Below are 115,343 nucleotides of genomic sequence, written 5' to 3' on the forward strand. Positions count from 1 at the left end.
TACAGCGGTGATTCCATCTTACAGATCGCGAGGGGACTCAACTGGAACGTTTTACTGAGTAACAAATCTCCCCTGAACGCCTTCATTATGGAGGAAAAGAATGAGTATGGCCGTTATGCCCTTGAACTGCCCATGCAGTCCGGAAAATTCATCCTTCCCTCCGGTGTGCTGGAAGCGGAAGAACTCTGGCTCAAATTCAATGAGCTCTACAGTCCGGTATATGGCGTGCGCGATTTCTCCCAACTGAATCGGCCCTTCAAGTGTATCGCTACCGACCTCGAAACCGGTGAGGCAGTGGTGCTGGAAAACGGCGACCTGATCAGTGCTGTGCGGGCCAGTATGGCCATCCCCTCCGTGTTCACTGCGGTTACCCATGGAGGTAAGAAACTGGTGGATGGCGGCATCATCCGGAATTTCCCGGTGAGTGATGTCAGGAAAATGGGCGCCGATATCGTTATAGGCAGCAATGTATCCACCGGGCTGCAAAAAGCGGAAAAAATCAATACCCCCATCCAGATCCTGATGCAGATCGCTTTTTTCAAGGAGGCTGAACTGAACAAGGAAGAGATTGCACTCTGCGATTATTATATCGACCAGCCGGTGGAAAAATACAATTCCGCCAGTTTCAACTACAGCGATTCACTGATAGAGATCGGACTTAAAATGGGCGACCTGTATTATCCTTATTTCAGGAAACTGGCCGACTCCCTCAATGCCATTTATGGTCAGCCGCAACCAGTAGCCTTTCCTGAAGTGAATAAAAAAATTACCCTCCGCCATATCCTGAGCGACAGTCTGAAATACATCAGCAAGCCCTTTCTCCGTAAAATGCTGGGGCTGAAGGAAGGGGCTGCCTATACCGTAAATGACCTGGAAGCCGCCATCCGCCAGGCATACGGCACCCGTTATTTTAACCGGTTGTATTACCAGCTGCACCCGGTAACAGACGGAGTAGCCGATATGCAGATCATAGCCGAAGAGAATGCACCCGTGGCAGCTAAACTTGCAGTCAACTTCAATACCCTCAGCAATATCATGCTGATTGCCAATTTATCGGTACGAGATTTCTTTGGTAAGAACAGCCGAACCTCCGCCACTTTCGGACTGTCAGAAAACACCCGCATCAGGCTGGAGCACATACAGGTGTTCAGCACCAAAAAGCTACCACTGGCATGGATATCCGAATTATACCTGGAACGTCAGGACCTGCCTACCTATGCCAATTACAAACCACTGGGGTTGTCGCGTGAAACCAGTATCTACTTTGACAGCAGGCTGCAGCTGGCGTTTAAGAGAAGGCAGTTATATGCAGCTGGCATCCACCGTGAAAGAGTCAATTTCAGACCCCAGACGGTTTCACTGCGGGATATAGATGGAAAAAATTCATATATGCAGGCTTACATGCGGTATGAATACAATTCGCATGACCGCCTTTTTCTGCCCAGGAAGGGAACCTATTTCCTGTTTGAACCTTCCTTCATATTTGCCCAGAGTCCCAATGCCACTTTCAAAGCCAACGGGGTGCCCTATTTCAATATTGATTCTCTTGGATTGAAATTCGGTTCATTCGGCCGGTTGAAATTCCTGATCCAGAAAGTATTACCGGTAAGGTCCCGCCAGTTCCTCACCCTGCAGGCGGAAGCCGGTGCCAATTTTACGCGCTCACAGTTCATCTTCCATGATTTTCTCATCGGCGGCATGACCCCTGTAATGCGCAACCAGGTCAGCTTCGCCGGATTACAGGACGCGGCTGTTAACGCCAACAGCCTGGTGAAAGGAGCCATCAACTGGCGCTATCATTTTACCGGAAGCGTATATGCCGCGGCCAGTTTCAACCTGATGTACCACTCCTTCCTGGAGGAAAGATTTGATACTTATCCCAATAATATTCTAAGTGGTTATGGACTGACCCTGGGAATCGATAGCCCTATCGGTCCGCTGGAATTCAGTTTTATGTACAGCGACCAGAGCCAGCGCCTGAAGAACTACGTGAACCTGGGATTCAAGTTCTCAAGACAAATGTTTTAAGGAGTGCGACCTAAGCCCCCTACTGAATTTCTTGCCTTTACGAAATCGCTTACCAGGTAGGCGATCAGTTTACCTGTATTATCTGACTTGCGACCATCGCTAAGTTGCGAAGCCCCTTCGCATATATGCAGGTATGCCGGCTTCAGGTCCATTGCAACAAAATTGAGGTACTGGCGGGCATTCGCCGCCGTAACGCCCGATGGGGTAACGGCGCTGCTCAGGGTGTTTTCCACTACGTCTAGATCCAGTTCAATTCCGCACCAGTTATCATCTACAAAATTACTGGCATGGGCCACTGCCTGCATGAAATGCCTTTTCTCGTGCAGGAAAATGTCTTCAAAAGTGACCAGGTCCAGGAAAGGATTGTTCACGAAATCGACCCACACATTCTGCGGGATATAATTCTCCTGCGCTCCAATAACACAGTATTTCTGTAGATAACCATCTTCCTCGGCATAACGGAAACCATTACCCGAATGACGGCCTTCAGCGGGGCGGAAATCAGTATGGGCATCTAGGTTGATGGCATTGATCTGGGCAAGGGGTAATCTGCCGCTCTTCAACAGACCTTTGGCACTGCCCTTGATCAGCGGATAGGCATTGTTGTGACCACCACCAATGGCAATTGGAATTTTACCTGCGGTTTGAATTTGCCTGGCAAGGGCTTCCACTTCCCCGTCGATCTGGCTGACGGCATGACGATAGGCATCGATCTTCTCTTCTTCACTCCTGGCGTGGTTTTCAATCAGGTACTGCAGGTCTCCGAAATCAAAATGCCCCAGCAACAATATCTCCTCCCCTGTCATGAAATCATTGCTCTGGATATTCAGGAAGGCGGTGAGAAAAGGCAGCCAGGCGGAATCTGCACCTCCCCGGCCATAGTTCGCTTTTACACCGATGTCTTCGGGAATACCAAACAGGATATACTTCGCAGTTGTCTTACTCAGTTTCTCCTCAAACTGCTCTGGGTCGTTCACCACCAGCAGGCGTTCACCCAGTTTGGTTTCAAACCGTCTTAAACGGGTCAGGTACAGAAGATCCTGCTTATTGTAAAATTTAAAATGAGGGATGGTCACAATCGATGGTTTTATCACTGAATATAATTAATTCAGACAAATTGACCCGCGATCATCACCCTTTCAATAAGGTTGTTGCCAAAAGAATATGGCAGGAAGGCCAGGGAAGGAACCGGTTGGGTAAGGACCAGGTTGGCCAGTTTACCGCGGGTGATGCTGCCGGTGATATCACCAACGTCCATCGCGAATGCCCCGTTGAGGGTGGCGGCATTAATGGCTTCTTCAGGCTGCATTTTCATCCGGATACAACTCATGGCCACCACCAGGTTCATATTGTAACTGGGTGAGGAACCGGGATTGAAATCACTTGCCAGCGCAATGGCGCAACCGGCATCTATCAGTTGCCGCGCGGGCTGGAAAGCCATGCCCAGGAAAAATGCTGCTGTAGGCAGCAAAGTGCCGATGGTATCTGACCCGGCCAGGCATTGAATGGCTGCATCATCCATGGTTTCGAGATGATCCACCGACAGGGCATTGAGCGCCACTCCGATTTCAACACCCTTCGATAGATTCAACTGGTTGGCATGTATTTTAGGTTGAAGTCCATATTGCATACCAGCCCGGCAGATGCGTTCCGTTTCTTCCGGGGAAAAGAATCCGGTTTCGCAAAACACATCAATATAATCTGCCAGATTTTCTGAAGCGATAACGGGCAGCATCTCCTCCTCGATCAGTTGCAGGTAGCCTTCGTGGTTATCGCGATAGGCCAAAGGGTAAGTATGCGCGCCGAGAAAGCTGGCTTTGACGGGTATGGGTGATGTGGCTTTCAGTCGTTTAATGACCCGCAGCATTTTAAGTTCTCCCTCAACCGTTAATCCGTAACCGCTTTTGACCTCAATGGCACCTGTACCGAGTTTTATGGCTTTGTTTAGGCGTTCTTTCGCCAATTGGTACAATTCCTCTTCCGGCATGGCATTCAGCCTGTTTGCAGAGTTCAGAATGCCGCCGCCCTTGGCCGCTATTTCAGCATAACTGAGGCCCTTTATTTTATCGATGAATTCCGATTCCCTGCTGGCGGCAAATACCAGGTGGGTGTGGCTGTCGCACCAGGCAGGCATCAGAATGCGGCCGGAGGCATCGATCACCTGACCGGCATGGATGTCAGGCGGCATTTCCGACATGGGTCCGAAATCCCTGATAGTATTGTCATCAGTCAGCAGCCAGGCGTTTTCAATCACGGGCAGGTGCGCCAGTGCAGCGCCTTTCAGCGGCCCTTTGCGGATGGTATCCGGCGAATGCGTGCCGGCAAGGATTGCGATATTTTTAAATAAAACGGACATGCCTGTTTATTGTATCCGGGCTTATAGTTCTTTCCAAACCTTGTGTGCGAATTGTTCCAATGAAGGATCACGGGCCCCCATCAGCAGCAATACACAGTTTTCGGTCAGATGTGGCCGCAAGTGCGTCAGTAATTCATTGCGGTCTTCCGCGAAATAAGCATTCTTCCCCAATGCACGGATGTCCTGTATCAAATCATTGGCGGAGATATCTTTTGTGGCTGTACCACCCGCATAGAAAATCTCACTCATCCATATTTCGTCTTCCGGTCTTAACACCCGGGATATTTCCTGTACAAAATCATGGCGGAGGAAACGCGTTGGTCCGTAACCGTGAGGCTGGAACCAGGCTATGACCTTCGGGGCTATGGGCTGGCAGGCTTCAATGCTGGCGGCGCATTTGGCCGGATTGTGCGCATAGTCGTCGATCAGCCATACGCCATGTTTGTGTCCAATTACCTGGTGGCGGCGATAAATGCCCTCGTATTGTTGCAGGGCTTCGGCAGCGGTGTTAAGATCAACACCCAGTATATTGGCGATGGTTGCAGCGGCAAGGGCATTTTCCATATTATGCCTTCCCACCAGTTTCATTTTAAATGGCACATGGTTGATGGTAAAGGAAATGGCAAGTCCTTCCTGTTTGAAATCGCGGGCAATATAACCAGCCTGACAGTTCTCGTGATGACAGAAATCAAAATTAAGATCCGAGCTTAATTGTGCTGCCAGCGGGTGACTCCGGTTCACCACAAAACGGTTGCTGTTCTGTTTAAAATTGGTGAAAACATCCATCAATACATCGATCTCCTTATGGTCCTTGTCTACATTCAGCAACAAGCCGATCTCTGGAAAATATTGAACGATGGAACCATCGCTTTCATCTGCTTCGATCACCAGCCAGTCGCCCTTACCTACTTTTGCGTTCCCGATTTTGCCTTCACGGATAATACTTACCAGTCCCGCCCCGCTGATGATACTCGGTTCCAGACCGGCAAACTGGAGGATATCAAAGAGCATGGCACTGGTGGTGGACTTGCCCGATGTGCCGCCCACCGCGATGGTCTTTTTGCTTTTCGCGATCATCGCCAGCAGTTCACTGCGTTTGATGATGGGAATATTTAAGGAACGGGATTTGATCACTTCCGTAACGGTTTCTTCCACTGCGGCCGACACCACCACCAGGTCGGTGTTTTCGTTGATGCCACTGCCATCCTGTTCGAAACAACCAATACCTTCGGCTTCCAGTTTGGTACGGGTATCATTGGGTTCGCCGGGTTTGAAATAACGATCGCTGCCACTCACTTCTTTTCCTATACCCTTCAGGTACTGTGCAAGGGCACTCATTCCCGTACCGGCCACTCCAATAAAAAATACGCGTTGAAAATCGTTTATAGTTGTCATCGTATCAATCTATTCCGTGAAGATATGCATGGAAGGGATCGGCCCCAATCAGAAATTCGAAAGTTGTTGATCCAGGTCCAGCCTGTGTTTTCTTGCAGTGTCCTTCGCCAGATCATAACCCGCATCGGCATGCCTGATAACCCCCACCCCAGGATCATTGCGCAATACGCGGGCCAGTCTTTTATCTGCCGCTTCCGTTCCATCTGCTACGATCACCATACCTGCATGGATGCTATATCCCATGCCTACGCCGCCGCCATGATGCAGACTCACCCAGGAAGCGCCACCGGCGGTGTTCACCAGTGCGTTGAGCAGGGGCCAGTCGGCCACAGCATCGGAGCCATCGGGCATGGCTTCGGTTTCGCGGTTGGGACTAGCCACCGATCCCGTATCGAGGTGATCGCGACCAATGACGATGGGTGCTTTTACTTTACCGGTGCGAACCAGTTCATTGAATGCCAGTCCCGCTTTTTCCCGCTCGCCCTGTCCCAGCCAGCAGATCCTTGCGGGCAATCCCTGGAAAGCAATTTTCTCCTTTGCCAATTTCAGCCAGCGCTGCAGGCTCTCGTTTTGGGGGAACATATTCGCGATGAGTTCATCTGTCACCGCGATGTCTGCGGGGTCACCACTGAGCGCAGCCCAGCGGAAGGGTCCCTTTCCTTCACAGAATAACGGTCTTATGTATGCGGGAACGAAACCGGGAAAATCAAAAGCATTTTCGAGCCCATGTTCTTTTGCACGGGCACGGATATTATTGCCATAATCAAATGTGATGGCACCCATGGATTGCAGTGTCAGCATATGCTGCACATGCAGGTGCATGCTTTCATAACTGCGGGCGATGTATTCCTGCGGATTGGATTCGCGCAGTATATTGGCCTGTTCTAAGGTGAGGGTGTGCGGAATATATCCGATCAGGGGATCGTGTGCCGAGGTTTGGTCGGTAAGGGTATCGGGAACGATTTTTCTTTCGATGAGCCTGGCCAGCAGGTGAACCGCATTGCAGAGCACTCCGATACTGAGCGCTTCACCCTTTTGTTTGGCTTCCAGGGCCCGGTCGATGGCGGCATCGATATCGGTCATCTTCAGGTCAAGGTAACGGGTTTCGATGCGTTTGTTTATCCGCCATCCCTCTACTTCTGCTATCAGCGCCACTCCTTCATTCATGGTGATGGCAAGGGGCTGTGCGCCCCCCATCCCGCCCAGTCCGGCTGTTACGTTCAGCGTGCCTTTTAATGTACCGCCAAAATCCTTGTTCGCCGCGGCTGCATAGGTCTCATAAGTTCCCTGAACAATGCCCTGTGAACCGATATAGATCCAGGAGCCGGCCGTCATTTGTCCGTACATCATCAGTCCTTTTTTCTCCAGCTCATCAAAATGTTCCCAGGTGGCCCATTTGGGAACCAGCTGGCTGTTGGAAATCAACACCCGCGGTGCATCTGCATGTGTTTTCAGGATGCCGACGGGTTTACCACTCTGGACCAGGAGTGATTCATCATTTTCCAGGTGTTTCAGGGCCTTTATGATCAGGTCGAGGGATTCAAAGTTTCGGGCCGCTTTCCCGCGTCCTCCATAGACAATCAGGTCATCGGGGCGTTCTGCAACCTCCGGATTCAGGTTGTTCAGCAACATGCGCAAGGCAGCCTCCTGGATCCATCCCTTGCAAGTAAGCGTTGTACCTGTTGGGGTGGCATATTTTACCGGATCGTACCTGCGAATAGTAGTGGTCATAAAATGCGTTTTAAGTGTTTTTTATTCACCCGTCGGGTGCCACCCGACGGGTGAATAGGGAAATGTTTTTAATCGATTATAAACGAATAGAAGTGTTTATTCAGGTGTATGCCGGATTGGGTGGCAAATGCGTTGACTTCATTTACAAAGGAAAAATCGCGGATCATGGTGGAGATGATCTCTATGTCGCGGGCAAAGATCCTGTCTTCGCTCGCAAACCCAACGAACCCGCGAACATGGTCATGCGCAAATTCCAGCACCGGACTGCTCTTCAGTGGCCGCCTGAATTCAATCGCCTGGCAGGCACTCATCAGTTCAATGCCCAGGATAAATTCCAGGTTATCCAGTACCTGGTTAAGTTTGCGGCCGCTGATGCTTCCCATGCTTACATGGTCTTCCTGCCCGAGGGAGGTGGGAATACTATCGGCACTGGCCGGGAAACAAAGGGTTTTGTTCTCGGTTACCAATGCAGCGGTTGTGTACTGCGGAATCATGAAACCACTGTTGAGTCCCACATTGTTCATCAGCAACATCGGCAGTCCCCATTTTCCTTCGAGCAACAGGTAACAGCGGCGGTCTGAGATATTGCCGATCTCTGCAGCTGCGAAACAGTTATAATCGAGCGGTAGGGCGAGTGGCTGGCCGTGGAAATTACCCCCGCTGATGGTATGGTGGGCATCCAGCACAATTGGATTATCGGTAACGGAATTCAGTTCTGTTTCTGTCAGTTCTTTCAGGTGTTTCCAGGCATTGCGCGAAGCGCCGTGCACCTGGGGCATACATCGCAGTGAATAGGGATCCTGCACCCGGCCGCAATCAATATGGCTGTCCATAATGGCTGAGTCCTGCAGCAACAACCTCAGCCTCTGTGCCACCAGTTGGCTGCCTTCAAAGGGACGCAGTTCGTGGAGTTGCGCATCAAAAGGCGCTTTGGTGCCGGTAAGGGCTTCGAGGCTCATGGCACCGATGATATCTGCGGCATCCAGGCAGTTCAGAAAGCGCTGCACTGCCTTCACCGCATGTGCCAGGATGAATTGTGTACCATTGATCAGGGCGAGTCCTTCTTTTGGACCGAGTTGAACAGGTTCCAGTCCATATTCTTTCAATACTTCAGCAGCGGGACGACGAACCCCTTTAACAAACAACTCTCCCAGTCCGATCAGCGGCAGGCAGAGATGCGACAGGGGAGCCAGGTCGCCGCTGGCACCTACACTGCCCTTTTCGGGTACTACCGGAATGACATCGTTTTCAATGAACCAGCAAAGCCTTTGCAAGGTAGCCAGTTGTGCGCCTGAATAGCCCTGGGCCAGGGCATGCACTTTGGTGATCAGCATGATCTTAGCGATCTCGGGTGCGATCGGATCGCCTACTCCCACGCTATGACTCTGGAGAATTTTATACTGAAGTGTGCGTGTATCTGTCTCCGATATAGAGGTATTGGCCAGGATGCCGAAACCCGTATTCACCCCGTACACAGTGCGATTTTCTGCGACAATAGCAGCTACGGCAGCGGCGCTGGCCCGGATCCTCTCGATGGATTGCAAGCCCAGTGCGGCTTTGCAACGGCCAGCGGCTATATCGATGGTCTTACCCACTGTGAGGCGGTCAATGCCATATTGAAAAGTCTTGTTCATGGAATTATTTTTTGTGATCAGAAATATTTTCCGACCCCAGGTGAGTTTCAATTCTTTCGTATAAGGATTTCCGTTGGAAGGATTTTTCTGTTTCCAGGATGGATGTCATCAGTTGCCTGGTATCCGGGGATTCGGCCAGTAGTTCGTCCATGGCATGCTGCATGGCATTCCAAACGGGCAGGACCTGTTTCAGCAGTTTCTGTCCCTTTGGACTGAATGCCACCAATTTTTTACGGGCATCCGATTTATCGGAAGCGGAGCGGATCAGTCCCTTTTCCTGGAGTTTACTGATCAATTGGCTGGCGGCGGAATGGGAGGTTTCCAGTTCCCCGGAGATCTCGCGGATGGAAAGGATTTCCTTTTGTGAAAGCATATAGAATACCGGGAACCAGGCTGCATCGAAGGTGATACCATGTTGCTGGTACACCCGGTTCACATCGGCCAGGAAGGACTCGCTCAGGCGGCGCAGGCGGCTGCCGAAGAACAGAACACCGGATTGCTGATAGAATGGCAAGTGATCGAGATTTAAACTGAAAGTACCCGTAATTTATATAAGCACTTATACAAATATAGACTTTGCAGGCTTAGAAAACCAAATTTCCTCTCATATTTTTGCCTGAAACCGCGATTGTACTATATTTGCGCCCCATGGTCAGGTCCGGTAGCTCAGCTGGATAGAGCAACTGCCTTCTAAGCAGTAGGTCATTGGTTCGAATCCAATCCGGATCACTTACAATTCGAAAGCCTTCAAAGTCGCAATTTTGAAGGCTTTTTTTATTTCCTGTTCCGCTCGTAGAACAGCATTATAATTCGGCTGTTGCGGGTAATTGATTTTGATTAGAACCGGATGTGCAATTGTGTATAATCACCTATTCCTTTGATCCTAATCGTACCAATATTTTTTGGTGAGGGGGTATCCGGCTTTCTTAAACGCTTTCAGTAACTCATTGCCAACCCATTCATTTTGCTGTTCACGCGAAAGGCCGGTGAAAAAAAGTTACCTCTCTGAACAGAAGTTTGAACGTTTTTACCGGCTTTGAAAATGGTACGGGTAGTTATTACCGCTTCCGGTTCTGCTTCGAAAATGATGTTGACATCTTTTCCAACACTTTTGATTTCAGACAGAACCACTTCCTGTTTTTCCACCTGGTAACCAGCTCCATCATATAAGCTGGTTTTGATTTCGACACTCAGTATCTTCTTCTCGCTGATTGCATATGGCTGAACAACCAGCTGGTCAGCCTCCTTTTTCAATTCCCTGTTTAGAATTTTTACAATGGTATGTTCCTGTGCAACCATGGCAGAAGAAAACACTAAACTGAGTACGACTGTAATAAATGGTTTGAGCAAAATTTCAGAACTAATTTCTTTCATATTATACTGAATTAATATTAATAATTAAAATTATATTTCAAACAGGACAAGGGTTACAAATGGTTATCTTCCCTTTTCAAACCATTTACTTTACCTAAACCTAACAATCGTGAAGCAACTTAAACTCATGGCGGTAATCTTTACCGCTTCCTGGCTATTACTAGCAGGATGTAAAAAAGAATCAATTAAAGATCCTTCTTCTGATTCGATCACTATCCTGGGAGAATCCAATGGTGCTGCCAGTGGATCCGACCAGCTTATGGCAGCACTTCAGGCCCGGCTGGATGAAGGAAATGCCAAATTCCCTGGGGCGTTGGAACAAATCAGGCAAAAAAGTGCAACACTTCAGGCAAACATGCACCCGGAATACCGTGATATGGTATCAAGTGTACTGAATGTAGCTCCCACTCCCTGTAATTCCAGTACTGCGCTGAGGGTGTGGCTGTCCAATGAAAGGGCTGACTGGACCAGCCAGATGATATCAGTGGCAAATAGTTTAGACATGTTTAACCTTCCTGGTAATTACGCCCTTTATTATGAAAACGATCCCGCAATACAGTACCACGGCATGAATGGCGAGTTTACCCAATCCATAAACAAGGCATACAAAGATTTAAGGCGATTCTGGAATATTCCATCGAGCGATATTGTCCTGGGAGCCATGCACGGAAATATGCTGACTGACCTGGACAAAATAATCAGAATTTATGAGGGTGGGTATGGACTTAGTGCAGCTTCAGCAGCATTTTATGCTAACCTGGTGGTTAGTGCTATGAATACCTATCCGCTGTTCAGAAATGGCAACCACCCGATTTTCACATTCAATGCATACGCATTCAACGGTTTTAACTCCCCCGGATTGGTGATTCCCAAAAAAATCATCATGGGCGATGGTATCATGGAAGGATATGCCGAAATAGGTTTTGAAGATGTGGCACCTCAGGCGATTCTTGCGCATGAATATGGCCACCACATCCAATACCACCTGAACCTGATTCCTCAGGTTAGAAATTCAGAAACAATCCGCAAAATTGAATTGATGGCGGATGCCTATGCTGCCTACTACCTGTCGCATGCAAGAGGCGCAGCGATGCAGTGGAAAAGGGTGGTACAATTTCTGGACGTATTCTTCAATATCGGAGATTGCTCCTTCAACAGCAATAACCACCACGGAACACCTACCCAGAGAATGGCTGCTGCAGAATGGGCATACAGTCTGGCCAATGATGCGCAGAAACAAGGACATATCCTGACAGTCGAAGAGTTTACGGCTTTGTTTGATGCAGTATTGCCTGAACTGGTAATTCAATAAACAGACAACCTTTTTCTGACCGGCTGTTTCCTTTACAGCCGGTCTTTTTTTTACCATGTTGCCCGGGAGAGGTGTCTGACATGTGGTGTCTGACATGTAGTGTCAGACATCTATGATTTCCGAACCTGGTAAGAAAAGATGTCAGACACCACATGTCAGACACCTTGTCCAAAAGTCAGCAAATTATTGTCGGGGTCCAGCAGGGAAAACTCCCTTTGTCCCCAGGGCTTTGTCTCCAGTTGTCCATTGGGGTGAATGCTCACCTTATTTTCAACCAATGAGCGGTATAATTGATCAATATCATCGGTCCTGATATACAACTGCCCATAGTTCTCCTTCGGATCAAGTGCTTTGAATTCAAAGAAATGTATTTGTATGTTATCCCTTTTCACCATCAAATAATTGCCATAATCACCCAATACCCGAAAGCCCAGGCTGTGCACATAATAATCCCTGGTTGCATCTTTGTCACGCATCGGCAATTTTGGATTTACTTCTGTCAGCATTTTATTAAACAAATGGTTAATACATACAATATATACAAAATATGTACAGGATAAACAAAGCCCGGATATCAGGCAAAGTAGAACCCTATCATGAATATTGCCTCCCCGGCAACGCACCTTGGATCGAAACCCGTTAGCCTGAACCTGCTTTCGCCCATCCACAGTTTTTATTATCCCAACCGGAGCCTTCCGGTGATCTGCATGGCAGTACCCAACTATGGGGTACTCAAACCCTTTACCAAATGGCATCTCCGGGATTTCATCATGAAAGTAAAAGACTACCGGGATATGATCCATGGCGCAGCACTTGCCGTGGTTATGCGCAATTTTATCACCCAGTTCAGATCAGTTTCCGATAACGACCAGTTGTCTTGAAACATTTCCCGCCCCCTGGCCGACTTCAAGCTGGTAAACACCTGCAGGAACGGACTGCACATCCAGTTGCAGAATCCGGTTTCCTCCTCGGTGTGACCATGATTTAACCGTACGGCCCTGCATATCGGTTAAGCGTAACTGTGAATCACCCAATGCGGCACCCGCCAGTTGTACCATCAGGAAATGACGGGCAGGGTTTGGATAGACCATGATATTCGCAGAACTACCCTGGTTGATTCTTCTGACCGGACTATATGAATAACGGTAATCGATATCCACCATTTTGAGCCGGTAATGGATAGTGGAACCGGAAGCGGCAGCGCCAATAATATTTCTGTCGGTATACCTGTAATGCTGATCACCGCTGCCATTCCGTGCAGTCAAAGTGCCGATGATCTGGTAGCTGATGCCGTCAAAACTGCGTTCGATTTCAAAATGGCTGACATTGGACTCTTCGGTTGTCTGCCAGTTTAAGACCACATCTTTGTTCTGGGGGGATGCCAGGAATGAAAGCAGTTTCAAAGGCAGGGCGAACATACTGGTATGTACCAAGAACCCACTGAATCCATTTACATCCACACTGATCTCCCAGCGATTTTGCCAGCTGTTCCAGATCACATCTGCATCATTCGGATCGAGCACCACGGGAATACCCGAATACGAATTCGGCAGGCCGGTACCATTGTTGCTGGTGCCAGGCAGTTTCTCTACCCTGATATTGGCAATGCCTGCATAATCCAACCAGTTTACCGGTAATTTCCGGGAACTGCCTGTTGCCAGGTTATAGGCATCAAACTCCTGCTGGGTAAAATACAGGGTCACCCTAGCGGTAGCGGTACCGGCATTGAGTTCAGGAGTGATCTCATAGTGCCTGGAAACAAAAGGCTGACCGGAGTAAGTCGGCACAGAAGGTTCCAGCCATACCCTGGCATTGACCTTGCCGCTCACGGGGTTGGTCCCACCGGGCAGAAGACTGGCAATGAGGGAGCAGTTACTGCCATACATAAATCCATTATCCGTTCCATTCAGCGTGGCGGAACCCGTAGCAGAAACCTGCGCCAGGTTAACAGTTTCAGGGGTGATGGCGGAATTATTATCATCGCAATCACCGTTAACCAGCATCAACTCAGCCCGTTGCTTATAACCTGCAGGACGCTCACAGGCAGAAAGGATCGTGCCGTCACTATACTGGTCGTTATCGGCATCTTTGTACCAGACAGTTGGTTCCTGCACATACCAGGGAAGATCCATCGTAGTGGTGGTGCAACTATTGGTGGCCCTGATCAAATAATAACCCGGCTGCTCCATGGCACCCAGACTGATGGCAGCACCGGTACCCGCAACGGGCGTACCCACGGGTACATAATCAAAGTAACCAGCCCAGAATAACTGGTAGGTGGCGCTCGTTTGGGAACCATTTAATACAACGGGATCGCCCGCACAGTTGCCATGCGTAATCGTATAGTTTGTTGGCGGCGCCACCAGGGTAACACTTCCCTTCATGGCTACTGTGGTACAGTTATTCGTGGCAGTGGCGGTATAGGTTCCTTCAGGGGCAGTACCCAGGATGATTGCGGCACCAGTTCCTGCAATGGTAATACGCACATTGCCCTGGGCATCCAGCAACTTATAATACACTCCCTTTTCCGAACCGCTCAGGCGTATCTGGCTATATGCGCAGATACCATCCGCCAACAGGTTGAACACTCCCGGCGGGCCAATGACCCTTTCGGTTCCTTTCATCACAAAACTGCCGCAGTTATTGGTGGCCCGCACGATATAATTCCCAATGGGCTGAACACCAAAATCCAGCATTAGTCCCGTTCCCTCCACCGGTAATCCTACTTCGCTGTTGGTGCTGGTATTGACCAACTGGTAGGTGACGCCGGGTTCGGAACCACTTAATGTTAGCGGCTTGTTATAACAGCCACCCAGCAACGAAAACTCCAGGGGCCTACAATCATCGGTGAAATACACCGAGTAATCTTCGATCTGTGCATTGGAAGGAATGTCGCACCCATTCGATGGTGGCAGGTTACAGGGCATAGCCACCAGCCGCGCGCGCAAAAATGTATTTTTTATCACAGTAGCCGGGGTGGTGAACATAAAATTGTAGCCGCTGGTTAGGCATGTCGCTGACCGGTGGACCTGTTCGTTTGCATCCAGGAAATCACCATTGTTATTATAGTCAATAAAAAACTCCAGGGCATTATTTGCCTGGCCAGACATTCCCATCCTGGAAGTGACAACATATTCGGTGGCTGCCTTTAACGGGGTATTATAGGTGCAGGTATAGTCCGTATATTTCGGGCCCAGGAACAACGAGGTTTTGGTGTTTTGGATGCCCGCCAGGGAAAAGGAATAAATGATCGCAAGCTCACTATTTCCCGTGATAAGGTTCAAACAGGTTGCCGGCGCAGCCATCACCATTATCTCTTTTGTAACCGTACTGCTGCCAAAACTGTTGCTAACGGTCATGGTCACTGTTTTTAGTCCGGGTGTGGCAAATTTTACCACCGGCGCGTTGGCTGTGGAAGTTAATGGATCGCCGTCAGGGAAAGTCCAGGTTACCTGGTCTACCGCATCGGGACTGATATTGGTAAAGCTGATGTTGCTGCTGGCACAAGCGGTGAAGGTGGATGCGGTAAAGTCGGCGCGGGGTGCAATGGCTTCGCAGGCAGCGAGGCAGGCCAGCGCATTGGACCCGTTCAGGTATGTATCCATTTGCACCAGGCTGCCGGCACTAAAACTGGTAGCCGGATTACTAGCATTGATGGAGGATGACATTACAAAACCGGTGGAAAGATCGTGCTGGGCATTGAAATTATGCCCGGTTTCGTGGGCGGCTACCACCGCCTGGGTAAGGGAAGTGGAAAATGCATCCTCCAGCAATTGATACTTACTGTTCAGTGTACAGACAGTTCCCATATAGGCCAGTCCTACCACACTGCTCGAGCCACCGGAACTAATATTCCTGGCCGTCCATACCTGGCCGAGGTCAAAGCCAAACCCAAAACCGCCGGCCGCACTCCATTTGCTGAAATAGTCGAGCAGGTTATCTGCCACCGAACCAGTGTATGTTTCGGAGTAGGGATCATCCCATGTATTCTCGGAAATATACTGCCCCTTGAGCTTAAAGTTCAAAAAACGGCTGCCGATCTGCGCATTGCTGTAGAGGCCGGCCATCATATGAAGGATACTGATATTATGCTCCTCCACCACTTCATAACTGCCGTATTTACGGTACATGGATTCATCGGAAGCAATGGCCATTTCCACCATCAAACAGTCACCCGTAGCCGATCCCAGGGTCTGCATCTGCCCACTGGAAAAACCCGACGCAACAGTGCCGCTTTTTTCCGCCGCTTCGGTTAAACCACAAACCTGGTCCGCACCCGGGATCACATCTTCCGCCTCATACAACACAAAAGTGCCGGCATCGGCCCGGGGATCAAAATACCGGAGGGGCTCAATATTGTAGTTCCTGGCCTTGGTCCGGAGGAACCCGTGAATGGTTTTACCGGAGATGGTCAGGTGTACCATGCTGCCCGAAGAATTATCGAGAGAACCGGAATAGGTCCTGATTTCAGACAGAGGCAGGGTTTTCCTGCCGGCGCCGGTTCCCGAATATACCTGGTAGTCATCCGCCAGCAGGCTGGTTTCGTGGATCGTTACCGGCCACTGCGCATAACCTGGAAGATCCAATTCTACAGGAAGGGACTGCTTCCCCCCTGTTTTCGTGTATTGGTAAAGGTCAGCCGTGGGAATACTGAACAGCGAATACTTTTTAAAGACCTTTGAAAGAGAAACAGCTTTACTGCGATCAACCGGTTTACCGCTGATCTTTTTCTGCGCGATAAGCTGGAAGGGAATGTAGCAAAAAAACAGTAATACGATTCTTAGGGTAAATTTGGACATATGGCCGGGGTTTTGTGATGGGCGCGCCTAAGGTAACCGGCATATATTAACGGGAAAAGAATTCTGCCAGACAAATCCCTGACAGGCCTAAGACAAATTCCGGACAACCAACCTATCACCGATGATTTACAGAGATTTGAATATTCAAAAAAATCAGGCTTCCAGCGAAGTGAGGTATTGCTCCAAATTGGTATCACCATCTACCTGAAGACGCTGCCGCAGGCGCTGCCGGGTCTTATGAACGCCATCCACAGAAATGCCCAGCATGGCAGCCATCTGCTTACTGGGCAGTCCCAGGCGCGTAAGCGCTGCCATTCTTTGTTCAGCCAGGGTGATATCGGGTGTGAGTTGCTTGAGTCGCATGAAAAAACCGGGATATACTTTTTCGAACATGCTTCTGAACCGGTTCCAGTCTTCTTCCGTCAGGATGGTATGGTTGGTCAATTCTGTCAGCAGTTCCTGCTGTGAATTCGTAAGCTCTTTTTGCCGAAGCTCCGTTTGCAATTGTTCCAGCAGGGTTGATTTCTCCAGTAAGTTCTGGGTAAACAGTTCCAGCTTATCTTTTGCCGCTGCCATTTCAGCCTCCAGTTTCTTCTTTTCGTAATGAACCAGTTGAGTGCGATGCTTTAAATCCTCTTTCTGGCGGATAAGGATCAGGGTGATGATAACCGCCAGCAGACTAATCCCAATGATGATAAAATTCCTTTTTTGTTCCACCTGCTTTTTTTCAGCCTTAACGGATTGGATCAGGTACTGGTTCCGTTCGTTATCAATGCGCAGCAGGGCCATCTGACTACTGCTCAGGGTAGCCACCCGCTGCAGGGAATCGTGCAGGGACATATATTTATCCTGGTAATATTCAACACTGTCGGGCCTGTTCTGCATCCTGTGCAGGTCAGCCTTGGTGGCATATACCCCCTGCAGGTAATCCGCCACCTGGATGGAATTGGATTTTCCATAGGAATACAGTAAGCGCAACGCTTCATCTAAACAAATCGCCGCGCTGTCGGTATTTTTCTGAAGGAGATGGATCCGGGCAAGCCATTGGAGGGAATTGGCTGCAATCCCATATTCCCTTCCTTTATTGATAGTATAGGCATAGTGCAGCAATGACCTGGCTTTGTCGTATTGCCGGCGATCAAAACATACCTGTCCCTCATAAGAAGCATTGATGCCTTTCCAGACCTCGTGTCCGATGGAATCCGCTAGGTTGTATGATAATCGGTAATAATATAAAGCAGAATCCTGCAGGCCCAGATGCTGATACCCCTGCCCAATGGTATTCAGGTCTTTCGTCTTGAGGATAAGGGCCTTTATTGAAGTAGCTTTAAAGTGCTCCAGCCCTATCAATGTGTACCTGATAGATTTCGGGTATTCATGGGTGTGAAACAACATCTCACCAAGGGTGGAATAATAAAAATGCAACCTGGTAAATGGAGGCAGTTTTGCATAGAGTTCAACCGCCTTCAGTGAGTAGGTTACTGCCGGCTCCATCTGTTTGTAGGAATACATTAAACTACCATAAACCCAACTGGCATAAGCAATCAGTTCTTTGTCGCCTGATTCAGAAGCAGTTTGAGTCATTTTCTCCAGAAGGGGGAATAATTTTTCCACTCCATATGGCTGATTATGGTCCTGAAGATACCAGCACCTGGTATGCAATAAGCGTAATTGAAAGAGGTTTCCCGATGAACTGCCTTCCGCTTCAATTTTTTTCAGTAGTTCCTCTGCACCACTGCTATCCAGGGTGGACAGAAAGGCAACAAGTTTTGCGACAGGTTTTGAATCCCTGACATCCCCCTTGTCTAATTTCTCTACCCATTCTTTGGCAGGTAAAGATGCCGCCTCCAGGGTTAGGTTGAAACTAAGGAGTAACAGAAATAGAAAACCGGAATGTTTTACCAGGGAATGGATTACCTTTCTCATTGACCCCGCTAAATTAGCTATTCTCAAGGAAACTTGGCAAACTGATCCAGTATACTCATCATATACTCTTGGTATACTCATCCTATACCCACGGAGCCAGCCAAACTTATCAGGAGGATGGTTGAAATTAAATTTTACGAGCCCAATAACATGCTGCAATTTCATTTCCGAGTTTTCCGATATTTAGTCTGCTATTGGTAATATTTGTAAGAATTATTACAGTTATGTTTTGGTTGGTAAAGCGGGTGATACAGCTTGAAAAACCCGGGATATCCCCGGTATGTCCCACTCGTTTATGGCCCTTATAGGGGGTTAATCCAAAGCCAATACCATAGGACGAAACGATTGTGTTATCCTTAAGTCTTGCATTGCTCCACATCAAATCGATAGTAGATCGCTTCAGAATCCTTTCAGTATAAAATGAAGCGTCCCATTTAGCCAGGTCAAGCGCAGTGGAGATCAGACCGCCATCTGAAAGTTCAACTTCAGGATTCATTTGCGGACTGTTTTGTAACCCGTATTCTCCTACAACATAACCGCTGGCCCTATTTGGGACGATAATATCATAGTTGATCATCCCTGTTTCACTCATGCCTAATGGGGTAAATATCCTTTCCTTTAAAAATTCACTGAATGTTTTTCCTGAAAGCTTTTCTATCAGCATCCCCAGAACATAATAGCCTCTTCCGCTGTATTCCCATTTAGTGCCTGGTTCAAAAGAGAGCGGAAGGCAGGCAGTTTCCTGAATTACATTTGCACGTGTATAATTATCACAGTCAAAATTAAATTTGCAGAGAGAATCTGCTTTCCCCAGATTGGTTACTATTCCCGAAGTGTGATGTAACAATTGGCGGATGGTGACAGGCTTCCAATGATGCGGCAGGTGTGGCAAGTAATCACCGATGATGTCGTCTAAGTTGAAACGGCCTTCCTCCCACAGAATCATAGCGGCTGCTGCCGTAAATGTTTTCGTTACAGATCCGATGAGGTAGCTGGTTTCGGGTTTCGCCGGCACTCTTAACTCCAGGTTTGCAAACCCATATCCATTCGTATAAATTATTTGCCCATGCTTCAATATGGCAACGGAGGCTCCCGGAATTTGAAACGTCTCCATTTTATGAACGATGAAGCTGTCAATCCCTCTTTTTAGGTAGTCGTCATCAGGATGCTGTTGGGATAACACCGTCAGACTGTTATTAAGTGTACACTGCAGGACAAATAACGCAGTCAGCAAATTTTTAGGTCCCATAATTAACTTGAATTTCGTGCACCAGGTAATGGCTGCAACGCCCCTACTCCGCCGGCGCCCGCTCCACTTTATTGGAGATGGGCGGAATGCTCATCAGGTATTGATAGATGGCCGCGGCCTCGCGATCCGTCAACTGTGTATAGGGTGCCATGGGGTAGCGCAATGCCGGCTGTCCTTCCACAATACCCGTTTTCAGGGCCTTCACAAATTTCTCCTGCGACCAACTGCCGATTCCAGTGGCTTTATCTGGCGTCAGGTTGGGAGTAGGCATCACCAGGCCCTCATGGTTCAGGGGTTTGTTACCCCCGCCAAAATAGCCTTCGCTTTTTTCGGGATGCAGGAAATCGTTGGTCTTGAAATCAGCTGAATGGCAGGAGAAACATTCGAGGTTCCTGGCCAGGTAACCGCCCAGCGCGATGGCATCTGAACTATCAGGCACATTGATAGGCGCAGCAGGCATTTTAAAGGGCTTGAATGCTACGCGGGTGAGCATTTTCGTTAGGAAGGATGGCTCCACCGGCTTGTCCGGCACGGCGGCTGCGGTCACCATTGGATCCTCCGATTTCAGGAAAGAGATGATGGCAATGATATCCGCATCCGACATGGTAGGCAGTTTGGCCATATAAGGCGGAGCATATTGGCCATCGCGTTTGTTACCGGTGCGCAGCAGGTATAGTATTTCACCGGGTGTCCAGTCGCCGATCCCATAGGTCTTATCCTGAGTGATATTGGGCGTGTTGATGACACCGAACTCTTTGGGTGCGTCTGACATAAACCGCCCCGTGAGCTGGCGGGTTTCAGGATTCAGGTGGCAACTGGCACAGAGCATGGAGACATATTTTTTACCCGTCGCCAGGGTGGCTGAATCCGTCCTGAGGTTGAGGGCGGGTTTCTCCACGGCATAGGACGGAATGCCACCGATCTGTATGAACAGGAAGGCGCCTAATAAGATGAGCAACAGGGTGGCGCCACCATATAGCAGTATCTTTTTCATACCGAATGCAGTTTGGTTGTTGATTGTTGTCTGTTAATATTATGATTTTTTTACGACTATTACAATAGGTAAAAGGTGTCAACAGAATTCAATCCACCAATCATTCTGAATGTTTCATCCTGATATCTGCCTGCCCGTCATTTTCCAATCTGAAAAGGGGTAGATAAATTTTTTTATATTTACTTCAGTTCATTGCAAATGGCACTAAGTTTTGACACATTAAGACAACTGGCACTCGCATTTCCGGAGGCGACAGAAGAATTGCACTTTGAGAAAACATCATTCAGGGTCAAAAAGAAAATCTTTGCCACCTATGACACCAAAAACAAAAGAGCCTGCATAAAACTTTCTGAAATTGATCAGGACGTTTTCTCCTCGGCTGACAGAGCAGTTATCTATCCGGTTAATAATAAATGGGGTAAACAAGGCTGGACCATCCCAATCATAAACTGACACCAACAGGGCTTTTCTCAAAACGGGTGTTCCGGGTGCCAGGACTTTAGCGACACGCCTATATACCCTCACTGCCAAAAACACCTGAATATGAAAAATACCAGGACCAGAAATTTAACTATTGCAAACCGATTGCGGGAAGTACTACTTAATGGACATTGGATTGCCAACACAAATTACAAAGAACAGATACTAAGTGTAAACTGGCAGCAGGCAACTCAAAAAGCAGGAAACTTAAATAGCATTGCAGCGCTGACCTTTCATGTAAACTATTATTTAGCCGGGATATTGAATGCTTTTGAAACCGGAAAAATTGAGATCAGGGATAAATACAGTTTTGACCTTCCACAAATACAATCAGAAGCGGACTGGAATAAATTAGTAACAGACTTTTTGAGCAATTCAGAAAAATTCGCAACCAGGGTTGAACAAATGGACGACAATATTTTTGACCAGCCATTTGTGGATGAAAAATATGGAACCTATTTACGAAATATAGAAGGTATTATTGAACACAGCTACTATCATTTAGGACAAATTTCATTGATACGGAAAATGATATTACAAAACCAAACAAGGAAAGACCTGGAATAAATGGAACCCAGCATTTGTTTCGGCAGCCGCGTTCTGCCATCGCCGCATCGAATAGCCTTTGCATTTCCGGAAGCGAGGTTATCTTTGACAGCAGCGGGGAAAACATAAAAAGTGTTGAATCGATATCGACCCTTTGTCCAGTTTTAAGGGGTTTATGACACATGAACTGCTTCCACTGGTCTCGTAGGTACTCATGACATTTCCAGCGGCATCCCGAACATACCAGATGTATGCTACGCTGCGGCATCATCTGCATGGCAGACCAACTGTGGGCTGCCTGATCTAATCCCGAATCCGGAGATAGTCAGAAGCATATTATTGATATAAATCATACTAACGGATAACTGCTGTTACCTGTTCCCGGCTGGCGATCCGTTAACTTCCCTTTACATAAAACATCCGATTATGAAAGTCCGGTTTTTTGCTGTTTTACTGCTATTGGCAGCTGGCAGCAACCACCTGCTGGCGCAGGCGAATGACTCCCTTACACAGATCTATTCCAAATTTGATTTTGTTCCCGGTGAAAAAATAATCTTCTTCGACGATTTTTCGAATGATAACATTGGTGACTTCCCGGTCCAATGGAATACCACCGGATCAGGTGAAATCGTCACCTATGGCAAATACCCGGGCAGATGGTTCAAAATCACGAACAGCCGGGGAATAGTGGCATTGGCAGAACCGCTGAAACTTCCGGATAACTATACCATCGAATTTGACATCATTCCACAGAAAGAAGGCTCCAATATCCATTACCGCTTTGTGCTCTTCAGTACTGAAAAGCCAAAGGACCTGATGTTCGGACTGGCAAGACCAGGCGGCACTGGTATCTGGTTTGACTTTGGCTATAACAGCAGTTATTTTACCTATTACAAGGACGGCACACCCAACCTGAACGGCAGGGTAACCGAACCCAAGCAGAATGCGGATACCAAATACCATATCTCCATCTGGGTACAGAAAGAAAGAATTCGTTTATACCAGGACGAGGTAAAACTTTTTGACGTGGCCAAGGGACTTTCGACTGCTGTCAAATACAATATGATCCGCTTCGATGGTGGAATGCCTTTGATCGCAAATGTTCGCATTGCCACCGGCCTTCCGGATATGCGCAATAAGTTACTGACAGAAGGAAAACTGGTGAGCTATGGAATATATTTTGATGTCAACTCCGACAAGGTGAAACCCCAGTCTGCCGGCACCCTGAAAGAAATAGCGGGCATCCTGACAGACAACCCATCCTTAAAAATAAGGATTACCGGATTCACCGATTCAGATGGTGATGATGCTTCCAACCTGGACCTTTCCAAACGCAGGGCCGCAGCAGTCAAAACTGCGCTGGTTGGGGCTTATGGCATTGAGGCCGCCAGGATCGAAACAGATGGAAAGGGTGAAAAAGAACCCATCGCACCGAATGACAACAGCGTTAACAAGGCCCTGAACAGAAGGGTTGAGTTTGTTAAATTATAGCAAACTCCAGCGGTTGGAATCCAGTGTTTCTTTCTTTCGGGTTACACGTCTTATTTGTTACCTTGGAAGTGGGTACTGATTTCAACCGCTGCTCATGATAAAACATGCCACTGTTTATTTGCTGCTTTTTTTTGCTGTTAACGGTTACACTCAAACGCTGCGTCGTGGTGAGGGATACGTGCAGGTTGAGGGTGGCCGGATATGGTATAAAGTGGTGGGGAAAGGAAAAGGCACTCCCCTTTTATTGATTCATGGCGGTCCGGGCAGCAGGAGTTGCAGCGGCATGGCAGAATATTCCCTGCTTGCTGATGAACGGCCGGTAATCTTTTACGACCAGCTTGGGTCAGGAAAATCAGACCGTCCGACAGATACCTCGCTCTGGAGAGTGTCGCGTTTCGCGAATGAAATTGACCACCTGCGTAAAGCACTTGGTTTAAAGAAACTTCATATACTGGGACATTCATGGGGAGGAGCAGTGCTGGTGGAATATATGGTCACCAAAAAGCCCAAAGGTGTTGCCAGCGCTATTTTCTCCAGTCCGCTACTGAGCACACCTGCCTGGATGAATGATGCCCGGATACTGGTGAATCAATTGCCGGCATCCATTCGCGACACCATCTTCAAGTATGAAGCATTAAAGGATTACCAGGCTCCCTCCTACCTGGTGGCAACGGATTCCTTTTATGCCCGCCATCTTTCGGTAAAACAATGGCCGCCGGCACCCTCAGCTGAATGTGATGGAGTGCCGGGTTTCAATGCAGAAGTGTATAACTATATGTGGGGACCAACCGAATTTACCGCAACGGGAACCCTGGTAAATTTTGACAGGACCGACCGTTTGCATGAAATAAAACAACCCGTATTATTTGTTACGGGAGAGTTTGATGAAGCGAGGCCGGAAACCATTTCCCATTTCCATCAATTGGTGCCCCATTCGAAACTGGAGATCATTAAAAATGCAGGTCATCGCACCGCCAGGGACCAGACCGTTTCCTATATCAGTGTACTACGGCAGTTTATGCAGTCAGTTCAAAAATAAAGCTGATCCACCGCTGACTTTTGAGAATTTAAACTTCTGATTGAAAAACCAGCCTGTTGGCCTGGTCGATCTCGTCCTGGTTGATCGTATGACCCATGCCGTTATACACTTTCTCTGTAACTGCGGCGTTTTTGTCGCGCAGGATATTGGCTGTGGCATAAACCCTTTCCACCGGTACATGCATATCGGGATTGCTGGTTCCGATGAAGACCGGTGTTCCCTTAAAATCGCCCTGGTAATTTTGGAGCCCGATCTTCTCACCAATCAATCCGCCGGTAAGGGCGACAACACCTCCGTACCGGGTCGCATTGCGGGTTACAAATTCCAGGGTGAGACAGGCCCCCTGTGAAAATCCCATGAAATAAATCCTTTCTTCGCTGATGCCCTGTGCTACCAGGTCGGCAACAATGTCTTTCAGCAAGGACAGCGCAGAACTGAGCCATGGTTCATTGGCCTCTTCCGGGGCCATAAAGGAATAGGGATACCAGGTATGATTGGTGGCCTGCGGCGCCAGCAGGGCAAAGTCCTGTACCGCCAGGTGCGTGGCCAGGGAAAGAATGTCTTCTGCGGTGCCACCCCGGCCATGGATCATGACCAGGACTTTTTGGGCTTGCTTCAAGGGTATACCGCCTGTTACAATATGCTTTGAATGTTGTTTATCTGAATTGCTCATAATTGAATGTTACAGGAATTAAAGTATGCTCCAGCGCTGTCCTCCGGGATTCAAACTGCACCGGAAGTTGCAGTGATTCACCCAGGTGATCCATCGGTTCATCAACCGAAAAACCCGGTGATGATGTAGCTATCTCAAACAGGACCCCACCCGGTTCCCTGAAATAGAGCGAGGAAAAATATTTCCTGTCGAGCACAGGCGTGATATTGCCCCTGATCGGTAATATCCGCTCGCGCATGGTCTCCAGACTGGAATGATCGGGTGTGGCAAAAGCCAGGTGATGCACGGTACCGCTGCCTGCCAGTCCCTTCAGGGAGTCAGGCATGGCCAGAAGGTCAACATAATTACCCGGACTATCAGTTACCGCCAGGCGGATGCGGTTGCTCTGTTCCCTGATGATCGAATGATCCATCTGGTGGGTCATGATGCCTGCGGTTCTTTCAAAAGCCTCCAGCCAGATCTCTACATTATAAATGCCCCGGATGGATTTATCTGCAGGTACGGGTCCCCGTGAGATACCCGGCCGCTTGTCCCCGTCGTTGAAAACCAGTTCCAGTCCCAGTCCGTCGCCATCTTCCAGGTAGATCACCAGTTCGCCTTCAAATCTTTCCTTCGGTTGCTTGAAGGGGATGTCAAATCTTTTCAAACGCTGCTGCCAGTAATCCAGTGCAGGGAGTGGCACAGAAAAAGTGGTCGTATCCAGCATGCCCTTACCATGGCGCCCGTTTACCAGGCCTTCATAGGGGAAGAAGGTCAGGATGGAACCGGGTGAACCGGTGTCATCGCCGTAGTAGAAATGGTATACATCCGGGGCATCAAAGTTGACTGTCTTTTTGACCAGACGTAAGCCAAGAATACCGGCATAAAAATCGATATTGGGCTGGCTGCTGCCGGCGATGGCTGTAACGTGGTGAATGCCGGTAATCAGTTTTTTCATAATGGTGGTAAAACCTTTTCAATCTGTGCTCTTGCAGGCTCATATTGTTTAGGCAGTTTGAGGCTGCTACCCAATGCTTCGAGCGGTTCATCCCGGGTGAAACCCGGGTTATCGGTTGCCAGTTCAAACAATACGCCACCCGGTTCACGGAAATAGAGCGAGAAGAAATAATCCCGGTCGATCCTGGGGGTGATATTGAACCCCCTTCGGGCAATCAACTCGCGGTATTCCATCAGGATATTATCGTCCTTTACGCGGAAGGCCACGTGGTGGTTGGTACCTGCAGCATTATGTCCGGGCTTGCCATCGGGCGATTCCAGCAGATCTACATTGGCTGCATTTTCAACAGTATTTGTTTTGAACCGGTAAAGATTGCCCTCCTGCCGGTCGAGGGTATAACCAAGTATATCTGTCAGGACTTTAGCCGTCGGCTCCAGTTTTCTGACTGTAAGCGTGATGCTGTGAAAGCCTTTGGTAGCCACGTCAGCGTTAACATCTTTGGTCACCCACGGAGTTCGGTTGTCCGTATGCGTTGGTACGACCAGGTCGAGGTTGAGTCCGTCAGGATCTATCAGTGAAAGATATTGTTCACCGAATTTTTCCCTGATTTCTGCCTGTGGGATATTGAATTCCCTGAAACGGGCGGCCCAGAAATCCAGGCTGCCTTTCGGTACCGAATAACCTATATCGGTGGCCATTCCCGTGCCGGTACTGCCCTTGCCGATGCCTTCCCAGGGGAAAAAAGTCAGGATGGTACCGGGACTACCTTTTTCATCTCCGAAGTAGAAGTGATAGGTGCCGGGATCATCGAAGTTGACGGTCTTTTTAACCAAACGCAGGCCAAGGATGCAGGTGTAAAAATGGTGGTTACGTCGGGCGTTATCGGCGATGGCAGTGATATGATGAAGCCCTAATATGCTGTTTTCCATAGGTATAATTTACGAATTAATTGGCGGCTAAAACTTCCTGATGACAATCACTCCTGCAATGACCAGAAGCATACCCAGCAGGCGCCAGGGATTGATGCTGTGCTGCTGTGCCACCAGAATATGAAAATGATCCATCAGGATCGCAATCACCATTTGCCCGGCTACTATCAGTCCGAAGGTCAGTGCGCCGCCGAGTTTGGGAAAGACTAGCGTGATGGCCGTTACAAAAAATGCGCCGAGTGCACCACCCGCCCATGCATAGGGTGGCAGGGTTTTTAATCCGGTCCAGGAAGCAGATTGTTTGGTCAGCAGGATATAAATCAGGATGGTCAGTATACCCACCAGGAAGGAGATCAGGGCAGCAAACACCGGGTTGGCGATGGATTTACCCAGCCTTGAATTCAATCCGGCCTGAATGGGCAGGAAGGAGCCGGATAGAAAGGCGATGAATATCCAGAACAATTTCATGAGCAGTTAATTTATAGTTGTCGGCAAACATCCGAAAAAAAGTTACCTCCTGCCTCCATTCAGGCAGATTCTTTCTGCCAGATTGCCGGGTTCCGGGTTTGGCACCCTTGAATGCATTAGCCATCAGCCTGAGGTTTCCCCAGCAGGTCCGTTAACTTTTAATTAACCATAACCGGACATTAAATTATTGTCCATGAAGGGTGCCAACACGAATACTGGTTGTTTGTTTATATGCACCGAATCGGGCTCCACCGTGAACGGTCCGGGAGTAAAAAGGGGAGTTCGACTGATATATCCCACAGATGCAGAAAGAGGCATTCAAAAAAAACATCCTGTCAAATCAGTTTCTGCTCCTTCGAAATTCTCAGCAAAGCCTGCGTAGTGCTCACATTGAATTTCTGCAGCAGGTTCTTGCGGTGGGTTTCGATGGTGTAGGGACTGACAAATAATTTTTCCGCGATCTGCGGACCGGTAAGTCCCTCGTATAACAATTGCAGTATCTCTTTTTCCCTTCGGGTGAGCATAGGAGTTTTATTCACTGCCGCAGCTACGGAGTTGTACTGCTCCAGTATCTTCTGGTTAGCTGCTTTGCTCAGGAATATCTTTCCGTTCATCACGTCGCCTATGGCGTCCAGCAGTTCCTGCCGCTCCATATTCTTCAACAGGTACCCATTCCCTCCACGAGCTAAAAACTGGCTGATGATGCCCGCTTCATTGGTGGAAGTCAGGGCGATGATCTTCACCTGCCTGTCCTGTTTTCGGATCTGCTCGCAGGTTTGCAGGCCGTCGCTATCGGGCAGACTGATATCCAGCAGGATCAGATCCGGACGCATTGCCTGAATGGTTTCCATCGCCTGCTTTGCCGTTTTGCAAACTCCACAGATCTCTAACCATTCCACATCCCTGATCATGGTGCTAACCCCGTCGCCCACCAGGGGATGGTCATCTACAATTAGAATGCTTGTCATATAGTAGCGGAATTAACGTCATTAAACAAAAAATCCATCATCACGGTAGTACCAATTCCGTTGCGACTGTCAATGGATAATTTTCCGTTCAGGTATTGTACGCGGCTGGAAATAGATGCCAGTCCAGCATGCACCCCTGTGCCGGATTTTTCCACATTAAACCCCCTGCCATTGTCTTCCACGGTGATGCTTAAATGTTGTCCATCCCTGTTGAACTGCACAATGGCTTCGCTTGCCTGTGCGTGTTTGATTATATTGTTCAGCAGTTCCTGCAGAATTCTGAAAAGCATGATCTCCCGGGCTACTTCCATTCTCTGGTCCATGCCATAGTCCTGCACCGACACCTTCACCTTTTTTCCAGCGCTGATGCTGTTGCAAAGATCACGGGTAGCCTGCACCAGCCCAAGCCGGATCAATACCTCGGGCATCATATTGTGTGCAATGCGCCGCACTTCCTCTGAAGCGGTGTGGATGAGTTCGTAGGATTTCAGGAACAAGGGATCCTGCTGCAGCGCCTGTTGCTCGTGTTGCAGGCTGCTGAAATGCATTTTAACGGTAGAGAACAATCCGCCCAATCCGTCATGAAGGTCCTTGGCAATCCTCGTTCGTTCCGCTTCCTGTCCATCCACCATACTTTGTAAAGACAGGACCTGCTGTTGTCTTTCCAGGATGCGGATCTGTTCTTCCTGCAACAACCTGTCTTTTTCAGCAATAATGCTTTTGTTCCTGCTGTTTCGGTACAGGAGGCCAAGCAGGATCAACACAGAACCGGAAGCCACCCCTCCTACCTGCATAATCCTGTTGCGCTTGACCAGCCCCAGTTCATTTACAGAATTTTGCAATTTCAGGTCGGTAATGGCTTTTTCCTTCTTCTGCGATTCATACACCACTTCCAGGTAACTTGCATACTGGCGAGTTTCCGCAACCAGGATGCTATCGTTCAGCTTGACATATTCAGACAGGTAGAAATGTGCGTTTTTGATATCCCCCTTCTGCTCATAATATTCGCTCAGGACCTGGCAGGTGCGGTAATATACATCGCGTGTATTGGTATGGCCGGACAATTCCAGCGCAGCCGACAAATGCTGGAAGGACTGATCGAAATCCTTCATTTTCAAATAAGCAATACCGAGAGACAAATGCGATTGCGCAGCCTGGTGATCTTTTCTGAGTGATTTATCCATGGCCATTTTATAATAGAGGATGGCAGAATCCAGCAGATTGCGACTCAGGAAATAATCGCCGATCACATCATAGGAATCCGAAGCCAGGCCAAAATCGCGGGTCTTCTGAATAATCGGCAACAGCCTGCGAACATATTTTCCGGCATCCTCAATCTTACGGAGGCCCATATAATTTACCACCAGGTGATTCAGGGCATACCCCATCTGAAGGGTATCTTTTAGTGGACTTAGTATCTCCAGCAGTTGTTCGCTCAGCCTGACCGCCCGCTCATAACTCTTCACTTCCCCCAGGGCAGCAATCAGGTTCTGGTAGGCTGCAATTTCGCGCAGGGTATCGCCGATCAACTGGAACTGTTCAGTGGCTTTTGAAAAATGATAGGCCGCATTGTACATATCACTCTGCAGGAAATACCAACTGCCGCGGGCATTGTGGACCTTGCCCATCAGTTCGGGCTGTTGCAGCTGTTGCGCCACCTGCTCCGCCAATTCCAGCATCTGGAGGGATTTTTTATAGTCGTTCAGGTCCTGGTAAATGAATCCAAGCAGATAACTGCAGCGACCAATTCCATTCAGGTACTTGATCTTCCTGCTGAGATCCAATCCCTCATTAACATAACGGGCAGCAGTAGCTGCATCATAATAACTGACCAGGTTGCCCAGTTCAATATAGATAAGCACTTTGGAAGTATCCTCTTTGGTGACGAGCAGTCTCTTTTCCATGCTGTCCACCAGGTGCTCAGTGTCCTGCGCATAAAGTGCCCGGGGCAGCAGGAAAAACAACAAACACCAGATGAAAGGAATCTTTTGTCGCATGCAGCGGTTATTGGTTAGGGTGATAGTTGTCTCAAATTAAGCTATCCTGCAACTAAATATCTACCTGAAATCAGGTATTTTTTACCGCAATAATCCCCGCATTCCGGGTATGGTTTTCCGTTATAGTCCGGGCCCACTTTACAGCAGAAATCACCCCACCATGCACCCCCAACCCTTACTGTTAGTCCTGCTGCTGAGTCTTTGCACTATCGGTTTCGCCCAGGTGGACGACGGCAACAAAAGAATAAGTCCCAAGGAATTCGCCATACCGGCCTCGCCAGTATTTGATGTGATGGGCGTAACGCCTTCCCAGATCAACCGCACAGCCGATATAAAGGATTTCAAGGTGGACTGGTCCTTTAAATCCTGGCGCCTGAATCCTAACCTGGCCTTGCAATCGCAGCCAATCTGGGAAATGTTCTTTAACCGCAAGGACCTGGGTAAATACCAAAATGCCAGCCGGTTCATGCGGCAACTGGCATCCCTGGATGTCTCCATGGGAACCGTACAGGATGAAAGCGGTGACCGACGAATCGGATATGCATTAAAGGCAAATCTATTCCGCCAGCGCGATCCCTTGCTGGCAAGGGAACTCTACGCGGATATAGGTGAACGCTACCAGGCGGAAAAAACGGAGTTGGACCAGACCCTGAAGCAATTGCAGCAACAACTCGATTCCACCACCAATATTCTCGAAAAGCAGGCCATCCGAAACACCATTCGCGAGACCGAAGAGAAATTGTTCAGCATTAACTCCCGGCGGAAAGATGAGATCAACGAACGCGCGAAAATATTTGTGGCGGAGAACTGGAATGCTTCTTCATTGGATATTGCCTTTGGCCGTGTTTACTCCTACCAGACTGACAGCTCAGGCTCCCTCAAATCGTTGCGACTGAACCGCAATACAGGGTATTCGGGCTGGATCAACGGCAGCCTGGGAATTAGTAAAAGACTATTGCTTACGGGTTTGTTCCGCAGCAGTTGGTACGAAGAAGAGTTGAATTTCCTCATCAGGAACAATGATACCGGCGAAGAATCCAGCCAATTGGCTGTGGCCGACAACACACTGCTGACCATGGGCATGAACCTGCGGTATGGCGGACCCTATTTCACCTTTTTTGTGGAATTCCTGTACGAGAAAAAAGGATTGAAAACGCCGGTGGAAGCACTAAGCAAGGTATTTGACACGCCTGCCGGATTTGAAGTGGTCAGCAATACCGTGAAATGGGATGTGGTGCAACCCAATACCATCAGCTTTGGCGGCGACTGGCGACTGAACCGCAGCGTGATGCTCAACTATGGCATGCGTTGCATCTTTGACCGGCACTGGACTTTCGAACGATTCATACCTGTAGTATCCGTCGCCTGCATGATGCGATAATCACCCTCCAAGTATTCATTAACCATTAACATACATTCCATGAAGAAGTTATTTGTTTCAATGTTCCTGCTGGCGGTTGCTTACACCATTCAGGCCCAGCTACCAAAGCTCACTGCTACACAGGTGAACACATTAAAAACCAGTTATTCGAATTTCAAGCTGGATTGTTCCACCCTTGTCAAGCCCGAGTACCAATACATTTTTGAATTCACCAGGAAGAAATCCGATGCCACCTGTGCCCTCTATACTGAATTGGTTACCCTCACCATGCAGGTGCACAATACCCAAACCGGCACGGTAAGCACCTACCTGGCCGCACCTGATTTACCCTCATTGATTTCCTGTACAAAGATTGATCTCAACAACCTTAAAATGCGATCCAATACAGGGCTGGACGTTATGTTCGGCGGATTTCTAAATCCCAGTACCGGAATGCTGTCAACCAGTTTATACCTTAAGACCCTGCAGCTAAACACTAATATCCCAATGCGCGAAACCTCTGCAACCATACCAAATGGCGGAAAGGTATTCACTGGCAGTATCCAGAGCGGTATTTACCAGGTAAGCGCTGTATTAACCATTCGTAATTATTGCCTGAATATCAGCGGCTAATAAATCCCTTACGCAACCAAAACTTGTACACTCTATTTCGTCAACAAAAAAATAAAATATGAAACTTACATCCTTATATGCCATAGCATTGCTTTCCCTACTGGCCACCACCCTTCAGGCACAGGTATTGTACAGCCGCCAACCATTTGGCAGTACAGTATTGGACAGCTACCAGCTGACAACAAGATCCTATTATTCCCAAACCGGGGAAGTAACTGGTCCCTTTCCCATGAAATACCCGGTGAGGGGAGTAAACACCAATACCGCCATCGCTTTTACCACTTTATCCAATACCGCGGAAAAAATCGTATTGACCATTGGCCAGAAAAACTGGCTTGATCTCACCACCTCCGTGGAAATAATAGGTACGGGCATCTCTTCCCCGAGGATACTGTCCCGCGGGGTGGATCGACGGGGAGAAACCAACCAGATGACCTATGTAGTGCTTGAACTCACCGTCCAGGCCAATGCCGCGCCTGGCGCCAGAACCATCCGGTTGAAGCGCCCCTCCCTTACTGGAACAGATTTCAACAGCATCAACCTGAACCTCCAGAACAATTACCGGATCCTATACCAGGGACCATTCACTATCAACGGCGCTTCAGTAAATGCATTACAGGCCTATAATACTGGCAGTGAAGTAAGGTTTTCAATTGAAGGACAGCGATTGCATTTGATACGGGGCGTTCGCAATACCGGAAATACTATGCAGAGCAGCATTATCCACAACTTGCGACTCGTTGAAAGAAGTTCTACAAAACTGGTCTTTGCCTGCAATTTTGTAGATGCAGGAAGACTGACTATGAAAGAGTTCATCAGTCGCTACCTGAATGTGGAATCTGGTGCGGTGGAATTCAACCTGAATTGTCCAATAATGCAATCCTGCACTTTCATAAAAACAGATGTGGAAACAAGCACCACATTAAGGCCCATCAGGCTTATTACTTACAGAATGCCATCAGATGCTGAACGAGGTATCCAATAAAAGATGTGCATCCTGTAAATATCCCACCCGGAAAAATTTGGGTGGGATATTTGCTTTTTTACTTTGTATCATAATTTTTCAGGATTGCAGCGGCGGGCGAAACATTCATTGCTACCCCACCAGCTTGCTGGTGGGTGAAAAGCTGTCTGGCTGCAGATGAATCTTTCACAACTGATTCAATTGAAGCTTCATCATAATATCGGTTTGCTCGTCATCACCCAACCGGAAAATATGTTTGTCAAATTCAACAAAACCATTTTTCTTATAAAAGTTAAGCGCTCTGTGATTTTCCTCCCAAACACCTAACCACACATAGTCAGCATTTTTTTCCCTGGCAATTTCCATAGCCTTTTCGTACAATATTTGTCCCACTTTTTTTCCGTGGTATTCCTTCAGCACATAGATCCGTTCGATTTCCAGGGCTTTGGAGTCTTTCAGTTCGGTTTGTGCCTTTCCAAAGTTCAGTTTCAGGTATCCGATGATATCGCTATCCAGTATGGCAAAATAGAATGCGGAATGCTCATCATTCAGTTCTGACGTCAATTTTTCCACAGATAAACTTTCCTCCAGGTATTTGGCCATGTTTTCAGGGGTGTTTACGGCTGAAAAGGTATCGAAGAAAGTCTGCTTACTGATTTTTTGCAACTGGGATAAGTCGGAAATGGTTACAGGTTTGATGATAATGTTATCCATGTTTTAAAATTGTCAATTCCAGGTGGATTCCGAAAGTTCAAAATTAAGCTGTATTACCCGACGTACCGCCATGAGCCAGGGAATGTTTAGTGTAGCTGTGGTGCAGAGGAAAAAAAATCCGCTTGCCAGCCTGCCAGAAATCAGATACCGTATTTCCTGAAATTTCACCTGCCATTTATACGATGAACTGAGGGGCTTTTTCCCGTATAAAATTGAATAAAACAACCCCTCAACACTTTGATAATTTTCGTAAATTTATACTTCTCAACCCTAACCAGTAGTACCCCCCAAACCTCGCTCTGGTTCCTGGCTACAGCTGTACAAAGTCCACCCGTATTTATTACCAAACATTAAACTCATTGTTATGGCAACTACCGCTTTGGGCCCCACCATGGCCGGAGGGATTCAACCTATCATTAAGGATGGGTATGAACTCATCTATTATCCCGACGTCAACAACGACGCACTGCAAAATGAAGGCAAGCCGCCGGTATTTTACTGGCTTCCCAATTATGTACACATAGCCCGCAAAGATGGCAGGAAGGAAGGAGACCTGATGTTTCTTATGCTGCGATTTGCCGGCAAACAAACCAGTGAAGGCAATATCGGATTGGAAGATGGTGAAAGCCGCGAAGTGGCCGGAGGTGTGCTGGCAGTTACCACCACAGCTGCTCCTCCCGACCATGTGCTGGAACAGGGCCAGCAGGAAATCATCAGCATGTACCAGGGCAAGGTGGACTATTTCTGGGGCATCCGCTCCAGCGTGAAGCCTATATTCCGACCAGTTGTCATCACCTCCAATCACACCTCTATTTCTAATCTCTCACCCAATGCCGATGGTTCCGTAGTGCAGCCTGTTTCAGGAACACCCGCCAGTCCGGGCACCCCTGCCAATCCCGCTGCACCCGCCGCACCCGCTTCTCCTTCTGCTCCTTCTGCGCCTGGTGCACCCACCCGCCAGGTGCGATATGAAACCGTGCCTGTTCCGCGATTCATCACACAACAGGGATTTACCACTCGTTCTTTTGACAGGCGTAATGTGCGCGATGGCAACCTGGACCCCTGGTATTTCAACATGCAGGGACAGGGAAATGGCTCCATTGATCCGATGGGACAAAATGCCTATACAGGGTTGTTGGGTGTGTATCCCGCCAGCATTTTATATCAGTCCTTCAAGATGGCCTATACACCTGTGCGCGTCTGCCAGGCTATGAAAGTGAAATTCTGGGTACCCATTATCGAGATCACGATCAAAGGCAACTGGGAGCGCATCTTTGAACATTTCTCTGCCAATGCCAAGGGCAAATACCTATGGTTCTCCGCAGATATCAAGGCTGAGTTCAATAATATGCGTATCAGCGGTGGCATCGAAGTGGATGTAAAAGTAGATCCGACCATACCCGGGGCTGAAAAGATCCAGGAATACGTTGACAAAAAAACCGATCTCATTTCCCAGAAGTTTATGGAGCAGGCAAAGGGTATCATCTTTGATCCGCCACAACCCAATGTTCAGGCAGCAGAAGCCAGTTCATCCGGAGGGTTGTTTGGACTCTGGGGAGCAGGCGTGGCCCTGAAATATCGCCGCGACAGCACCCGCCTCAATCTCAACTATCATGAGAAAAGGCAGTTGGCCTACCTGCAGGATCATGTGATCTCTTCCAACCTGGAAGGCGCTTTTGATGAAATGAAAAAAGATCCGGATGCGGAGAAAAAATATTTTGTAACCATCTATATGGATGACTGGCCAAGGAAACTGGCACGCATCATCAAACCCGTGGTGAACTGGCCACAGCCTGCACAAAACTGGGCAGGGGAACCGGTTTCCTTCCTATCTGTTCAGGTAGGATATCCCAATACTGCCGGTGAAATTGACTGGGTCGGACATGTGTTCGAAAGCAACGGATCCCCTACTGATACCTGGAAGATCGAAACCACCCAGAAAGCAGCAGCAGATGTAAGCAATGCGCCTGCCAACTGGGCACCCGACAAGACCTTTATCAAGCGTAAGGTGCATATGATGGAACCGCCGGACCCTATTGCCAATCCTTTTGTGAGGGTACAGATCGAAGACAATGAAATAGACCTGGATCCGGGAGAATATGGCACCATGGTGAACGATGTAACACTTGAACTGAGGGCAGATGAAGCTGGCCGGATAAGAGTAGGACCAATCGGGTTGAATGTTGCCCTCGAGGACAATAAACAAATGGTGGAAGTAACCTTTCAGGCCGTTGACGAGAATGGGGCGGACATCACCCGGTTCCCGCCACAGAAATTTATCTGGAAAGACCTTGACCAGGAAACGTCTAGATTCTGGTCTGTCTTTACATCCGATGCCACCGTTCGTTCCTTTTTCAAATACCAGGTGCGGGTGATCATTAAAGGCAGCCTTTTCACAAAAGGCATGGAATGGACCGGGCCATGGGTGAACACCATTGGTAACGGACCACTAACCATCAGTGTGCCCTCTACGGAAGACGAAGGCGTAGTAATCAAACGTGATATCCAGTCAAAGGCACGCGAGATCAGCAGCCAGCCGCCGACCAGTTCGGCCAGCCGTGAAATAACCCCACCCACCCAGCCAGTAAAGGGCAGTTATGCAGTGGAAGAAGGTGTAAAAATGCATCAACCGCCCACCGGGAAAACGCCGCTTTCCAGAAAAATTGCGGGTCGCGCTGTAAGCGGTAACGGTGGATGGAAACAGGTATAAACTACAAAGCGTTGTTGTCATGCCAGTTGAAACACTAAAGGAAAAAACCCTGCCCCTGTCCAACGGGGTGGGATGGCCTTATCTCGAAGAAGATCTGGGCAGGATCAGCATTTATCCCGTACTAACGGGCAGCAACAACGCTTTTACATTTTTCCTGGGTCATTACGAAGCAGATGGCGGCCAGACCACAGGGTCGGAACCGGAACGCTCTACCCTGCAAATTCGGTTATCACTTGAATTGCCGGGGACAGATAAACCGGGACCTGTCATTCGCACCCATACCCTGATACAAATCTTGCTGCAGGAAGGCAGCAGCAGCACCCTGGTGTTGGAAAAATCCTTTGCCGGAACAGATACCAGCCTGCAGGCGGTACTGGATGCCAGGTATTCAAAAGCATTGCTGCTGGCTGTTCGGCAGAAGGCATCCGGTCTAACTCTGAGGATACAGTCGGAGGTTTACCTTTCATCTAGCCAACATCAATATACGATCCGTAGTCAGATGTCAATGGAAGAACTGTTACGGGTATGCGAAAACCATCAGGTCATTTATAAATATTTTGATCCTGCCTCAAACAATTACCGGTTAATACCAGAGCAGGTAAATGGAAGCGATGCCACCCGTAATATCAGTCAAACCCTGTCAGGAAAAATTGAGAAGGGCAGGATTGTGAACGCTGCCTTTGCACAGGTGCCCGCAGCATCCTTACCGATGCTCTCCGTCAAAAAACAGGAACTGATGCCATACGATGCCAGGATCAGGTTGCACCGGCTGGAAAACTGGAGCATAGCAGTATCGGAACAGGAAAAGATAAAAGACTATCCTATCATCACGGATGCTTCTTCGCAGTTCTGGCCGAACCGCAGGAACCAGCAGGAACTGCTGGTATTACCCGAACCCCGCCCGGTGATTCCCAACCTTCAAACTCCGGCCAATCAATCGCCATTTCGCTTTACCTTCCAAAACACCGGAATGACAGATATTAACGGAAAACCGGTGCTGGAGGGATCCCTGGCATTGACGCTGGATTACTCCCTGACAGGAACATTGCAATCTGCCGCATCAGCTGCCCATCCTGGAAAAAGTATCAGGTCCATACGCTTCGACCAGGTTAATTATCTATTGGAAATACCCTATGTCAATGAAGAACAGGAATCGGTGTGGTTGCAGATTGCTGCCAGTGAAACCAGTGTTACCGGCGAACAAACCCAGTTGGTATTTCGACTGCTTAATAATGCCATCAGATTGTGTTACGCAGCCATCTCGGGCAATCAACCGACATTAAAACTCCAGGTCATGCTGGTTTTTTCGGGCTATTCGCGGGTGGAACCACAACTGTTGCAATTACACAATATTGTCGGAAGCAAGATCTCGCAGATCCAGCCAGGCAGGGGTTTCCGGCCAGTGATGGCCAGCAGGATCGATTCCGGGATGCATGCTATTGCGCAGCCAGCTGTCCTGTTGCAGCCTGTGGTGCTGGCCCAGCTCATAGAACCGACAGTGCAATACAAAGTGCAGAGCTATGTTCGTACCCTGAGCATCGCCGTTGAATTCCCCTGCACCATGTTTGGTCAATACTACCTGGAAGAAAGCGAAGGGATCGAAACAGCAATCGGTTGCAAGGAAGCCTATAAACTGGGCGAAACACCTCTTGCCTGGTACACCCGGCTGCCTGAACTGGATACCCCTTCATTCAAGGTATATCGCTCCACCAATGTGCCCAATGATTTTCTTGTGATCCCGTCGCAATATGTCATTGGAAGACAGTTGGCGGAAGATAAGGGAAAAGAAATCTACCGGCCAACCATCCTGCTCTTTTCCACCCTGGACGCGGTGGGTGGAAACAGCAAGTGGGTGCTGGATGCCACCCTGGTTCCCGATATCAGTCTGGATAAACGCTATGAACTGGAAAAAGCCTGTGCCAGTCTCACCCCCTATCCCCCCAATATACAGTACCTCACGGAATTGCCGGCGGGAAGCAGTGAAGCAGTATTGTCGATGGATCATATGACGGGAACGGTTACACGAGTTTATCCCTATGGCAAATACATCAGGATGAATATTGAAACGGATATCAGTTCCATCCTGATTCTTTTGGACATGCTGGAAAGGGATGCCATAAACGGACTACTGACCATCACGCTACCCGGTGAGGAAAAATACAGTACAAGGCTCCAACCCAGTCTGCAGCAGATCGGTGGCGAATGGACCAATGGGCATTGCAGGATTTCGTATGATGGTGCCGGTAAGCTGGAAATTCTCAATCAAACGGAAAGCCGGTTGCAGTTTTCGGGCATCACGGCCCTCGTGGCACCGGATACAGAAGAAACAATAGGACTGGTGGCAGAACTGGAAGGATTTGGCCGGCTGGAGCAGGATATTCCAGCAAGGCAGTACCAGCGCTTTATCCCCCATTATACACTGGTGGATCCTGCTCCGGTAGAACTGGAACAGATAAATAATTATATCGAGGATGTACAATGCCAGGTCATTTTTCTCAGCACGCTGGATTTTAACGGGGAAGGACTGGCAGTGGCGGAGATCAGTTACCGGCTGAAGGGAGCCACACAGGAAAGCCTGGTGCAACTTACGCAACAGCAACGCAGCCAGGAAGTATTCATCCAGATGCCCGTTACACATTTCTTAATGGAAAGGGTGATCGAATACAGGATAACCAAACTCATAAAAGTGGATCGCAGTGAAACGGTCATGGATACCGGATTTTCCGAACAGGACCTAAGTAATAAAGGAAACATCATCTACATCAATCTTTAAAAAAAAACTATTATGTCAAGAGGAATCTCCCTCCACATCGGACTTAATCGTGTGGATATCAGCCAGTATCCCGGATATACCATTCCGGATTTATCGGGTTGCATCAACGATGCCAATTCCATGCGCGACATCGCCGTGCAATGCGGATTCAGTACCACTGATCAATTGCTGGACGGACAGGCCACCGCCATGAATGTGTTGCAAAAAATCAACGAGGCTTCCAGCCAGTTGTGCAGTGGTGATATCTTCCTGCTTACCTATTCCGGACACGGCAGCCAGGTGCCGGATGAAACTGGTGAAGAAGAAGATGGCATGAATGAAACATGGGTACTGTATGACAGGCAACTTATCGACAATGAACTCTACACCTGCTGGCAGAAATTTGCAGCCGGGGTGCGCATTTTTGTGAGTTCTGACAGTTGTCACAGCGGCTCGATGGTACGCATGCTGCTGTTGAATTACATGAATGAAAATAACCCGGGAAAGCGAGCCATACGTAAGGCATTCAGTGAATCAGACATTGTTCAGTTTTCGAAGCGCCTGGAAGCACATCCATCCCGATCCCTGCTGGTTGGACCGGCCAGGAAAAGCATTCCCATTGCAGCCAGCCTGCAAAACTATGTGAAGAATAAAGCATTGTACCAGAACATCCAGTTCCTGACCAGGAATGCCAAAGCTGCCAATGAATTTCCGGCCTCCCTGATCTATATATCCGGATGCCAGGACAACCAGCTCAGTGGAGATGGCGCCACCAATGGTGTATTCACTGGCCGGTTGCTGACCGTCTGGAACAATGGTGCTTTTAACGGTCATTACAAGACCTTTTATGATAACATCATTGCCGATATGCCATCTGACCAGACGCCGAATTATATGACGCTGGGCAGCAATCTGGCATCATTTGAAGCCCAGAAACCATTCACCATTCTGGGCAGCAGTGCCGGCAGCGGAACCTCAAACAATAATGCTCCATCCGCACTACCGTCCATGCAGGCACCGGTCAGTTGGAATGCTGATTGCCTGCCCCCCTGCTTCAATGTGGACAGAGCAGGGAATCCCCAGTACTATGTAGAGTTTGCAACCGATAACAAACTCTTTGATGCGGCTAATCATGAAAATGAAAGAACGGCTGGCAATTTTTATGCAAGCTACAGTGATGAACAGAACAGTTATGCGCTGGAAAATGGCAATACCTATACGATGAAAGCTTATACCTGGGAAGCTATGAAAAATTCACCCATTATCTATTTCAGGATTGGATCTACCATTGATTACAACTGGAATGGATGGAAGGTTTCCTTCAATGACAGCGATTATGCCAGTGCGCCATCAATGCAGGTGATACCTGGGGGTGAGGTACCTGTTGCCGGAGGAAGTGTAAGCAATGGCGCCGTATCCGGGGGAACAGGTGGAGCGGGTACTGGTACCAGTGGAGAAAGCGAAACGAGCAGCAGCCGGATCATCCAGTCGGTAGGCAGTGGCGGTAGCAACCAGTCGGGCGATGTCAGGTTGGTGCAGCAATTGTTGAGCCAGGTACCAGCAGCGGAAGGCGGAACGCCGAATATCCAGATAGATGGCATTTGCGGAGCAGGCACTATTGCTGCGATCAAGAAATTCCAGACTGCCAATGAGTGTGCGGCATCCGGACTCTTCCGTCCGGATAAAGGATCTGTCATTCTGCTATATATAAAATCCGGTGTGGCCAGCTATTCCATGCGGATGATGGAGGAACTGGAATACTGATGGTGATGAATGCCTGATAACAGGGGGCGTTTCTCCTAATATTCAGATAAAGGAAGGTGTTAGGGGAAACGCTCTCAATAATTTCTATCCTACTGTTCTTTACAGACTACAATTGCTTGTTACTGCTTATCTTAAAAAATCATTTGTCCGTACAAGTTTATACTCGGGGGAACTATCAAAAAATAAATTCAGCAGATTCAGATGTCCCGCTCCATATATTACCAAAATCCGATCAGATTCTTTGGCCTCAATTCTTTGGATATTTCTAAAAATTTTTAAATTTCTACTAAACCATCGACCTGTTTCAAAATCAACCCCGGTAAAATCTCGTTCCCGGGATTCATATTTGAAGAGACCTATCAGGTAGTTTCCCAAACTATTTTTTATGTTTATTTCATCATTGGCTTGCCTCAAGTCTGCTAATATTCCTTTTGTTTTAAATATTGGAACAATTTTAAAACGCTTCGGCGCATCAGGATTGTTTTCAAAATAGGCTTCGAATTTTTTTGCTTCAATACTATCCTTTCCGTTTATAATGCTATCGATTCTATTATTAAAATTCCCCCACTCATCCACACAATACAACTTCTTCAATCCGAAATGTTTTGCTATCCTAAAGCCAATCTGCTCTTCTTCATTTCTTTTAAGCTGATAATTACCAGACAAATATTGACTAAAAGTTGAATCAGTATATTGTTGTTCAGATGGTTGCCTCTCAATAACAATAATTGTCGGTTTGAATCCCGAAATTTTCCTCACAATATCCTCTATCTCACTTTGATACCCTGGTTCAAGAACATCAATCTGGTCATTTTTGTCAATCCTCGCTACATCTAAATTCGGGAAATTAAAATGAAAGGTCCCCAAAGTCAGCACTTCTGTTTTGGGGGTCTGTGCGGCAATCACTGTAACGAATAGGGTCAACAATAAAGTAAAAGGTATTTTCATGTTTTTACCTGTAATACGTCCGGAGTCGAAGCTTTGTTACAAGGTCATATAATTAAACCCAAAGATTTAATTTGGGCAATCAATACAAATATAATTTGCCGCCTCACGGGCACCGTTCCGGTCCAAGGAGCCAAAAGCTAAAGATGTCAGACACCTATCGCCATCCCCCGCCCAGGGCCCGGTACAAATTCACGCCTGATTGCAATTGCTGGAGGCGATCGTTGACCCGGCCGAGCTCGGCCAGCAACAGACTCTGGCGGGCGGTGATGATTTCGGTGTAGTTGGCGAAGCCGTTCTTCAACAGTTCTTCCGAATATTCCACCGACTTCTCGAGGGCCTGCATCTGCTTCGAACGGATCACTATCTTTTCACCGGCAGTGGCATAGAGCGATAAAGCATCGGAGACTTCCCGGCCTGCATTCAATACTGTATTGCGAAAGCCGAACAGGGCTTCCTGCTGCTGCGATTTGGCTACTTCCAGGCGGGTCTTGTTGAGCCGGCGGTTGTAAATGGGTTGCAACAATCCCGCTCCGATACTGGCTGCAAAGGAGGAAGGATCAAACAATTTGGAGAACTGCAAAGCCTGCTGTCCGGCCGATCCATTGATCGTCAGACTGGGATAAAAATAGGTGCGTGCCACATTGGTCATTTCAAAATAGTAACGGAGGCCCAGTTCGGCCTGTTGTACATCCGGACGGTTAGCCAGTAATTGCGCAGGCACCCCGGTCTGCATCATATCCGGCATCAATTGCCCAAAGAGTTTACTCCTTTCAATGAACCCGGGTTCCCGACCCAATAAAATGCTGAGGGTGTTTTCGGTTTCACGAATGCTTTGTTTCAAGTCGGGAATGGTCACTTCCGCAGCATAACGTTGCGCTTCACTTTGTACCACGGCAGCCTGCGTTACACTGGCCGCTTCTTTCAATTCCATCATGGTCTGCACGGTGGTATCCCAGTTGACCACGGTTTGTCGTGTGATTTCCAACTGATCATCGAGGGCCATGAGCAGGTAATAGAGACTGGCGATATCTGCCACCAGCCCGGTGCGCAGCGCATTGGCGGCAGCTTCGGTTTGCAGCAGGCTGGCCAGACTGGCTTTCTTGCTGCTCTTCAGCCTGCCCCAAATATCCGCTTCCCAGCTTGTCGATAATCCCAGTGAAAACTGGTCGGCATGCGTCCGGATGCCGAAGCCCTGGGCCTCGGAGAGTTTTGAAGTAGTGACACCTGCATTGGCATTGAGCGTTGGCAAAAATGCTGCCTTGCTTTGGTTGAAATAGGCCCTTGCCTGTGTGATGCGCTGGTAGGCCATCTGCAGGTTCAGGTTCTGGTCCAGTCCGGCAGCAAGGTGACGCTGCAGGATGGTATCGGTAAAATACCGGTTCCAGGGAATGGTCGCAATGGTATTGGTATCAGTAGCGGCCTGGTCGCGGTAAGACTGCAAAGGGAGGTTCTCCGGCACCCGGTAGGGTTCCGTCACCTTACAGGCAGTCAATAGAAAAACGGCCAATGAAACAATGGATATGTATCGAACGAAAACCTGGTTCATAGAAAGTTCGTTGGTGGATGATGGTTATAAAATTTCCTCGCTGGTAAATGCCGGCCTCCGCCTGCTGGTAATCTTTTCCTGGATGTACTGGAATACAACGAACAGCACCGGAACGATGAATACACCAAATATGGTACCCACCAGCATGCCTCCAACCGCACCGGTACCGATGGAACGGTTACCCGTTGCGCCCGCACCGGTGGCGACCATCAGCGGTATCAGTCCGAAGATAAAGGCGAAGGATGTCATAAGGATGGGCCGCAGACGGGCTTCCGCGCCTTTCAGGGCCGATTCCACCAGGGCCATTCCCTGCCTCCTTCTCTCCAATGCAAATTCCACGATCAGGATGGCATTCTTGGCCAGCAATCCTACCAGCATGATTAGCGTGATCTGCAGATAGATATTATTGTTGACGCCAAAGATCTTCCCGAATATAAAAGCACCTGCCAGGCCGACCGGAAGCGACAACAATACCGCGAAGGGCAGCACATAACTTTCGTATTGGGCCGCCAGCAGCAGGAACACAAAGACCAGCACAAGCAGGAAGATGAAGCCTGTTTGTCCGCCTGCAGAAAGTTCCTCCCGCGTGATGCCGGAGTATTCATATCCATATCCCACGGGCAGCACTTCCTTCGCCACTTCTTCAATGGCGCGGATAGCATCACCGGAACTGTATCCCGGTTTGGGCGAACCCGTTACACCGATAGAGGTAAAGAGGTTGAAGCGCGAAATGGATTGCGGACCATATACCCTGCGCAGGTTGATGAAACCTGTGATGGGTGCCATGGTTCCGTTTGCGTTGCGTACATATATCTTGTTCAGGCTTTCGGGGTTGTCGCGGAAATTGGCTTCGGCCTGGTACATCACGCGGTATTGCTTTCCGAACTGGTTGAAGTTCGACGCATATACCCCACCGTAGTAGCCCTGTATGGTACTTAGGATATCATTCACCGTTAGTCCCGCTTCCTTGGTCTTTGCCACATTCACATCGATCTCGTACTGCGGAAAATTCGGGTTGAAGGATGTAGTGGCGTACTGGATCTCCGGACGCTGGTTCAGGGCTGCCAGGAAATCATTGCCCACCTTGGAGAAGATGGCGATGTCTTTGCCGCTCCTGTCCTGCAATTCAAAGGAGAAACCTCCCGACATACCGAAGCCCTGGATGGTCGGCGGTGCAAAGAAGATGATCCTGGCGTCGCGGATACCGCTTGTCATGCCGAACATCTTTCCAATAATGGATTTCACATCCTGCCCCTTCCCCTTTCTTTCCTCCCAGTTCTTCAGGCGCATGATTACCATGCCATAGTTGCTGCCTGCGCCGCTGATGAGTCCGCGTCCGTTGATCTTAAGAATGTTCTCTACTTCTGGAATGTTTTTTGCGATTTTCTCTACTTCCGCCAGTATCTCTTCGGTTCTTTCAACAGAAGCAGACGGCGGCAGCGCAATGTCTGACATCACCACTCCCATATCTTCATCGGGAACAAAGCCGGTTGGTGTGGTCTTCAGCATGAAATACAGGAGGCCTGCAAAAGCCGCGAGTCCGGCCCAGGCTACCCATTTTCTTTTAATCAAAAAGAAAACCGCCCGCTTGTATTTCTGGGTGGTGGCGTCAAAGCCGGCATTGAAGGCCGTATAAAAGCGACGCAGGAAATTCTGTTTCTTACCCTGTTCATCGGCGTGCGGTTTCAGCAACAGGGCGCACAAAGCCGGGCTCAGGGTCAGGGCATTCACCGCAGAGAGTATGATGGCGATGGCGAGGGTGAGTCCGAATTGTTTGTAGAAGACTCCCGCCGACCCGGTGATGAAACTAACGGGAACGAACACCGCCGCCATCACCAGTGTTATGGAAATGATGGCACCGGAGATCTCATCCATGGCATCCCTTGTGGCGCGGTGTGAGGAGGTATAACCATGATCGAGTTTGGCGTGTACGGCTTCCACCACCACGATGGCGTCATCCACCACAATCCCGATAGCAAGCACAAGGGCAAAGAGGGTCAGCAGGTTGATGGTGAAACCGAAAATCTGCAGAAAGAAAAAAGTTCCCAAAATGGCCACCGGCACTGCGATGGCGGGAATCAGCGTGGAGCGCAGGTCCTGCAGGAAAATGAACACCACGATGAACACCAGGATAAAAGCTTCTATCAGCGTGGTGACCACTTTGCTGATAGAAGCATCCAGGAAATCGTTCGCGTTCATCAGGTTCGTATAACCGATACCGTCAGGAAAGGATCTGGACGCTTCATCGAGTATTTTCAGGCTGCCTTCGATAACTTCCTTGGCGTTGGAACCGGCGGTCTGGCTGATGGCCACACCCACAGAAGGATGCCCGTTGGTCATGGAAGTACTGGCATAACTGAGGGCGCCCAGTTCAATGCGCGCAATATCCTTCAATCGCAACAACTGGCCGGTACCCGCGGAGCGGATAATGATCTCGCCGAATTCTTCCGTGCTTTTCAGACGGCCCTTATACTTCATCACATACTGGAAGGATTGCCCGCCCTGCTCACCGAATTGTCCGGGTGCTGCCTCAATATTCTGTTCCGCCAGGGCTGCACTGATATCACCCGGCACCAGTCCATAGGATGCCATCACATCGGGCTTTAACCAGATGCGCATGGAATATTCCATGCGTCCGAAAGCCATAGCCTCGCCCACGCCGGTCACTCTTTTGATCTGTGGAATCAGGTTGATCTCGGCATAATTCTGAAGGAAGGTCTGGTCGTAAGCTGGATTGGTGCTATACAGTGAGAAGATTACCAGGTTGCTGCTCTGGGTTTTGGCAGTGGTCACTCCCGAGCGGGTCACTTCCTGCGGCAGCAGCGGGGTGGCGCGGGCCACGCGGTTCTGCACGTTCACGGAAGCGAGGTCGGGGTCGGTTCCCACTTTAAAATTGATGGTAATCCGCGCGGTTCCGTCGTTGCCGGCAGCGGAAGTCATATAAGTCATATTCTCCACCCCGTTGATCTGTTCTTCGAGTGGTATCACCACGCTGTTCAGCACCACATCGGCATTGGCACCCTGGTAAGACGCAGAAACCACCACGGTGGGCGGAGCGATCTCGGGGTATTGCGAAATTGGCAATGAATTCAATCCCAGTAAACCCAGGATTACAATAATGATGGAGATAACGGTTGATAAAACCGGTTGGTCTATAAATCGTTTAAACATGTACGTTGCTTTATGGAGAAAACTATTACTGGCGGAAGATGCTGTCGGCCTTCACTTCTTTTGGTTTGATCTGTTCGCCTTCGCGCAGAGTAGCCACTCCTTCCACCACAATGCGATCCCCGGCTTTCAATCCCTGCTCTGCTACAAAAAACTGCCCGCCGCTGTTTTCCAGGATCTGGATCTCGGTGCTCTTTACTTTTCCGGCGCTGTCGAGCAGGAATACAAATTTCTTACCCTGGATCTCAAAGGTGGATCGCTGCGGAACCAGCAGGGCTTGCTCAATTTGGCGGGGCATTACGATAGTGCCGCTGCTACCGCTTCGCACGAGATGGGCCGTATTAGGGAAAGTGGCCCGAACACGGATGGATCCGGTTTCGGTATTGATCAGTCCGCTTGCCGTTTCCACTTTTCCCTTTTCGGAAAACTCCTGGCCGTTTGCCAGGATCAGGGTTACGGGCGGGATATGAGCCCCCTTGATATTCAGCGATAGATCGAGGGCCTGTTTTTCGTTGAGAGAGAAATAAGCAAATATCCTGTCAATATTGGAAACGGTGGTCAGGGGCTGCGCGGTATTGCTGTTCACAAGGCTTCCGATCTTGTAGGGAAGTACTCCGATGACACCGTTAACCGGACTGGTTACAGTGGTATAACCGATATTGGTTTTGGCATTGGCCAGGGAGGCGCGTGCCTGTGCCAGCGCAGCCTGGCGGGCCTGCAGGTTGAAGATGGCAGACTGCAGCACGTACTTGCTCACGATACCCTTTTCAACAAGAGGCTTTACCTTGTTGACTTCCATTTCAGCAGCGTTCACATCTGCCACGGCGATGGAGATATTGGCTTCCGCAGTGCGCACTTCCTGTTCGTATTGTGGGGCACGAATCTGGAATAGTCGCTGTCCCCTTTTAACAGTGGCGCCTTCATCCACATAAATGCGTTCAATATAGCCGTCAATTTTTGGCCTGATTTCTACATTCTGTTCGCCCTCAATGATGGCAGGGTATGCAGAATTCACCACAAAAGGTTGCGGACTTACTTCCACTACCGCATAGTCTTTAACAGTTGGTGCGGCGCCGGGTGCAGGCCCGGCAGGTTTGTTTTCTCCCCCGCAGGAGGACAACAGTAATACAGACGAAACAATGATCCAGAGCGGATTCAATGGAATTTTCATGTAGGTTCTAGTTAATATTCTGAAAGGATAACAATGGGGGCAAGCGGATGCAAAGGTACAACAGTAAATTGTTAAAGTGTCAAAAGGACACCAGCCTGCCTCCACCTATCTCACACGCCCTGATTTATTTATTCGTTTGTTGTGCCTGTACACCCGTATAGCGGTCACCCACGATTTTGATTTTTGAAACTGTTTCGTTGAAGGATCTCAATTCATCAGGGGTAAATTCAAAATCCGCCGACCAAAGATTTTCCTGCAGGTGGGCCAGTTTGGTAGTACCTGGGATGGGAACAATAAAGGGTTTTTGCGCCAGCAACCAGGCAAGGGACACCTGGCTGGGCGTTAGTCCCCTCGGATTCCCAAACGCATACAAAACATCGATCAAAGCCCAATTGGCTTTAATGGCATCCGCCTTGTAGCGGGGCAGTGTGGGGCGGTTATCGTTATCAGGATTGTATTTTGTACGTTCGTTGATCATGCCGGAAAGAAATCCCCTGCTGATCGGACTGTAAGGCACAAATCCAATTCCGAGTTCCTCACAGGTTTTCAGCACTGCCTGCTCAGGCCCCCTGGTCATGAGCGAGTACTCGCTCTGGAGCGCGGTTACAGGCTGTACCGAATGGGCTTTGCGAATGGATTCCACACCGGCTTCGCTTAAACCGAAATGTTTCACCTTGCCTTCCTTAATCAAATCTTTCACAGTGCCGGCCACTTCTTCCATGGGAACATTGGGGTCAACCCGGTGCTGGTATAGCAAATCGATGTAGTCTGTATTCAGCCGTTTCAGTGATTGCTCCACCACTTCCCGGATATGTGCCGGCTTGCTGTTTAAACCGGCCAGTTTATCGTTTTGAATATTGAAGCCAAACTTGGTGCACAGTATGATGTTTTTCCGGAAAGGAGCAATGGCTTCGCCCACCAATACCTCGTTTTTTAAAGGACCATAGGCTTCAGCCGTGTCGAAAAAATTTACCCCCAGATCGTAAGCCTTTCTGATCAGGGCCAGGGATACTTTTTTATCGGGAATAAAACTGCGGTGATAGCTCATGCCCATGCAGCCCAGTCCCAGTGCAGATACTTCGATCTGGTGTTGGCCGGATCCCAGTTTCCGGCGGTGGGAAATGGCAGAAACATTCTTTTGACTGGCACCGGATTGTCCGGCCTGAGTACTGCTGATGGCAGGTGCTGCCATGAATCCAGCACCCAATACTGCACCGGCTTTCAAAAAACCACGGCGGCCCGAATTGTTTGATTGTGTCATTTCGAAAACTTTTAATCGGTTATGAATAGAAAGAGCTTCGATGTGGGCACAAAGTTCCATCCGAAAACATTTCCGTACTAACGCAATTGAAACAATCTCTTACAAAAATCAAACATTCTATTCGTGGCCCAGACCTGATCCGGGTTTCACGCAAAGAAAACGGCAGGCTGACCAACCCGTAGGTTGAACACAGTACAGTGAGGCAATATTAATTCAGCACAAAATCGATCGGCCTGATCTGGCTCAAGAGCTGTGCAGGTTCATTGCCCAGGTCTTTTATGAATGCATCAATATGTCCGCGGGTAACGCCCGGCATACAGATCAGGTGCGAGATAGCGCCATCTGTGGCCAGTTGCCATTTGTGGCAGATCTTTTCGGAAGGCTGCGGAAATACCACAGTAAGCGCATTTTCATTACGCCAGGCCTCCACCCCTATTGCCCTGAGTTGCTCCACTGCATAGGCTGCCGTATCCAGTGCATCCATCGCGCGTTGCAGCATACCATCCCGCCCCATCTTCTTAATAGCATACCAGAGGAATACGGGTGTGATGGCATTACGCGAACCGGTGATGGTGGTGTCAAGGTTACCAATATAGGGAATCGAACGGCCAATGCGGTCTTTGTGTGATTTCTTCACCAGCACCACTCCGAAAGGTACGGGACTGCCGATGAATTTATGCCCGCTGAAAGCGATGCTGTCGGCACCCTGCGAAAAATCAAATCCGCCCCTGCCCATCAGTGCCAGGTAGGGACCAGCCAGGGCGGCATCACAATGAATATAATGCTGCTTGATGGCAAACTTTTTCAGGATGGACCTGATCTCGGTGATATTGTCCTTCGCTTCGGTCATGGTGGTTCCGATATTAGCGAGGATGATTGCCGGTTGCTGCCGGTGGAACTGCATGGTTTCGCGCAGGTCATCGTAATCCATCTCCCCGTTATCCCGAGCGCGGATCACGATGCTTTCCATCCCCAGCAAATGGATATTCTTCTGTACGCTGTAATGGGTTGATTCGCTGTAATACACCATGCCATTGGGATAGAGCTCGCGCGCGAGATAAAGGCTGTAGAGATTTCCCTCTGTACCGCCGGTGGTCACATAGCCCCACCAGTTGTCTTTCGGCGCATTGAACAGGTCGGCATAAAAACTGAGGGCTTCCCGTTCAAAATTGCGTGTGTGCATGTCCGTATGTGAATCCACGAAGGGATCACCTACATTATTCAGGCTGTATTTGAACAATTCAAATAATTCGGAATAGTCAAAATCTACCGCTCCGGGATAACCGATAAAATGGGTGGAGCGTTTTTTTGTTTTCGCTATGAAACTCGCTAACTGGTCCATAAAAAATAATTAAAACAGGAAAAATGCTGACGGGTAGTCAGGTTAACAGGCACAAAAAAAGGAATCAGAGCGAGGATTCGGCCAGGGTAATCAGCAGACAGGCATAGTGGGTGCGCTTGTCGCTAAAGTATTTGGATGGATAGTCGGGACACATATTGTTTCACTCTTTAATCAGAACCTCATAGCAAAATTAGTGCTTTCCCGAATTAAATGCAAATATCGGCCTGAAAGCCCTCCCCTACGTAATTCTACGGAGAAGGAAATATCGTTATTGCCGCTTAGCTGGCATAGCTTTTACTGAAATTACTTTGCAGGTACAAACCATCGATATGAAAAAAATGATCATTCTGTTGGGTTTACTGCCTTCGTTGGCAGCCTGGTCCCAATCCGACTTACCCGGGAGGTTCAAAAACAAGGTAAAGGCAAGGGCCGAGCAACGGGTGGACGAGGGAATGGATAAGGCAATTGACAAGACAGAGGAAGAAATCACCAAAAAACCAAAAGCGAAGAATAAGAAAAACGGAGAGGTAGAGGAAACTGAAACTGGCGACCAGGGCGGTAAAAAAGCAGGTGATACAGGAAACTCGACTGACAAAGACCTGAAAGTGTATTCACGGTTTGATTTTGTGCCGGGAGAACGGCTTTTGTTTGCGGAAGATTTTTCCCAGGATGTGGTGGGTGAATTTCCACTGAAATGGTTTACCAACAACCAGGGAGAAGTTGTTTCACTGGGTGGGCAAAACGGCCAGTGGATGCGCATGTTTCCCGGCGGCCATTATGTTTCTCCCGGCCTCAGGAAACTGTCAGAGAACTATACCATCGAGTTTGACCTGCTGCTTCACTATAAATCAGATGAAGGGTATCCTTTCCCGAATGTGTACTTCAAACTGATGGAGTTGCCTGCCGGAAAAGATGCCATGAAAGACTATTTCTTCGCCCTTGCAGGTTCAAAAGAGGTCGTATTGAATATTGGCCCGGCCATGGAAGAAAGTTCTTATGCATACCTCACCAGTTCGGTCAATGAATCGGAACAATTTGCCAGTGCCGAAAAAAAATTGCCCAGGCTCGACCGCTTTTTCAGCAAACCTATTCACGTGGCTGTTTGGGTGCAAAAGCAACGCCTAAGGCTTTGGATCAACGATGAAAAAATATTTGACATCCCGCAGGTGGTGCCGGTCCAATCGAATTTCAATCATCTTGCCTACAAGGTTGAATCCTCCATTTATGAGGAACACCAGATCGGCATGTACGTAACCAATGTAAAAATCGCGGAGGGTGCGCCTGATACGCGCAGCAAACTGCTCACTGAAGGGAAATTTTCAACTACAGGTATCCGTTTTGATGTAAACTCTGCCACCATCAAACCGGAGAGTTCGGGGGTACTGGCAGAAATCGCCAAAGTGCTGAATGAAAACCCTGCGGTAAAAGTAAAGATCATTGGACATACCGACAGCGACGGTGATGCAGCAAAAAACCTGGAACTGTCCAGGCGACGCGCACAGTCAGTTAAGACCACGCTGGCCCAGCATTTCAAAATCGATGCCTCCAGGATGGAAACCGATGGCCTCGGCGAAACGAAACCCGTGGCGGACAATAGCAGCGGAGAAGGTAAATCACAGAACCGGAGGGTGGAATTTATTAAGCAGTAATACCTATTTTTCTCTGGTCGTTGCGTGTAAGCAGAAGCTGCCCCCAAATTGGAGGCAGCTCTTTTTTTGTTATTAAGGGTTGGGGAGTTAATCCATTTCAATGCTGGCACGGTCTTCCTTATGGTTTCTTTTCAGGAAGGCAGCACGCACCGGTGAGGGAGCCGGAGTTCCTTTTATTCCCTGCCACAGGATCTCGTTGAAGGTAAGATCCGGTACGGCATCTTCCCTGGACCAGTCAAATTTTTCAGAGAATTTAGCCAGTGGCGTATTGGCAGGATTCTTGTCATTCAGGTTGACATTGGCCGGCAGGTGATCATAACCGGTATAATTGGCCTCACCTGTAAAACACCGCCACAAAGGCGTTGCAGCGGCATCGTACTGCGACATGGGAGGCAGACCCAGTATCAGTTCAATGGTTCTCAGAACCCCGGAGGTGCTGTACATGGTATGGTCAACAAAATTCCGCTTCACATGGGGCCCTATTACATAGGCAGTACTCCGGTGGGCGTCCACATGATCGGGTCCGTTCTGGGCATCATCTTCCAGTATGAACACCACTGATTCTTTCCATACAGGACTCTTGCTGAGGTGATCAATGAACATTCCCACTGCCAGGTCGTTGTCGGCCACATGCGCAAATGGAGTTGGTCTTCCTGCACGCATACCTTCCGTATGATCGTTGCCGAAACGAACGGTGGACAATTGTGGCAGGGCATTGATGGCCACCAGGGAATCAAAATCTTTTCTCCATTCGTAAAAACGGGTGGTGTCGCGTACGCCCAGGTTATAGGAAGTAAAGTTGGCGACCTTGCCTTTCAGCACATCCAGGCGGGGTGTTTTGCCCGCAACAAATTCGCCGTAGGACCTGAAACTCACATTATTCCGCGCACAATTTTCCCAGATAAAACCATCGCGGTTGTTGGCGATCTTACGTTCGCCTTCCCCGCCATAGGTGCCGCCCCTTCCCCCATAGCTGGAGGGCCAGGTCTTTTCGAGGTAATCGTTCGCATAAGCGCCCATACTCCAGTTGTGGCCGTCGGCGCTCACTTCTGCATCCACATAAAAATTATCCAGCAGAACAAAATCTTTTACAAGTTTATGCTGGTTGGGCGTGATGCTTTCCCCGAAGAGCAGGAGGCTGGAATCACCATTTCCACCCGGTACATCACTGAGTACCTGGTCATAGGTCCTGTTTTCCTTGATCAGGTAGAATACATATTTAATGGGCGATTTCTCCCCCACTTTCATAGGCACCGGGTTACCAGCCTCTCCTTCCGTAAGCAGTTCCTTTTCCTTTGTGTATGGAGAGTTTTTATACACCGACTGTGAGTAAACGCTGAGTTGTGCTTTGGAGGGTTGTTCGATCATACTAAGTGTACCATGAAACAATCCGCCGATGTACTGTACTTTGGCCGGGCGGGTACTGTCGCCCGCATGTCCCAGCACAACCTGTGCTCTCTGGGCCGGGTTGGGGCCCTGCGGATTGGCAAAAGATGACAATCCCTTTCCGTTGGTAACATAGATGGTTTTACCGACCACTTTTACATTGGTAGGATACCAACCAACCGGGATGAAGCCTTCTGACTTACTTTTTGACGGAACCGACACATCAAAGACTGCCAGGCAGTTATTGTTCGCGTTTGCCACATAAAGTGTTTTCTGGTCCTCACTTAAAGCCAGTCCATTGCTGGTGGACCCGCTGGGCGCATCCGGATACAATGCCGCGTTTAGGATTTCTATCACTTTTCTGTTGCGGGTATCAATAACCGAAACAGAGTTGTCATTTGAATTGGCAACATAGAGATACTTCCCGTTTTTGCTCAGGAGCAATTCATTGGGATGGCTGCCTACAGGTATATCCCCTACAATGGCGCTTTTGGCGATATCATAGAGCAGTATCTTTCCACCACCCCAGGAACTGATAAAAAGTATTTTCCTGTCACGGGAAAGTTTGCAGGTATAGGATTCTGTTCCCAGCGAAATTTTGTTCACTATTTCTTTGGTTGCCAGGTCAAATACGTAGAGGCTGTTGTCTTCCTTTGTTACCACGAACAACTTGTTGTGAACTGTTTCATCTATTTCAAGTCCGGCCACCCCAACCTTATTAGGCCATGGTTTGCCCAGTACCAGGGAGTCAGCCAACTGAAGTTTGTTATTGGCAACCCGGTATTTCCTAACCAGGTTATCGTGTCCGCCGGAAGCATAGAGAAACTGGTTATCCTTGCTGAAAGCCAGTCCGTACCAGGATTTCGGGATGATGATGCTGTCCAGCCTCACACCCGCTTTACGGTCGATCAGTTCAATGGTTTGTGTACTCTGCCCGTTGTTGGTTACAGCCATGTATTTTTTATCATGACTAACGACCAGGTTCAGGGGCAAATCGCCCAGCGGGATATTTTTTCCCACGGGGGTCAGCGACCATCCATTGGGAAGTTTCAACCTGCTGTTCTCCAGTTCCTCCGCGGTTTGTCCGAAAGTCTGCAGGCAAAGGAATGCAGAAACAAACAGGAGTGCCGTTATTTTATTTGTTCTCATGTTACAATTTACAGATTTACGTGAATGATATTACCAGCCCGGATTCTGTTCCAGCTCGGGGTTCAATACCATATCTGTATTGGAGATGGGACGGAAGTATTTTTTGTCGTCAAACACCCTTACTTCATCATCTCTCCAGGTCACATGGCCTTTATCGCCATCAGTCAGCCGGGAAGCCACACCATCGATCACATAATAGATCACGCCGGGAATCTTGTTGGCAGGCACTTTGCTGACAAAAGCCACATCAGGTGTTCCATTACCATCCAGGTCCATTGGCAGGTCTTTCGCGGGAACATAAATACCTTTCCACTGCATCTCCAGGAGTTTACCTTTTCTCCAGCGCAGCAGGTCAGCATAACGCAATCCTTCATATACCAGTTCAATACCCCTCTCCCTTCTTACTTCCAGCAGGAATTTGTCGCTGATCTCGGGGAAATACGCCTGCTGGAGGTAGGGATCGGCAGCTTCAGGAACGGCTGATTCCACACCGGCCCTGTCCCTGAGCAGGCCAATTGTTTCAGCCCAAACGCCGGCATCCATCTGGCCGAGTTCAGCTTTTGCTTCCGCATAGTTAAGCAGAACTTCCGCATAACGGATAAGGGTGATCGAATTATTGGCTTCGGCCACACCATCCAGGCGTTTGTCATCAAGGCTGAATTTATGTATATGGTATCCCGTAAAGGTATAACCGAAATTGGGCGGGGCGGCGCTGCCATCACTGCGCTTGTATCCCAGTGAGCGCACCGTCTGAGCCAGGCGGTGATCGCGACCTGCCATCTCCCTTACGAACTGGATGGTATCATAACCAACTTTATCGGTGAACCGGCTCCCATCGGTATTGAGGTAGGTATTTATGAATTGTTTGTTCAATCCCCAACGGGCACCATAAGTGGCGCTGTTGAATTTCCAGGTGATCTCATGCCATCTTCTCAGTGCATCATTATACACCAGTGCCCACATGATTTCATCATTAACAGGGTTCATACTGGTGAACAGTGCCCTGTAATCTTTGGCAGGATTGCCGGTATTGTAAATCCGGTATTTTTTGGCATCCATTATTTTGCGGGCAGCATCAGCGGCCTGTTGCAGCCATTGATCGGCAGAACCGCCAAGATTCATACCAGTATGGTATTTGCGGAAAGTGCCTTCAAACAGGCAGACCCTTGATTTGAAAGCCAGGGCAACCTGGCGGGTAACCATAGACGAAGTAGCATCCCTGGTATCGCGGATATTTTCAGCGGCAAAGTTCAGGTCTGCCAGCACTGAATCCATTACCAGAGTGCGGGAATCACGTTTCTTGTAAAGCTCAGGGTCATCAGTGGCCATTGCTTTGGAATACCAGGGCACGTCACCGTAGGTTTTCACTTTATCAAAATAAAAATATGCACGGAAGAAACGGGCAATACCTGCAAAGTGGTTCCTGGCTTCCTGCGGAATAGACGGATTATCATAGCGCTCCAGGAAATAGTTGATATTCCTGAGATCGGTCCAGTTCCAGCTGCCTTCATTCACTGCTGAATATGATCCTGCAATGAAAGTTGGCGAGATATTCTTGGAAGTATATTCACCCATCTCATCAGCCTGCACCACAGCCAAACCGGCGGGTAGCTGGCGCTGGTAAAAGGATGTGGTGTAAAGTTCCAGGTCCTTTTCCGTTTGGAAAAAGGAAGAAGGCACCAGTTTATCGAATGGTTCCTTGTCCAGGAAATCCTTGGAGCAGGAGCTGAGGGAAGCAGACAATACCAATCCGGAAAATATGGAGAGAAGAAGATTTTTCTTGTTCATTGTTTCAAAGTTTTAGATCAGAAGGAAAGATTCATACCAACGGTGAAGGTTTTCAGCATTGGATAAGCATAACCCTGGCCGTTTCCATTGGTGAGATCACCCACGGAGTTTTCCATTACTTCGGGGTCGAAATTCTCCGTATGCCTGAACAAACCAGAGCGGGTGAACAGGTTTTGCGCTGTTACATATACCTGGGCATTGGTCATGGAGAGTTTCCTCAGCAGGGACTTGGGAAGTGTATAATCGATTGTAAGGCTTTTCAGGCGGATATAACTGGCGTCCTGCAGGTAACGTGTCTGCGGAGCTCCGAGGGACCTCCCTGTACCAAGAGCGGTATATCCGCGATAACGGGGGAAATATGCATCCGGATTCTCTTCGGACCAAAGGTCTTCCATCATCGTAAGGGGCTGGTAACCGTATGGACGGTTATATGGTCCCCAGAACAAACCTGCCTCGGGAGCAAAATACCAGTCACGTTTTCCAATACCCTGGAAGAATGCGGAGATACCAAAACCATTCCATCTTGCAGCAGTGGTAAATCCAAACTGGTAGCGAGGTGAGCTGTTACCAATAATACGCCTGTCGCCCGGATCATCCACGGTATTCCTGCCGCTGTTGATCACATTATCTCCGTTCAGGTCGGCAAATTTGAGGTCTCCCGGTAACCATTGACGGTTGTTGGAGTTTTGGATAAAACTCTGATTGGCATGTTTTAGAATCTCTTCTTCAGACTGGAATAATCCAAGCGTTTCATATCCCCAGATCTCACCAACCTGGTGGCCAACATAATAGGTGGCCGACAGGGTTCTGGTCGGGTTGTTGAAACGGGTAATCTCAGATTTGCTGTCCCACAGTGAACCATTAAAGCTGTATTCGAACGGACGTCCGGCCAGCGTCAGGTTATCTCTCCATCCGAGGGTGATCTCCCAACCTTTGGTAGAAAGATCAGCATAGTTTCCATAGGGCACAGTTGCGCCGAAAGTAGCAGGCAAAGGCTGACCCAGCGTGAACATATCGGTTGTTTTCCGGTCGTACCAGTCATAGCTGATGTTCAGCCTGTTGCGGAACATGGCCAGGTCAACACCCAGATCAAATGTGGTGGATTTTTCCCAGGTAAGGGTGGATGGCACCACGGCTGGCAGGGCTGTATAATTCATTTGCACACCGTTTAAGATCAGGGTGGTCTTACTCACACCCATTTGCTCGAGGTAACGGTAAGGCGCCACATTTCCGTTTCCGAGTGAACCATAGGATGCGCGAAGTTTCAGGTTGTCAATGATATCGCGACTGAAGTCCATGAACTTTTCTTCAGATATACGCCATCCGGCTGAAACTGATGGGAAGAACCCGAAGCGCTGGTTGGAGGGGAATTTGGAAGATCCGTCATAGCGGCCGTTCAATTCCAGCAGGTATTTTTCATCAAAGGAATAGTTTACCCGGTAGAACAAACCCTGGTAGGCCCATTCATTACCACCACCAGTAATGTTATAGTTCAAACCATCCATCAGGTTAAAGTCAGGCATGCCTGGGATGAGGATACCATCACGTTGTGCATTCAGGTTTTTGGTGGTGGAGGTTTCCACGTTATAACCAACCAGCACTTTTACATCATGCGCGTTGAATTTCTTCTTTGCTTCAGCTGTGATGTTGGAGGTGAGATAGGATATATCCTGATTGAACTGGCGCAGGAGACTGCGACCAAAACGGTTGGTCACTCCAGGTGCAATGCTGTAATTGATAAAGTTGTTGGTACGCGATTCCTTGTTCCAGGTTTTGGTATAGGTAAAGTCAGCCTTCAGGGTCAGCAGGTCTTTGATCGGCCTGGCAATAAATGCAGCAGTATTCCGCACAAACACATTGGATTCCTGTGAGCGGTTGTTCCCCTCAATATATGAAGCCACACCAGTATACACACCTGTATGGGAGTAAGTTCCATCGGGGTTATAAATAACTGCCATCGGATATGCCTGGTGTTCGAACTGGCGCCATACGTTACCGTCTCCATCCGCAAACATCGGGTACTTATAGCTGAAATTCGACAGGTCAAAATTGTTCTGGAAGGTCAGCCAGGGAGTAATTTTGATATCACCCTTGGCCCGAAGGTTATACTTGTTGAATTTATCAGAATTATAATTGAAGATGCCATCCTGGAAATAGTAGCGACCTGAAACATAGTAGTTCACTTTATCGGTACCTCCTGAAATGCTGACAGCCTGTTCGGTAGCAGGGATCTGGTCCTTATAAATAACGTTATACCAATCAGTATTTCCAAAGTACTCATAGCGGCCCTTTTCTTCATTGAACACTACTTCCGGAAGTGAAGGATCTTCATTATGCTCTTTTAAGGCATCGAGATATTCCAGTGAAAATGGAAAGATGTTGTTTACGGAAATGGGGTGTGATTTGTAATCATACCATGCATTGAATGCTTCATCAAAATTTTTCGCCCATTCATATCCGTTAGTAACAACTTTTGGGGTAACGGTCCGCCTGTTTACGGAATAGCTGCTGCTGAAATCCACTTTGATCTTGCCTGACTTCGCAGCCTTTGTAGTGATCAGTACCACGCCAAATGCAGCCCTGGAACCATAAATGGCGGCTGAGGAAGCATCTTTCAGGATGGATACAGATTCAATATCGTTGGGGTTCAAATTGTTCGGGTCACCCTCCACACCATCGATCAGCACCAGGGCATTACCACCCGCACCAATGGAAGTAGTTCCGCGGATATTAAAAGCAGCACCACGGGTGGGGCTGCCATCAACCATCTTCAGGTTAAGGTTGGGCAAAGCACCCTGTAACATCCTTGAAATATTTGGCGAGGGCCGGCTTTCAAGTACTTCAGAACCCACGCTGGCCACAGCACCGGTTAGATTTATTTTCTTTTGTGTGCCATATCCAACCACCACCACCTCATCAAGGCCGGGATCGGCTTGTTTGAGGGTTAAACTCACATTCGTTGCTTCCCCGGACCTAACCGTTACAGCCTGCTTCAACTGGCTGTATGAAACATAACTAATGATCAGGGTGTATTCACCCGCTTCTGCTGTGAGATTAAACCTTCCTGCGTCATCAGTGGTAGTGGACTGACTGGTTCCTTCTATCGTGATGGTTGCGCCGGCAAGGGGCCTACCACTGTTGTCAAGGATGGTTCCGGAAATGACACCATTGGCCATTACGGATTTGTGGCCACCAATGTAACCCGCCTGTAAATCCCTGATTGGAATAATGCCGATTAGTAATAACAATAGAATACATAAGGGCTTATTCAAGCCACACCTGCTGTTTGCCTGCTGCATAAAAACTAATTATAAGTTATGGTAATTAGGAGAAGGAGTTTTTCTTAATTCATTTGCGAAACTATCAGCAGGTTGTTAAGGGATTGTTATGCGAACTGCAATTAATTGTTATGCAAAAATAAAATACCACCAATACTTTGATTTGGAATCAAAGCATTGGTGGCAGTTGACCATTAACGTTAGTTACTCTATATTATTTAACTACATCGTAACCGAAAATAAGCGATTCCATATTGGTATCATTCACATCATATACATAGAGGAAGGTATTTCCCGAATAAACTTCTGTTTTCCACAAATAAACCTGGGGTGCAAGGTCGGTACCGGAAGCCACCCTTTCAGTTGTTCCGTTATTGGAAGAACAGCCACGGCGGATGGTCTTGAAATTACCTTCCACCGGATAGAAAGTGAATTTGTTGCCCTCGAACTTAATGGTTCCTTTAAGGCGGGAATAAATTTCCGTTACGCAGGATCCCGTACGGGTTCCGAGATACTGGCCGAATTCCGCGAAACCATCTTTTGTTACTTCGTAGGAGCGAGCCGCTTCCCAGTCGCTGCCCAGCTCATGCCCTGCATTGTCATAGTGCGACAAGGGCGAGAAAGACCCGTAAAACCAGGTAGCCGGCGCCAGTGCATCAGGAACCGCACTGCGGGGAGAATTGCCATATTTATCTTCTGTGCCGGTGCCATTGTTCTCTTTGGAACAGGCTGCGAAAAGCAGGCTGGTAAGCATTACCAGCAGGATACTTGTTTTTTTCATTGTAAGGTTGTTTATATAATTTTATTACCAGCTGTGTTGTACTTTGAAGGTGCCCGTGATGGAACTGACTTTAAGTTGTGGCAGATCCTCTGCATTTTTTATGTAACCTGCATTGTCCACCACGAAAATGCCTTCCACATATTTCTTCCCATCCTTTACAGTTTCCTCAATTGACACAAATCCACCGCTGTCTTTTTGCTCACGGGTATCCGGATCAATTTCATACACGGATACATACATGTGCCCGAGGTCAGGTTCGGCATATTGAAAGGTTACATCACTTTCATTATCTCCCAGCATGGACCACGGAAATACGCCGGCAACAGGTTGCCCTCCACTTCTGCGCCAATGAATCCCGATCTGTGGAATATCGCTTGAAAGACGGAGTGCACTGATGGTATAATAATTAAAACCATCCTCCTCCAGTACCCTGGCAGCCATCCCGGAATAGCTATGCCAGGGACCGCCGTCAATACTGAGCGAAATACCATCTTCAATGATATGTATGGTACTGAAAAGCAGCACCTTCATGGTACCCACTTTTAATTCCAGTACAATAGTAGCTGTTGATACGGCTGGTTTTACCGATGGCGCTGTATAAGTGGCTTCATTCCCATTGGGATTAAGTGTACCCGGTCCGAGCAGGGTCCATTTTACGATATACCCATTCGCAATTTTCTCGGCCTTCCCAATCTTGGTTGGCTGGGTCAATGGCACAACGTACCAGTCATCCTCAATATTAGCATAATCAACTGCTGTCAATTTCACCTGTTCGGCCAGGCCGACAGTTTTAACCAACGGGGTTAATTCCATTTTACTGATGATAGCCCAGTCGCTGAAATGATCGGTCTTTACCGAGATGACCTTTTGAATGGTATCATTGGTGTTCATACCCGGACAAACCCATACTCCCTTGTCGTCCTGGTAAGCTATCTCCAGTGTTTTCGACAGCCCGATGGTGCGGCTGAACTTTCCATAATTAAACCGGATGGTCACCTGTTTTTTAAAATTGCCGCCATGCGGGGTTAAACGGTAACCAAACCCTTTCCCTCCCGGCGCGGTGTTCTCCAGGGGTACGATTCCTATTTCGGTTTCTTCGGTTAAGGCTCCCTGTGGGAAATCTATCTCTACCACACCATCCGGACTTTTTACCAGTCCGCCTTCCGTGCCGATCCATTCGGTATAAGGCTGGCCGAGCGGCTTTCCAACGGTGGTGGGATCAATAGTTCCGGAAGGAGAATCTGGTTGGAGCGGGTCCTTATGGCAGGACTGCAGGGCCATGGTGACGCAGAGCAGCAGGATGCCGGCCGCCTGGTGCAGGAACGGTATTCTTTTCATACTGATAAAATTTAATTCGTGGTGATGCAAAATTCATTGCAGATCACGGCTCCTTCATCAGTAGTATTACGTAATCAATAAATTACGTTGGGGTAAGGGCTTATCCGTTGGATGTAAATTCAGTTAGCAAACTGATCGGCGAGGGTATTCATTTCCCCTGCGGTCAGTGCTTTTCCCTCCTGTATAATAATCCTGTACTTGAAATGAATTGACTGGCCGGGAACCAGTTCAATATCCATCCTGTTTTGCCCATTGCTGAAAACTGCCGCCCCCAATGGATTCAGTGCAAAGAGACCATAACCTCGTGCATGCCAGTAGGTGGGATAACCCGGGTTGTGGGGATGGTCTATCATGGCAACCGTTATGGGTTGTTTCCTGATATTTCCGTTCAGCATTACCCAGCGGCCTCGGCTGCTCCAGACGGAATCCCCCTTGATACCTTCGCTGCTGGTGTACAAACCGGTGATACCTTCAGCGGGCATCTGGTCCACTTTTGTCACCCGACCACTGGCATCAATGTATTCACTGGCTTCCCCGGAGGGTTGCTCCAGTTCGCGCGCCACGCGGATGGCCAGCATGCCGTCTTTCACATCCTTGAAAATTACTTTTGTATCTGCAGCCGTTAGTGTGGTGGTTCTGTCAATCTCCAGCCTGGATCCGGTTACTGTAAAAATAAACTGTGTTTTTTCCCTGAGTTGCAGAACACCGGTCTGGTTTTTCCATTCCGTATGCACCACCAGTTCCGCCCTGTTTTCACCGGCCTGTTTTGATTCCACCCGTTTGTGGAAGATGGTTCCGTAATGTGGTCTCCTGGCGGGTTCTATGGCGGTGGAATGATTCCAGAAATCCAGTCCGTTCACCGATTCATAATTCAGCCACAGTCCCACATGGTGCGGATGATCGGTCCTCTCCCCCGCCCTCGGTTCAAGCGGATAACCGCGGGTTATGGTAATTCCTGAAACTGTATTGACAGGAAACAATACCGGCTTCATGATGGAATCATCATAGCGGTAAGCCGTCATCAGCCGGTCGTTATACAATATATCGATCCGCTTTTCAGCAGGCTTTTCTATGATCTTAAAGCCTTTTTCCTGGGCAACAGCAGAAACCGAAAACAGGACCAGTACGGTCAGGAATCGAAGCTTCATTCACCGTGGTTTAATATTTGAATACTTTTCCGTTCACCATCACCTGTTTTGTCTTTTCATCAAAAACAGCTTTGGCGCCAGTCCTCACGGCCGCATTGGTCATAATATTGGCGATAGAATGATAGTACCCTGCTTCCACCGGAGCGTTAGGCTGGCGGCGGCTGCGTACACATTCCATCCAGTTGCGCATATGCGCACTCGTTAGAACATCCCCGCCGGTATTGGCAGAAGCTACTACTTCCACTTTTTCGGGCACCAGGTCCATCTCGGGCAGCAGGTTGGGCTGCATGTTCATTTCATCGGCAAATCTTTTTCTCAGTCCGCCTGCCGGCGATATTTTATTGGTGATCAGGTTCAGTTCTCCTCCGTTGGAATAGTAGAGTTCAGCAGGTCGTTCATCACCGTTATGCATACGCGAAGAAAAGATTACCTGGAAGCCGGTAGTGGGATCGCCAGAAGGACCGTAGTCAAATACAGCAGTGGTGGTATCCCAATTGGTACGGCCGTCTTTCCACATATAAATTCCGCCGTTGGCCACCACGCTTCTCGGATGCTCCAGTCCCGAGAACCAGTGCACCGTATCTATCTGGTGGCTCATCCACTGCCCGGGCATGCCGGAAGAATAGGGCCAGAACAAACGATACTCAAGGTATTTCCTGGGGTCCCACTTTTCGAAAGGACGGTTCATCAGGAAGCGTTTCCAGTCGGTATCTTCTTCACGGATCTTTTCCACCAGCGCAGGTCTGCGCCAGCGGCCGGGCTGGTTCACATTCCAGGTTAGTTCCACACTGGTAATGGGTCCGAATTTACCCTGTTGCACGAAACTGGCAGCAGCTTTATAATTGGGGCCGCTCCTTCGCTGTGAACCAATCTGGACAATGCGATTACTTTCTTTTACCGCCTTCAGGGCCGCATTGTTATCATCCATGGTTTCCGCGAAGGGCTTTTCCGTATAGGTATCGCGGCCCGACTTTACAGCCTCAATAGTGTGCAGGGCATGCTGGAAATCGGCCGTGCTGATGATCACCGCATCAATGTCTTTTATCGCATATAGCTCGTCGTTATTATTGCAGGGTCTGATATCATGACCAAATTTCGATTTCAACAGTTCCGTGCCTTCTTCCCTGCGCAGTTTCCAGATGTCAGACACCGCAATGATGTCAAAATTCAGTTCCTTGTAGTGGTTCAGAAAGGCCGGCAGCAGGGAGTGGCGGAAGCGGTCCGAAAAACCAACGGCGCCTATCAGCACCCGGTCGTTGGATCCCATGATGCGTGCATAACTGGCAGCGCTCAATCCCATTGTACCAAGGTAAATACCGGCACCTGCCTTTATGGATTGCCTGATAAATTTCCTGCGTGAAGACATGTTTGAAGTTTTGCTTTGGATGAATATTATTTGAGTTCCTGAATTTTGATGCTGCGGAAAGAAACCTGGTCGCCATGATCCTGAAACAGGATATGCCCCCTGGGCGCCATGCCAAAGCCAGGCCATTTCTCGTATTTGCTCCTTGCCACCAGGGCATAAAAATATTGTGTACCGCGCTGGTATTCCAGAACTTTCCAGCCATTCAGCCAGTGTTCCACACGGTTATCAGGATGCACCACGATCATACCCCGGTTCCATTCGCCGATTGGTTTTCTTGCCCTTCTTTCATTAACAGCAGGGATCAGGTCATAAAGGGCAGCAAGTGTCCTGTTTCCAATGGAACCCTGTTTGGCATCGGGATGGTTTTCATCATCCAGCACCTGGTATTCCAGCCCGATGGCCGATCCTGTATTGTTTTCCTTTTCCGTTACAAAATATTTTACGCCACTGTTGGCCCCCTTTGTAAGCCTGAATTCAAACTGCAGCACAAAAGCACCATATTCTTTTTCAGTGATGATATCGCCGCCATTGGTGGATTCACCGCCGCCCGATGGCAGTACGGAGAGGTTGCCATCCCTGATCTCCCAGCCTTTGGCAGGAAAAGCGTCTTTGTAAGCACCACGCCAGCCTTTGGTGGTACTGCCATCGAAGAGTAATTCCACTCCATTCCTTTTTTCTGCCGGTGATAGTGCATTTGGGATCAGGTTGACCACGAATGTCTGATCGGGAGCTGAAGCTTTCAGTCCGGCGGTCTGGATACGAATATTGCGCCAGCGGATCTGCCTTCCTTCGTCTTCCTTTTTACCAATGGAATGCACCTGCAGCGCAATGAACCCTTTTGCAGTCATGTCATCCACCACGTGTGCCACGGGTACTTCGTTTACCCATGTGCGTATGTCGTTGCCGATACATTCAATCCGGGCCCTGTTCCAGTTTCCCTGGCGAAAACCATTCCGGGAGGCAGGATTAAGATACCCCTGGTAGAGCCAGTCGCGCCTGCCTTCATCATATACCCCTCCTGTCCAGGCGCGGGGAGAAGGGTCGATCTCATACTGGTAACCATGCACCCTGCCCTTCTGGTAGTCGGGCGAGGAAAGGCTTCTGAACTGCACCCCTGAGTTCATGGTACTGTCTACCAGGAATTCAAATTCCAGAATAAAATCGCCGTATTCCTTTTCTGTTGCCATAAAAGAATTGGGCTCACCAAACACAGTGGTCCCAACGATTTCGCCGTTTTCAATTGTGTACTTTGCTTTTCCATTCAGTTGTTTCCAGCCGGTAAAATCCCTGCCATTGAATAAATTAGTCCAGCCGGCATCCTGGGCAAATCCGGCGATTGTAAGGATGCTGCAAAACAAAAAGCTTATCAGATGTTTCATAACGAAGTTGAGCAAACAAATATAATAGGTTCGTTAAGTTATTGATTGTAGCCAAGAAAACATAAAAAAAACCCGGGAGAGGCTCCCGGGTATGTTCATATTTTTTATTTTGAAAGCATTTAATTTCCGAATATTCCTTTCAGCGCATCCAGCGGACTGCCACCCTGGTTTGAATTGCCTGAATTACCGCCACCGGTAAATATGCCCATCAAATCCTGCAGGTCAACATCACCATCGCCATCCTTATCCATGCCACCGCCTGCAAGTTTTCCGGCAATGGCTTCAATGTTCATGCCCTGGGTACGTCCGCCGCTGAGCTGGCCAAAGAGTCCGTCCAGGCTGAACCCGTTATCTGCCGGGTTTTTGGTACGGCTGATCAGCTGGTTCAATACCATGGGCAGGAGGCTGCTCACCAAACTGCCGGCCTTGCCGCTGTCGAGCCCGAATTTGTTAACGAGATTGCCGATCAGTCCGCCTGAAAGGTTTTGCACTACCGGATTGCTATTATCTACCCCACCTGAATTGAACATGCCCAATAAATCTTTCACACCACCCTGGGCAAGTATACCCTGGAGCCCGCTGACAAGTGAAGAAGTTGTTTCCTGAACAGCTTCTTCATTTCGATCATTAGGGATATCCGGGTTATTGAAAATAGCTTCACCGGCATTTTCCCTGACAAGGTTTAACAGGTTGTCAATCATGTTACATATTTTTAGACTTGGAATATACTTGATTTACCAACTAAAGGACCAAATGTTCAGAAAATTAATGCAGTTTTCATGGAAGTAAGAATGGAGGCCGGATGGAAGGCGATACTCAAACAGGAGTTTTCAAAAGCCTATTTCCAGCAGGTGGTCACCCACCTGAAGATGGAAAAAATGGGGGGTAAGATTATCTATCCCCAGGGTTCCAATATTTTCCATGCCTTCGATAAAACCCCCTTTGATAAACTAAAGGTTGTGATACTTGGGCAGGATCCTTACCACAACCCGGGACAGGCACACGGACTCAGTTTTTCTGTTCCGGATGGCGTACCGCCTCCTCCATCGCTGGTGAATATTTACAAAGAGATCGCATCCGATATCGGTATCCGCCTGCCCAAACAGGGCAATCTGGAAAAATGGGCAGAACGGGGCGTATTACTTCTGAACGCCGTGCTGACAGTAAGGGCCAATGAACCTGCCAGTCATTCAAAGATCGGCTGGATGGACTTTACTGATGCCGTCATCCGGCATATCAGCGATGAAAAAGAACATATTGTTTTCCTGCTCTGGGGGCGGTTTGCACAGGAAAAACAGGCCCTGATTGACGAAACCAAACACCTGGTTTTAAAAGCGGCGCATCCCTCTCCCTTCAGCGCAGATAAGGGATTTTTCGGCTGCAAACATTTTTCCCGCACCAACGAGTACCTGATGCAGCATGGTATAGATCCCATTGATTGGTCTTTGTGAGCTAATTTTGCAGAATGAAGTCGGCTAAAAATATTTTCGGCACCATTTGGGCAGTCTGGGCAATTATTGCTTTTGTGATTACCATGATCTTTTTCCTGATCCCGGTTTTCGTTCTTTGCCTGCCGCTGGAAGAACCGAAACGCACCCATCGGTTTATCTATCATTCGCGCATATGGATGGCCGTTTACCTCAGGCTGATCGGCTGCCCGCTGAAAGTTACCGGTAAACAGTATTTCGCACCCGGACAGAATTACATCGTCATCTGCAACCACAATGCACTGATGGATGTGCCGGTATCTTCACCCGCCATCCCGGGAGGCAACAAGACCATCGCCAAAGCGGAAATGGCGAAAATTCCGGTCTTTGGGGTCATTTACAAACTGGGAAGCGTGCTGGTAGACAGGCAGAGTGATAAAAGCCGAAAAGATAGTTTTGCCAAGATGAAGGCTGTGCTCGACAGCGGACTGCACATGTGCATCTATCCGGAAGGCACCCGCAACAAAACCTCTGAGCCGCTGAAACCCTTCCACGACGGCGCTTTCAAGCTGGCACTGGCAACCCGCAAGGCCATCATTCCGGGCGTGATCTTCCATACAAGGATCGTCAATCCCGCCCACAAATCATTTTACCTGATGCCCCATCCCCTGCGCATCGATTTCCTTCCGGCAATCGAAGTAAGGGATGATGATACTGTGGAAAGCCTGAAGCAGCGCTCCTTTGATCGTATGAAGCAACACTATGTGAATGCAAATCACTGAGTATAAAAATACCTCGTCCTGTTGATCCTTAAATCCCTCAGGATTCCCGACTTGGGATTGATGGTGATATTAAACGAGCGATACAATCCAACCGGAGTGATATTGATGCCAAGTTGCCAGCAATGGAGTTCGCGGCTAAGGAACATCGTTAGTTGCTGGATGGAGGAGCCGCGGAAATCATAATAGGTATTGGCACCCATTTTCCATTTCGGGGTAAGGTTGAAATCTCCGCTGACATTGATACTGGAAGATATCTGGGTTTCATAACCCGAATAGTCGCGCTTCAACAGCCTGCTGAAACTGAGTGAATAGGATAAATTGACCGACCACGGGATATTGAAATCGGCAAACTCAGCAGGGTTATTCCTTACGTAATTCAATTGTGCCTGTTGTTCTTCCAGCGTCATCGGTAATCCCGCACTGGCCAGGTCGTCGGTAGGTTCAGTGGGTTGCTTTTCCTTCTGCTTACTGCTGAAGGAAGTTGAAATGGCGATGTTGCCTGAAGTCAGCCGCCCTGGTGAAAATTTGCCCCCACTCCAGGCATACTGGTTGATCCGGTACCCCTTGTTATCGGTTTTATACGGATCCATACTGGCGGATGCCGTAATATTGATTTTCTCAAAAAGGGTACTCCGCACATAGAGGCTGATGGGCGATAACTGGAAAGAATCCGCCAGGAAATTATAACTGCCCGACAGGCCAAAACCATCCAGAATCCGCACTTTTTTGATCCCTCCTTCAGTGGTGTCTTTTTTAGAACGGACCTTCATTTCGAGGTTATTATCGAGCGTGAAACTGAGCCCGCCGAATTCACCTGCACCGAATGCGCCATAGAGGCTCCCGTCATATTTGCTAAAGCGCACTTCGCGGCCTGAGGTATCCACCTGGGTGGAATAATAATCCTTGCCATTCATATCAGGCTTGTAACTGGCACTGATGGATGGCCTGATCACGTGGCGGATTGCCCGTACACTGCTGTTCTTGCCAAACTTATTGAAGGTTCCGAAAATGGCCGTGTTCAGGCTCATGCTGAAGGATACATCTCTTGCTGCAAAAAAGCCCCTGTCGATGGTGGTGTCAATTTTAGAACCGTTCCACCTGCGGGTGAATTGTTGTGCATACCATCTTTCGGTATAACTCACCCCGGGGGAAACCTGAATCGGTCCCAGTGAAGGCAGGGCCAGGGTTATTGGAATATTGTGCTGGGCACCCCACTGCATGGTGTCCACCAGTTGCTTGAAGGAAAATGCACTGTCGTAAAAAGAAACCTGGTTCCTGAATTGTGTATTGAGTCCGAGGCCAAGCTTCTCATACCACTTGGCTTCACCCACAAAATCATTTGGCTGGAAGGGATAAAAGTTGTTCACCGTGAAGGACCCGTCTGGCAGTCGCACATTGATCTGGCGGGTACGGCTGTTCTGATCGTGCCCCATGCTGAGCGTGAGGTTGTATTTGTTATCCCAGTTCTTGCTGTAGGAGATGGAAGAATACAACTGGTTCTGGAAATTGATGGTCGGGTTGATGCCCACAAACTGGTTGTATTGGGTGGAACCCGCGTTCACGCTGGCCTGGAAGCTGGTACCGGGTCTGGCTTTCGCATCAGCCACATGACTCCACTGGATATTGAAACTGCGGTTGACATCAAATTCTTTTTTCGGGTCATTGCTCAGTATCCTTGTATTCTGATAAGCCAGGTTCAACCGCCCCGAGTACCGGTAGCGTTTCCGGTAAGTGGGTGTCAGCACGGCCCGCCATCCCCCGTAAGAATACACATCCGTACGCAGCATGACATCAAACTTTTCACCGATTACCTTATAATAACCAAGCCCCTCCAAACCAAGGCCGAACTGTGCATTGGCTGTAAACTGCGGAGGCAGGATGCCGGAATGGCGTCCCTGGGAAAGCGGGAAAAAACCAAATGGAATATAAATGGGAACCGGCACTCCTTCAAACTCGGGGTGGATGGGGCCACTGACGGCGAGTTTCTGGTTGACCAGTTTCATTCTTTTGGTGCGGAAGGCAAAGTGCGGAGTATCGAGGTTACAGGTGGTGAATCGCCCGTCAAGCGCGAAGAAATCTGATATATTCACTTTTTTAATGCGCTCCCCGTAAACGAACATCTCACCCTGTTGTGTAAACGTACTTTTGGTGATACCCTTCTGGGTTTTGAAATTATATATGATGGAGTCGGCATCCATATTGCTTTCTCCCTGCACAAAATGGGGTTTGCCCTGCTTCTCACCCACAGAATCGATCAGGTAGGTCGCCACCACTATCTGGGTGGGCTGGTCCAGTTCAATTTTATAGGCAGTGAGGTCCAGGTCCTTGTATTTCGTGGAAGCCTTGCTGTAAAGGGTTATTTTTTTAGTAGCCACATCAAGCACCATGGAGTCGGAGGCTGCATAATTAACGGGGGCATCAAGCGAATCTGCAGAAATTTTAACATTTAATGTATCAACCTGCTGTAGATTTCGGGATGCTGAATCAGCCTGCTTTCCAGGCAGGGTATCCTTTTTAAGGGGCAGGGTATCGGGCCTTACCTGTGTTAAGTGCTTGTAAAAATCAGTCGATTTATGATAATTCGCTGATGCGAAGAGCGTTAAAGTGCAAAGTAGCAGCGTAAAAAGCCCAATCGAAGTGTATTTTAAACTAAATTTGCCGCCGTTATTCATATTATTGAATGGGGGCAAAAATAGTGATTCGGTACCCATTAATCAAAGTATATCTTATGATGAAAAAGATCAAGACCTTATTATCACTATCACTAGCTGCGGCGTGTTTGCTAATATTTTCACAATCCCTCGTAGCACAGGGAAGTAAAAACGCTTTGCGCACAGTGATCATTGATGCAGGACATGGAGGCCGTGATCCGGGAGCAAGAGGACTGGTTTCCACCGAAGCAGAACTGGCATTGTCCATTGCCCTGAAACTGGGCAGGGAACTGGAAAAAGCTTACCCGGAGACAAGGTTTATCTATACAAGGACCGATAATAATCTCCCCAAGGGAGTGTCTGATCCCAACGTGGCCAACCGCGTCAGGGCCGAGATGGCCAATGAAGCCAAGGGAGACCTTTTCATCAGCATTCACCTGAACGCCACAGGACAGAAAGCCGGTGGCTGGTACCAGAAAAAAATTGTGGGCTACAAGAACAAAGTGGTGTACACGGGTACGGGTAAACGCAGAAGGAAAAAACTAATCAAGCAGCCCATTTATGAATCCTATTACGTGAAGAATACCCGTGTAGGCACGGAAACCTATATCTGGGCAGCCGACAGAAGCGGAGCGAAAAGTGAGAACATTATACTCGATGAAGAAGAAGGCGGTGAAGACGAACCGGTGGATGACCCCAACAACGTACTGGACCTTAACTCGCCCGAGGCTAAAATCAGGGCGCAGTTGTACACCAAGTATTTCTTCCGTAATTCGGCCCTGCTGGCACAGATGGTCGAGGAGGAATTTTCCAATGCCGGACGCAAAAGTTACGGGGTAAAACAAAGGAACCACAAGGGCATCTGGGTGCTGCAGGCCACCGGTATGCCGAGTATCCTGATAGAAACCGGTTTCATTACCAATAAAGAAGAGGAAGAATACCTCGCAAGTGATGAAGGCCAGGCAGAAGTGGTGAATAATATTCTCACTGCTTTCAAAAGGTACAAGGATGAGTTGGAAAATCCCCGACACAGTTCCAGGCCGGCTGCCGGCAAATAATTTTATACATTTGATACCAACTATTTCGCATGAAAATTTCTAATGAAACCAAGATCGGCATCCTGGCTGTAGTAGCCATTACATTAATGATACTTGGCTTCAATTTTCTGAAGGGGAAAAATCTATTCAAGAAAAACGACGATATCTATGCAGTGTTCCCCAAGGTAACCGGACTGGCCAATTCGAGCCCGGTATTCCTGAACGGTCTGCAGGTTGGTATGGTTACGGCCATCGAAGAAAAATCGCGCAATATCAATGATGGTATTGTGGTAAGGATCAACCTCAGCCGCGAAATAGATATCCCGGGTAATTCACTGGCTTATATCAATACTGATCTGTTGGGTGTTTCATCACTGGTGGTGGAACCCGGCAATTCTTCCCAATATTTAAAAACCGGCGATACACTGGGAAGTAAAATCAAAGTGGGACTCATGGATGAACTCGGCGCGGGTGTTAGTCCTGCCCTGAAATCACTCGATGGCACACTGGTTTCCCTGGATTCACTGATCCAGGTAGCAGGCGCCTATTTTGATCCTGCCACCAAAAACAATTTTCATAAAATCGTAGCCAATCTCTCCGCTGCATCTTCCTCACTCAATCATCTGATCGCGGCCCAGAACAGTTCGCTGAACAAGACCCTGGGCAATATGGAAAGTGTAACCGGCAACCTGGCAGGCAATAATGAAAAGATTACCAATACGCTGGGTAACCTGGAAAAAACTACCAGCCAGCTGGCCAACGCCAAACTGGAAGAAACCATCGCCGACCTGCAGAAGACCATACAGGGACTGAATGGCGTACTCGAGAAAGCAAATGGCAGGGATGGCTCATTGGGATTGTTACTGAACGATAAAAAACTCTATAACAATCTTGAAAATACATCCCGCAGTCTGAATATTTTGATGGATGATCTGCGGGTGCACCCCAAACGTTACATCAGCATTTCGGTATTCGGCAAAAAAGACAAGGACAAACCGTTAACTGCGCCACTGAACGATTCTACCGTTAATACTTCCAATCAATAAGCAATGAGGATCATCAGATGGCTGGTGTTAAGCCTGTTGGCGGGATGGCTTCCCATGCGGGCTGCAGCGCAGGTGGCGGTGCTGGCACCCACTGATACCACCGACCTGGTGTTTGTAAAAAAGACAGACAGGTTCCGGTATGAAAAAAAAGATTCGGCAACCGAGCTGCAGATGCTGGCGGGAAATGTATTCCTGGAGCAGGGTACCACTAAATTCTACTGCGACAGCGCCGTGCTGGACCAGAAAAACGGGATCGTGGAAGCCTTCGGCAATGTGCACATCAATGATGCCGACAGCATCCACACCTATTCTCAATACCTGATCTATTATTCCAACAAGAAAAAAGCCTACCTCAAAAAAAATGTTAAGCTGACGGACGGAAAAGGTGTGCTCACCACCAATGACCTGGAATACGATACCGACCTGAAGATCGGCATCTATACCAACGGAGGTAAAGTAGTCAGTGACAAAACCGTTCTCACCAGCAGGGAAGCCATCTATTATGGCGACATGAAAGATGTGTATTTCAAGAATGAAGTGCGGATGAAGGACCCGCAATATGACCTGGATACAGATTCGCTGCTTTTCAATACAGACACCAGGATCGCGACCTTTATCACCAGCACACATATCAGGGCGGATTCGGGCCGGCGGGATATTGTTACCTCGGAGGGTTATTATGACCTGAAGAATAAGCAGGCAAAATTCGGCAAACGACCGCTGATCAAGGACGGCAGCACATTTATCACCGGTGAGGATGTGGGGTTTGATGATGTGAGTGGTGAAAGCTACGCCCGTGGAAACGCCGTTTTCCGCGATACCGCACAGGGTATTTCCATCCTGGCTAATGACCTACGCGCCAGCAAGAAGAACAATTCGATGCTGGCCACCCAGCGCCCGCTGATGATCATCAAACAGAAGGAAGACTCCATTTATGTAACAGCTGACACCCTTTTTTCAGGCAGACTGACAGACATGGCGGGATATGAAAAAACATTCCTGAAAGTTGCTGCACCGGGCGGCCCGGAGATCCGGCGCGACCAGTTAAAGCCGGCCAAGCTGCCAGTAGCCGAACAGCCTTTGGACAAACTGCCTGAAGAAGCCATCGCAAAAGACAGTCTGCGGAAAGACAGCCTGGCCAAAGACACCATTATTGCAGCCACCGTGATCGATGCCACGGACACCACTAACCGAAACCGTTATTTCCAGGCCTTTCACCGGGTGCGGATTTTTTCGGATTCCCTGCAGGCGGTTTGCGACAGTCTGTTTTATTCGGGGGTGGATTCGGTGTTTAGGATGTTCAACAATCCCATTGCATGGGCCAGCGGAAGCCAGGTAACAGGGGATACCATGTACCTTTTCACCAAAAACAAACAACCGGAAAGGATCCAGGTATTTGACAATGCCCTGGTGATCAACCGGACCGCCGAGGATTTTTACAACCAGCTAAAAGGCAATACCATCCATGGGTATTTCATTGAAGGCAATATCGATTTTATGCGGGCCAAAGGTTCCGCGGAAAGCATTTATTACGCCCAGGACGAGGACAGCGCCTATGCGGGGGTAAACCGCTCCACGGCCGACATCATTGATATGTTCTTCAAAAACCAGGAACTCAGCCGGGTGGTATTCAGGAGTACCGTGGAAGGTACCATGTATCCGTTCCGCCAGGTAAACCATGGAGAAATGCGGTTGCGGGGATTTAAATGGTTGGATAAAAGGCGGCCAAAAACTAAATTTGAACTTTTTGAGGACCCGATAGAACCAGAATAGTTATGTCAGCATTACCCCGCATCCGGCAGATCATTAAGAACCAGTTTATCAGTCCCATTCAGGAATTCATCAAGGACAGCCGGGCAGTGGGAATCACCCTCCTGGCCTGCACCATTCTTTCCCTTTTGCTGGCCAACAGCCAGTGGAAAGACGGGTATGTGCATTTTTATGAAAAGGAAGCACACCTGGTCAGCTGGCTGCACCTTCCCCACTCCTTTCTGCACTGGATCAACGACGGACTGATGGCCGTTTTCTTTTTCCTGGTTGGAATGGAAATCAAGCGGGAACTGATCATCGGGGAACTCTCCTCCCTCAGGAAAGCGACCCTGCCCATTGCGGCAGCCATCGGAGGCATGCTGGTGCCGGCCGGGATCTACGCCCTATTCAACGCCAACACCGACTATCATTCCGGCTGGGGCATACCAATGGCCACTGACATCGCCTTTTCACTGGGAGTAGCATCACTGCTGGGTTCAAGGGTTCCGGTATCACTGAAGATATTCCTCATGGCCCTGGCCATTATTGACGACCTGGGCGCCATCCTGGTGATCGCCATATTTTATGGTGGTGATATAAGCTGGTACTGGCTGCTGGGCGGAGCCTTAATACTGACCATCCTGCACCTCCTGAACAGGATCAAAAAGCATCATTGGTTTATTACATTGCTGGGTGGTCTGTTATTATGGTATTTTATTTTCAATTCAGGCATCCATGCCACCATCGCAGGTGTGCTTATTGCCTTCCTGGTTCCCCTGGACAAACTCAGCGATTATGAACATACCCTGCATGATCCCGTAAACTTTATCATCCTGCCACTCTTTGCACTCGCCAATACGGCCATAGAAATTCCCGGGAACTTCGGAGAAGCACTCACTACCAGTCTAAGCTGGGGGGTATTGGCCGGATTGGTACTGGGAAAGCCGATTGGCATCACCCTGGCATCCTGGATTACCATTAAAAGCGGGCTGGGTGAAAGACCTTCGGGAACCAACTGGACCCAGCTGATCGGCATGGGCGCACTGGCCGGAATTGGTTTTACCATGTCGATTTTCATCACCATGCTGGCATTTAAGGACCCGGAACCGCAGAATATTGCAAAATTGGCCATCCTTATTGGCGCAGTTGTGTCAGTTTTTGCGGGATTAATCCTGCTTTCGCTTTCAGGTAAACGGGTAAAATAAGCTAGTTACGACCGTTTATTGTTTGTTAATGCCATTTTTCCACATTTTTTTGCCGTTTTAATATTATTTTTTGCCTGTTTTTGCAGTTTTTGCTTTACTTTAACATAGACAAAAACGAAACATGCTTAAACGAGAGCGCCAGGCCTTTATTCTGCACCAGGTCAACCTGCATAATAAGGTCTTATCTGCCCAGCTTTGCCAGGAAATAAATGTCTCTGAAGACACCATCAGGAGAGATTTACAGGAATTGGCCGACCAGCAAAAACTAATCAAGGTGCATGGCGGTGCATTATCACATTCTTTCAGCCAGGTAAATTTTTCTCCGGCCCAGATCTACTCCCGTGAAAACAAGCAACAGATTGCCCAGAAGGCTGCCAGCCTGATCCAGGACGGCATGTTCATTCTTACCAGCGGTGGAACAACCATTCTTGAAATGGCGAGGGCCCTGCCTCCGGGTTTGAAAGCCACTTTCATTTCAGGAAGTATTCCTGCCATCATGGAATACACCAATCATCCTAACATAGAAGTAATAGTCATCGGTGATAAGGTTTCGAAGAATTCCCGGATTACTGTAGGCGCAGAAGCCATTAACCAGATCAAAAGGATCAAGGCGGATATCTGTTTCCTTGGTATCAATGCCATTGACATCAAACATGGCGTTACTGACAATGACTGGGATGTGGTAATGGTCAAGCGGGCAATGATCGAAGCTGCCAACAAAGTGGTATGCCTGACCATTTCTGAAAAGATAAACACCTGCCAGCCCTTGCACATATGTGATATTGACAAGGTTAATACTTTAATAACGGAACGATCGCCTTCTGACCCGATGCTGAAGCAATATGCTGATACTGGTCTGGAGGTACTCTGATAATTTTTTTCTTTTTAATCGCTAAACAGCTGCTATGAGTAAAGTAACAAAGGCCTTATTTGCCTTAATTCTAAGTTGTATGGCAGTTTTCGCCTGGGCCCAGCAAAGGTCCATCACGGGAACTGTTCAGTCTTCAGGTGGCCCATTGGTTGGCGCCACTGTAAACGTTAAGGGCACAACCCGTTCCACCAGTACGGATGAGAACGGGCGCTTCACCATCTCCGCTCAGAATGGTGATGTCCTGTCGATTTCCTACATTGGATACACTTCGATGGAAATCAGGGTAGCCGATGGCACCAGCTTCAACATAAGTCTCGCCCAGGAGGAAGACGCGATGGAAGAAGTGGTGGTAGCCATGGACATTAAGAGAAAGCCCCGCGAACTGGGTTATTCCACCCAGTCTGTAAAGGGTGCCGAGATCCAGCAAACCCAGCGCGAAAACTTCGTGAACAGTCTGCAGGGTCGCGTGGCAGGTCTGACCATCAACCAGACCTCCGGAATCGCAGGTGCCTCTTCACAGATCGTTTTACGCGGATTCAACTCCCTCTCGCTGAACAACCAGCCGCTCTTTGTGGTGGATGGGGTGATCATCGACAACAACACCATTGATGAGAACAGTGGTGGTGGCAGTGGTATCGGTCTGGCATCTGACCGTCCCAACAGAAACAACGACTATGCCAACCGAATTTCAGATATCAACCCAAATGATATTGAAAACATTACCGTACTCAAAGGACCGGAAGCTACAGCGCTTTACGGAAGCCAGGCCAGTTCCGGCGCGGTGATCATAACTACGAAAAAAGCCAAGACTAATGAACTGGCTGTACAGTATGACAACTCTTTCCGGATGAGTAAGGTGACCCGTTTGCAGGATACCTATAATGAGTATTCGAATGGTACCAATGGTGCGCCTTCCGCCATTTTAAGGTATTTCGGACCAAAATATGCAGAAGATGCGCCCCGGTATGACAACATCGGCAATTTCTTCCGGACCGGATTTTCGCAAACCCACAACCTGGGTGCTGATTTCGGCTATGGCAAATCCATCTTCCGGGTTTCAGGTTCCTATTTCAACCAGAATGGTGTAGTGCCGGCCAACGATTTCAAACGTTATAACCTGCGCATTTCAAATACCACCAAGATCGGCAAGAAGATAGAACTCATTCCATCACTTGCCTATGCCCGTTCCGAGAACGACAAGGTGTTGAGAAGTGCCGGCGGTTACCTGTTGAGTTTATATGCATGGCCTGTTACCAATGATATCAACAGATACCAGGATGAAGATGGGAATAAGCTGCCGCTGCTGGCAACCATTGCCGGTACCGGTGAAATTGACAACCCTTTCTTTAACGTGTATAAGAACAACAGCCGCGACGTAACAGACCGACTCACCGCCACCATGGGTATTAACTATAATCCCTTTGACTGGCTGAGCGTTTCCGGCCGTTTCGGTTATGACACCTATAAGACAGAAGGTTATACCCGTTACCATCCCCTGTCCTATTTCCTCTCCGCTGCAACGCGTGGAAACCAGGATAACTTCTATCGCCGTTATGAAGGATACAACCATACCATCACTGCAACTGCGAGGAAAAAAGTCGGTGACTTTACCCTGCGGGCCATGGCAGGTACCATGTGGCAGGATTATCAAACCCGTATGTTTGCCGTTGCCGGCAGCCGCCTGGTTGATTCCATTGTGAATGGTATCATGTATAAAGGTGGTACCATTATAACCGATGCCAATTATAATGAACTGATTGGTTTGCCATCTGATTCCAACGCAACGAATCCGACAACCCGGACCCGCCTGCTGCAGAATAATTTTGGCAAATACAACCAGCAGATCCTTCGTCAGCTGGCTTATTTTGGTGAAGTGTCGGTAGGGTATAAAAACCTCGCCTTCCTGAACTATACCCATCGCTTTGAAACAGCTTCCACGCTGCCTAAAAAGAACAGGAACTATAATTATCCCGGTGTCAGCCTTAGTTTGATCATGTCTGATATCTTCCCCGTTCTGAAGCAGGGGCCAGTCATGAATTACTTTAAATTAAGGGGATCCGTAGCCAGCACGGCAAGACTGAACACGCCTTATTCCACCCAGTCGGTTTTCGTAAACAACTTTGCAAGCGGCGGCGGTTACTCGTATGGATTTACCAATGCCAACCCCGACCTGAAGCCGGAAACACAAAGCACATTTGAAATCGGATCAGAATTCAAACTGTGGAATAACCGCATCACACTGGAAGGTACTTATTACAATACCCTGAACAAGGGACAGATCGTTGAAAACTTCCGCCTCAGTTATGGAACCGGTTTCGTACTGAACACACAAAATGCCGCCAGCACACGCAACCAGGGTATTGAAATCATGCTCGATGCGAATGTGGTGAAAAGCAGCAAATTCGGATGGAACCTGATGCTGAACTTCAACAAGATGTACAATAAGGTGGTGAAAATGCCTGCCATGGTGAAAGAATTTTATATTTCCGATACCTGGTTGTATGGTAACGCAAGAGGCGGACTGGTGATGAATGGTCCGACCACGTCCATCACTTCCTACGGGTACAAGAGGAACAATGCCGGACAGATTCTGATTAACCCGCTGACTGGTTTGCCTGTTAACGACCCGACCTTCCTGGTTAGGGGCGATCGTAACCCGGATTTCACTTTAGGTATTAACAACCGCTTTACATACGGTAACCTGGAATTGAAAATCCTGTTCGACCTGAAAGTCGGTGGCGATATCTTTAATGCCACCAAAATGTACCTCACTTCAATTGGTAAAAGCATGGTTACTGCCGACAGGTATACCCCCCGCATAATTGAAGGCGTTTTGAATGACGGCTTGCAGGACACAGAAAATCCAACACCAAACACCATTTCCGTTATTCCTGCATACAACGATGCCTATTATACATCCACATCCATGCCGGAAGAAGCTTTCATGGAGAAGGATGTTAACTGGCTGAGACTTCGCGACGTAACTCTAAGCTATGTCTTCCCCAGGCGCATCTACAGTAAATTGAAATCCGTGAAAACCATCAGTGCATTTGTAACCGGTAATGACTTGTTATTGTTTACCAATTATTCCGACGGTGATCCTTCCGTAAGTGGTAACACTGCAGGAAGCCGCGGCGTGGGCGGATTTGGTTTTGACTATGGAACACTTCCTCCGCCGATCAGCGTAAACATTGGATTCAGGGTTGGTTTTTAATGACTAAAAAAGTTGAACTTATGAAGCGTTTAATAAACACATACACATTCTTGCTGGCAGCCACTGCCTCATTGCTGCTGGGTGGATGTTCGAAAAAAATTGACGAAGCATTCCTAAACCCCAATGCATCTGTAAGGGTACCGATTGAACAGATATTACCAGGTGTTATCGGCAACTTTGTAGGCAGTTCTTCTGCTGCAGGGTCGTCTTATGGTACTGCATATGATGGTCTTTATGTGGGCCGCTACGTGCAGTTCTGGGCAACCAATACTTCCGGCAGCCAATATGACCAGATGGGTGGTGTAACAGGTGCCAGTGACCTGCTGGGTTCTGTTTGGGCCATGCATTATTATGGAATGGGACAAAACCTGAACAAGATAATTGAATGGGGAACTGAAGAAGAAAAATGGGATTATGTTGGGGTTGGACTGGCCATCAGGGCCTGGAGCATGCTGACCCTTACCAATATGTATGGTGAGGCCCCCGTCAGAGATGCCTTCAATACCAGCAAGCTTACATTTAATTATGATGAACAACCCCTTATTTATGATACGGTACGCAGCATTGCCAGGCAGGCTGTTACCTACCTGGAGCGAACCGATGGAAATGTTGGCAAAGGCAATTTAGCTATCGCCGATGCTTTTTTCAACGGCGGCGATGTTAACAAATGGAAGAAGTTTGCCTATGCAGTTATTGCCCGCTCATTTAACCACCTGACTAACAAGTCAAGCTATAATGCAGACAGCGTGGTGAAGTATTGCGACCTGGCCATGAATACCAATGCGGAAAACGCAGTGGCAAAATTTGCCAATACAGGCATTGCAGGTACTTCCAATTTCTTTGGTCCGATCAGGTCAAATGTGGGAACACTCCGGCAGACTGCATTTGCTGCCAACCTTGTAACCGGGAAGAACAGTATGTTCACCGGAGCATACGATCCAAGGGCGCATTACCTCCTGAGGGAAGATTCTACCGGGGAAATTACCGGAATCGTTCCCAACAAGGGCAGCAGCGGATTGCCTGCGAAAAACCTGCCCTTTGGATTTTGGGGTAGCGGATTCGCAGTAACCGCAGCTCCTTCCAGCGATGCTTCTGCCCGCTATTTATTCAAGAATGGCAGCCCCTTCCCCATCATTACCGCAAGCGAAATCAAGTTCATAAAGGCTGAAGCCCTCCTGCGCAAAGGAAGTAAAACAGAAGCTCTACAAGCCTATCGCCAGGGTATAGAACTGAGCATTGATATGCTGCGCGATAACTACCCGCAGGCCATTCCCGCCGGCAAGGAAATTACCGAAACCAGCAAGAACGAGTTCCTGGCCAATCCGGTTGTTGTTCCGGCTGCTGAAGACCTGACCCTGTCGCACATTATGCTGCAGAAATACATTGCCCTATATGGTTATGGATTTATGGAAACCTGGGTTGATATGCGTCGCTATCATTATATCGACAATGATCCGGTAACCGGCACACAGGTATATGCTGACCTGACTGTTCCTTCCGGAATTGACCTGTTTGTTAACAACAACGGAAAACTGGTTTACCGTGCACGTCCGCGTTATAACTCGGAATACATCTACAATGTGGATGAACTGCAGCGCATAGGTGCACTTGAACTTGATTACCATACAAAGGAGCAGTGGTTCACCATACCACAATAATCCCCCATTTAAATGCATATAATATGACAAAAAAATATATCACCGGTTTTTCAGCAGTGGCAGTTTTGGCTGCCCTGCTGATCACAGGCTGTAAGCGGGAAACATTTAAACCCCTGGCGGCCGAAAATTTCGAACTTGCCAACAAAGCCTTTATCAGGTTTTATAATGCAGCCCTGAGTACCACAAAAAATTACCTCTACCAGGGGGATGTTCCCTTAACCGGAGCAGCCGTGGCCTATGGCGGTGTGTTCCCTTCCAGTGCAGGCTTTTATGGTACGGTGAATTCCGGCCAACAGAACCTGCTGATCAAAGACACGACCACCGGCGCCACCCAAAACCAGGTAACGGTTTCTGCCAATTTCGATGCAGGAAAGAGGTATACCATATTCACCTACGACACCCTTACTTCCGTTAAGTACCTGGCAGTAGAAGATGTGATCGAAGTGCCGGCTGATACATCAGCCCGCCTTCGCTTTGTAAACCTGCCATTCAGCAGGACTGATGTTCCCAATATTGACATCTATTCCAAGAAAGCCAACCAGAACATCTTCACCAATGTCAGTCCGCTGAGCGCCACCAGCTTTATTCCCTATGCCTCCGTACAGTCTGATACACTGTATGTAAGGGCTACCGGTACTACTGACAATGTTGCCACCCTGAATAACTTTATCGCTTCCAGGAGAAGGTCCTATACCCTCATCTTCCGTGGTAATTACAACGCGACTTCAGGAGCAACTGCAAGAACACTGACATCACTGCTGACATACTAAGATTTCCGAAACAGGATCGCAAAACCGAGATTTTGATGATCCAGCCCAAAAGCGAGGGCGCTGCCAATTCGGCAGCGCCCTCGCTTTTCCCCACCCGTCGGGTGAATTCTACTTCCTGCACTTTTCCATCAGCTCATGGAAGATATCATGGGCATCAGTGATCATTTTTTTCAGGTCTGCTTCGGGTTTACCGGTTTTTACAGCCTCGCCGATTTTTTCAATCTGCCTTACAAGTTTATCCAGTATGGGCGCAGTAATTTGCTGGTTATAACCCTGGGGCACTTTAGACTGCTGCCATGCTTTCGCAAGGCTTAGCAGTTCCCCTGAATTTTCCTTCAATGGTTTCAAATTATTCTCTTCTGCGGGATGGAAGGTCTTACTCATCACACCATGGAAATCGTGCATCTCCTTCCAGTTTGCTTTCGTTTGTGCATGGGCAGTAACCGCTGCAAATACCAGCAGGGTTGCCATCATAAAATTTCTGAACAGTTTCATAATTTTTGATTTAATTAAAATGAATAAGATGCCATCAGCACCAGGCTTCTTCCGGGTGCATTCAATGGCAGGGTTGGCCGGATATAGCGACTCAGATGCTCGCGATAGGCCACATCTGTTATATTGTTCACAGCCACCGTGAGCTGCAAATTTTTAACCACCACAGCCCTGGCTCCCAGGTCAAGTGTCGTAAATGATGCGGTCTTTTTCTCACCAAAATCATCTGCAATGCGATCCTGCTTCAGTGAATGGCGCAGTTGTCCGTACGGCATGATCTTATCCCGGAACAACTTTCCTTCCAGCCTGTAACGGAGATCCATAGGTGCTATTTCAGGAAGGGGCTTACCGGTAGTTTTATTCTCACCCCAGGTATAGGCTGCGGTCAGCTGGTGTTGCAATACCGGCAGCCACTGCTGTTGCCAGCTGAATTCAAAACCGGCCAGCCTGGCTTCATCAATATTGATGTACTGCCTAACGCCCGGCGCACCAAAGCGGGGTTTGATATCAGGATTGATGGAAGAACTGATATAGTCTTTCACCAGCGAAGCAAAAGCATTCAACTGCACGGAAGTGTTGCCAGACTTATAGCCGATCATCAGGTCGGCCTGGTTATTGGCTTCCGGTTTCAGGTCAGGGTTGCCCAGCATTTCATAAGGATCCATGCCGATCTGGAGCGAATTGATATACCGCTCTGTAAGGTTGGCTGAACGAACGCCCCTTCCCAGCCAGAAACCGGCCTGCCAATGGTTGTTCCACTGCCGGCTGATGCCAGCGCTAAAACTCCCGTTTATGTCGGTCTGGTCTGTCGAAGAATATTGGGCTGTAAATTTGGAGGATGGATTGCCTGCGCTTCCCTGCACGAGATCCAGCCTTCCTGAGACACTGAGGCGATACAGGTTCAATTGGTGGTACCATTCGCCAAACAATCCGCCCCGCCTGATTTCACCATTCTGCCAAACAGTATCCACAAAGGTTTTACCCGCCATGGGTCCGGTGATCATTTTCCTGATCCGGTCGCCGGTAGCCGTTTCAAGTTTCATATCCGCCCCAAAATAGAGTTGTGATCTTGTGGTAAGAACAGCAAACTCAGTGCGCCCTCCCCAGGTTTTTGTATTGGCATCCACTGAACTGAGCATGCTGGCGGCCGATGGCCTCAGTTCATTACCCATCCTGTGATCAACAAAAGAGCCATACACCTGGGTGGTCCAGGTATTATACCAGCGATGCTTACCCGAAATTTTGTATTGTCCGTTCAGCATCCAGGTATCATCACTCAGCAGGTCCATCATCAACACCGGAAAATCAGTTTTCCTGGCGAAATTCCGGGTAACGGAGAGGCTCAATTGCTGATCTGCCTTTACCAGCACATCGGCATTGATACCAACTGCCCCCCTGCTGAAACGGGCGGGAATAATACTGTCATTGCCATCGGAATAGTTATGTCCTTTTGAATAGGAACCTACCCCACTCAGCTGGAATTTTTTGCCCCTTACTCCCAACTGGCCTTCCGCACGGTAAATATCTCCATTGCTTTCATATCCGGTATTGAAGCGGCCAAACAACTCTGGTTTTTCCCTGAATTCGGGGGCAGCGGTCTTAAAATTAATGATCGCTCCCATAGCCGGCCCATAACGGAAGCTATGTGGTCCTTTCAGTATCTCCACCTGGTCAGCCTGGCTTACCAGCACCTGGCTGGAAGGTGGATCCATACGGTTGGGACAGGCAGCGGTGGAGGTCATCACACCGTTGGTGAGCAGTGCCAGCTGGTCGAGCTTGAACCCCCTGAACACAGGGTCAAATCCAAAAGCCCCGCTTTTTTTAATGGCTGCGAAACCGGGAATCTGTTGCAGAACCTGGCCCGCATCGTGCTGCACCCAGTCGCCATGTTCCAGTTTCACTGATTCCTTGTTTTCCTTTCCCTTGAGCGCGTAAACGGTAACAGGGTTCAGGTATAATGCAGAGGCGGGTTCCAGCAGGATCCAGCCCCTGCCCATCGCTTCCCTCAGTTCGGCAGGTGTCAATGCCAATTCCTCAAAAGAGATATGCGTCAGAAATAAATAATTGTCGCCTTCGGGTGCCAGCCGGATGAAACCGTCCTTATCCGATTGTCCCTTCTGTTTGCCCAACTGGTAATTGGCAAATGCGATGGGCCTGAGGGTATTTTTTTCTTTTAACTGTATGGTTTGTTGCGCAAAACTTACAATAGCCAGATGCGCAAGTAGTATCAATAAGGATAGCTTTCCTGATATAATTTTCATGCCCAGTAAATGTTTAATGAATTACCTGAATACAGTATTGCACCGGAACCGGCCGGTCGCCGCCCGGAGTTACCGTCATGGTCAGGTCAGAATAAATGAATAAACAAGCCGATCAGGAGACACGCGGCGGATGAAAAATATCAAAGGATTGGTCCACGATCTTACCGGTGGAAAGAATGATGACTTTATTTATAATAGCCGGAGTTTCAGCGGGAATTACTTCTACGCTGAAGAAAGATTTTGTGGAAGACGGCAGTTCTGTTTTGTTTTCCGTTTTGCTTTCCGGGTTTTTCTGTTCCCTGGATTCCTGTTTCTGCAATTTCTTCATCAGGATACACTGCCCATTACAGTTCAGCTGTGGCCTTGATTTGTTTTCGCAGTTGGCAAGGTAAGCTGCCCTGTCGGCATAATAATCGGTCACAATCAATGCCCGGCTGAAAGCCTGGATCATGAATGCCGACAGCAACAGTACCACAATAATTTGCCTGTATGTATTACGGGGTTCCAAACGGAAGCAAAAGTATTGAACCCTGAATATTCAGAAGGTGATCTTGATCATTAAATTTCCAAACCAGTCATATTTATTTAAAGAATATATATGCGATGATAATAGCTGCAATTACACCGATAAAATCGGCCAGCATTCCGGCCCAGATAGAATAGCGGACTTTTTTTATACCAACGCTGCCAAAGTAAAGTGCGATGATATAAAAGGTGGTGTCTGCAGATCCCTGGAAAATACTGGCCGCCAGTCCGGGGAAGGAATCAGGTCCCAGTTCCGGATTCTTGAAGATGTCCAGCATCATTCCCCTGGCACCACTCCCACTGAAAGGCTTCATGATGGCTACGGGTAAGGCTGGTACAAAATCTGTATCAAATCCGAGTGTGCGGATAACCCAGGCAAAGGCGTTGATAACATATTCGAGGGCACCTGAATCGCGAAATACCCGAATGGCCACCAGCATGCCCACCAGGTAGGGAATAATCTTCAGCACCACATCAAATCCACCCTTCGCTCCTTCAATAAAAGCATCGAATACATGCACTTTTTTCCAGACGCCGCCCATGATGAAACTAACCACTATCACAAATAGAACAAGGTTTCCGGCCACTTTGGAGAATATCTCTTTTTGTTCAGGGGAGAGTCCGTTGATATAAAACAGCAAGACCCCCACTCCGGCCAATGCCGAGGCAATCCAGCCGATCAGTACAAGGTCCCATTTGATCTTTTGCCAGATACTCACCACCACTACGCTGGCCAGGGTGGTCATCAGTGTACCGATCACACATGGAATAAAGATCGAAGCCGGCGAGGTACTGCCGGCTGATATTCGGTAAGCAATGATGGATAGCGGTATCAATGTCAGTCCGGATGTATGCAGCACCAGGAACATGATCTGTGCGTTGGTTGCTTTTTCCTTGTCGGGGTTGATCTCCTGAAGGCTCTCCATGGCCTTGAGGCCAAAAGGTGTGGCGGCATTGTCGAGCCCCAGCATATTGGCCGAGAAATTCATGACCATCTGCCCCATGGCGGGATGTCCGTCGGGAACACCCGGAAAGATCCTTTTCATCAGCGGGTTCAGGAAACGCGCCAGGAAACGCACCGCACCAGCCTTTTCGGCAATATTCATCAGGCCGAGGAAAAAGACCATGGTTCCGGCCAATGGCAGGGCTACATCCATTACAGAAGACTTGGCAGAGTCAAAAATGCCGTCAGACAATTTCTTGAAGATCTCCACATCGCCAAAAACAATCAGCTTGATCAGGGCTATCACAAAAGCAATCAGGAAAAATGCGATCCAGACATAGTTGAGCGCCATAGTCAGAATTTAATGGAAACTGTGAAAATATGGAAATGTCAACACATCACCACATCACCCTATCCATTGCTGCAGCAAACCAACAAACCATCATCTTTCCCTATCTTTGCGGCCCGAAACGAAGGTTATACATCACAAATAATAAACATCCATGGGATTACAAGCAGGAATCGTAGGATTACCCAATGTTGGAAAGTCAACGCTGTTCAATGCCGTCAGCATCAGTGCCAAGGCGCAGGCCAGCAATTACCGCTTTTGTACCATCGAGCCCAATGTGGGACTGGTAGACGTTCCCGATGAGCGGATGGACAAACTGGCGGAACTGGTAAAACCAAACCGTACGGTTCCGACGCAGATCGAAATTGTAGATATAGCCGGACTGGTGAAAGGTGCCAGCAAGGGCGAGGGCCTGGGGAATAAATTCCTGGCCAATATCCGCGAGGTGGATGCCATTGTGCATGTGATCCGCTGCTTCGAGGATGAAAACATCCTGCGTGATGAAGGTCCCATCAACCCCGTTGGTGATAAGGATATCATCGATACAGAACTGCAGTTGAAGGACCTGGAAAGCGTGGAAAGGAAATTGCAGCGCACAGAGAAAATGGTACGTACCGGTGATCCGAAAGTAAAAGCAGAACTGGAAGTGTTGAAAACCTGTTATGCCCACCTGGAACAGGGAAAAAATATCCGTGAACTCAACCTGAGCAAGGAAGACCAGGCAGCCATTGCTGACCTTTTCCTTCTGACGGAAAAGCCTGTACTGTATGTAGCCAATGTGGATGAGCCATCCATGCATACAGGAAACAAATTCTCAGAGGCACTGAAAGCTGCCGTGGCTAAAGAAGGCGCCCAGGTGATCGTAATGAACAATAGTATTGAACAGCAGATCGCAGAACTGGAAGATCCGGATGACAAGGCATTGTTCATGGAAGAATATAAAATGACAGAACCAGCCCTGAACAAACTAATCAGGGCAACCTACCAGTTACTGAATCTTCAGACCTACTTCACTGCCGGTGTACAGGAAGTGCGTGCCTGGACCATCCACGAAGGCTGGAAAGCACCACAGGCTGCCAGTGTGATTCATACCGATTTTGAAAAAGGATTCATCAAGGCCGAAGTGATTTCCTACAACGATTTTATCCAATACGGGTCCGAAGCTGCCTGCCGTGATGCCGGCAGGCTCCGCATCGAAGGAAAGGAATACATTGTGAAGGATGGGGATGTGATGCATTTCAGGTTTAATGTCTGAGAAAGATCTCTCCCGTCCGGGTGGCGCCCTGAATACAACGAAAGCGCCTCCCGACGGGTGAAATCCCGACCACCCCATCAAATAACCACCAATAAAAAAGCTACCGTTTCATCCGGTAGCTTTTTTATTAATCTGTTGATCAGCCGGTTACGGCATGAACGGCAATAGTATCTGGTCGATCTTGTGGATCACCCCGTTCACACCATGGATATCCCTGGTAACAATATTGGACGCAGAGGGATTCACCCGGCCCTTGACGGTTGGAGCCAACGGATTGGTGGCATCAAACGTTAAAGGAGGCATACCGGTACTCGCTGGCCCCAACAGGGTTTCAGCTGTTCCACTGTACATATTGGGAGTGAACACGCGGAAAGTAGGCGTGCCATTGATCGCCAGGATATGGTATGCCAAAATACCACGTACTGTTTGAACCGGCAATGCATTGATGGTTTCAATAGCAGGGGGAAGTCCAAGCATAGTCAGTCCTGCCTTGAATGCATCATCAGTAGGTGCAAACAAAGTAATATTCGGGAATGCATAGTTCAGCAGGGAATCAATCCTGCTCAGTCCGGTTGATCCTTCATCTGCCCTTGCGATGGCTGCCCGGAGAAAAGAAAGATCATTGGCACCTGCGATCAGGGTTTTGAGGGTTGCCTGTGGAGGCATCACCAATGCATAAGTCGTATGAATATAACCGTTAGCGGCCTGCTTGTCAAATCCTGTCAGGGGAATATTATTGACATAAGCACCGGCAGTTCTCCGTGAAGGGAATATGGGCATCTTGAACAGCGGCTGGGTAGCCAGTGGCTGTAACATAGATGGCATCTGGATATTCGGATAAGGCAGGGTTGGGATGGCCGCAGAAGGAATGGCCTGGGGCACCACATGGTAACTTAATATAGCCGCCAGTTGTGCAGCTGGCATGCCCCCCACCACTGCTTCGCTGATACCAGAGCGGGTCATGGCCGCATTATCCGGAGCAAACAGGGTGAGCTTATTATTCACATTTCCCCATACCCCCAAAACGCCTGCCTTGGTGGCAGCAGCTTTCAGTATGGAATAATTGGCATCCGTGTTAATAATATCCGCAATGCTCTGTCCCGATGGTGTTGAAGGCTTTATATCCTCCACTTCGGGAACCTTGTTACAGGCGGTGAAAACGGCCGTTGCGGCCAGCAACAGCAGGCCTGAACGGGTGATATTTTTGATACTTGATAACATAATTCATTTTTTGTTGGTCAACAATACATTTCATTGATCGATTAGTACATGTTGTAACCAAATGAGATATAATACAATCCACCAACTATGGAGTTACCAACTGCGTTGAAATAGTACTGGTTCAGCAGGTTGTTGGCACCCAGCTTGACAATCGATTTTGATTTAGGCAGTTTGTAGCTGACCTGTGCATCCAGGGTGTGAATGGCAGGCACATCACCGGTGGCAAAATCACCCTCCGACAGGAAGGAATCCTGCCATTTGTAGGTTGCAACAAATCCATAGCGTTTGTCCTTACCCAATGAACCATTGGCCAGAGTTAAGTTGGCGCGGTATTTTGGCGCGTTGAAAAATGCTACATAATCTTCGGGAACATCCTGCAGGTTGTCAGAAGAACCATTTACAGAAAATACATATCCCTTGTAGAAACGGTAATCAATACTCATGCCATATCCATAGGTCTTCACCTTGTCAGCCAGGTTCACCGGGATAGAGAAAATGCGGCGGGTGGCCGGATTGACAACATCGGCAGGGTTGCCTGTAGTGGATTGCATGATCAGTGTACGGGCCAGGAAATCCTGGTACTGGCCAAAATAGCCATAGGCGTCCACCATAACTTTCCCTTCTGCCAGCAGTCCCTTGTACCCCATTTCAAAGGAAGTGACCGCCTCAGGCTTTACAGCATTAATCGTGTACACCTGACCGGTAGTAGTGGAGAAAACCGGGTTCTTGTCAAACCCGAAGTGTGTGATAAAATCCTTGTTGCCACCAATCAGTCGCACATTCGAACCAACCGCCAGGTTTATCCATTGTTGCTGTGTGGAGGGGAAACGATAAGCCGACTGGTAGGAGAACCGAAGGTTGTTGTTCTTCGCTACCTGCAATACAGCCGTAGCCCTTGGTGTCAGACGTCCCTTGAAGTTTTCGTTCTTATCATAACGGCCACTAAAGGTCAGTTTCAGCACATCACCGAACAGCCTGCGGCTCGCCTGGATATAGGCACCAAATTCCCTGATCTTGATGTTACCGCTAGAATCCGCGAACAATGTTCCTTCTGAATTCAGCACATAGGTCTTGTAATTACCGCCCACCAGGATGTCGGCAACTTTGCCGGTAGCATGGGTAAGGTTATACTGTCCTTCCGTATTGTACAGATCGGTCTTATCAACAAACAGGCCACCACCTTTTACAATGGGAATACTTCTGATGCGGTCAAATATTTGGTTGAACTGGGTGCTGCCTGCAACGGGTCGTCCCTGGTCAGCCACAGCCCTCGCAGCATTATGCGCATCGAGGTTGGCCATCCCGCTTAACAGGTTGGCAACATAAGTCTGACCATATTGTGAATACCAGGAGGTTGAAGGCTTCCAGGCTTCGTTAAATAAACGGGTAGTTACGGTTGCGTTGTATGACTGCCCGGCATTTTCCTGTGTGGTATAGGAACGAATGAACCAGTTTTTATGATTCAGTTCCAGTTTGTACTGTGCTATTTTCAGGTCGCGCAGGGAATACCTTTCAGAACCTGTATAAACGGTATTACCAGTACCAAAATAACCGGCAAATACTGCTTCCAGGTTTTCAGTTATCTTATAATGAAGCGCACCGCTGAGTTTGAAGTTTACGGTATTGGGATCAACAATTTCCCTTTCTGTATAACCTGTGCGGGAAACAGGAATCGCCTTGTTGGTATCGAGTGAATATATATAAGGAGCCAGGAAGGGGGCCTGCTTTGAAATGGGAATCAGCACATTCTTCATCAGGTCTGTAGTGGTTTCATCTCCATAAACGTTCACACCATCGTAATTGGGATCGGTCTGGCGGGTACCGGGAATGACCCTGCCGTTTGTACCAAGGCGCGCATAGTTGCGGTAGTCCGCGCCCACCCAGTCTTTCGCCTGGATGAATTCACCTGTGATCTTGTAGGCGAATTTATCGGATACTTTCTGTGCCCAGCGTATTGCCCAGTTGTGGTAAGCACCCGCATCATCACGGTAACGCTTATCCGTATGCATGATACCTTCCTTTACCTGGAAAGAGAGGCCGGTATAACGGAAAGGACTCTTACTGTTGATCAGCAGGGTTCCGTTCATACCACCCGGACCATAAAGGGCGGAAGATGCACCCGGCAGCAATTCCATATTGTCAACGTCCAGTTCGTTCAGCCCCACAATGGTACCAACCGAAAAATTCAATCCCGGTGCCTGGTTATCCATACCATCTATCACCTGGTTAAAGCGGGTATTACCACTTCCGTTGAATCCACGGGTACTGGGAGTCTTGAATGTGAGGGAGGATGTTGTCAGGTCGACCCCTTTCAGGTTACCAACAATATCATAATAAGAGGCGGCAGGCGCCACCCTGATGGATGCACTGTTCACCCTTTCAATTGAAACCGGGGATTCAAGTATCCTTTCCGGCACACGGCTGGCAGATACCACCACCTCCGTACCCAGTTGGGTGGAAGGAACAAAACTGACATTAATAACATCTGATGCGTTATTCACCACTACTTCCTGGCTCTCAAAACCAATGGAAGAAAAGATTAAAGTAAATGGTGGTTTTTGGGAAGTTGTCAGGGTAAAATTTCCCTTGTCATCAGTAAAGGTACCGGAGCCGGTTCCTTTGATGGTTACTGACACGGCTGGCACTGCTTCCTGGCTTGTGCTGGTCTTAACGTTTCCGGTAATGGTAACGGTTTGGGCAAACGCAGCAATCGAAAGGAATACAGCCAACAGCATGCAAGCAATTTTGCTGTAGCTTTTTCTCATACCTCGTGGGTTTTAGTTGTGTATTTCTGTGGCAAAATAAGGATTTATTGAATCCGTCAATTTTTTTTCCAAATGGCTCTATACCTTCGTATTATGGCACAATTTCAATTCCCCGGACAAACGGCATTTTATAAAGGAAAAGTAAGGGATGTGTATACCATCCACGATAATCTCCTGGTTATGGTAGCGTCAGATCGCATCTCCGCATTTGATGTGATTCTTCCCAAACCCATTCCTTATAAAGGACAAGTATTGAACCAGATTGCTGCATACATGCTGCAGGCCACCAGCGATATTTGCCCCAACTGGTTGCTGGAATCCCCGGCACCCAATGTGTCCATCGGAAAGAAATGTACACCTTTTAAAATTGAAATGGTTGTGCGTGGCAACCTTACCGGACACGCCTGGCGCACCTATAGCTCCGGCAAGCGGACCCTCTGCGGTGTTACCATGCCCGAGGGAATGAAAGAGAACGACTTCTTCCCCACCCCCATTATCACACCTTCCACCAAAGCGGCCGAAGGACATGATGAGGATATCAGCAGGGAAGATATCATCGCAACCGGACTGGCCAGCGCAGAAGACTGGGCTGTCCTGGAGAAGTACACCCTGGCGCTGTTCGCAAGAGGAAAAGAGATTGCAGCCAAACAGGGGCTGATCCTCGTTGACACCAAATACGAATTCGGAAAGATCGGAGATACCATTTACCTGATGGATGAAATCCATACCCCCGACTCCTCCCGTTATTTTTATGCCGATGGCTTTGAGGAAAGGCAGGCAAAGGGCGAGAAACAAAAGCAACTCAGCAAGGAGTTCGTACGCGAATGGCTGATCGCCAATAATTTCATGGGCAAGGAAGGACAGACCGTACCTGAGATGACACCCGAATGGATCAACACCATCAGTAAACGTTATATTGAGCTGTACGAGCAGGTGATAGGAAAAAAATTCGAACCACAGTCATGGTCAGACGAAGATACCAAAACGGCCATTGAAGCGGCTTTAAAAAAACATGCGTAAATTGTAGTACATGTCACCCGATACCATTTTCCGGTTGAGCAGCACACTGGCCCTGATCGGCTGGGTCCTGTTACTGGTGTTTCACAAAACCACCTGGATCGGCAAAATATTAACGGGTACCATCATCACCATATTTGCCCTGCTGTATACCTGGCTGATTGCCTCTAACCTGGGCACATTCCAGGCAGACAGTTTTAATTCACTTGACAATATAGCGAGCCTTTTCAGGAGCCGTGAAGCCTTACTGGCCGGATGGATCCATTACCTGGCATTTGACCTGTTTACAGGCATCTATATGGTGACTGACGCCCGCCGCCATGGTATTGGGCTCTGGCCGCTGCTGCCATGCCTTTTCTTCACCTTTATGCTGGGCCCCTTTGGCCTGCTGCTTTATTTACTGCTACGCTGGTTCCAGACCCGTCAATATTTTACCGACACTGAATAAGCCATGATCAACCCTGTACACGCCGACCTGCCAGCCTGGAAAAAAATCCTCATCCAGTTGAAAAGCAGGAACCGGCTTTTGTATGCATTTTCTTTGATCAGCCTGGCCGGCGCACTTATTTCCGGGATACTGATCTTCGTTAGTCCCATGGAAATCGGTGATCTTCCTGTTTGGTTCAAGCCACTGCGGTTTTTTCTGTCCTCAGCCATCATGAGCGCCACCCTCGCATGGATAATGGTCTACCTGCAAAACCAGCAAACGGTGCGGATTTACAGCAGGGCGCTGGTAATTACCCTGGGAATAGAACTGGTGATTATTTCCCTGCAGGCTGCCCGCGGAAGGGCCTCGCATTTTAACCACAATACAGAAGGCGATGATATTCTCTATGGAATAATGGGCCTGAGCATAGTTATATTCACCCTCTGGACGGCCTGGATCTGCTGGAGTTTTTTTCGCCAGAAAAGCTATCCCCTCTGGATGAGCGAAGGTTATCTCTGGGGAATAAGGATGGGACTCTTGTTTTTTGTGGTTTTTGCACTGCAGGGCGGACACATGTCCTGGTTCGACCAGCATTCGGTTGGCGGGATGGATGGCAGCCCGGGACTGCCACTGACCAACTGGAGTGAATGGTACGGCGACCTTCGGGTGCCTCATTTCTTCGGTATGCATTCCCTCCAGTTACTTCCCCTCATCGGTTATTATTTCTTCCCGAAAAAATCAACCCTGCTGGTCATGGCCATTACCTGGCTGGTATTTGTGCTACTCTTATACTGGCAGGCACTGGAAGGATTCCCGCTTATTCCGTAGATTGCCGTTATGAGCAGGAAAAGTATTCAATTCTTCATTTATACATTACTGTTATTAAATTCCCTGGGCGCATATACACAGCAGGTTCGTGAGCTGGAAGGCAGACCCGGCATCAGTTTCCGTGGACTCAGCGTGGTGAACGAGCGGCTCCTTTGGGTCAGCGGCAATAAGGGAACGGTAGGTCGTTCCACCAATGGTGGCGCCAGTTTTACCTGGATGACAGTAAAAGGCCATGAGCAGCGTGATTTTCGCGACATAGAAGCATTCGATGCCGTTACAGCGGTGATCATGGCGGTGGATTCGCCGGGTATCATTTTACGCACATTCGATGGCGGCGCCAGCTGGCAGGAGGTTTACCGCGACAACCGTACCGGAATATTTTTAGACGCGATGAGTTTCCGGAATGATCAGGAGGGCGTAGTGATCGGTGATCCGATCGGGGGACAGTTTGTTTTGCTGCAGACCCATGATGGTGGCAGGAACTGGCAGTCGCCGGCAGGGGCCGAAAAGCATATCCCGGTTACCGGCGAAGCTTTTTTTGCCGCCAGCGGCACCAATATCCAGGCACTGAAAAAGAGTAAATACCTCTACGCCAGTGGCGGCACCCGTTCCAGGCTGTTTACACCCGGCGCTGTTATTGACCTGCCACTGGTACAGGGTGGCTCCACAACGGGCGCCAATTCCCTCGCAGTCAGGTATCCCCGCAGGCAAAACGGGGGCCGCTACTGGGTTGTCGCAGGAGGTGATTTCTCCCATGACACCGTTCGTACCGGCAATATTGCCATCACCCGGAATGCCGGCCGGGACTGGATTTCCGCAACCATCCCGCCCTTTGGGTACCGGTCTTCTGTAGTTTTTATCCGGGGCCGCAAACTGATCAGTTGTGGTACTTCCGGGGTAGACATTTCAAGGGATGGCGGTCTTAAGTGGACCAATATCAGTTCAACCGGCTACCATGTATGCCAGCGCGCCAAAAATGGCCATGCTATTTATCTTGCCGGCGGCAATGGCCGGATCGGAAAGCTGGAATGGTAAGGAAGGCCTGAATGAAAGGTTACGCAACCGACCAAAGCAGCTAAATTTGCCGCTGATGACCAATACAACCGGAAAATGGAAACAGTTGTGGCAATGGATCAGGAAGATACTGTTGCCGAAAAAGAGTTGTTGCCGTTAAACGGCCATGGCAAAAAATACTTGCTGTGAATTTTGGCGGTCAACGCATCGCTCCGTAATATTGCAGCCCGCAACCCGCTCGTTGAGGAGTGGCATTTACCCCGGTATATGAATAGTTGCAAGTCAGCCCAGATGGCGGAATTGGTAGACGCGCTAGACTCAAAATCTGGTTCTCGCAAGGGAGTGCAGGTTCGATTCCTGTTCTGGGCACCAAAGTGGACAAATCGAAAATTGACTCGGTTTGTCCATTTTCATTTTGGCTGAAACTCTTGTCCAGACTGTATATTAGCCGAACTGCTTCATTCATTCTTGCGGTTCGATATTGAAATCCGTCAAAAATGAGTTTTTCGGGGAATATCGAACCAATGATTTCTCTTTTAGCTTTATTATCGGCTTTTTCATACAGCTTATCCAATGATGTTAAAGTGGTTAAAGCCTTATTCAGTAAGGGTTCTATGCTTTTTCCTTCTTGAGATAGCTCTATCAATTTAGATTCAAGCCCCGTGATTTTCTTTTCGTAGTCAGCTTTTATTGTGCGATACTCCGATGGCTCTATTTCGTTACTTAAAAGAAGTTTACGGGCATTTGCAAGCTCTGTATTGGCTTTTTCCAATGCTTCCTTTACTTGCTTTAAATCTTCCCTTTGTGACTTTGTTTGGGCTTTAAATTCTTCCTGTAATACCACTTTGTAAACTTCAGTCATACCGGCTTTAGGGACTAATTTTTTAAGTTCACTTGAAAATAGCTGATTAGCATTTTCTGCTTTGAATCTGGCACCACAGGATGATATGCAATGATAATAATAGTACCGCCCATTCCTTCCTTTTGATGCGCTGCCAGTAAGTAACTTGCCGCATTTAGGACAGATGAGATAGCCTCTTAATTGCAGTTCATCCATGCCGCCCACTTTTGCCCGGTAGGTTTTTTTCTTGCCATTCAAATAATCCTGTATATCGTAAAAAAGTGCCTCGGAAATAATGGGCTGATGCAACCCTTGTACATGCCTTGACTCTTCTTCCTTGTAACCAGATAAATATATGCGGCCACAATAAACAGGGTTTCTCAACAAATTCCAGAAATTAGAACGACAGGTTTTTATCCCTTTTCCAAATGCTTGTTTCATTATTTGCTCAATATTCAACTGACCTTCGGCAAGAGTTTCAAAAACCCATTTCATAATACTTGCTTCTGGTTCTACAGGAGCTATGTATTTTTTTCCATCTTCTGTTATTTTATTTGCATAGCCCACTGGTGCAACTCCCATCCATCTGCCTTCTTTCTTTGCTTTTCTCATTCCAAGTAAAACATTCAATGCCCTGCGGTCATTTTCAACTTCAGGTGCAGCCAGGTAAAATGCAAGCATCAACTTGTTTTCCGGAACTGCTAAATCTAATGGTTGCTCTATCGCTTGTGGTTCTACTCCCAGTTTGCGAAGGATATTTATCATTTGATAAGCATCGCCTGCATTGCGGCTAAACCTATCCCATTTAGAAAATAAAACAAAATCAACCGCATTTTTCTTCTTCTTTAAATCAAACAACAAACCATTCCACTTAGGACGGTTGAATGTCTTTGCAGAATGGTCTTCAAAAATTACCTGCCGAACTTTTATCTGATTGTTTTCGCAATACTTTCTTAACCGTTCCTCCTGGTCCCGCTGTGAGTAGCCTTTATCAGCCTGCTCATCTGTACTCACCCGGATGTATAAATCTGCTGTCATGTGCCTCTGTTTTGCGTTAATGATAACTTAGCAAATTTAAACATAAAGTCCAGTATCAGTACCGCTTGCTCCAACGAGATATGCACATTATGCCTCTTTAAAATTTCAATTACCTGTTCCGGATTCACACTTGCCATATCACACCTCCTCTTATTGAAATTGGTTTATTATTATGTTTTCATTTCTATATTTTTCAAGTGAATTACACTTGCCTCAAACTGATTGGAACAAGGTTGATAAATAATATAACCATATTCCTGTAGCTGATTTATACATTTGTTGTAGGTCTGCCTTGCACTTATTTTGGCAGCTTTCATAATTAAAGCCCTCTCGATTTTCACTGGATTGCTTCCACCATTTACATTCCATTGCTGCAGCAACGCCATGTAAATGCTGATATGCGAAGCACCGATACGGGTATCGGCGGCTATAGCAGCATAAAAGCCTGTTAGTGGCGGGAAGATGTCCATACTGTTTAATCCTGATTAACCCTGTTCCGTTTTCCTCTGCCTGCAATTCGCTTTTTCTTCAGTAGTCCGCTACTTGAAGTACCATTAGATTCTTCCGGAATTGATTCACCACTATCAGCTTGCTTTCTTTTAAGCTGCAATTGTTTTTCCATGTATTTATTTTGCAGAAAGCGATAGGCTTCATCCGTTGTAATACCACCACCCTCTTCAGAAATATAAAACCGTTGGTTAACATCTGCTTTGTTTTTAACAAGTGTGATTGAGCCAACTATTTCCTGATGCAACGTACCTGCCCAGAACTTTTGTTTCAATATAGATGCAATAACTTTTCCCGTTTCTGATTGTTCAATTGCGGAAAGGCTATCCATGATGTTAGAAATTTGCAATTCTGTTTCCCAGGTTGATTTATCATCAGGGTTCCATTGCTTCTTCTCATCAATGCTGAATGCTTTTTTCCAGTCAATAGCTGCCATTTGTTTTTCTAAGTCTGCAGGGTTTACACCATCAACAGGCAAGGCTAAACTGCCATTTGCTTTTTGCAGCGTTACATCATAGTATTGCAGCCGGTAGTTGTCAGTTTTTTGTAACTGCTCAAAATACAAACTGAAAAGCATTACATCTTTTTCTTTAATGACTCTTTGAGGCAGATAAAAATTAGCAGGTTTAAAACAGATTCGTTTTAACAGCAAGCTACCGGCATCGTGAAAGCCAAGTAACTCTAACAGCTTACTCAACTCTGCTATATTCTGGATATTCATTGCTCTACATTTGATAATTACAAAATGGTTTAGGGATGTACTATGACACCCCTAAACCTTTCCCTTTACTTTCCCTTTTTTTAGGCAGCAGGCTCTGTCCGTTCTTTTTCTCCAGTTTTTCCTTTTCAGCTTTAGGCTCCTGTTTCAACTCTTTTTTTTTATCATTTTCCTGGCCTGCCTTTACTTCTTTGCTGCCTTTGTCAATGCCGGATTTGTACTGCTCCAGCGATTCTTTGGCTACCATCTTCATGTTTGAATCGTACATGGTTACCTTTTTGTATTGAGGGTCAGCTTCCATAAACATCTTATGACTGCTGCCATCTTTTTCAATAGTTACCGATTGTACATTTCCTTTTTCCAATGATTGCATCAGTGCCTTTGCTTTATCCGGGTCGTTCAGTTCTGCTACTGCAAATTTTTCTACTGCTGCTTTCAAATCATAACCATACTTTTCATGAAATTGCTTCACTTCAAAATTGTTGTTCTTGTCCTTGTTTTCAAAGTCAAGCTGTATCCAGGCTTTGTAAGGCTGGCCTTCTTTGGTAGTAAGGTCTTTGTGAACGGCCCGGCCATCCAGCAGGTTATAAGCTTCCTTTGCAGTTACACCTTTACCTTTATTCAGATAGAAGGTTTGTTCATTCTTCTCACCATTGCTTTTTTCCAATGAAGCATTGTAATTGTTGAAAAAATACATGTCCGTAGAATCTGACTTGCGGAAATTAAGGGTAGCCTCAAATGGCTTCTTATTAATTTCGGCAGCGAAACGCAGTTGAAACTCTGCTTTCCCTTCACCAAGATTTCTTTCCAGTTCCCGGTACATGTTTTCACCAAAGCCCATGTATTTGATATTGTCCTTCAAATACTGAAGATTTTCGTTGTTCATAACATCTGTTTTTAATTGTTTATTAAATAATAATTGCTGTGATTCTAAGTGGTCAATCAATGCATCTGTAAAATCGTTGCCGTCCTTGTTATACAGACCATTTTCATCAGGGTCAATATTTAGCTGGCGTTGAAGTTGGTCGCCGTATGGAATTTGATTCAAAATATCTTTTACTGAATTGAAATGAAGTACAGCGAACCTGTCACGGTCACTTATATTGTTTACTGCAAATTCAACAGCTTCGTCCCTTGTTTTGAAAAAATGTACATCTCTCTCATCTATAAAATAAAGGCTATTGTTATAGGCCATGTACTTTTCACCTTTTGATAATGCAATGTTCACCAGGTCGAGTACTTTATCTGCTATGGGATGTTCTGTTATCATTTAAAATCGGGCAATACCTTTGACTTCATTATAGCCTTATTATTTACTCTTAACAGAAAATGTCTGCCGCCGTTCTTCTCGGTTATCTGAACGGCCAAATATTTTTTGTCAGGTATAGTAAATTTTTCCAACACCACAACAAAAACTGTATAGTTGTTCCCTTTAACCTTACTGTGATTACCTGTGATGTAAACAGGCTTCTGTTCCACCTCTTGCACTGCAGTTCTTTTACTTCGTTTTTTGTCTTTAATAAAAAATCGAAGCAGGTCCACATCGTAATCAACCGTGCCATCATTTTTGATGTATAGCTGATAGTAAATGATATTGTCTTTAATGTAAATTCCCCTAATGCCTGCCTGCATATTGTACTTCTTATCCTTTATTTTTTTTACTATGCGTTCATTATCCAGTATCATATTGGCATAAGAACTTATGGTAGCCGTTCTGTTTACGGGTAAGTAATGCACCCATACGGCAGGCTTAATATCATAATTAACTGTAAAAGCATATACGCTGCCATCATCCGTTACCACACTAAGATTTGTTTCTGTAAAATCTTTTAGTGCTGCTTTTACCAATAATATTTCAGGTGCTTCTTTTACCTGCTGCGCCAGTACAGAACTTGTGCCCCTGTCAACATGCTTAATGGCGAATGGAAATACAAGGCTTGTTGTTTTGTCAGTTGTAATATTCAACTTTGTTTGTGCAAGACTAAACATTACTATAAGGCACCCACAAATCATACTCACTATTCTTTTCATTGCTTTACTATTTTATGTTTAGTAATCGGTTTCAGTATTTTTATCTTTCAGCAGAACTTTATATCCTTCTTTAATCATCACTTTAACCTGTTTCACTTTACGGGTTAGTAATTGCTTTGCTGTATTAATGCCTGCCGCTGCGGCCTGAGCTTTTAACGATGGGTCAAGTGTGGTAAGCTCCATTAACTGCAAACTGTTATCGGCAGAATTTTTCGCTACATCCCGGCTTATCGAGCCAGGAATATAAATGCCAGGTAAACCATCCAAATCGTAGAGTTCCATTTTTACAGGGAATAGTTGTTTTTTATAACGGATGGAGTTTATTTCTCCTTCCAGCCGCTCATTGTTTAATGATGCAATTCCGTTAACAGGAGTTCCTTTCGGGATGAGTACACCATTTATAAAAACATCTGTAGCAAGCCGTAACTGAATAACAGCACCGTTTACTAAAGACTGATTACTGTGTACCACAGCCTCAATAGCAAATCCTTCCGTAGCTTCTTCACTCTCTTTTGTTACTCCGTAGAATTGATTGCTGCTGTTTGGCTTTTTCTTCATCGTATCTATCAGCGATACGTTGGCCAGTTTGGGTGAAGTAGTTACAGCAAATACCACCTGCTTTTGCTGTAATGATTTTTCTTTGAGTTTATCCTTTACCCGTTGCGGATGCTGTATGTCTAATATCCTCTCTAAAGTTCCATTGAGTTGTTGCATCTCAGGGTCACCGGTATTAGTTTTATCCATAGTCAGCATCATATTTTCAAGCCTATCAACTTCATTTGAAAACTCATCACCCTGATTGGGCAATGAAACTTCATTATTACCTGTTGTTTCTGTTTCTGGCTGCTTGTTGATTTCCTTTTGCAGCAATGCTAATTTTTGCAATAGTTTTTGTTCAGGATTATTTTCTGCTATTTCATAAGGTGATGAATTTAGCCGTTGCTTGTATTTAGAAGCTGAGTTTTGAGTGAGCAGTTCCAATTCGTTTACCGGTATATAACCAGTATCTTCTTTTTGCTGATAATACGGGTCTGTCCGCATCCATTCTTCCAGTTTGGCTGAATCTTTATCAGCCTTGTCATAAAAACTCAATTTATCAGTTAGGTTTTCATCTTTCATTTTAGCATCAGGAAGGTTTAGATTCAATCCTTTCTGTTCGTTTGCAATAACAGGCTCATAACCATTCCCGCCACCTAATGCCCAAAATGCCATTGTGAGAAATGGTATCACCAGTAATGGTAACACCACCATCATTTTTCTTTTCCGTAGGAAGGTCTGCGACTTTTGTACACTGTTCATACACTTCATTTTTGTTTTTGTGATAAATAAATTTGTTCCAGCACCTGCACACTATCCATCAAACCCGGCCGGGCCTGCAGAATGCTGTCGTATTCAGTCGTTCTATTCAGTTTTAAACTATCCATGTGTTTTCTAAAGTCCTGTATTTGTAAATAAGTTTGTTCATCTATAGTTGCCTCCGGCATTACGGTTTCATCTCCAGTTTTATTAAAGTGCTTTGGAATATCCATTTGCTGTATCTCAAAAGCTTTCTGATTTCTTTCAGGACTAAAAACACTGTTGGCGATTAGATAAATACTATAGCCACCTGCGGAAACGCAGAAAAAAATCAGTATTAGTTTTAATCGTTTATAATCTGTTTTCATAAATAGTTTATTCATTCTTTCAGCAAATAATCGCTGTGCTTTAATACCAACGCCAGCAATTTTCCCGGCAACCTTATCTGATATTGTAGTTTTCTCTTCTGACAGCAATTCCTTTTTCTTTTTTTTGAATAACCACATACTACCGGTTTTGAATGTTGATGTCAGTATTTTCCAGTGTCTTCCATTTTTCAATTAAAAAGCCATGCGAATTATTATCACTTCTGGAAACGTTTCTTAAATATCCTTCCGTAATAAGGTTTCTGATAGCGATAGTAGTTGGCCTGATTATTTTTTGAGTTCCCTTATACCGGAAGTAGAAAGGATAAACATCGGTATTGATGATAATGCTATCCATAGAAATTTCCTGGCTGATATTACCACTGATAAGATTGGAATAGTAACCATTCTCTTTCAGGTTGTCGTACTGCTGTTTTGCTGAGTTATCTGCCAAATACAAAGCCTTTGTAATGTTGGCTTGTATCACTTTATCATCCGGGTCAAGAGAAAAGAAAAAATGGTGAAACATTTTTACATGGTCTGTAGCTTCCACGGGGATATTATCTTTTCGGTCGGCAGCGTAGGCTTCCAATGCTTTACCGTTTGCCAAAATAAATACCTTGTTTTGCGATTGGGATGAAAGCTGGTAGCTTTTGTAAGCGATAGAAAGGGATATGATAACACAGGAAGCTAAAAACGCTACACTGAATAGCCGGATGTACCTAAAAGCGGTGTCTATATTTTTTGTTTTTTGAAACATTGCTCACATTTTTCTAAACTCACAATTGTATATTCTGCAATTATTTTACCAAGAAGGGAAATTGTAGGGTAAGTGAGGTAGGGCTAACTGGTGAGTAAACACTTATCTAAATGAATATTCTTAACTTCATAAATTAAACCACCACCAAGATTTTAATGAAAATTGAACCAATCACCATACGACAGATTACGAAGAATCAGTTCGACATTTTTATGCTGTTTACACGACACCCTGCTGTGCAAACTTTTGCAAAAGAGTTGGAATACTATTCAAATGGCGATAACTCTATTTTAGGTGTAGTTCTTTTGGATTTATATGACCAGGATTTTAGTTATGTGATTTTGGTGAGAGATGAAAACAGGCAATTCAGAGAGTTTGACACCAAAGTAAGTTTTCCCACCAAAGCTGAAGCTGTAGAAATGTTGAGCAATTCCATAAAGTGGCATACAGCACAGAATCTTAAATCTGTTGTGCATAACCTACCCGAAAGAGGACTTGATTTGTTTAACATTGTAGTGAATCAAGAAAAAATTCATCCCTATTTTACAAGACTTAATGAGGATACTCAATTTATCCCTTCAAAGAAAGCTATCATAGAAATTGCCAATCACCTTTCTGATATTGACGGAAATTTTATCGAACAATTTCAGTCGCTAAATGGATTTGATGCCAGGCTTTGGGAAATTTATTTGTTTGCCTCGCTAACTGAGCAAGAGTTTTTAATCAATAGAACTCATAAAAGGCCTGATTTTATTATTCAAAAATATGATGCTGAAATTGGAGTTGAAGCTGTTACATTGGGAAGGGATAAAAACAATCCGCCAACATATTTGCCTAATGAAGAAAAATTAACTAGGCCAGCAGATATTTTGACAAAAATTAAAAATGAAATACCTCTTAGATATGGAAGTACCCTTTTTTCAAAATTGAGTAAAAAGTATTGGGAATTACCACATTTAAAGGACAAACCTTTCTTATTGGCTGTGGCTGACTTTCATGATGATTTTTCAATGACTTGGTCATACATTTCTTTGGTCGAATATTTATATGGACAGCGAGAAGAGTTAATTGTTTCGGAAGATGGCTCCGCTTTTGCCAAGACTGAAAAGATACCGCACTATACTAAACCTACAGGTGCAAAAATAAATTCAGGATTCTTTTTTGAGCCAGATTGTGAAAACATAAGCGGCGTACTATTTAGCACTACAGGAACAATTGCTAAGTTTACAAGGATGGGAATCCAGGCAGGCTTTTCATCCATCAAACAAAAAGTATTAAGAGTTGGCGACCGGTATGACCACAATTCTGATTCATTTACTCCAATATCATTTTCATATATGGTTGATGAAAATTGTACTGAAACTTGGAGTGAGGGGTTAAATTTATTTCATAATCCCAATGCTAAATATCCCATTGATATGAATTTATTTCCAAACATTGCTCATCATAAACTTAAGGGAGAACAGCTGATTAGCTGGGCTCCTGATTTTCATCCATTCTCTTCGATTAATATTAATACGATTGTAAAATAAGTATTCAGTATATAAATTATTGTTATTGATTATCAATATATTAAGTTGTTTCTTGCATGAATTTTAAATTAAAATACAGTTATTTTTAGAAATTATTGTACTTTTGTTCAGTAAATCGGAAGTATATGAGCAGGCTACAACAATTAAGAAGGCAATTAACGCCGGGTGAGGTTTACCGCCGTACTGAACTGACCAATTGGTCTAAGTCGGTTGACCGGCACCTGGATGAATTGGTGCAGGAAGGGACTTTACAAAAACTGTCTCAGGGGCTGTACTATTACCCAAAAGAAAGTGCTTTTGGCAAAACCCCACCTGATGAAAACATGCTGGTTGAAAGTTTTTTAAAAGACCATCGCTTTTTACTTACTACACCAAATGTATATAACAGCCTGGGTGTGGGTACCACTCAATTGTATAATGTAAGAACAGTGTATAATCATAAACGGCACGGAGAGTTTAAGCTGGGTAATAAAACATTTCAGTTTAAGATAAAACCTCACTTTCCTAAAAAAGTAACACCCGAATTTTTATTGGTTGATTTAGTAAATAATCTTGAATCACTTGCGGAAGACAGCAGCGAAGTGTTGAAGAAAGTGGCTGACAAAGTGGAAGCGATGGATAAGAAAAAGCTGAAACATTCAGTAGTGGAATATGGCAGCGTAAAGGCAAAGAAATTATTTGCTCCCTTACTACAACCTCATACACTTTAATATGGCTGGCGGTTACCTGCATAATCACAAAGACTTTTCAGACCTGCTGAATATACTGGCAGATAAAAACAACATCCTCCCCGGACTTATTGAGAAAGATTACTGGATTATGCATGTGCTGTATGGACTAAGGAAACAAGGATTGGATTTTGAATTGAAAGGCGGAACATCTTTATCAAAAGGATATAAAATTATAGACCGGTTTTCAGAGGATATTGATATCCATATAAAACCGCCAGCGGATTTAGGAGTGGAAGAAAATCCTGCCAAAACAAAACCTGGCCATATTGAATCGAGAAAGAAATATTATGACTGGCTTGCGGAAAATATAAAGATTGATGGTATTGTTTCTGTAAAAAGAGATACTGCGTTTGATGATGAAGCATATTATCGTAGTGGCGGCATCAGGCTTTTGTATGAAAGCAAAACCGAAAGTATTGAAGGTGTGAAAGAAGGAATATTGCTGGAAGCAGGTTTTGATACTGTAACCCCTAACAGCAAACTTACAATAAGCTCCTGGGCTTATGATGAAGCTGCTGGTAATAGCAGCATAAAAATTAATGATAACCGTGCGGTAAACATTACCTGCTATCACCCCGGTTATACTTTTGTAGAAAAGTTGCAAACCATTGCTACTAAATTCCGGCAGGAACAGGAAGACGAAAAAGAACGGCCTAATTACATGCGGCAGTACTATGATGTAGCCTGCCTGTTAAAAAATGAACTGGTGCAACAGTTTATAGACACTGATGAATATAAAGCCCATAAAAAGAAAAGATTCCCTGCAAAAGATTTCGCTATACCAGTTGTAGAAAACCAGGCATTTCTTTTATCAGATGCTGCACTACGAGATGCATTTAAGAAGCGATATGAAAAAACAAACAAGCTTTACTACAAAGGTCAGATACCATTTGATGAAGTAATGAATATCATTCAAACAAATATTGGAAAATTGTAGTTAAGTTTTCCCACTCAACTTATCCTTCATGTAATTCCCGCCACCGCTATTACCTTCTTTAAAATATCCTTGTGATGCGCCAGCATCAGCAAAGCTGTTGCTCATTTTATTGGCAGCACCGCCAAGGGCATCTCTTGCCATAGAAGTGCCACCGGCTACAACAGTACGGCTGGATGTACTCATCATATTGGTGACTTTATAAAGTAATGTATTGCCGCCACCGGCATGTATAATATAATTTGCAACTGAAGGAACAGTGAAATAGCCAATGATACCAATAATCATAAATATGAGATACGCTGTATCAGTTGTGCTAAAGAAAGTATCACCATTGGTAGCAATCTGCTGCAAATCTTCCTTCAGCATATTTTCCTGAATTTTTCCCATGATGCCACCAAATATATTGGCGACAGGCAACCACAGAAAGATATTTAGGTAACGGGCTATCCAAACTGTAAGTGTATGCTGAAAGCCATCGAACACTGCAATGCCAAACACCAATGGGCCGAGTATTGCCAGCACAATTAAATAAAACGTTCGGATGGTATTTATACAAAGCGCAGCGGCTTCAAACAGAACTTTCAGTACTTCACTCATCCACTGCTTAATAGAATTGCGAAAGTTGTAGGAGAACTTGGAGAAAGCAAACTTAATATCATTGCCAATACTTTTTACCCATCCCTCTCTTTTATCGCCATAATGATATTTATACCATTTCTCCCTGTCGCCGCTTCCACTGGCACCTACATACATTTGCCAATAAGCTGTTTTCTTAATGGCTTCTTCTTTCATCTCCAGCAGTTTTGCCACTGCCTTATCTGAGTCTGTTACCATTGCTGCAGTGGCGGTAACTGTGGGTTTCATTACACCGTTAATCATGGCAATAACAGAAGGAAATATTAGCACCGCAAAGCCCAACACAAACGGACGGAACAGCGGATAAAAATCAACCGGCTCTGCTCTGGCAATATGCCCCCACACCCTTGAAGCAATATGCCAGGTGGCGGCAAAACCTGCAATGCCACGGCCTACACCAATGAGCCTGCTGCATAGCGGCATCATATCATCATACAATTTTTCCAGCACTTCATGCAAACTGCGGATACGGTTAGCCATGCCTTGTGCTTCGGCAAAATGAGGAATCAGCAATACTACGATTGCTATGCACACAACTCTTACACACATTTTCATACACACTTATTTTTAAAAGGAAACCCTATTTCGTTAGCCCATATAATCTGCGGCTCATTTCAATTTCTGCCTTTTCCGCTTTACGTTGCAGTGAAAGCAAATTGGTGTTATTGGTAAATTCTTTGAGGAAAGTATATTGCTCTTCCACCGACAAATAAATTTTATCAATTGCCTGCAACCGTTCGTCATCACTCATTCGCAACTTGCCGGAAGTAATAATCATAGACAATTCATCAAGAGCTTTTAAACTCTCCTTAAACAGGTTGCCGTACACTTTACCGAGATAATCAATTTCTTCAATGGTAAACTGCTTTTCTTCTTTAAACCGGTTATACGCCAGTTTATATTCTTTGGCTATCCGAAGTTGATAGCTGATGATGTCTGCAATACGTTTATATTTTTTAACTGCCGGGCTTACTTCCATTAAACCATCTAAGAACGTTTTATGGATATTGAAATTTCCTTCGGATATGTTTTTAACGGCAGTATATCCTTTATTAAGGAGTTTGTATCCATCATACATATTCTGTAAAATCTTTTTAAATTGTGCCAGCTTTTCAATATTCAGCAGCAGTTGTTGCACTTCTTCACTTTGAGCTTTTAGTTGAAAACTTATACTGCACATAATCAAAATCACAATTAGCTTTTTCATTTTATTCCATTTATAAGTTTAGAACGGTTTATTTCCATCTGTTCTCCCAATCGTTGTACCGCCAGCAAGCCTATATCTTCGCTAAAGGAGCAGGCAAAAGAATATTTATCCTGCACATCGGCATATAACCTGTCAATTCGTTTCAACCTTTCATCATCCTTCATTTCTAATTTGCCTGATGTAGTAACCAGTATTAATTCTTCTACCGTTTTCATACACTCATTCAGCAGGTTATCAAAAACCTGTTTGCAATGGTCTAACTCTCCTTCGGTAAACTGTTTTGTTTCCTTGATTTGCTGAATTGTGATTTTAGTTTGCTTGATGATGTTTACCTGGTAAGCAATTATGTCCGCCACTTTTGCATATTTGCGGATAGCAGGATTTACATTTTTGAGCCGGTTAAAGAAATCCCGGTGCAGGTTCAGGTCTCCGTTCCTTATGTTTCGAATAGTACTAACTCCACTGGTTACAATGCTGTAACCTTTTTTGGCATAACCGAGATAAACCTTTAAGGCAGCAATTTGCTGCAGCAAGTATTTCTTTTGGGTAGAGTTTTGATTGAGCCATTCATCTGCTGTTTGTGCATTAGATGATAAAAAAGCAACCAGCCCTATTGTTGCTAATAGCAATATTCTTTTCATATCTCACATTTTCGTTCTTCACAAAATTGTTTAACTAACGGCTGATACCGTATAGTCTTTTCACATATTCAATTTCACCCAACTCACTTGCCCTTTGAATACTCAGCATTTTATTCTGATTATTGAAATCTTTCAAATCACTATACTGTTGCTCCAGGTTATCTGAAACCGTATTGATAATTTCCAATCGCTTGGCATCACTCATTTGAGTGGCAAAAGCATTTACTACTAAAAATAACTGGTCAATGCTTTTCAGGCTTTCATCCATCATGCCTGTATAGATGTTGTACATGTAATCAAGTTCCTCAGCAGTAAAGTTTTTATCCTGTTTAAATAAAGTCCAGGCTCCCTTGTACTCATTCACCATTTGCACCTGCCTTTCTATAATATCTTTCACCCGGTTATAGTAAGCAAGAACAGCTTTTACTTTCCACAATTCCTGAAAATAATCATCGTATAGCTTTCGCTGCTTTTCTACCCAGTCCTTAATTTCGTTCAGCTTCAACTGGCTCATTTTATTTTCCAGTGTTTTTTGTGCATTCTGCAGCCAGATGGTTTTGTTTTGTAGCCGCTGCATTTGCAGGTCTAAGGCTTTAATTACTTTTTTAACTGCTGCTTTAATAATGTCCACAATAGGAATTTGAGCCTTAGTTTCCTGTATTGGCAAGAATATACAGCACATACTCAACCCTACAACTGCCAATATTTTTTTCATAACATGCTATTTTATTTTTTTAAATTGAGTAGTGCCATCAAACACTATTTTTTGTTTAATGTCGAATGAATAATGGTCTAAGGTTTCTGCCTCTTCCAGCAATTTCGTTTCGGAGTTGTAAATGCCAGAAGTTTCTTTCACTTTATACTCTGGAGCATTCGCTTCGCCTTCTACCTGCCTGATATAGTGCCAGCGGTTCTGAATTTTAAATTCCTTGGCTGTAGGATTTTGAATAGTGATAACCAAAGTGTCAAATTCTTTTCCAAATTCATTATGCCCGGTTCTTACATAGGTGCCGGGTATAAATTCCATAGTTTCGTCTTTGCTACTCGTACTGCAGCCCGAGATAATTAATGTTGCTGAAAGGATAATGAATACTGTTTTCATGTTATCAGTTTTTGGAGTGAATAATCTCGTCTGCTAAAGCCTTAATTCCTTTTTCAATATCTCCACCAAACTTTGCAGCATAAGCCTGTACTTTCACTTTTTCCTTTTCCTCTGTTGTATAAGCCAGGTATTCTTCCGGCGACACTTCTGTACGATAGACTTTGCTCAACACACCACCCAAAGAAATAAAGACCTCTTTATATTTTTTTGTTGGGTCATTGGCTTTGTTGATTGACAAAACCAATGCCTTTTCTTTTTCAGTCAATCCCAGCAATTCCTGTATCTGGTCAAACTTGTTTTGATACTTGCTTTGGTCTAATAATATCATACAATCACTGTTATTTATAATTGCCTGCTTTACCACCGGCGATGAAATAATATCTTCCACTTCCTGCGTTACCACAATGGCTTCACCAAAGAACTTTCTCACCGTTTTAAACAAATACTTGATGTATTCAGCCATTCCTTCTTTTGCTATTGCTTTCCATGCTTCTTCAATCAGTATCATTTTCCGTATACCTTTCAGCTTTCTCATTTTAGAAATAAACACTTCCATAATGATGATGGTTACAACCGGAAAAAGAATTGGATGGTCTTTGATGTTATCCAATTCAAATACTATAAACCGCTGCTGCAACAAGTCCAAGTTTTCCTTTGCGTTAAGCAGATAATCAAACTCCCCACCTTTGTAGTATGGCCGCAGCACATACAGAAAGTTTGACACATCAAAATCTTTATCCTTTACATTATCGCCTTTCAGCACTGCTACAAAATCATCTTTCAAAAATTCATAAAAGCTATCAAAGCAGGGAAAGATGCTTTTATCGTTCTCTACTTTCTCAAAATATAATTGCAGGGCATTTGAAAGGGCTACATATTCGCTGCGATTAAAGGTTTCATTGTCTTTTTTCCAAAGAGCTAATAACAATGTTTTAATGCTTTCCTTTTTTTCAGTGTCCAGTATATCGCCTTCACCAATATAAAACGGGTTGAACTTAATGGGCTTAGTTTCAGAATAAGTGAAATAATACCCATTCACCATATCACACAAACCTTTGTAGCTATGACCCACATCAACCAGCACAATATGTGTGCCTTTTTCGTAGTAGCTCCTTACCATGTGGTTGGTAAAAAAGGATTTTCCACTACCTGAAGGCCCCAAAATAAACTTGTTTCTATTGGTGGAGATGCCTTTATCCATAGGCTCATCCGAAATATCCACATGAAGAGGTTTTCCTGAAAGACGGTCGCCCAAACGGATGCCGATGGGACTAACAGAGGAACGGTAGTTGGTTTCCAGATTGAAAAAACAACAAGCCTGTGGACTGAATGTGTCAAATGTATCATTCATTGGGAAGTCGGCTGCATTACCCGGAATGCCTGCCCAGAATATTTGCGCTGAACCTTCGGTTTCTAATTTTGGAGTGGCATCCATTTGAGTAAGTGCCGAGGAACACAGATTTCTGATGTGCTTCAATTCTTCTTTGCTATCTGTCCATGCCAGCAAATTAAAATGTGCCCTCACAGGCAGCCGCTGTTCACTGATGGCTTCATTTAAAAAATTATCTGTTGCTTCTTTTGAAATTGCATTCTCCCGGCTGTAAGCAGAAAGTGATTGCAACCGCAATCTTTTACTTTCCAACTTCTGTATCGTCTTTTGCACATCTTCAATAAATACATACTGGTTGTAGATATGATTGCAGCTAAGCAACTGCCCGATTGGTGAAGCAAAGCCTACACTAAATTTTGTTTTATCTGTAGAGTACTTATCATAGTTAATCCGGGAACCGCATAATGCCGGTACAAATTCTGCATCCGCCATTGTATAAAGCAGGCAATGGTTTTCACCAATCTTCCAGTCGGGTTTAAATTCAATATCCTTTAGTAAAACTGAATCGTTACCGAGGTTCAGATAACGAAGAATAAAATCAGCCAGGTGTTCATTCTCAATTTGCTTCATGCTGACAAAGCCACTATCGGAAAGAATTTTTTGAAACTGCCCTACATGATTCATAAAATCATGAAAGTGTTTTGGCTTTAGTGTTTCTTCTGGTACAATTGTTCTGCGGAGCAAACTGCTGAAAATAGATGATGCTGCTTTTCTATTGGCAGGTTTTTTTGTAAGCATGATATAACAGCGATGGTCTAAGTATGGCCGTTCGTTGAAGAAGCGGTCGCTGCTACGGGTAAGAAAACTATTGTCTTCCTGAATAAAAGAAGGTTTATACTTTGCTTCGGTAAACCAATCCTGTTTGTGCAGCACACTATTAACAGGCAATACTTTTATAGCTTTTATCCAGGTATGATGGAATGCTTCGTATTCATCATTGCTCATAGTAAACAGTTCCGGCAGTTGCACCTCAAACACTACTGTAACATCCCCCATTTTAGAAAGGATGGCATTGTGTTCAATGGCATATACCGGTAAAATATCATTCAGGTTTTTCATTCAGCAACTGCTTTTTCAATTTCACTTTCGAATAACTTTTTATCACATCAGGCACCGAACGCCGGGCTATTTTTTTCATCATGCCATATTCGCCATAAGTGCGGCTCAGTTTATAAATACGCATAAATAAAGCGGTAGTCAACACCGAAATAAAAGGCAAACAAAAAAAGATACCCAGGCCGCTGATGTACAGTATTGCAAATAGTATCAGCAATACTACTAAGCCGCCGCCCAGGTACCAGATGTATTGGGCTTTCAGGCCCTTGAACTCAATACTGCGGTTGATGCCTTTGTTAATTTGATAGACGGAATTAGACATGATTATTTAAAAAACAAATGCAGCAAATAGTTTTCCAAGATGTGATTAATACGGGTAAGTAAGGTAGGGCTACTGCACATCAAATCCTCATTCCCTTTACTTTGGTATCTTCTGTTTTTTTCTTTGGCAATAGGCTTTTGCCATTTTTTGGTGTGTCAGGTTCCATTTTTACAACCGGTGTTTCAGGAGTTGCATCAGTTGTATCATGCTGTCTAATCTGGTTGGCCTGTATCTTAATTGTAATCTCCCTTTCCAATCTAATCACATCTTTCTTCAACTGCCCCAATTCATCTTCCTTATCAAAAGCCTTTGCCACTATTTTTTCCAACATCGGAATATTTTGCTTCAGTTCATGTAAATCCTTTTGATACTTTTCTTTGAGAAATTGCACCCTGTCAATAGCATTCAGGAAATACCGGGCGGCAAGTTTGGGGTTATCAATATTAATATGGCCCTGATTCCAGGAATATTTGATGCCACTTTCTTTGCTTTCGGCATAAAACACATTATTGTATTTATATTCAAACATGCCTTTATCCTCATAAGTTTCTTTTTGTCGGCGGATGTACAAGTCGAAGCCATAGAGGTCACCGATTCTTTTGTTGTCGTCATCCCCAATGCCAGGCTTCCAGTTTATATAAAGATGGATTAAATGGCTGCCGATAGCTTCGGCATCCGTACTGTTCAAATCTTGAAGGTGAACAGGGTTAATCTTTATTCCCTCTTTATCATACTGCAACTGCCTTTTGTATTGTTTCTCATCAATACTCAGCTTCTCCAATGTTTGCAATGTTTTACCTTTTTCTTCCTGCAGGTTTTCTAATTTAAACCTTGACCGGAATATTTCTTTATGGTGAGCATTGCGTAAACTCTCCAACACTGCAATCTTTTTTTCCATCTTTGATTTTTCCAGCAATGTTGTATCGCCGGATAAGATGGCAATGTATTCAGAAAAATTCATGCCGCTTTTTTCATCAATGCTTCCTTCATCAATCGTTCTTACATTCAGTTCACAATTCTTCATCTGGCTGATAAAGGTTTGCTTATTCTTCAAAAGATTGAATTTGTAGTTATCCAATGATTGCTCAACAGCATAAATAAAATTCTTCACTTTGTTTTTGTAAAATTCTTTAGCAACAATATTTCCCTGCCTTGCGCCACGGCCATCCCTTTGTTCCAGTTCAGATGGTTTCCAGGGAATATCTAAATGATGCATCGCAACTACTTTTGCCTGAACATTTAATCCGGTCCCTGCTTTTTCTGTGCTGCCCAGCAAAATGCGGATGTCTCCATTATTCATTTTGCGGAATAACTCCGGCTTTTGCTTATCTGTCCAGTCATGAATGAAAGTGATATGCTGAGAAGCTACTTTAAAATCATTGATGAGTTTTTGTTTAAGGGTGTCGTAAATATTGAACTCATTTGGTTTAGGAGTACCAATATCACAAAATAAAATTTGTGTGCCTTTGTGTTCTTTGCTTTGCTCATATATCTCTGCTACTTTTCTTGCACAAACATTTACTTTATTGTTTGGATGGTCGCTGTACTTGCTTGAATCAATTAACCGCATATCTGCCGCCATCTTTTTGGCATAGTTGGTTGCAATTAACATTCGGCCTTTGTCTTCTGCATCTGTCAGTCTTGGCCTTCCGATTAATTCTCCGTCACCTGTTTTGGCAAACTGCATCAATAGCTTTGTAAATTCCTGTTGCTCCGGTGTGGGTGGAATGTTGACTAACTGTTCGTCAATTTCCGGCTTATCCAGATTAATATGCTTGGCTGTTTTATAATCAGTAATCTCATTATAGAACAATGCCAGTTCCGGTACTTTAATAAAATGCCGGAATCGTTCCTTCGCAATAATTTCATTGGTTATAGAAAATTCAAAGTCGGTTGTCTTTTTTGCAAACACTGCCGCCCAGCCATCAAAATTTTCAACATGCTGCCGTTCCATTTCTTTTGGCCGCAGGTATTTAAACAACAGGTACATTTCGGTAAGGCTGTTGCTGATGGGTGTACCTGATAAAAAAGTAACACAGAGGTCGCTGTTAAATCTTGTTTGCAATTCCCGTACAGCAAACAACATATTCAATGCTTTCTGGCTGCCTTCTTTATTTCCCAGCCCCGCCACTCTATCATGCCTTGTGGTGTAGGTAAGATTTTTATACTTGTGGGCTTCATCTACAAACAAATGGTCAATACCCAATTCCCGAAAGTTGATACCGGCATCTTTCTTCTCTTCAATATTCTTTCTTATTTCCTGCAACTTCACACCCAAATTAGTTTTACGTATCTCCAAACCTTTCAGCATACGCCGGGATATTTCGCCACCCATATCTTTTATGGTGTGTAAATCCCTTTCTACATTATCCAGTTCGGCTTCTATAATCTGCTTCTGTATTTCCGGCGACTGCGGGAATTTACCAAACTGGTCATGAGTAAGGATAATGCAATCCCAGTTGTTGTTTTTAATTTCATTGAACAACCGCATCCGTTTTGACGGCGTAAAATCATTTTCGTCTGGTGCCAGTATCCTTGCATTGGGATAGGCTTTACGATAGGTGTCTGCAATCTGCCGCACATTGGCTTTGAGGGCAAGAATCATTGGCTTATTTACTATCTTCAGCCGCTTCATTTCATGAGAAGCAACAACCATCGTCAACGTCTTACCCAAGCCCACTTCATGGTCAATCAATGCACCTCTATTCTGCACTATTCTCCAAACAGAATTTTTCTGAGAACTGTATAAGTCCTCAATAGCCAATCTTTTTCTATCCAAGCCGGGAAACTGCAAATGGCTGCCAT

The 115,343-nt window shown here is 46.8% G+C and carries 88 protein-coding genes, 2 tRNA genes and 1 pseudogene (2 of these 91 only partly in view); 34 read left to right on the forward strand and 57 right to left on the reverse strand.

What is annotated here, in order from left to right; genetic code table 11:
- Positions 1–2,028 carry the 3' portion of a patatin-like phospholipase family protein gene (locus BC349_RS01000; protein ID WP_187254888.1) on the forward strand. Its footprint begins 237 nt before the window's first position, so 2,028 of the gene's 2,265 nt are visible here — the last part of the coding sequence; its start codon lies beyond the left edge, outside the window; the stop codon is at positions 2,026–2,028.
- Here BC349_RS01000 and BC349_RS01005 read toward each other — a convergent pair.
- The 6 genes from BC349_RS01005 to BC349_RS01030 all read right to left on the reverse strand — a co-directional run bounded on the left by BC349_RS01005 (position 2,025) and on the right by BC349_RS01030 (position 9,658).
- Positions 2,025–3,122 carry a formimidoylglutamase gene (locus tag BC349_RS01005; protein WP_343063567.1) on the reverse strand — a complete coding sequence of 366 codons (1,098 nt, stop codon included), beginning with the start codon at positions 3,120–3,122 and terminating at the stop codon, positions 2,025–2,027. The two genes, BC349_RS01000 and BC349_RS01005, sit on opposite strands and share 4 nt — an antisense overlap.
- Before the next feature lie 14 nt (positions 3,123–3,136).
- Positions 3,137–4,384 carry an imidazolonepropionase gene (gene hutI, locus BC349_RS01010; protein WP_187254889.1) on the reverse strand — a complete coding sequence of 416 codons (1,248 nt, stop codon included), beginning with the start codon at positions 4,382–4,384 and terminating at the stop codon, positions 3,137–3,139.
- 21 nt (positions 4,385–4,405) lie between these two features.
- Entirely contained in the window at positions 4,406–5,779 is a 1,374-nt protein-coding gene (locus tag BC349_RS01015) for a UDP-N-acetylmuramate--L-alanine ligase (protein WP_187254890.1), read from the reverse strand.
- Between the two features lie 48 nt (positions 5,780–5,827).
- Positions 5,828–7,510: a urocanate hydratase gene (gene hutU / locus BC349_RS01020; RefSeq protein ID WP_187254891.1), complete on the reverse strand. Its 1,683-nt coding sequence runs from the start codon at positions 7,508–7,510 to the stop codon at positions 5,828–5,830.
- Positions 7,511–7,578: 68 nt separating this feature from the next.
- The gene (gene hutH / locus BC349_RS01025) at positions 7,579–9,144 is read right to left on the reverse strand and encodes a histidine ammonia-lyase (protein WP_187254892.1); all 1,566 of its coding nucleotides are present in this window, start codon (positions 9,142–9,144) and stop codon (positions 7,579–7,581) included.
- Positions 9,145–9,148: 4 nt separating this feature from the next.
- Positions 9,149–9,658, reverse strand: coding sequence for a MarR family winged helix-turn-helix transcriptional regulator (locus BC349_RS01030; protein WP_187254893.1), 510 nt, complete (start codon positions 9,656–9,658; stop codon positions 9,149–9,151).
- A 141-nt stretch (positions 9,659–9,799) separates the two neighbouring features.
- On the opposite strand from BC349_RS01030, the gene BC349_RS01035 reads away from it, so the two are divergent.
- Positions 9,800–9,873 (forward strand) — tRNA-Arg (locus BC349_RS01035).
- A 207-nt stretch (positions 9,874–10,080) separates the two neighbouring features.
- Here the strand turns inward: BC349_RS01035 and BC349_RS01040 are convergent.
- The gene (locus BC349_RS01040; protein WP_187254894.1) at positions 10,081–10,518 is read right to left on the reverse strand and encodes a hypothetical protein; all 438 of its coding nucleotides are present in this window, start codon (positions 10,516–10,518) and stop codon (positions 10,081–10,083) included.
- A gap of 109 nt (positions 10,519–10,627) precedes the next feature.
- Here BC349_RS01040 and BC349_RS01045 point away from each other — a divergent pair, with 109 nt between their 5' ends.
- Positions 10,628–11,830 (forward strand): M48 family metalloprotease, encoded by a 1,203-nt coding sequence (locus BC349_RS01045; RefSeq protein ID WP_187254895.1) that lies wholly within the window; start codon positions 10,628–10,630, stop codon positions 11,828–11,830.
- Between the two features lie 155 nt (positions 11,831–11,985).
- On the opposite strand, the gene BC349_RS01050 is transcribed toward BC349_RS01045, so the two are convergent.
- Entirely contained in the window at positions 11,986–12,336 is a 351-nt protein-coding gene (locus BC349_RS01050; RefSeq protein ID WP_187254896.1) for a bleomycin resistance protein, read from the reverse strand.
- A gap of 90 nt (positions 12,337–12,426) precedes the next feature.
- Here BC349_RS01050 and BC349_RS01055 point away from each other — a divergent pair, with 90 nt between their 5' ends.
- Positions 12,427–12,711, forward strand: a complete 285-nt coding sequence (locus BC349_RS01055) for a hypothetical protein (RefSeq protein WP_187254897.1) — start codon at positions 12,427–12,429, stop codon at positions 12,709–12,711.
- On the opposite strand, the gene BC349_RS01060 is transcribed toward BC349_RS01055, so the two are convergent.
- The 4 genes from BC349_RS01060 to BC349_RS01075 all read right to left on the reverse strand — a co-directional run bounded on the left by BC349_RS01060 (position 12,682) and on the right by BC349_RS01075 (position 20,798).
- On the reverse strand, positions 12,682–16,629 hold the full coding sequence (locus BC349_RS01060) for a M12 family metallo-peptidase (RefSeq protein ID WP_187254898.1): 3,948 nt from the start codon (positions 16,627–16,629) through the stop codon (positions 12,682–12,684). The genes BC349_RS01055 and BC349_RS01060 overlap by 30 nt on opposite strands.
- A gap of 153 nt (positions 16,630–16,782) precedes the next feature.
- Positions 16,783–18,555: a kinetochore Spc7 family protein gene (locus BC349_RS01065; protein ID WP_187254899.1), complete on the reverse strand. Its 1,773-nt coding sequence runs from the start codon at positions 18,553–18,555 to the stop codon at positions 16,783–16,785.
- Between the two features lie 127 nt (positions 18,556–18,682).
- Positions 18,683–19,804 (reverse strand): serine hydrolase domain-containing protein, encoded by a 1,122-nt coding sequence (locus BC349_RS01070; RefSeq protein WP_187254900.1) that lies wholly within the window; start codon positions 19,802–19,804, stop codon positions 18,683–18,685.
- A gap of 43 nt (positions 19,805–19,847) precedes the next feature.
- Positions 19,848–20,798 carry a c-type cytochrome gene (locus tag BC349_RS01075; RefSeq protein ID WP_187254901.1) on the reverse strand — a complete coding sequence of 317 codons (951 nt, stop codon included), beginning with the start codon at positions 20,796–20,798 and terminating at the stop codon, positions 19,848–19,850.
- 198 nt (positions 20,799–20,996) lie between these two features.
- Between BC349_RS01075 and BC349_RS20205 the strand changes: the two genes are divergently transcribed.
- From BC349_RS20205 to BC349_RS01095, 4 genes are all read left to right on the forward strand, one after another.
- Entirely contained in the window at positions 20,997–21,251 is a 255-nt protein-coding gene (locus BC349_RS20205; protein ID WP_187254902.1) for an MmcQ/YjbR family DNA-binding protein, read from the forward strand.
- A gap of 90 nt (positions 21,252–21,341) precedes the next feature.
- Entirely contained in the window at positions 21,342–21,845 is a 504-nt protein-coding gene (locus tag BC349_RS01085) for a DinB family protein (protein WP_187254903.1), read from the forward strand.
- 405 nt (positions 21,846–22,250) lie between these two features.
- Positions 22,251–23,315, forward strand: a complete 1,065-nt coding sequence (locus BC349_RS01090) for an OmpA family protein (protein WP_187254904.1) — start codon at positions 22,251–22,253, stop codon at positions 23,313–23,315.
- Positions 23,316–23,409: 94 nt separating this feature from the next.
- The gene (locus BC349_RS01095) at positions 23,410–24,354 is read left to right on the forward strand and encodes a proline iminopeptidase-family hydrolase (protein ID WP_187254905.1); all 945 of its coding nucleotides are present in this window, start codon (positions 23,410–23,412) and stop codon (positions 24,352–24,354) included.
- Between the two features lie 28 nt (positions 24,355–24,382).
- Here the strand turns inward: BC349_RS01095 and BC349_RS01100 are convergent, their stop codons facing one another.
- From BC349_RS01100 to BC349_RS01125, 6 genes are all read right to left on the reverse strand, one after another.
- Entirely contained in the window at positions 24,383–25,027 is a 645-nt protein-coding gene (locus BC349_RS01100) for an alpha/beta hydrolase (RefSeq protein WP_187254906.1), read from the reverse strand.
- The gene (locus BC349_RS01105) at positions 25,011–25,964 is read right to left on the reverse strand and encodes a VOC family protein (RefSeq protein WP_187254907.1); all 954 of its coding nucleotides are present in this window, start codon (positions 25,962–25,964) and stop codon (positions 25,011–25,013) included. The genes BC349_RS01100 and BC349_RS01105 overlap by 17 nt, the downstream gene beginning before the upstream one ends.
- Entirely contained in the window at positions 25,961–26,893 is a 933-nt protein-coding gene (locus tag BC349_RS01110) for a ring-cleaving dioxygenase (RefSeq protein ID WP_187254908.1), read from the reverse strand. Before BC349_RS01110 ends, BC349_RS01105 begins: the two co-directional genes overlap by 4 nt.
- Before the next feature lie 27 nt (positions 26,894–26,920).
- Complete coding sequence (locus BC349_RS01115) at positions 26,921–27,361, reverse strand: DMT family transporter (protein WP_187254909.1); 441 nt, start codon at positions 27,359–27,361, stop codon at positions 26,921–26,923.
- 335 nt (positions 27,362–27,696) lie between these two features.
- Positions 27,697–28,329 carry a response regulator gene (locus tag BC349_RS01120; protein WP_187254910.1) on the reverse strand — a complete coding sequence of 211 codons (633 nt, stop codon included), beginning with the start codon at positions 28,327–28,329 and terminating at the stop codon, positions 27,697–27,699.
- Positions 28,326–30,326 (reverse strand): tetratricopeptide repeat-containing sensor histidine kinase, encoded by a 2,001-nt coding sequence (locus BC349_RS01125; RefSeq protein ID WP_187254911.1) that lies wholly within the window; start codon positions 30,324–30,326, stop codon positions 28,326–28,328. Before BC349_RS01125 ends, BC349_RS01120 begins: the two co-directional genes overlap by 4 nt.
- Before the next feature lie 160 nt (positions 30,327–30,486).
- Between BC349_RS01125 and BC349_RS01130 the strand changes: the two genes are divergently transcribed.
- The 3 genes from BC349_RS01130 to BC349_RS01140 are packed head-to-tail and all read left to right on the forward strand — an operon-like array spanning position 30,487 to position 33,304.
- Positions 30,487–31,707 (forward strand): hypothetical protein, encoded by a 1,221-nt coding sequence (locus BC349_RS01130; RefSeq protein WP_187254912.1) that lies wholly within the window; start codon positions 30,487–30,489, stop codon positions 31,705–31,707.
- 39 nt (positions 31,708–31,746) lie between these two features.
- Positions 31,747–32,319 (forward strand): hypothetical protein, encoded by a 573-nt coding sequence (locus BC349_RS01135; RefSeq protein ID WP_187254913.1) that lies wholly within the window; start codon positions 31,747–31,749, stop codon positions 32,317–32,319.
- Between the two features lie 58 nt (positions 32,320–32,377).
- Positions 32,378–33,304, forward strand: a complete 927-nt coding sequence (locus BC349_RS01140) for a hypothetical protein (RefSeq protein ID WP_187254914.1) — start codon at positions 32,378–32,380, stop codon at positions 33,302–33,304.
- Positions 33,305–33,469: 165 nt separating this feature from the next.
- Here BC349_RS01140 and BC349_RS01145 read toward each other — a convergent pair whose 3' ends face one another.
- Positions 33,470–33,997, reverse strand: coding sequence for a GNAT family N-acetyltransferase (locus tag BC349_RS01145; protein ID WP_187254915.1), 528 nt, complete (start codon positions 33,995–33,997; stop codon positions 33,470–33,472).
- A 364-nt stretch (positions 33,998–34,361) separates the two neighbouring features.
- Between BC349_RS01145 and BC349_RS01150 the strand changes: the two genes are divergently transcribed.
- The 3 genes from BC349_RS01150 to BC349_RS01160 are packed head-to-tail and all read left to right on the forward strand — an operon-like array spanning position 34,362 to position 41,223.
- Positions 34,362–36,707, forward strand: coding sequence for a hypothetical protein (locus BC349_RS01150; protein ID WP_187254916.1), 2,346 nt, complete (start codon positions 34,362–34,364; stop codon positions 36,705–36,707).
- Between the two features lie 19 nt (positions 36,708–36,726).
- A complete protein-coding gene (locus tag BC349_RS01155; protein WP_187254917.1) occupies positions 36,727–39,480 on the forward strand; it encodes a hypothetical protein in 2,754 nt (917 codons plus the stop codon).
- Between the two features lie 12 nt (positions 39,481–39,492).
- Entirely contained in the window at positions 39,493–41,223 is a 1,731-nt protein-coding gene (locus BC349_RS01160; RefSeq protein ID WP_187254918.1) for a caspase family protein, read from the forward strand.
- A 126-nt stretch (positions 41,224–41,349) separates the two neighbouring features.
- Here the strand turns inward: BC349_RS01160 and BC349_RS01165 are convergent, their stop codons facing one another.
- The 6 genes from BC349_RS01165 to BC349_RS01190 all read right to left on the reverse strand — a co-directional run bounded on the left by BC349_RS01165 (position 41,350) and on the right by BC349_RS01190 (position 50,659).
- Positions 41,350–42,171 carry a DUF5694 domain-containing protein gene (locus tag BC349_RS01165; RefSeq protein WP_187254919.1) on the reverse strand — a complete coding sequence of 274 codons (822 nt, stop codon included), beginning with the start codon at positions 42,169–42,171 and terminating at the stop codon, positions 41,350–41,352.
- A gap of 154 nt (positions 42,172–42,325) precedes the next feature.
- A complete protein-coding gene (locus BC349_RS01170; protein ID WP_187254920.1) occupies positions 42,326–43,717 on the reverse strand; it encodes an efflux transporter outer membrane subunit in 1,392 nt (463 codons plus the stop codon).
- A gap of 24 nt (positions 43,718–43,741) precedes the next feature.
- Entirely contained in the window at positions 43,742–46,888 is a 3,147-nt protein-coding gene (locus BC349_RS01175) for an efflux RND transporter permease subunit (protein WP_187254921.1), read from the reverse strand.
- Positions 46,889–46,913: 25 nt separating this feature from the next.
- Positions 46,914–48,056 carry an efflux RND transporter periplasmic adaptor subunit gene (locus BC349_RS01180; RefSeq protein ID WP_187254922.1) on the reverse strand — a complete coding sequence of 381 codons (1,143 nt, stop codon included), beginning with the start codon at positions 48,054–48,056 and terminating at the stop codon, positions 46,914–46,916.
- A gap of 124 nt (positions 48,057–48,180) precedes the next feature.
- Positions 48,181–49,317 (reverse strand): aldo/keto reductase, encoded by a 1,137-nt coding sequence (locus BC349_RS01185; RefSeq protein WP_187254923.1) that lies wholly within the window; start codon positions 49,315–49,317, stop codon positions 48,181–48,183.
- A gap of 208 nt (positions 49,318–49,525) precedes the next feature.
- On the reverse strand, positions 49,526–50,659 hold the full coding sequence (locus tag BC349_RS01190; RefSeq protein ID WP_187254924.1) for a histidine decarboxylase: 1,134 nt from the start codon (positions 50,657–50,659) through the stop codon (positions 49,526–49,528).
- A gap of 329 nt (positions 50,660–50,988) precedes the next feature.
- Between BC349_RS01190 and BC349_RS01195 the strand changes: the two genes are divergently transcribed.
- The gene (locus tag BC349_RS01195; protein WP_187254925.1) at positions 50,989–52,308 is read left to right on the forward strand and encodes an OmpA family protein; all 1,320 of its coding nucleotides are present in this window, start codon (positions 50,989–50,991) and stop codon (positions 52,306–52,308) included.
- 87 nt (positions 52,309–52,395) lie between these two features.
- On the opposite strand, the gene BC349_RS01200 is transcribed toward BC349_RS01195, so the two are convergent.
- From BC349_RS01200 to BC349_RS01240, 9 genes are all read right to left on the reverse strand, one after another.
- Positions 52,396–54,843, reverse strand: coding sequence for a beta-propeller fold lactonase family protein (locus tag BC349_RS01200; protein ID WP_187254926.1), 2,448 nt, complete (start codon positions 54,841–54,843; stop codon positions 52,396–52,398).
- A 30-nt stretch (positions 54,844–54,873) separates the two neighbouring features.
- Positions 54,874–56,631 carry a RagB/SusD family nutrient uptake outer membrane protein gene (locus BC349_RS01205; RefSeq protein WP_187254927.1) on the reverse strand — a complete coding sequence of 586 codons (1,758 nt, stop codon included), beginning with the start codon at positions 56,629–56,631 and terminating at the stop codon, positions 54,874–54,876.
- Between the two features lie 17 nt (positions 56,632–56,648).
- On the reverse strand, positions 56,649–59,930 hold the full coding sequence (locus BC349_RS01210) for a SusC/RagA family TonB-linked outer membrane protein (protein WP_187254928.1): 3,282 nt from the start codon (positions 59,928–59,930) through the stop codon (positions 56,649–56,651).
- A gap of 193 nt (positions 59,931–60,123) precedes the next feature.
- Positions 60,124–60,690, reverse strand: coding sequence for a hypothetical protein (locus BC349_RS01215; RefSeq protein ID WP_187254929.1), 567 nt, complete (start codon positions 60,688–60,690; stop codon positions 60,124–60,126).
- Between the two features lie 24 nt (positions 60,691–60,714).
- Entirely contained in the window at positions 60,715–62,028 is a 1,314-nt protein-coding gene (locus tag BC349_RS01220; protein WP_187254930.1) for a hypothetical protein, read from the reverse strand.
- Positions 62,029–62,147: 119 nt separating this feature from the next.
- Positions 62,148–63,176, reverse strand: a complete 1,029-nt coding sequence (locus BC349_RS01225; RefSeq protein WP_187254931.1) for a DUF6807 domain-containing protein — start codon at positions 63,174–63,176, stop codon at positions 62,148–62,150.
- 10 nt (positions 63,177–63,186) lie between these two features.
- Complete coding sequence (locus BC349_RS01230) at positions 63,187–64,542, reverse strand: Gfo/Idh/MocA family protein (RefSeq protein ID WP_187254932.1); 1,356 nt, start codon at positions 64,540–64,542, stop codon at positions 63,187–63,189.
- Between the two features lie 26 nt (positions 64,543–64,568).
- Positions 64,569–65,921, reverse strand: coding sequence for a 3-keto-disaccharide hydrolase (locus BC349_RS01235; protein WP_187254933.1), 1,353 nt, complete (start codon positions 65,919–65,921; stop codon positions 64,569–64,571).
- Between the two features lie 119 nt (positions 65,922–66,040).
- On the reverse strand, positions 66,041–66,622 hold the full coding sequence (locus BC349_RS01240) for a DUF937 domain-containing protein (protein ID WP_187254934.1): 582 nt from the start codon (positions 66,620–66,622) through the stop codon (positions 66,041–66,043).
- A gap of 78 nt (positions 66,623–66,700) precedes the next feature.
- Between BC349_RS01240 and ung the strand changes: the two genes are divergently transcribed.
- Together ung and BC349_RS01250 are read left to right on the forward strand one after the other, a co-directional pair.
- Entirely contained in the window at positions 66,701–67,372 is a 672-nt protein-coding gene (gene ung / locus BC349_RS01245) for a uracil-DNA glycosylase (protein WP_187254935.1), read from the forward strand.
- A gap of 14 nt (positions 67,373–67,386) precedes the next feature.
- Positions 67,387–68,130 carry a lysophospholipid acyltransferase family protein gene (locus tag BC349_RS01250; protein WP_187254936.1) on the forward strand — a complete coding sequence of 248 codons (744 nt, stop codon included), beginning with the start codon at positions 67,387–67,389 and terminating at the stop codon, positions 68,128–68,130.
- Here the strand turns inward: BC349_RS01250 and BC349_RS01255 are convergent.
- The gene (locus BC349_RS01255; RefSeq protein ID WP_187254937.1) at positions 68,124–70,802 is read right to left on the reverse strand and encodes a putative LPS assembly protein LptD; all 2,679 of its coding nucleotides are present in this window, start codon (positions 70,800–70,802) and stop codon (positions 68,124–68,126) included. The two genes, BC349_RS01250 and BC349_RS01255, sit on opposite strands and share 7 nt — an antisense overlap.
- 56 nt (positions 70,803–70,858) lie before the next feature.
- Between BC349_RS01255 and BC349_RS01260 the strand changes: the two genes are divergently transcribed.
- From BC349_RS01260 to BC349_RS01295, 8 genes are all read left to right on the forward strand, one after another.
- The gene (locus BC349_RS01260) at positions 70,859–71,839 is read left to right on the forward strand and encodes an N-acetylmuramoyl-L-alanine amidase family protein (RefSeq protein ID WP_187254938.1); all 981 of its coding nucleotides are present in this window, start codon (positions 70,859–70,861) and stop codon (positions 71,837–71,839) included.
- Between the two features lie 29 nt (positions 71,840–71,868).
- A complete protein-coding gene (locus tag BC349_RS01265) occupies positions 71,869–72,864 on the forward strand; it encodes an MlaD family protein (protein ID WP_187254939.1) in 996 nt (331 codons plus the stop codon).
- 3 nt (positions 72,865–72,867) lie between these two features.
- Positions 72,868–74,637: an OstA-like protein gene (locus BC349_RS01270; protein WP_187254940.1), complete on the forward strand. Its 1,770-nt coding sequence runs from the start codon at positions 72,868–72,870 to the stop codon at positions 74,635–74,637.
- A 2-nt stretch (positions 74,638–74,639) separates the two neighbouring features.
- Entirely contained in the window at positions 74,640–75,818 is a 1,179-nt protein-coding gene (nhaA, locus tag BC349_RS01275) for a Na+/H+ antiporter NhaA (RefSeq protein ID WP_187254941.1), read from the forward strand.
- A 121-nt stretch (positions 75,819–75,939) separates the two neighbouring features.
- A complete protein-coding gene (locus tag BC349_RS01280; RefSeq protein ID WP_187254942.1) occupies positions 75,940–76,689 on the forward strand; it encodes a DeoR/GlpR family DNA-binding transcription regulator in 750 nt (249 codons plus the stop codon).
- 34 nt (positions 76,690–76,723) lie between these two features.
- On the forward strand, positions 76,724–79,903 hold the full coding sequence (locus tag BC349_RS01285) for a SusC/RagA family TonB-linked outer membrane protein (RefSeq protein ID WP_187254943.1): 3,180 nt from the start codon (positions 76,724–76,726) through the stop codon (positions 79,901–79,903).
- Between the two features lie 20 nt (positions 79,904–79,923).
- A complete protein-coding gene (locus BC349_RS01290; RefSeq protein ID WP_187254944.1) occupies positions 79,924–81,561 on the forward strand; it encodes a SusD/RagB family nutrient-binding outer membrane lipoprotein in 1,638 nt (545 codons plus the stop codon).
- A gap of 23 nt (positions 81,562–81,584) precedes the next feature.
- Positions 81,585–82,331: a DUF4397 domain-containing protein gene (locus BC349_RS01295; protein ID WP_187254945.1), complete on the forward strand. Its 747-nt coding sequence runs from the start codon at positions 81,585–81,587 to the stop codon at positions 82,329–82,331.
- A 108-nt stretch (positions 82,332–82,439) separates the two neighbouring features.
- Here BC349_RS01295 and BC349_RS01300 read toward each other — a convergent pair whose 3' ends face one another.
- The 4 genes from BC349_RS01300 to BC349_RS01315 form a co-directional block, all read right to left on the reverse strand.
- Positions 82,440–82,826, reverse strand: a complete 387-nt coding sequence (locus tag BC349_RS01300) for a hypothetical protein (RefSeq protein ID WP_187254946.1) — start codon at positions 82,824–82,826, stop codon at positions 82,440–82,442.
- Positions 82,827–82,840: 14 nt separating this feature from the next.
- Positions 82,841–85,084 (reverse strand): TonB-dependent receptor domain-containing protein, encoded by a 2,244-nt coding sequence (locus tag BC349_RS01305; protein WP_187254947.1) that lies wholly within the window; start codon positions 85,082–85,084, stop codon positions 82,841–82,843.
- A gap of 112 nt (positions 85,085–85,196) precedes the next feature.
- A complete protein-coding gene (locus tag BC349_RS01310; protein ID WP_187254948.1) occupies positions 85,197–85,592 on the reverse strand; it encodes a hypothetical protein in 396 nt (131 codons plus the stop codon).
- A 73-nt stretch (positions 85,593–85,665) separates the two neighbouring features.
- On the reverse strand, positions 85,666–86,904 hold the full coding sequence (locus BC349_RS01315) for a nucleoside recognition domain-containing protein (RefSeq protein WP_187254949.1): 1,239 nt from the start codon (positions 86,902–86,904) through the stop codon (positions 85,666–85,668).
- Between the two features lie 151 nt (positions 86,905–87,055).
- On the opposite strand from BC349_RS01315, the gene ychF reads away from it, so the two are divergent.
- The gene (gene ychF, locus BC349_RS01320; protein ID WP_187254950.1) at positions 87,056–88,156 is read left to right on the forward strand and encodes a redox-regulated ATPase YchF; all 1,101 of its coding nucleotides are present in this window, start codon (positions 87,056–87,058) and stop codon (positions 88,154–88,156) included.
- A 147-nt stretch (positions 88,157–88,303) separates the two neighbouring features.
- On the opposite strand, the gene BC349_RS01325 is transcribed toward ychF, so the two are convergent.
- Positions 88,304–89,377: a fasciclin domain-containing protein gene (locus tag BC349_RS01325; protein WP_187254951.1), complete on the reverse strand. Its 1,074-nt coding sequence runs from the start codon at positions 89,375–89,377 to the stop codon at positions 88,304–88,306.
- A 41-nt stretch (positions 89,378–89,418) separates the two neighbouring features.
- The gene (locus tag BC349_RS01330) at positions 89,419–92,112 is read right to left on the reverse strand and encodes a TonB-dependent receptor (RefSeq protein WP_246456732.1); all 2,694 of its coding nucleotides are present in this window, start codon (positions 92,110–92,112) and stop codon (positions 89,419–89,421) included.
- Positions 92,113–92,235: 123 nt separating this feature from the next.
- Here BC349_RS01330 and BC349_RS01335 point away from each other — a divergent pair, with 123 nt between their 5' ends.
- From BC349_RS01335 to BC349_RS01355, 5 genes are all read left to right on the forward strand, one after another.
- Positions 92,236–93,162 (forward strand): phosphoribosylaminoimidazolesuccinocarboxamide synthase, encoded by a 927-nt coding sequence (locus BC349_RS01335; protein WP_187254953.1) that lies wholly within the window; start codon positions 92,236–92,238, stop codon positions 93,160–93,162.
- A gap of 10 nt (positions 93,163–93,172) precedes the next feature.
- The gene (locus BC349_RS01340; protein ID WP_187254954.1) at positions 93,173–93,607 is read left to right on the forward strand and encodes an ABA4-like family protein; all 435 of its coding nucleotides are present in this window, start codon (positions 93,173–93,175) and stop codon (positions 93,605–93,607) included.
- Between the two features lie 3 nt (positions 93,608–93,610).
- A complete protein-coding gene (locus tag BC349_RS01345) occupies positions 93,611–94,414 on the forward strand; it encodes a hypothetical protein (protein ID WP_187254955.1) in 804 nt (267 codons plus the stop codon).
- Positions 94,415–94,423: 9 nt separating this feature from the next.
- Positions 94,424–95,449 carry a YCF48-related protein gene (locus BC349_RS01350; RefSeq protein ID WP_187254956.1) on the forward strand — a complete coding sequence of 342 codons (1,026 nt, stop codon included), beginning with the start codon at positions 94,424–94,426 and terminating at the stop codon, positions 95,447–95,449.
- A 264-nt stretch (positions 95,450–95,713) separates the two neighbouring features.
- Positions 95,714–95,800 (forward strand) — tRNA-Leu (locus tag BC349_RS01355).
- A gap of 736 nt (positions 95,801–96,536) precedes the next feature.
- On the opposite strand, the pseudogene BC349_RS20210 reads toward BC349_RS01355, so the two are convergent.
- The 8 genes and pseudogenes from BC349_RS20210 to traK all read right to left on the reverse strand — a co-directional run.
- Positions 96,537–97,307 (reverse strand): annotated as a pseudogene (locus BC349_RS20210) (recombinase family protein); the annotation flags it as partial.
- 170 nt (positions 97,308–97,477) lie between these two features.
- Positions 97,478–97,777, reverse strand: coding sequence for a hypothetical protein (locus tag BC349_RS01365; protein WP_187254957.1), 300 nt, complete (start codon positions 97,775–97,777; stop codon positions 97,478–97,480).
- 5 nt (positions 97,778–97,782) lie between these two features.
- A complete protein-coding gene (locus BC349_RS01370; RefSeq protein WP_187254958.1) occupies positions 97,783–98,535 on the reverse strand; it encodes a hypothetical protein in 753 nt (250 codons plus the stop codon).
- Positions 98,536–98,575: 40 nt separating this feature from the next.
- Complete coding sequence (locus BC349_RS01375; RefSeq protein WP_187254959.1) at positions 98,576–99,802, reverse strand: hypothetical protein; 1,227 nt, start codon at positions 99,800–99,802, stop codon at positions 98,576–98,578.
- Positions 99,799–100,563: a conjugative transposon protein TraN gene (gene traN, locus BC349_RS01380; protein ID WP_187254960.1), complete on the reverse strand. Its 765-nt coding sequence runs from the start codon at positions 100,561–100,563 to the stop codon at positions 99,799–99,801. Before traN ends, BC349_RS01375 begins: the two co-directional genes overlap by 4 nt.
- A gap of 18 nt (positions 100,564–100,581) precedes the next feature.
- Positions 100,582–101,862 (reverse strand): conjugative transposon protein TraM, encoded by a 1,281-nt coding sequence (gene traM, locus BC349_RS01385; RefSeq protein WP_187254961.1) that lies wholly within the window; start codon positions 101,860–101,862, stop codon positions 100,582–100,584.
- Between the two features lie 5 nt (positions 101,863–101,867).
- On the reverse strand, positions 101,868–102,365 hold the full coding sequence (locus BC349_RS01390) for a hypothetical protein (protein ID WP_187254962.1): 498 nt from the start codon (positions 102,363–102,365) through the stop codon (positions 101,868–101,870).
- Position 102,366: 1 nt separating this feature from the next.
- Complete coding sequence (gene traK / locus BC349_RS01395; protein WP_187254963.1) at positions 102,367–102,984, reverse strand: conjugative transposon protein TraK; 618 nt, start codon at positions 102,982–102,984, stop codon at positions 102,367–102,369.
- Between the two features lie 155 nt (positions 102,985–103,139).
- On the opposite strand from traK, the gene BC349_RS01400 reads away from it, so the two are divergent.
- The 3 genes from BC349_RS01400 (at position 103,140) to BC349_RS01410 (ending at position 106,184) form a co-directional block, all read left to right on the forward strand.
- Positions 103,140–104,516, forward strand: a complete 1,377-nt coding sequence (locus tag BC349_RS01400; RefSeq protein WP_187254964.1) for a hypothetical protein — start codon at positions 103,140–103,142, stop codon at positions 104,514–104,516.
- Positions 104,517–104,641: 125 nt separating this feature from the next.
- A complete protein-coding gene (locus BC349_RS01405; protein WP_187254965.1) occupies positions 104,642–105,226 on the forward strand; it encodes a DUF6088 family protein in 585 nt (194 codons plus the stop codon).
- 1 nt (position 105,227) lies between these two features.
- On the forward strand, positions 105,228–106,184 hold the full coding sequence (locus BC349_RS01410; protein ID WP_187254966.1) for a nucleotidyl transferase AbiEii/AbiGii toxin family protein: 957 nt from the start codon (positions 105,228–105,230) through the stop codon (positions 106,182–106,184).
- Here BC349_RS01410 and traJ read toward each other — a convergent pair whose 3' ends face one another.
- From traJ to BC349_RS01450, 8 genes are all read right to left on the reverse strand, one after another.
- On the reverse strand, positions 106,185–107,375 hold the full coding sequence (traJ, locus tag BC349_RS01415) for a conjugative transposon protein TraJ (protein ID WP_187254967.1): 1,191 nt from the start codon (positions 107,373–107,375) through the stop codon (positions 106,185–106,187).
- A gap of 25 nt (positions 107,376–107,400) precedes the next feature.
- Positions 107,401–108,027 (reverse strand): TerB family tellurite resistance protein, encoded by a 627-nt coding sequence (locus tag BC349_RS01420; RefSeq protein ID WP_187254968.1) that lies wholly within the window; start codon positions 108,025–108,027, stop codon positions 107,401–107,403.
- Positions 108,024–108,668: a hypothetical protein gene (locus tag BC349_RS01425; protein WP_187254969.1), complete on the reverse strand. Its 645-nt coding sequence runs from the start codon at positions 108,666–108,668 to the stop codon at positions 108,024–108,026. Before BC349_RS01425 ends, BC349_RS01420 begins: the two co-directional genes overlap by 4 nt.
- 34 nt (positions 108,669–108,702) lie before the next feature.
- Positions 108,703–109,383: a conjugal transfer protein TraI gene (locus BC349_RS01430; RefSeq protein ID WP_187254970.1), complete on the reverse strand. Its 681-nt coding sequence runs from the start codon at positions 109,381–109,383 to the stop codon at positions 108,703–108,705.
- A 6-nt stretch (positions 109,384–109,389) separates the two neighbouring features.
- Complete coding sequence (locus tag BC349_RS01435; protein ID WP_187254971.1) at positions 109,390–109,770, reverse strand: hypothetical protein; 381 nt, start codon at positions 109,768–109,770, stop codon at positions 109,390–109,392.
- A gap of 4 nt (positions 109,771–109,774) precedes the next feature.
- Positions 109,775–112,219 (reverse strand): TraG family conjugative transposon ATPase, encoded by a 2,445-nt coding sequence (locus BC349_RS01440; protein ID WP_187254972.1) that lies wholly within the window; start codon positions 112,217–112,219, stop codon positions 109,775–109,777.
- Entirely contained in the window at positions 112,203–112,538 is a 336-nt protein-coding gene (locus tag BC349_RS01445) for a DUF4133 domain-containing protein (protein WP_187254973.1), read from the reverse strand. Before BC349_RS01445 ends, BC349_RS01440 begins: the two co-directional genes overlap by 17 nt.
- A 79-nt stretch (positions 112,539–112,617) precedes the next feature.
- Positions 112,618–115,343: the 3' end of an Eco57I restriction-modification methylase domain-containing protein gene (locus BC349_RS01450; protein WP_187254974.1), read on the reverse strand. It continues 2,779 nt past the right edge of the window; 2,726 of the gene's 5,505 nt are visible here — the last part of the coding sequence; its start codon lies off the right edge, out of view; the stop codon is at positions 112,618–112,620.

Origin of the sequence: Flavihumibacter stibioxidans, assembly GCF_014332695.1 — a bacterium.
Lineage (GTDB): Bacteria > Bacteroidota > Bacteroidia > Chitinophagales > Chitinophagaceae > Flavihumibacter > Flavihumibacter stibioxidans.

Coding starts and splice junctions, on each gene's coding strand:
- BC349_RS01365 (WP_187254957.1), bottom strand. CDS start 97,777: ATGGACATCTTCCCGCCACTAACAGGCTTTTATGCTGCTATAGCCGCC.
- BC349_RS01190 (WP_187254924.1), bottom strand. CDS start 50,659: ATGGACCAGTTAGCGAGTTTCATAGCGAAAACAAAAAAACGCTCCACC.
- traJ (WP_187254967.1), bottom strand. CDS start 107,375: ATGAAAATGTGTGTAAGAGTTGTGTGCATAGCAATCGTAGTATTGCTG.
- BC349_RS01085 (WP_187254903.1), top strand. CDS start 21,342: ATGAAAAATACCAGGACCAGAAATTTAACTATTGCAAACCGATTGCGG.
- BC349_RS01290 (WP_187254944.1), top strand. CDS start 79,924: ATGAAGCGTTTAATAAACACATACACATTCTTGCTGGCAGCCACTGCC.
- BC349_RS01075 (WP_187254901.1), bottom strand. CDS start 20,798: ATGAAAAAGATACTGCTATATGGTGGCGCCACCCTGTTGCTCATCTTA.
- BC349_RS01405 (WP_187254965.1), top strand. CDS start 104,642: ATGAGCAGGCTACAACAATTAAGAAGGCAATTAACGCCGGGTGAGGTT.
- BC349_RS01215 (WP_187254929.1), bottom strand. CDS start 60,690: ATGAAAAAAACAAGTATCCTGCTGGTAATGCTTACCAGCCTGCTTTTC.
- BC349_RS01340 (WP_187254954.1), top strand. CDS start 93,173: ATGTCACCCGATACCATTTTCCGGTTGAGCAGCACACTGGCCCTGATC.
- BC349_RS01285 (WP_187254943.1), top strand. CDS start 76,724: ATGAGTAAAGTAACAAAGGCCTTATTTGCCTTAATTCTAAGTTGTATG.
- ychF (WP_187254950.1), top strand. CDS start 87,056: ATGGGATTACAAGCAGGAATCGTAGGATTACCCAATGTTGGAAAGTCA.
- BC349_RS01180 (WP_187254922.1), bottom strand. CDS start 48,056: ATGAAAATTCCATTGAATCCGCTCTGGATCATTGTTTCGTCTGTATTA.
- traM (WP_187254961.1), bottom strand. CDS start 101,862: ATGAACAGTGTACAAAAGTCGCAGACCTTCCTACGGAAAAGAAAAATG.
- BC349_RS01225 (WP_187254931.1), bottom strand. CDS start 63,176: ATGAAGCTTCGATTCCTGACCGTACTGGTCCTGTTTTCGGTTTCTGCT.
- BC349_RS01250 (WP_187254936.1), top strand. CDS start 67,387: ATGAAGTCGGCTAAAAATATTTTCGGCACCATTTGGGCAGTCTGGGCA.
- BC349_RS01115 (WP_187254909.1), bottom strand. CDS start 27,361: ATGAAATTGTTCTGGATATTCATCGCCTTTCTATCCGGCTCCTTCCTG.
- BC349_RS01280 (WP_187254942.1), top strand. CDS start 75,940: ATGCTTAAACGAGAGCGCCAGGCCTTTATTCTGCACCAGGTCAACCTG.
- BC349_RS01425 (WP_187254969.1), bottom strand. CDS start 108,668: ATGAAAAGAATATTGCTATTAGCAACAATAGGGCTGGTTGCTTTTTTA.
- BC349_RS01235 (WP_187254933.1), bottom strand. CDS start 65,921: ATGAAACATCTGATAAGCTTTTTGTTTTGCAGCATCCTTACAATCGCC.
- hutH (WP_187254892.1), bottom strand. CDS start 9,144: ATGAACAAGACTTTTCAATATGGCATTGACCGCCTCACAGTGGGTAAG.
- traK (WP_187254963.1), bottom strand. CDS start 102,984: ATGTTTCAAAAAACAAAAAATATAGACACCGCTTTTAGGTACATCCGG.
- traN (WP_187254960.1), bottom strand. CDS start 100,563: ATGAAAAGAATAGTGAGTATGATTTGTGGGTGCCTTATAGTAATGTTT.
- BC349_RS01335 (WP_187254953.1), top strand. CDS start 92,236: ATGGCACAATTTCAATTCCCCGGACAAACGGCATTTTATAAAGGAAAA.
- BC349_RS01300 (WP_187254946.1), bottom strand. CDS start 82,826: ATGAAACTGTTCAGAAATTTTATGATGGCAACCCTGCTGGTATTTGCA.
- BC349_RS01175 (WP_187254921.1), bottom strand. CDS start 46,888: ATGTTTAAACGATTTATAGACCAACCGGTTTTATCAACCGTTATCTCC.
- BC349_RS01220 (WP_187254930.1), bottom strand. CDS start 62,028: ATGAAAAGAATACCGTTCCTGCACCAGGCGGCCGGCATCCTGCTGCTC.
- BC349_RS01435 (WP_187254971.1), bottom strand. CDS start 109,770: ATGAAAACAGTATTCATTATCCTTTCAGCAACATTAATTATCTCGGGC.
- BC349_RS01165 (WP_187254919.1), bottom strand. CDS start 42,171: ATGAAAATACCTTTTACTTTATTGTTGACCCTATTCGTTACAGTGATT.
- ung (WP_187254935.1), top strand. CDS start 66,701: ATGGAAGTAAGAATGGAGGCCGGATGGAAGGCGATACTCAAACAGGAG.
- BC349_RS01410 (WP_187254966.1), top strand. CDS start 105,228: ATGGCTGGCGGTTACCTGCATAATCACAAAGACTTTTCAGACCTGCTG.
- BC349_RS01205 (WP_187254927.1), bottom strand. CDS start 56,631: ATGAACAAGAAAAATCTTCTTCTCTCCATATTTTCCGGATTGGTATTG.
- BC349_RS01230 (WP_187254932.1), bottom strand. CDS start 64,542: ATGTCTTCACGCAGGAAATTTATCAGGCAATCCATAAAGGCAGGTGCC.
- BC349_RS01120 (WP_187254910.1), bottom strand. CDS start 28,329: ATGACAAGCATTCTAATTGTAGATGACCATCCCCTGGTGGGCGACGGG.
- BC349_RS01150 (WP_187254916.1), top strand. CDS start 34,362: ATGGCAACTACCGCTTTGGGCCCCACCATGGCCGGAGGGATTCAACCT.
- BC349_RS01100 (WP_187254906.1), bottom strand. CDS start 25,027: ATGAGCAATTCAGATAAACAACATTCAAAGCATATTGTAACAGGCGGT.
- BC349_RS01345 (WP_187254955.1), top strand. CDS start 93,611: ATGATCAACCCTGTACACGCCGACCTGCCAGCCTGGAAAAAAATCCTC.
- BC349_RS01130 (WP_187254912.1), top strand. CDS start 30,487: ATGCACCCCCAACCCTTACTGTTAGTCCTGCTGCTGAGTCTTTGCACT.
- BC349_RS01210 (WP_187254928.1), bottom strand. CDS start 59,930: ATGCAGCAGGCAAACAGCAGGTGTGGCTTGAATAAGCCCTTATGTATT.
- BC349_RS01095 (WP_187254905.1), top strand. CDS start 23,410: ATGATAAAACATGCCACTGTTTATTTGCTGCTTTTTTTTGCTGTTAAC.
- BC349_RS01370 (WP_187254958.1), bottom strand. CDS start 98,535: ATGAATATCCAGAATATAGCAGAGTTGAGTAAGCTGTTAGAGTTACTT.
- BC349_RS01195 (WP_187254925.1), top strand. CDS start 50,989: ATGAAAAAAATGATCATTCTGTTGGGTTTACTGCCTTCGTTGGCAGCC.
- BC349_RS01305 (WP_187254947.1), bottom strand. CDS start 85,084: ATGAAAATTATATCAGGAAAGCTATCCTTATTGATACTACTTGCGCAT.
- BC349_RS01160 (WP_187254918.1), top strand. CDS start 39,493: ATGTCAAGAGGAATCTCCCTCCACATCGGACTTAATCGTGTGGATATC.
- BC349_RS01400 (WP_187254964.1), top strand. CDS start 103,140: ATGAAAATTGAACCAATCACCATACGACAGATTACGAAGAATCAGTTC.
- BC349_RS01255 (WP_187254937.1), bottom strand. CDS start 70,802: ATGAATAACGGCGGCAAATTTAGTTTAAAATACACTTCGATTGGGCTT.
- BC349_RS01060 (WP_187254898.1), bottom strand. CDS start 16,629: ATGTCCAAATTTACCCTAAGAATCGTATTACTGTTTTTTTGCTACATT.
- BC349_RS01090 (WP_187254904.1), top strand. CDS start 22,251: ATGAAAGTCCGGTTTTTTGCTGTTTTACTGCTATTGGCAGCTGGCAGC.
- BC349_RS01170 (WP_187254920.1), bottom strand. CDS start 43,717: ATGAACCAGGTTTTCGTTCGATACATATCCATTGTTTCATTGGCCGTT.
- BC349_RS01015 (WP_187254890.1), bottom strand. CDS start 5,779: ATGACAACTATAAACGATTTTCAACGCGTATTTTTTATTGGAGTGGCC.
- BC349_RS01350 (WP_187254956.1), top strand. CDS start 94,424: ATGAGCAGGAAAAGTATTCAATTCTTCATTTATACATTACTGTTATTA.
- BC349_RS01040 (WP_187254894.1), bottom strand. CDS start 10,518: ATGAAAGAAATTAGTTCTGAAATTTTGCTCAAACCATTTATTACAGTC.
- BC349_RS01315 (WP_187254949.1), bottom strand. CDS start 86,904: ATGGCGCTCAACTATGTCTGGATCGCATTTTTCCTGATTGCTTTTGTG.
- BC349_RS01155 (WP_187254917.1), top strand. CDS start 36,727: ATGCCAGTTGAAACACTAAAGGAAAAAACCCTGCCCCTGTCCAACGGG.
- hutI (WP_187254889.1), bottom strand. CDS start 4,384: ATGTCCGTTTTATTTAAAAATATCGCAATCCTTGCCGGCACGCATTCG.
- BC349_RS01200 (WP_187254926.1), bottom strand. CDS start 54,843: ATGAGAACAAATAAAATAACGGCACTCCTGTTTGTTTCTGCATTCCTT.
- BC349_RS01270 (WP_187254940.1), top strand. CDS start 72,868: ATGAGGATCATCAGATGGCTGGTGTTAAGCCTGTTGGCGGGATGGCTT.
- nhaA (WP_187254941.1), top strand. CDS start 74,640: ATGTCAGCATTACCCCGCATCCGGCAGATCATTAAGAACCAGTTTATC.
- BC349_RS01065 (WP_187254899.1), bottom strand. CDS start 18,555: ATGAGAAAGGTAATCCATTCCCTGGTAAAACATTCCGGTTTTCTATTT.
- BC349_RS01240 (WP_187254934.1), bottom strand. CDS start 66,622: ATGATTGACAACCTGTTAAACCTTGTCAGGGAAAATGCCGGTGAAGCT.
- BC349_RS01070 (WP_187254900.1), bottom strand. CDS start 19,804: ATGGGACCTAAAAATTTGCTGACTGCGTTATTTGTCCTGCAGTGTACA.
- BC349_RS01265 (WP_187254939.1), top strand. CDS start 71,869: ATGAAAATTTCTAATGAAACCAAGATCGGCATCCTGGCTGTAGTAGCC.
- BC349_RS01135 (WP_187254913.1), top strand. CDS start 31,747: ATGAAGAAGTTATTTGTTTCAATGTTCCTGCTGGCGGTTGCTTACACC.
- BC349_RS01330 (WP_246456732.1), bottom strand. CDS start 92,112: ATGCTGTTGGCTGTATTCCTTTCGATTGCTGCGTTTGCCCAAACCGTT.
- BC349_RS01055 (WP_187254897.1), top strand. CDS start 12,427: ATGAATATTGCCTCCCCGGCAACGCACCTTGGATCGAAACCCGTTAGC.
- BC349_RS01375 (WP_187254959.1), bottom strand. CDS start 99,802: ATGATAACAGAACATCCCATAGCAGATAAAGTACTCGACCTGGTGAAC.
- BC349_RS01105 (WP_187254907.1), bottom strand. CDS start 25,964: ATGAAAAAACTGATTACCGGCATTCACCACGTTACAGCCATCGCCGGC.
- BC349_RS01050 (WP_187254896.1), bottom strand. CDS start 12,336: ATGCTGACAGAAGTAAATCCAAAATTGCCGATGCGTGACAAAGATGCA.
- hutU (WP_187254891.1), bottom strand. CDS start 7,510: ATGACCACTACTATTCGCAGGTACGATCCGGTAAAATATGCCACCCCA.
- BC349_RS01420 (WP_187254968.1), bottom strand. CDS start 108,027: ATGAAAAAGCTAATTGTGATTTTGATTATGTGCAGTATAAGTTTTCAA.
- BC349_RS01110 (WP_187254908.1), bottom strand. CDS start 26,893: ATGGAAAACAGCATATTAGGGCTTCATCATATCACTGCCATCGCCGAT.
- BC349_RS20205 (WP_187254902.1), top strand. CDS start 20,997: ATGGCACTAAGTTTTGACACATTAAGACAACTGGCACTCGCATTTCCG.
- BC349_RS01185 (WP_187254923.1), bottom strand. CDS start 49,317: ATGACACAATCAAACAATTCGGGCCGCCGTGGTTTTTTGAAAGCCGGT.
- BC349_RS01260 (WP_187254938.1), top strand. CDS start 70,859: ATGATGAAAAAGATCAAGACCTTATTATCACTATCACTAGCTGCGGCG.
- BC349_RS01125 (WP_187254911.1), bottom strand. CDS start 30,326: ATGCGACAAAAGATTCCTTTCATCTGGTGTTTGTTGTTTTTCCTGCTG.
- BC349_RS01390 (WP_187254962.1), bottom strand. CDS start 102,365: ATGTGGTTATTCAAAAAAAAGAAAAAGGAATTGCTGTCAGAAGAGAAA.
- BC349_RS01295 (WP_187254945.1), top strand. CDS start 81,585: ATGACAAAAAAATATATCACCGGTTTTTCAGCAGTGGCAGTTTTGGCT.
- BC349_RS01445 (WP_187254973.1), bottom strand. CDS start 112,538: ATGTCTAATTCCGTCTATCAAATTAACAAAGGCATCAACCGCAGTATT.
- BC349_RS01430 (WP_187254970.1), bottom strand. CDS start 109,383: ATGAAAAAAATATTGGCAGTTGTAGGGTTGAGTATGTGCTGTATATTC.
- BC349_RS01325 (WP_187254951.1), bottom strand. CDS start 89,377: ATGTTATCAAGTATCAAAAATATCACCCGTTCAGGCCTGCTGTTGCTG.
- BC349_RS01440 (WP_187254972.1), bottom strand. CDS start 112,219: ATGAAAAACCTGAATGATATTTTACCGGTATATGCCATTGAACACAAT.
- BC349_RS01145 (WP_187254915.1), bottom strand. CDS start 33,997: ATGGATAACATTATCATCAAACCTGTAACCATTTCCGACTTATCCCAG.
- BC349_RS01140 (WP_187254914.1), top strand. CDS start 32,378: ATGAAACTTACATCCTTATATGCCATAGCATTGCTTTCCCTACTGGCC.